The organism is Paenibacillus sp. USHLN196 (assembly GCF_037144955.1).
GTDB lineage: Bacteria > Bacillota > Bacilli > Paenibacillales > Paenibacillaceae > Paenibacillus > Paenibacillus xylanexedens_C.
This window is the reverse complement of the sequence record NZ_JBBCYH010000001.1, coordinates 115,343-230,685: the sequence shown is the minus strand read 5'-3', so window position 1 is coordinate 230,685 and position 115,343 is coordinate 115,343. Positions and strand designations below refer to the sequence as shown.

Sequence of the window (115,343 nt, the reverse complement as noted above, 5' to 3'; positions counted from 1 at the left end):
TTTAGGTGATAATCCTTCTGGGAAATTACTGCCGTCAAAAACAACGCCTATCTGATTGCGCACACCATTGTCAATTTCCTGATCCTGCTTGCCCAGAATCGTTACCGTGCCGGAATCCTTATTTTTCAATCCAAGAATCGAATGGATGGTTGTGCTTTTTCCTGCACCATTTTGACCAATCAAGCCAACAATGGACCCGCGCGGTACATGAAAGGATACATTGTCCAAAACAAAGTCGTGATACGCCTTTGTGAGCCCATTTACAGTCAAAGCATTATTCATGATCATTACTCCTCCTCATAGAACAGCTTTAATAACTCGATGAGTTTTTCGACAGGAATCCCATTTGAGCGCCCAAGATCTGCGGCTTCCTGCAAAAGTCCCTCCGCTCTGCGCTGGATTTCTTCTTGATAGAAATTTTTGTTTTGTGCCGATACGAAGCTTCCCCGTCCTACGGTGGTCTCTATAAAACCGTCCCTTTGCAAATCCTCATAAGCCTTTTGAACAGTAATCACACTGACATGGATAGATTTAGCCATGGAGCGCATTGATGGAATGGGGTCTCCAGTCTTTAATTCACCGCTTATAATCATCGCTTTGATCTGTGATGTTATTTGTTCGTAGATGGGCTTACTTGTATTGCTGCTTATGATAATCTCCATGTAAGTTACTCCAATTAGATTATTTTTTAGTAAAGGTTTTCCTTTCTCCTCCTAGCTTTTACTTTAAACAAGGTCTTCCTGTTAAAAATACAGATCTGCACCGTGTACCATATTGTACTTGTCGAATAAGTACAATATAGTACACAGGAGTACAATTGTCAAATAATGAAAAAGAAAAAAACCGCTACAATAGCGGCTTCTATTAACCCTATATTAGGATAAATGCGTGCTTCCTGTTTGATTCACTTCGTGGCTCCAGTACCGGCGACCTCTCCCCTGATTAAATTCCGGGAAAAGCTCGCCATTTTGATATGTTCTCACTTTTACACGTTAGTTTATAATCTGCGTATATGTATATACAAATTTAGTGTTAGTCTTCATTTCCCCCTTCAATATTACGATAAATAGTATGGGGTTATACGAATAACCATATTTACTTTATTACATCCAAGGGGGAACCGAACGTGAGACAGACTTACAAAAAAAAGATGGATTTAAGGTTCAAACTGTATTTGATTATTCTGGTTCCGCTACTGGCCATGGGCGGTCTAATCATGTGGACCACCATCGACTCCAGTGAAAATGCATCATTAATGACTATGCAACATAACAATCAGCAGCTGGCTGTGAATACCGCCTCTCAACTAGGTCAGGAATCGGAATTAATTAAGACATTATCTTCTACTGCTTCAGAGGAGAGCAACGAATATAAAAGTCTTAGAGACGAACTCGTTAAAGTTAGGCTTCAATCGGGAGCATTGTATGTTTATATGTATAACAAAACTTCGGACGGGTGGTTCTACACCGTAGATGGAGCGAATTGGGACGATAAGGAATATAGCCCTTACGGCACTGCAATGGAATTCAACCCTCAGATACAGGAAACCTTGTTAAGAGGTGAAGTTGTCACAACAGGCATTGTAGACGATCCAACCTGGGGACAGCTTTTGTCCTCCTTTACACCAATCAAGGATTCGCAAGGCGTTGTTATTGGCTATCTGGGCATTGATATTTCTGCTGGAGCAGTGAATCAAGTCTCCGCAACATCCGTGAATAATGCTTATCGGACCATTATCCCGATTTTTGTGGTTGTACTGATTCTTTCTTTGGTCATGATGCTATTCGTAGTACGAGGTATTCTTAGACAAGTGCGCGATATTAAGTCAAGCCTCGAGCAGGTTGCTGATGGGAATCTTAAAGTCGTATCCACACATATGACCAATGATCAACTCGGTGACATCAGTGATTTGATTAACATCATGGTTGCCCAATTGACGAACATTCTGATGGGAATACAGCAAGGATCAAATACGTTGCAGCAGTCATCCAAAGATATTTCGGAAACCGCTCAGACGAACCAGCGTCAGAGCGAAGAACTTTCCAGAGCGATTGAGGAAATTGCCATAGGTTCAATGAAACAGGCTGAAGAGACAGAACACTCCGTCCAGCATTCAGAGAATCTCGGCAAAATAATGGATGAAGTAGGTTCATATGTGAAACAGTTTACTCATACTTCAGAGCAGCTATCTTCTGTTCAAGTACAAGTTACACGTGAACATGAGGTTCTGCTTGAGAAGGGCCGAGAGAATGCCAAGCGTGTTGAGCATCAACAGGATATTTCCAGGTCTCTGACGACTCAATCCGAACTCGCTTCCTCTATTAGCGGTCAAATTCACAACATTTTAAAACAAACTCAAATTCTATCCCTGAATGCTTCAATTGAAGCAGCCCGAGCTGGAGAAGCGGGTAAAGGCTTTGCAGTCGTTGCTGGTGAAATGGGACAGCTCGCTCAACAATCCGAACGTTCGATCCAGGAGATTGATGAGATCCTGAGTTCATTCGTTCAAGAGATACATCGTATGGGTAGTCATTTTGATGCGAATATGGTAGCAGTTAAGGAACAGGAGAAACAGATCGCTGATTGCCTCCAGGCATTTAGACAGGTTAGTCGCTTATCGACCGAAGTGCATGAGTTGGCTCAGAGTTTGGACAGCCGGACAATGGATATGCACTCTATTCGTCAGGAGTTGGAACAGAACCTCAGTTATATTGCTTCCGCAACCGAGGAAACTTCAGCCATGGCCGAAGAAGTCACGGCTAGTGCTGTGGAACAGCAACGGTCGGCGAGCGAACTGTCGAACATCTCCGGGGAACTCGCTGGTCTTGCAGGGGACCTCAAATCATATTCCGATCAATTTCAAGTCGAAGTCCGTAAATCAGGTCCATAATAAAAAGACGGGTGTAACCAATGTTATTAACGACAAAATGACAATGGTAATTTATGAGAAACAACTATAGAGGAATAGCCAATGGATTAAGTTAACCGCCTTTTAATGGGCGGTTAACTTTTGGTATGAGCTCCCAAGCCCAGCTACTTCATAAATAAGGCACTAAAAATAAGAACATCCTGCAAGAAATGAATCGTCAGCGCCCAGAAGAATCCTTTCGTTTCTAACATCGATTTGGCTAAAAACCATCCGATAAACGCTGCCATAATTACACCCGCTATCCCGCCTGGATGTCCAAAATAATGAACGGCGCCAAAGATTGCAGCCGCCAGTCCTTGAGCTACATACGAAGACAAACCATATTTACCTACAACGGCAACAAATGAAAACCGAAAGATGATTTCTTCAGAAAAAGCATTCATTAGTGCAAACACAAGGATGAGGACAACACCGGGATACAGCTCCAGTCTTACGCTTTCGCCGTGCACCACTTGGAAGTAGATAACGACAGCCGTTACCAACGTAATGATGACCGCAAAATTTAGACCTAAGTGTTTCCATGTCTCTTTTTCTTTCGGCTTAATGCCGATCCACGGTTCGGGCCGAATTTTTCCATCTCGCTTTTTCAGATTTAAATACCTAAGTCCCCCCTTACCTGCCAACCCGTATACAATGCCAATCACAATAACAGCTAATAACAACACCGTAATCTGATAACTAATCTCCAGGTTGTATACATCGCTGTCGAAGACCTTTAATGGGAGAAGCGGACTACTTCTAAACCATAACAGGAGAGGTGCGCAGGCAACCACCACGATCGTGATCAATAGGATGGGAATGAGGGTGGATCGTTTTTTATTCATTTTATTCTCCCTTGTTTGGATGACTTAAGGTTTCCAGCGCATGCTGACACCATTCCGTAGTCATCCGAAGATATCTCTCCCCATAGTCCAGGGTTAACAACCAGAGCTGGGCTTGCTTGCTTTTCCCTTTAGGAACACTCGCTTTAATTCCTGCCAACATCGTGATGAGCTGCTCGTTAGCTGTTAATTCCTCTTCAAGAAAAGTGATGAGTTGCGGGATATGACGTTCATCGGAGACAAAAAGCTTCATCAGCAGTTCGTTTCTCATTACGGGTTCTTCAGGTGGCAGAGCCAGCCAGGAATCAAGTTGGTCACATCCTTGCTCTGTAATGCCGTAGACAATTTTACGTCTCCCCGTCTCCGCTTCTTCCATCACCGAAACTGAGCCTTCTAACTGCAATTGTTTGATACTCTTATGAATATATCCATACGATTCGTTCCAAAAAAGGCCGATGCTCTCCTTCGAAAACTTAACAAGCTCATATGCGCTCATGGGCTTCACACGAAGCAAGCCGAGAATCGCAAAGTGGGTGGTATTGATTCTTTTCATATGCCCTCCCATTCAGGATATATCTTTGAGATATATAGAATTAGCATATTACTCCATTAGGATGAAGATTACAATTCATTTTTAGATATCTTTCATTCTGTTCTACAATACAAAAAGGAGTGATTACCGTAAGGTAACACCCCTTCCTATCTATAATAATGCAATATGCCTCAAATCATTTTTGAGTGCTGCTTAAACCTTTTAATTCCATGCCTCTTGTAAAAAACACAATTCCAATTGCAGCAAAGGTTACGTAATTACTTATCTTGGCTATTACTTCTTCATCATCCTCATAATTGATCCAGAACAAAAGAACGAATGGTGATACTATCATTAACACTTTCATAGCTAACATAAATACATAATGAATTCTTTGCTTACGCAAATTGCCTTCTTGTGAGGTTATTCTAAGGCTAACCTTAGAAGAGTCATAGATCGTTATTAATAGTGCGATGATGCTTGAATATGCCGTTATTTTCAAACCAATCTCAATCCATGGAACAAATGCTGCAACGGCGATACCCAGATAAATCCCAGCAGCTAAGTAAAAAAGGTTAATCTTAATCTTTCTGTGCAAAATCCCTCGCTCCTATCATATCACCTGTATATTTTACCATCATTATACAACAATAAGTGTTTGTTTACCTTTGTTTTATGAAACATCGCAGACAACACATATTCATCTTCTCTACTTGGTGAAGAATGCATTTTTATGCAATTGGCACTATTGGTTTTACAAATTCTATTTTCCCTGTGTTGAGCACAAAGGTCGAGTTCGTTTACAGAGATTTTCATCGCTCAAAGACTTCATTTTACCTCCTCTTTTTTCGATATATTAGGTACAGATTTAATTTAAATTTTAACTATCAGGTTCTGAGTTAGATCTGTACATTGACATACCTAGGGGGAACTGAAGTGAAAACAAAGATAGGATCCATTCTAAAAATGAGAACGTTAAGGGCTAAGTTAGTTTCTTTGTGCTTGGTTATACTTATCGTGCCCACAATCGTAATAGGGTTCAGTTCTTATACCGTTTCAAAAAATGAAATGAATGAATCCGGCAAGGCCGCACTTGAAAATAGTGTCCGAATGGTCATTGGTATGATTAATCTCCTCAACGAGCAGGTAGAGAATGGAAGTATAACATTGGAGCAAGCGCAGGAAAAGCTCCGCGTAGAACTGCTCGGTGAAAAGAATGCAGATAATAAGCGGCCTGTAAAAAGTGAATATACTGTAGGGGAAACAGGATATCCATGGGCTGTTGGCAAAGATGCACATTCCGTAATGAATCCTTCAAATGAAGGTCAGGATTTGACAGATGTCGTTACAGAAGATGGCGTATATTTGGGAAAAGAGCTCGTTAATGTTGGAACAGCCGGAGGCGGATTTGTCACCTACAAGTGGGCTCTACCGGATACAGGTGAGGTAGAAACGAAAGTTTCATATGTTGAAATGGACCCGCATTGGGGATGGATCATCGGTTCGGGTGCCTACTTAAGTGAGTTTAACAGTGGTGCCACACAAGTATTGTATCTTGTTCTTATAATTATGGCTGTGGCGGTTGTTCTTGGTTCCATTATCGTTAGCATCATCTCAGGACGCCTAACGAAGCCGATCCTTATGGTCGCTAAGCGATTGAAATCCGTTGCGGACGGTGACCTAACCGTTGAAGAAGTTAAGATGAAGTCCAAAGATGAGATCGGTGAGCTTTCACAGGACTTTAATCATATGATTAAAAACATGAGAACGCTTATTAGTCAAGTCGATCTCTCTACCAAGCAGGTAGCCTCATCTTCCAAAGAGTTGACTCTTGGTGCGGAGCACACCAGTCAGGCAACTGAGAATATCACCATTTCCATCCAAGAATCTGCAGCCGGTGCACAAGAGCAACAAATGATGCTTCAACGGACAACCAACTCACTCGAGGAAATATCGATCGGGATCCAGCGAATTGCGGAAAGCTCATCAACCATTGCCGATTCTTCTGTTGATGCGATGGAACTCGCGAACATAGGTGGTACAGCCGTAGAGCATACGGCGAAGCAAATGAATCTGATCAACAAGTCGGTTAATGAAACGGATGTAGTTATGAGAATGCTAGATGAACGTAGTCAGCAGATCGGTACGATGCTCATTGCCATTACGGATATTGCGAAGCAGACTAATCTTCTTGCTTTGAACGCTTCGATTGAGGCAGCCCGTGCAGGCGAAGAAGGACGCGGTTTCTCCGTAGTAGCTGCTGAAGTGAGAAAACTTGCTGAACAATCGAACCAGTCATCCGGGCAGATTTCTACGTTGATTCAAGATATGCGTACAGATATCGAACAATCGCTCAAAACGTTGAATCGAGTTAAACAGGACGTTGACTCCGGCATACAGATTGCTAATGAGACGGAACAACAGTTTAACAAAATCGTAGAGTCTACCAACTTTATCGCCCAACAAACGGAGGAACTTGCCAGCGTTACACAGCAGATCACGGCAAGCGTCCAAGAAATCACAGCGGGCCAGGAGCAAGTCTCCAATCTAGCACTTCAAGCTGCAGACAACTCCCAAAATATAGCTGCTTCTTCAGAAGAACAACTGGCTTCCATGGAGCAAATCACGAGCTTATCCACAACCTTGCAGGAAATGTCTCAAAAGTTAGAGCGTTTGACGATTCAATTTAAATATTAATTATGATTCATCCAGGTCAAAAAAAGCAGCCGACCCCTTATACTTTGGTCGGCTGCTTTCTCCTTTTTAATTCACTTTAATCCACGATTATATTGCCCTCAGCAAGCTACACCAATCAAGCTCGCTTATAATTCCAGATCTGCAGCCCGGGCGTTCGCTTCAACCTGCTCCGGACTTTTGCATCCTGGAATGACGCAGCTAACGGCTGGATGCTTCAGACACCAGGCAAGGGCCCACGAGGCCATGTCGACCCCTTCAGGGACTTCGTTCTTCTGGATTTCACTTACCAGCTGCAGTTTCTCATCGATCTCTTGACGCTCGCGTCCCTTTCTGACATTGTCATTGAACACTGCGCCCGGCTTGTACTTACCACTCAGATAGCCGCTGGCCAGTGGGACTCTTGCAAGCACACCAAGGTCCTGCTCCTGACATGACGGGAATACCCTCTCCTCGGGCTTCTGGTCCAGACGGTTATATACGACCTGTATTGCCTTCGCGTTTAACTCACTAGCCTTGCTCGTCTGATGCAGATTATCGTTGCTGCCAATGGAGATACCAAGATTTCGAATTTTACCGGCCTGTACCTGCTTGTCCAGCATGGTCCACAGCTCGTCGTTATCAAACGCCTCATCTGATCCGGAATGGAACTGATACAAATCGATATAATCTGTTCTTAGGGCTTTCAGGGATTCTTCCAGTTGTACACGGATCTGATCCACACTCCAGGCATTGGTCCAGTGATCATGCCATTGATGACCAAACTTCGATGCGATCACCCAATCCTCACGACGGTCACGGGACATAAAATCGCCGATAAAGTTTTCCGACATATGGTGAGGTCCGTAACATTCCGCTGTATCAATCAAATTAATACCAAGTTCTTTGGCACGGTAAAGAATATCATCGACTTCCTTCTGGGTATAGTCTTTACCCCAGTCCCCGCCAAACTGCCAGGTGCCCACACCTACGACGGATACATCCAGCTCGGTTTTGCCCAATCTTCTGTACTTCATGCTACTCACCTCGAGGTTTAATATGTTGGTCAAGTGACCGAATGGAACAATAAGTATTCAATTTACGATAACGCTTTCATAATAAAGGATAATTAACAAATTATCAATCTGAGGTATGCTCGTCGGTATACGCAGGAAGAACCCTCTCAAATTTAAAGGTTGACTTAATGTATCCCCTTTAAAGAAAAATGACTTGGCTTCACTCGTTTCACGCCCTCCGCTGGCTGAAGGCATAACAAATAAAGCCCCTTAGAAATTCATTGGATAAGCGGCACTTATTCCAATACCTTTTCTAAGGGGTTCACTTGCTTGATGTCAGAAATTAGAGAGTGATTTCTCTGTTTGCTTCATTGGATACCTGTAGGAACATCAGATTTATACTTTATCGCTTAATCCAATAATAGTTTCAAACGGTCGCAACACCAGCGGCAGCAAGCCATTCTCATAGTTGGTAAGCCAGACCTCGGAGAAGTTGAGGCCAAGCTCATCTTCCCCAAGCTCCACGATGTGTTCAGTAAGATTGATTACTACCAGCACCTGTTGGTCTCCCAGTGTACGTGTATATGCAAATACACTCGGATGATAAGGCATAAGGAGCTCATAGATCCCATAAGTCAGCGTATCGTGTTCTTTTCGCAGCTGAATCATTTGTTTGTAAAAGTGAAGTATGGAACGTGGCTCCTGAAGTTGTTTCTCAACATTAATATTGACGTAATTGTCATTCACCTTCAGCCATGGCGTACCGGTGGTAAACCCGGCCTCTTTGGCCGAAGACCATTGCATCGGCGTTCTGGAGTTATCGCGACTCGAAGCCCATATGATGTTCATGATCTCCTCATGCGACATCCCCTCTTCGCGTTTGATCTGATATAAATTCCGATCGGCTATATCGTTATAATCCTCTATGGAAGGGTAAGCCACGTTTGTCATGCCTATCTCTTGCCCCTGATATATGAAAGGTGTACCTTGCATGAAAAAGTACATGGCTCCAAGTGCTGTGGCACTTTTATACCAATACTTCGTATCATTTCCCCAAGATGAAACTTTGCGAGGCTGATCGTGATTTTCAATAAACAAAGCATTCCAGCCGACGCCTTCCAGTGATTTTTGCCACTTGGTCAAGACGTTTTTCAATTTGGGAACATCCAGTTGCTTGTCTGTGCTGTTCTTCCAAAGGTCCAGGTGTTCGAATTGAAAGACCATATTAAATTTCCCTCTGACTTCACATATCCAATCCAGCAGATCTTCTTGGTCTTCTACCTTAACTCCATTCGCTTCCCCAACAGTCACGACGTCATATTTGGATAATGTATTCTCTTTCATTTCTTGCAGATAATTCTGGATTCCTTTGACATTCATATGCTTTTCAAAAGAAGAGATGTATTTGACGCCTTCTCGGATTGGCATGTCCAAGAGGCCCTCTTCTTTGTGAATATGGCTGATTGCATCGACACGGAAACCATCAATACCTTTATCCAGCCACCAATTCATCATTTCATAAATGGATTTCCGCACTTCCTGATTTGCCCAATTCAAATCCGGCTGTTTTTTGGAGAACAGATGGAGATAGTACTGTCCGGAGACTTCATCATATTCCCAAGCAGAACCGCCAAAGATGCTCTCCCAGTTGTTCGGTTCATCTTCGTTCTTCCCATCTCTCCAGATGTACCAATCCCGTTTGGGGTTATCCAGCGAAGCTCTGGATTCAATAAACCACGGATGTTCGTCACTGGTATGATTAATCACCAAGTCCATAATGAGTTTCATGCCGCGGTGATGCACTTCATGCAGTAATTGATCGAAGTCCGCCATCGTACCGAATTCATCCATAATGGAACAGTAATCGCTGATGTCGTACCCATTATCGTCGTTAGGTGACTTATACATCGGACAGATCCATATCAGATCAATACCGAGATCTTGAATATAATCCAGTTTAGATATGATCCCCTGGATGTCACCAACCCCATCTCCGTTGGAATCCATAAAACTTCTTGGATAGATTTGATAAGCTACTGCTTCTTTCCACCATACTTTTTTCATTGAATACAATCCTTCTTTCTTGAGAACTGAACATTATATAACGTATTATGCTTTAATCATGGATAAGGTACATTCTTGCTTCATATGGACGCAATTCGCTTTCTGACATTTCACCTGTATAATTGGATATCAACAGCTGATTTGGCTCTGTCAATTGCTCCTGAAGCGGAAATTCAGTCGTATATCCCTGGAAATTGCATACGACAAGAATGGTCGTACCATTCAACGATCGGGTATAAGCAAACACGTCTTGATTCTCTGGAAAGACCAGCTCATAATCTCCATATACGATGACTTCATGATCTTTTCTTAGTTGGATTAACTTCCGGTAATAATGGAATATGGATTCGGGATTACTCAAACTTTCCTCGGCATGGATATGCGTATAATTTGGATTCACCTTAATCCAAGGTTCCCCTCGTGTAAAACCCGCGTTATCGGAAGCATCCCATTGCATGGGTGTTCGCGCGTTATCGCGTCCCTTGGCGTAGATCGACTCCATAATGCTGCTCTCAGGGTATCCTTCCCCCATTCTTTCCTTATAGAAATTGAGCAATTCAATATCACGATAATCTTCAATCGCATATTGAACATTTGTCATGCCTAATTCTTCACCTTGATATATGTAAGGCGTACCTTGCATACCATGAAGAAGGGTCGCCAACATTTTAGCGGACTCAACTCTGAATTCCCCGTCATTTCCCCAACGTGATACGATTCGAGGTAAGTCATGGTTGTTCCAGAACAGACTGTTCCAGGCATCGCCCTTGAGCTCTGTCTGCCACTTGGACAGCACTTTTTTTAATGCCATCACATCCAAAGGCTTAAGATCCCACTTTCCTTTACCTTCTTGTTCGTCCAAGCCGATATGTTCAAATTGAAAAACCATCGAAAATTCGCTTCCGTCCGGGTTGCTGTATAGCTTGGCGATTTCCGGAGTGGCACCCCATGTTTCTCCAACCGTTAGCAGGTCTTCCGCTTTTTGAAACGTCTCCTTGCTCAGTTCCCTGATATATTCATGCAGATTCGGCCCGTTACCCGTAATCTTCAAATCCGGTTCTTTGCCGATTAAGTCGATCACGTCAAGTCGAAAACCACCAATACCCTTGTCAATCCACCAATTGATCATGTTGTATATCTCCTGCCGGACTTTTGGGTTTTCCCAGTTGAGATCGGGCTGTTTTACGGAAAATAGATGTAAATAATATTGCCCGATCTCAGGCACCCATTCCCAGGCTGAACCACTGAAGGTAGACCCCAAGTCGTTCGGAGGCGTTCCTTCAACACCATCTCTCCAGACGTAGTAGTCATGGTAAGGATTGTCTTTACCTTTTTTGGCTTCTAGAAACCAGGGATGTTCATCCGAGGTATGGTTCAACACCAAATCCATGATGATCCGAATGTCTCGTTTCTTGGCTTCAAGAATTAACGTTTCCATATCTTCCAAAGACCCAAACATCGGATCGATGTCCTGATAATCTGAAATATCATATCCGTAATCATCTTGAGGAGACTTGCAGACAGGTGATAACCAGATCGCACCAATGCCGAGTTGCTGCAAATAATCCAATCGGGACACAATGCCCTCCAAGTCTCCGATTCCATCACCGTTTCGATCTTGAAAGCTGCGTGGATATATTTGATATACAACAGTTTCTTTCCACCATTTTTTATTTTCCATGTTCCATTCAACCTTTCTAATGTTATTCTTTGACCGATCCTACGACAATGCCAGTCACAAAGTATTTTTGCAGCAAGGGATAAATCAGCAATAGCGGGATAACAGCAACTACGATTTTGGCTGCGTTCAGGTTTTTATTCGAAATTTCAGTCAGGTTGCTGAGTTCACTGGAATTGGTGCCAGCTTGAAGCAAATCGGCAATATTCACGTTAAGGGACTGAATATAGGTCATTAGCGGGTAATTGCTGACTTTGGTCATATAGATCAAACCGCTGAAGAAGTCATTCCATGTACCCACGATACTGAATAAGGCAACTGTCGCCAGCGCAGGAATGGACACAGGGACATACACTTTGAACAAGACCTGAAGCGGATTCGCCCCATCGATGAATGCTGCCTCTTCAAGCGCTTTAGGTACAGCGGAGAAGAAATTCATCACGAGGATGACACTGAATATGGGGACAGCGCCTGGCAGAACGAGTGCCCATATCGTATTCAGCATGTCCAGGTTTTTGATCAGCAGGTAACTCGGAATCATGCCTCCACTAAACAACATGGCAAAAATCATGATATTCATATAAATGTTTCTGCCTTTAAAATCCCTTTTCGATTTGGATAGCGGATAAGCCATCAAAATAATTAGAATCATGTTTAGCACAAGGGTAAGCGCGACACGTAGAACAGATATGCCAAAGGAACGCCAGAACTGTGCATCATCAATAATTTTGCTATAAGCCGCTGTTGTAAAATTGACCGGAACGAGACCTACAGCATTTGCTGATACCGCCTCGCTGCTGCTGAATGAAATGGCGACGATATTCCATAACGGAAGAAGGCAGACCAATGCCAGCATGATGACGATGGCATAGATGACAAACCGGCCAATTCGATCTTTAAAGTTTGAAGAATAGGACACAGGTTTGGCCTCCTTAGAATATTTTTCTGTCCGTATATTTTTTGGCCAACTGGTTGGCAGACAAGAGCAAGACAATACCGATTACGGACTTGAACAAACCAACAGCTGTACCGAAGCTATACTGTCGCCCAACGAGACCGATCCGATAAACATAGGTATCCAGGATGTCGCCCGACTCATAGACAACCGGGTTATACAGATTATAGACTTGATCGAAACCGGCGCTCAAAATGTTGGTCAGGCTCATTACGCCCATGAGCAGAATAATAGGCAGCATGCCTGGCAATGTAATATGCCACACTTTTCTCCACCAACTGGCTCCATCCATTCCTGCTGCTTCATACAGACCGGGATCAATCGACGTAATCGCAGCCAAATAGACGATAGAACTGTACCCAAACTCTTTCCATACGTCTGTTCCTATAATCAGTGGCTGGAACCAGGTGTTGCTGCCAAGGAAATTAATATTTTCGAGGCCAAAGAACGCCAACATTTGATTCACAATGCCATCCAGACTGAACATGTTGACAACGACGGATGCCAGTACAACCCAGGATAGAAAGTGTGGCAGATAAACAATCGTCTGCACGGATTTTTTAACGTATTTGATACGAATTTCATTTAATAAAACGGAAAAAATGATAGCCATCATCGTTCCGAGCAAAATCTTTCCAATCGCAATTACCAACGTATTGCTAACGACCTGCGCGATATCCGGCAGCTTGAACATATACATAAAATGCTTCAGGCCAACAAATTCGGAGCCGAACATGCCCTTGGCCGGAATATAGTCCTGAAACGCCGTAATGATGCCGACCATTGGAACATAGCTGAATACAAGCAAAAACAAAATGCCAGGCAGCATCATCATATGGTACATCGCACCTGGGCCTAGCCGCCCTCTCGCTTTCAAATTCCCCTGTTTCATGGATGAACCCCTTTCCTGAAGAAAGGCTGCGAATCGCAGCCCTGCCACTGTTCATGGATATTATTGTTTTGATGCGATCTCATCTTCAATTTCTTGAATGACTTGATCACCACCTTGTTTCTTCCAGTTACTGACGAATGTATCGAAGTAATCGAGCGGTTCTGAACCCGTTACGATTTTGATAAACGATTCCTGTTCCAACTTCGTCAGATTAGCCCATGTCTGTTTCATACTTGGTGTAGTGCCAGAGAAAGCAGGTGTCATCCAGACAAATTTGTTTTCCTGAGTCAGTTTGTCGATCAGTCCAACTCCGTTGATCCGCGAATGATATTTTGACCAAGCAGTCACATCATCCGTATCCATGTCACTCAAATAGGTTTTGATGCTTCCAATATTGTTCTTCGATTCGGTTGTTCGAACCTCATCCAGGCCGATCTCTCCTTTAATCCCGCGAACAACGTCAGAGTAATCATCCAGCAGCGATGTAGCCGAGTTGACTTCGATATTAAAGGGTCTCGTAGATCCGTCTACCCCGGTCTCCTGATATTTGGCAGCTTCCGGCATGGTTGTTGCGGCATCTTTATCATTGGCCAGTTTATCGTAGAACAGGTTTACAATCTTAACGGCCAGTTCAGGGTGTTCATATCCCTTTCTCACCACGATAAACTGATTGGATGGGTTGGCATGCGCCACGTTGACCTTGCCGTCTGCATCCTCCAGCGTATAAGCCGAGAATTTCGCATTTTTATCCATCTGTTTTGCACTGATCAGTCCCCAGTCAGGGATATGCCACGGTCCAAAGGCGATACCACTTTGGCCATTGGCGTAGAGTGCGGTAATATCATCAAACGTGCGGGTTCCAAATTGCGGGTCGATAATACCATTCTTGAACCAATCCGCCATGGTGCCCAGCATTTTCTTCGTTTCTTCTGTCGTGGAACCATATACAATTTTGCCGTCTTCACCATTCATCCAATATTGCGGGAAGGCTCCCTCGGTTGAAGCTACACCCAGCATCGTATAAGCAGAGCCATTATAATCTGTTGTGTTCATCGTGTTCACAAATGGAATACCTACCGGGTTTCCGGATTGGCCAGGATCTCTTTTCAGGAATTCCAGCGCTGTTTGCTCCACTTCATTTAGGGAAATGGCGCCGTCTCCGTCTGCATCAAGTTGAATCCCCAGCAAATCCAGCCAATCTTGACGGACCCAAACCATCGTTGGTGCAGAATCCAGAGAAGTCGCCGGAAGGCCCATCAAACGTCCATCAATCGTTGCATTTTCTAATGCACGTCCATCATAGGAATCGTATATCTGCTTAATGTTATCTGTGGCATATTGATCATAAATGGCTGTCAGATCCTCAATCAGATCGTTATCCACCAGCTCTTTCAGTTCATCTTTGGAATCAACACGCATCATGTCAGGCAATTCCCCGGATGCGATGGCGAGGGAAACTTGACGGCTATAATCTTCGCCATTGGCTTCAAATTGATCTGTAATCTTGGCGTTAAACGTGTCTTTGACCAGCCGGGTATACGCATTATTCTCATAGGTATCTCCAGCCGGCAGTTTCGGGTTGGCTGTGGTTACTCGTCCCATGGTTACGGTGATTTCGTCTTTATAGGCACTGAACGGATCTCCCGGCGTTACCTCATATTTGCCTGCTTCCTCTGCAGTAGGAGGATTAGAAGAGTCTCCACATGCCGCTAGGGCTGCAACCATCAAGGCAGACATGGACAGCACGGCGAGACGCTTCGTCAACCGGTTGCTTTTCATAGACCAATTAGTTCTCATCTCATTCGATTCCCCTTTATTCTGATGTTCAATATTTGTTTGCGCTTTCATTATAAAATGAAGTGAAGACCGATCGAGATAGAGATTGTACTGTCGTTTGGATAGAGAAATGTATCCGGTTTTGAACCGGTGTCATGAAGCATTGGTTAGCTTGTGATCATATACCCTACCTACTGACTTACATTCGTCTATCTGTCCTTATGCTTTATCAAAAACAAAAGCCGTCAGCTCCTTACCAGGAAGCTGGCGGCTATTTATTTCCTCTACCTAACTGCCGATACTCACTTGGCAGAAGACCTGTCATTTCGCGAAAAATCCGGCTGAAATATTTTTCATCTGTATAACCTACTCGCTCCGCAATCCAGAAAATCGTATTATTTGTATTGAGCAAGTACTCTTTGGACTTCTCTACCCGGATGAAGCGGGAGTACTCATTAAAGGTTTTCCCCATCAGATCTTTGAAACATTGACTGAAATAGCTTCGGCTGATGTTGAGCTGTTGGGAGAGAGCTGAAGCTGTATAGGCCTGTTCCAAATCCTGCTGCACGATCATCACCGCTTTTTTCACGGCATCGATGATTTCCTGTGAATACGAAATCTGTTCATCGGCCTTTCGAATGCCTGCAGCAGTCTGTTTAATCCATTCTTCAACCTCGTACCAGGACTCGAAAGAATGGATCATAGAGATCCTTCCAAGGGTAGTTTGGGCAAAAAGGTAGTTCCACTCCATCACGATCGAGTACAGCAATCCCATCAACTGACCTTTATGTAATCGTAATGAGTTGAACTGGTCCATAAGTTGGTTGTAGTAGCTGTCATGGTGGGTCCATGGGGTTTGGAACCAACTTTGTTTAATCCGGTCAATGTCTTCATCCTGCGGTTCTTTTGAGAATGTATCCTCCTCATTCATCGAAACGGCAATGACTTGGTTATTGGGGTTGTACGCATAGAATAAAGACGTCTCTGTATAATTCATAATCCAGTTTTTGATTTGCGACCATGTTCGCTCTTGTACATCAGACAAAACCAACAACGTACTTTGGGGAACTTGATTCAGGGATTCCTTTAATTGCAGGAATAGTTGATCCTCTTCATTTTGGGGTGCTACCCACATCCAGCTATTTCTCTCAACCTCCCATTGGATCTGATTACCATGCGCAGTTAGCTCTATTGGCCATTTTTGTTCTGATTTGCGATCCTGTGAAACTAGTGCATAGACACTTGAGTACTGGACGTTGATTTCATTCTGTGAAGGCATCTTTGTTTTCGTGCTCGTCAACCCGCTAATTCGGGTATGTATCCGATGCAGAACATGTTCGAATTGCTCTTTCTCCAGCTGCACTTTGGCTATATAGTCGATGGCTCCGAGCCTCAGCGCTTCCTGGATATAATCGAAATCCTGATGCAGTGTCAACACGACGATATGAAGTTCCGGATAGAGCTGCCTCGCCGCTCGCATCAATTCGATCCCTGACATGACGGGCATCGCAAGATCCGTCAGCATCAGATCGACCGGTTGTGATTTTAAGAAATCCAGCGCTTTCTCCCCGTTGCTTGCTTCGCCTACGACTTCCATGTTGAACTCGTTCCATGGCATCGCAGAGCTAATGCCTTTACGTACCAGCTTATCATCATCTACAATCAATACCTTAATCATGCCGAGATATCTTCTCCTTTAATAGGCAATACGAGCAGTATGCTTGTCCCTGTTCCCAATTCACTCTCGATCACCAGTTGTGCTTCATCTCCGTACTGTGCCTTCAACATGCGGTGAACGTAATTGAGTCCGATGCCCATCCCTACTTTTTGTTGTTCAGCTTCACGATTGTTCAGCAGATTATGAATGGTTTCCTCGGTCATGCCTGCACCATTATCTTGTATCATAATGTTCAATGTTGCTGTGCATGTCACTTCAATTTGAATAAAACCTTCGTCACTCAATCCATGATATAACGAATTTTCAACCAGCGGTTGCAGAATAAAGCGGGGCACAGGAATTTGAAGTACTTGTTCATCTGCAGTAATGCGGACGTCAAATTCAAAGTCATATCGAATTTGCTGCAAAATCAGATACTGCCTTAACGCATCAATCTCCTCTTCCATGGTGGACACTTGCCCTAATTTGCCCAAATTGTAATAGAGCAGCTTGTTTAATGACTGTACCAGCTTGTCGATCTCCCCTTGTCCGTTCATGACCGCCAGCCAGTGCACCGTATCCAGCGTATTCATCAGGAAGTGCGGGTTGATCTGATAGAGCAGTTTCTCCACTTCCAGATCTGCACGAATCTTCTCTTTCTGCTGCACTTCCCTGAAGAGATCACCGATTTGATGCTGCATATTCGAAAATTCACCCAACAGAAAATCGAATTCGGGAATCTGAGTGCGCGCTCGGCTCCCTGTCGTTTGTGGATTCTTGGACATCCCATTGATTTCCGAATGGAACAGGCCAAGTGGTTTGTAGACCATCTTCCACAGAAGCCAAGCAAGAAATACGGTAAAGCCGAGGAAGAATAAAGCGACCAGCAAAATTTGAAGCAACCACTGGTTTTTCTCCTGTTGATATTGAGACTGTGAAATGACCGATACGACACTCCATTTCTGTGAGGAATCCTCTTTGAACCAGTGATACCCGCGGGATATTCCGTCCTTGGCAGGATCGGCCGTTAAGCTGGTGAAATTCTCTCCTACCTTCATGGCTTCCGGTATTTCGCTGTACACAATGTTGCCTTTACCATCCAGGATGAGATGAGATAATGCGCCGTTGTATTGATTGTAGCCCAAGATATCCTGTGTAAGCCGAAAGCCTGATTCTACGTAAATAAACACGTCGTTCCTCTCGGAAAGTTGTACTTTTCGCATAGCAGACAGAACGAGTTGATCATCAAATCGGTTCATACTCATATGAGGGCCATAGTACTTAATGCCATAGGTTTGGAAGAGCACAGGCAAAGACTCAGGAGATAAACGATCCTTGATTGGAAAGTTGCCGAACTGCGTAGTTCCTTCTTTTTGAAAGTAATATAGGGTCAATCCGATATTAGGATTGGTGAAGGTGACAACGCTTAACTCGTTCTTTATTTCGTCCCTGGCCTCAATCAGTTCGAAGATATCGGAGGACGGGTTCAAGAATTCATCCATTCTTTTGCCTAAAGTACCCCTGTAAGATAATTGCTGCGTAACGTGATTCAGATTGGTGATGGAATTCTCCAATGAGGATGTCACCTGCTGTAAATTGCTACGGATGCCATCATCGATCTTATTTGCGAAAATGGAGTCGATCGTATAATAAGAAATCGCAAATATACTGATAAAGGGGATAAACGCACTGAGAAAGAACAGTAAAAATATTCTTTTTTTAAGTGTCATGGGGACCTATTCTCCTTCTGAAAATAAAACAGCAAGCCTCCTATGTATGGAAGCTTGCTCTGAATATACATTCAAGCGGACACGCTGTCTGTATCCTGTCCAAGTCCAATTTCCTTTCATCATTATAGATTGATATTCAAATAAGTCAAACGCTTTCATACGGAGCGCATATAAAAAGTGCTACTCCTCAAGATGATGAGGAATAGCACTTTTATATGCGTACCTTACTTCAGTTGTAATCACTTCTTGTTCATGGAATGCTCAAACATTTCAGTCTACTCTCGTACCGTCACATTTAATTTGTGTGATCTGGTTTCCCCTGAGGAATTGCGAAGTACCGCTTCATACTCGTAGATTCCAGGTGCCCTTCCAGAGATTGCGGTAACTGCAGACTGTGCACTAGGCGTATTAGATTGAAGCGATTGTGTATCGATCAATACACCATTTTCGTAAAGTTCGTATTCGGTTGCATTTGTTCCCCACCACAGATTCATAGTGACATTAAAGTTGCCGTCACCGTCCCAGTTGTCATTCGACAGAACGGCTTGCCCTGGGGAAGCATCTGTGACGATGACTGTCAGCGGTACACTTGTGGTTGTACCGAGTGCATTAATCAATTCCCCGGTATAGATATAGGTACCATTTTTCTGTCCAGTAATATCCACTTTAACAGACTGTGCGGATGGGGATTGATCGACCAGAGAAATATCCTTAATCAATTCACCATTCTCATACAGTTTGAACTGATTGCCATTATTGCCCCACCATAGATTCATCGTGACCGTGTAGTCGCCATCTTTGAGCCCTGTGTCATAACCGTTATTGTCAGATAGCACTGGAGTCCCAGGCGCCCCATTCGCTAGCGGAGTTGCTTTGTTAAGCCATTCTTCCCACTTAAGCAGCACATTTGTCTGCTCATCCGTGAATACAGTTCCTCTAGCAGCCTGAACATCATTACCGTAAGATGTGAGCAGTTGACGCGCCTTCGCTCCTTCAAGATTGTTTGCTGCCAGTTGTGCCTGCTGTAACGTGTTCGCAAGCTGATCAGCTAGAACACCAGCATTAGGATCGATCGATTCATCCGCGAATGCATTGGTCAGATGGATCAGGCTGTCGAATGTAGCAATAACCCCAAAACTATATTCTACCGTCTGTTCCCAGCCAGCCAAGTCGGAAACGGTTGCCGTAACCTTGTTCAGACCGGGCTCCAGTGTATATGCCGGAGTGTCCAGGAGCACACCCTCTGGTGCTTCCACACCGGATACCGAATCGGAGGCTATATAGCCAATTTCCACGTGCTGATCAATGGTATATTCGGTTTGACCATGAATTTCAATGGTTGGAGGTACGAGATCAATGGATATGGACAAAGACTGTTCGCTCTCTTTGTTACCGTCAACATCGACGCTCCAATAGGTGATGGTATGTGTTCCTTCTTCAGTTAGGGTCAATTGTGTGCCACTCACCGTTTCGCCACCATTAATTTGATAATAGGTCCCTTCGATTTCGGAATCTTCATCGCTTGCTGTGAAGGTTACTTGAACTGGAGAAGTATACCAGTCGTTCTGCGATTCTCCTTCCACAGTTGCCGTAGTATGCGGGGCTTCCTGCTCCGGAAATTCCCCTTCCAATGTAACAAAATCAGATAGCGGAATATTCAATTCCTTCACAAGGCGTGCTACGAGTTCAGATACCTTGATTGCACCGTTCATTTGCAAATGTGTATTGTCCTCGGTTGAGCCTACCCACATGAATATCGATTTGGTTCCTTCTGTGCCAAGCTCCTGGAAATGCTCCCAACTGGCTTGGTTCAGATCAATGATGAGCGTCTCCGTTTCCTGCGCCGTTTCTTTCATCGCCTGTACGTATTCCGGGAAGCTTTTGTTCAGCACTTCTCCGGTAAAGTCACGGCGGTTCACTGGCGTGACCAGAACCGGAATCGCACCTCTCTGCAGAGCGCCGTTAATGTATTCTTTCAAATATACCTTGAACTGCTCGGGCGTGAGATAACGCTCTGGACGGGACGGCGTGGAATCATTATGAGACCACTGCATGAACAGATAATCGCCTTCTTGAATGTCGAGTAAAATATCGTTGAGATATCCACCGACCAGGAAGGTTTTGCTGCTCAAACCTCCAACTGCCCGGTTATCAATACTGACTTCATTTGGATCAAAATATCCACCCAAAGTTTCTCCCCAGCCTGCTTGTGGACGATAGTTTTCCGCGTAATTGGCTACAGTGGAATCGCTGGCCAAATAAATAACAGGTTTATCACTTGCACTGTGATCTGGCAGACGCTCCAGCTTCAGCGCATTGATTTTCGGTGCATTTCCGGTGAAATTGAAGTTAAAGACCCCATCGATCAGGGCAATGTCATACGTGATTTCTTTGAATTCGCCCTTGGCAATGCTTGTAAGCGGCAGCTTTGTCATCTGTTCTACAACGACATTTGCGCTGGTCAATTCCTCCGCATCCCCGATGGTCATCGTTACCCGGTAATTCGCCGGCTCCATTTCCACCAGGAAAGAGGTACCGTTTACTCGTGTGAAATCTTCCTTAAGCAAATCTCCGGTTTCCCGGTTCTCATCTTTGGTGAGTGCAGTATCGGCAAAACCGTACCCGTTGCCTTCAATGTACGCTCTTTTGGCATCTACCTTGATGTATCCGTCGGCTGCGCTGCCAGAACCAAAGTCAAATTTGTATTCGCTTATCTCTTCGCCCGGTTCACTTGTTAATGAATCCTTCGCAACAGTTAACATGTTAAACGTATGGTCAACTTGAGCTTGGGTAGCTTCCGTATTGAATATAGCTTCCGCAGCTGCCAAAGCCCGATTCACCACGGCCTTCGATGCATCTGTATAATCCGACAGATTCAGTGCTTTAATCTCATCGTACAGAGCGATTAAGGCTGTCTGATCGCCACCCTCCGAAGAGATCTGAGTGCCTTCAATTCGCACGTTGTCGATCTGGGTAGTCCAGTTCAACGTGCCTCCACCGCCTTTTCTCGTTCCCAGGAACCGCATGGATCTGACGTTGTCCGCATATGCGGCGGAACTCAGCGAGATATCTGCAATCGTTTGGGTAACTGTCGGATCGGCCAGGTTCGTTAATGTCAGATCCAATGTTTTCTCGGCAAAATTAACAGTTGCATCCACATTGACCCACTGGTTCTTGGAAATCTCTGTAGCCGTTCCTCCTTCGGGTATGGCCGTATCTCCTGTGCCGTAGTCCGGATTATATGCACCGACATAATAATGAATTTTGGTACTTCCGGTTTTGGTATACAGTGTGAAAAGGGCATTTTCGTTGGAATCCTGAATCGTGAGATGGCCTTCTGACGGATAGGCACTCACATTACCGGATTGCCAGTCAAAGTTCACGTTCACCTGATCGCCGTTTACGGCATCAAACAGACGGAATACTTTGGCCCGATTGCCTGATCCTGAACCCGCGATGGACAGCACCTTATTTCCGGACTGTTCAACAACGGTCCCCGTCATGGTTCCTCCAATACCTGTGGCATTGACCATCGCATACTGGTAACCGGCAGCGTCGCCTTCAAAATCCTCCTCATATAGCTGGATTTCCGGCTCGGGCTCGGGTTCGGAAATATCCGGGTCGATGACCAGCGATGAGATGCTCAGCTCCATGTCTTTGACCGCACCAGCAACGAGTCCGGCAATTTTCTGCGCACCATAGCTGCTGAAATGGGTATTATCGTTGATTCCATTCGGGTATTTTGGATATTCACCCGGATTAGCATATAGGAACACTTTTTCCGAAGCTGTATTACCAATTTTGTCGTAGTACGCAATACTCAACTTGCTGAGATCAATCAGCGGCACGTCCTGCTCTTCCGCCACTTCTTTGGCGGCCTGCACATAGGCAGGGAAACTGACGTTAAATTCCTGAGTCACTGTATTGAAATCTCTCCGTCCAACCGGAGTGAGCAATACCGGTGTAGCGCCACGCTGTTTGGTACCGTTTACATAACGAGCTAAGTAAGTCTTATAGTCCTCCGGTGATGCGTAACGGTCCGGTATGCCAACACTGGCATCGTTATGACCAAAGGAAATGAAGAAGAAGTCCCCCGGCTTAATTCGTTGCAGGATCGTATCCAGACGACCGTCTACCATAAAGGATTTGCTGCTTCGGCCACCGATCGCATCGTTCACGATCACTGCCCCATTGGAGAAATACCGTCCAAACTGCTGGCCCCATCCTTCTTGAGGAGCCTGCATTTCACTGTAAGATTGCATAGTTGAATCCCCAGCCATATAGATCGTCGTTGCCGCACCGGCCGCTTTCTCCGGATATTTCTCGATGATGACATCTTGGATGTCTATGGCAGTACCAGAGAAGAGAAGATCAAGCTGTCCATCCACCACAGCAATATCATAGGAATACTCCAGTGGTGTTCCTGCTGTCACATTGGTTACGGCGAGCTTCTGGACGAATTCGGATTTGACCCCAACGTTCGAGTCATTGGCATCATTGCCCAATCGTAGCGTCACCTTATAGTTCGCATTGGGCAGATCAACGGCAAATGTCGTGCCTGCCGCGGCCGAAACCTGGTTTGCCCCTACCGTAATACCGTTTGTATCCGTGAACCCGTATCCCGGATCTTGTGCGTAGAGCGTATCCTGTATGTTCGTACTTCCCGACGCAGTCTCTGTACCGAAATTAAAGCGGTAGACCGGCTCAGGCATTTCAGCTTCGCGGGTCAGCGCCAGATCGGCTTTAGGGAATGCTGTAGCTTCTGCGCCAAGATAAAAGCCGGTATGAGGCGGCTGGTTGTAAGATACATTTTGCCAGGCTACGCCAAGTCGATACACAGGGTCCTGCATCAGCGTAGGGATGCGGTAGTCTGAAGGAATGGTCGTCGTGTAGAGACGATACTCCGAACTATCTTCGCTCCGCAGCAGAAGCTCCTCACGCCAGTCGCCCAGAATGTCCGCCTGAAGTGCAGGATTACCTTTGGTGTGGTTGTTCGTTAACGCACCGGTCGCCCGGAAGATTTCATTTAGCTTTTTGTTCTCGTAATCCCATTTAAAAATAAGCGGGGTTCCTTTGGCTGTACTGTTGTCCCATTCATGATCCAACAGCTCCCGCTGAAGATCTCCATCCCACCAGATGGCGAAATTGGCGGTTTTGGGCCCTTCGTCCACAGTGTAGATAGCCTCTCCGGTAGCCGAATAGGTATGGGTTACAGGTACGCTTTGCCCGTTGGTAACGGTCGTGGCCCATGATTCGTAACCCGGATAGTTCGGATCAATGTCCGCCGACATCCCGCGACCGGTGTCAAAGCCTGTTTTCTCCCCCCATATAATTTCACCTGTTGCCGCATCGCGCATCTCCAGTCCGTATGCCGCATCCGAATGCTCATGCACGCTTACGACCTGGTAGCCCTCCCTGTTCGGATCGAGCTGGCCGGCGTGAATGGCGTCGCCGTGGCCGAGTCCGGTGCTGTACATCAAGCTGCCGTCATCGTCTATAGCCAAGGCCCCAAACATGATCTCGTCCTTGCCGTCGTTATCGGCATCCAGCACACTTAGATTATGGTTGCCCTGTGATTGATATTGTGATCCTGCTTCGTTCGTGTCGAACGTCCAGCGCTTGACGAGTTCCCCGCCAACATAATCATAAGCAACAAGCACTGTGCGGGTATAATAACCCCGGCTCATCACGACACTTGGCTTCGTGCCATCCAGATAAGCAATCGCGCCAAGGAACCGGTCTACACGGTTGCCGTAGCCGTCACCCCAATCGCTGACGTTGCCTCTTGGTGGATCATAGTCCACGGTGGATACGGCCGCTCCGGTCTCACCATCAAACAACGTGAGATATTCCGGCCCTGACAGTATGTATCCGCCTTCGTTGCGATAATCCTTCGTGCCGTCACCAATGATCGTGCCTTGGCCGTCCTTCGTGCCGTCTGCTGTCTTGACAACAACTTCGGCCTTTCCGTTGCCATCCAGGTCATACACCATTAACTGCGTATAATGCGCTCCGGCGCGGATGTTTACGCCCAGATCGATCCTCCACAGTTTCGTGCCGTCCAGTTTGATGGCATCAATATACACATTGCCGGTATAACCGGCCTGCGAATTGTCCTTGGAATTGCTTGGACTCCACAGGAAGACAATTTCATATTCGCCATCCCCGTCCAAGTCAGCTACAGAAGCATCACCAGCATAATAGGAGTATGTTCCGCCGTCCTTGGTCCGGCCATCAGCCGGTTTATCGAGCGGAATAGGCAGATAATCGTTATGCCAGACCGATACAACCTCCGGCTGCATTTGCTCTTTGCCTGCAATAACGGTGGAGATCTGATATTGCGAGCTGTCGAAACCAGTGGTGTCTACATAGTTCGTCACATCGCTTATGGGCGATGCGTTCACTTTGGTTCCATTTTTATATATATTGAAAGCGATATTATCCGGGTCATTGTTTAAATATCTCCAGCTTAAAAAAACGCCGTTGTCTACAAGAACCGCAACCAATCCCCGGTTAAGATACTCTGCTTGGCGACCCGGCAGGCTGCTTGATGACTCTGCACGTATCGGCGCCGGAGGAACAGCCAGTGAAATAACCATAAGGAGTGCTAAAAAAGAGACAAACATCGATTTCTGGATGGAAACAGTTCTTCGGATCATTCGATTAACTCCCCCTTATCTAAAAATTCATTTTTAGAATCATCAGTTCGATCCTGCCCAGCTTGTTGTCATATGAACACAATTTACAGCCACCTCCTCTTTATGTTACCGCTTACATTTATCTTACAGGTCTAAAAAAAGACAGACAATCTAAAAAATGTGACGTATTATATAAGATAATTGACTTTTTTAGGAAGGAGATGAAACGATGGTTCATACGGTTTCTTATGCTTTTCGTAATGACGATACATCAATCATGACACTGGACTCTATTGGATGGCAGATCGTTTCTAGCGAGGAATATCGTTGTCCAAGTGATGATAGACCGGACCCGGGACACGTCGTTTTTCAATACACGCTTAATGGTCAGGGTTATCTGGATATTGAAAATCAAACGATCCCTTTACCAAAGGGACATGCACTACTCGTCAAAATCTCCGGAGAACATTGCTATTACTATAAGCAAGAAAATAACGAACCTTGGGAATTTATTTGGATCAACATACGCGGGGATGAAGCCAACCGAATCTGGGATATGATGCATGATAATGAGGGACATGTCATTCTGCGAAACGCGGACTCTCCCTTGATTCAAGAGTTATGGCAAATCATCCATTTGATACATCAAGAGAAAGTTACGGACAAGTATCGCTTGTCCATGCAAGTCTATCGCTGGTTGCTTATCTTAGTGCAGACGAGTCGGGACGCGGAGAGAGATATCGGTGCCCTTTCCATAACAACGATCGAGAAATGTAAAAAGTTCATCCGAGAAAATTATGCTTCCCCGTTGACGCTGGATCTGCTGGCCAGCCATTGCGATATCAATAAACACTATTTGTGCAGGTTATTTCAGAAATCAGAGAAAACATCACCGTTAGCCTATCTCAAAGACAGACGGATTGAGGTAGCAGTTCGACTACTCCGTACAACGGAACTTCCGATTTCCCAAATTGGTCAACAATGCGGTTTTGAGAGTCCCAGCTATTTCGGCAAAGTTTTTCGGCAATATATGTCCATGTCGCCCAAAGAATATCGCATGAATAAGTTAGAGTTTCCTTATGAGGCCATCTATTATGAATAGCTAAACTCGCTGTTTGCTAGTTGTCCTTGGCTTGGGAACTGCTCTTATACCAATATAATAAAAAAAGCCGCTAGAATAGCGACTTTTAATGGAACTATGTTCTTTCTTGTGTGCTTCGACGATTGCTGCACTTATTGAGCGGTGTATCCTCCGTCTATGATTAAGCTATTTCCTGTCATATATGAAGAATCGTCACTAGCTAGAAACAGAACGGCTTTCGCCATCTCTTCTGCTTGACCCAGACGTTTCATTGGTGTTGCCGCAGAAAGTGCTTGCTTGCTCTCTTCCGGAATAATTGGTGTATCGATGAAGCCTGGGCAAAGGGAGTTTACCCGAATATTATACTCAGCATATTCCAACGCCAGCGAACGAGTCAGATTCACGACGCCGCCTTTAGCTGCATTGTAGGCTGCAGAACCAGGTGAACCAACCCATCCGTACATGGAAGCCGTGTTGACGATTGTACCTCCGCCAATTTTGAGCATTTCGCGAATCGATTCACGTGCAACCAAGAATACGCCGTCCAGATCAACATTGACTGTATTGCGCCATTCGGCATAATCAAGCTCATGCGTTGGATGAACACGTCCGATTCCTGCATTGTTGAATACGATATCCACTTGACCGAATGCTTCTACGGTTTGTTTAAAAATCTCAGTAACCTCTTCTTCACTCGTTATGTTTGCTTTAATAAAGAGAGCCTCTGCTTTAAGCGCTTTCAGTTCCTGCTCAAACGCCTTGCCTTTTTCTTCATTCAGATCCACCAAGACCACTTTAGCTCCTTCGGAAACGAATAAGCGAGCTGTCGCTGCACCAATCCCGGATGCTCCTCCTGTGATGACTGCAACTTTATCTTGAAGTTTGCCCATGAATAAATCCCCCATTATAATATTTTGAATAGCGCCTATATAAATAGTGCTATATGATGTTTACAAAACTAATTCTATGCTTAAAATTGTAACAATCCAATCATTAAGATGTGACCAAGTGTCTACCTCGTAGACACTTTATAAAACTATGTCTATATTTATAGGAGTTTTTTTGAATGAATAATGAACTTACTGTGACATCTCAACATCGTAACCGAACCAAAGAGCACCTAAAAACTGCTCTGATTCAGCTTATTAAGAAAAAAGGCTTCCATGGTGTGTCTGTCAAAGACATCGTTGATCAGGCCGGTTATAATCGAAGCACGTTTTATTTACACTACCAGGATAAATATATTCTCGCCGAAGAGTTGTTGAGTATGACACTCGAAGGATTGAGGGGCGCAGTAGGCAAACCCTATTGGCACGGTCAAAAGGTTTCAACAAACAAGCTGGATGCTGAATCTTTTCAAATCGTGGATTATATCTACGAGCACCGTGACTTCTTCGAGTTGATTCAATACGATGATACGTTACCCGGTCTACATACAGGCTTTCCACAAACCATACTCAAAATCTATCAGGAGCAATTTGTCTTTGAGACGATCAACAACTCCCCAGTTAATATGGATTATTTCAAGTACTATACCGCCTACGGTTTTTTTGGACTGTTAAACAATTGGATATTAAGCGGATATCATGAATCACGCGAGGCATTTATCAAAAACGTGATTGAACTCACCAAAACGCATATTCACTCTTTTCATTATGTGGGTGACAAGTTTGAGGCGTGATCTCGAGTAAGTTGATTTGAACATCACGATGAACGATATGTCTGCTTTAGATAACAGGCCAGTTGCAGATGGAGCAGATGCTCCTGATCGCTCAGGGACATGCAAAATCACAAGGGATTTACAGCACAAATAAAAAAACAGGCATGCATTTACACGAGAGGAATAAAATCCTCAAGGTAGATGCATGCCTAATTACGAACGAGACCATTACAACTGCGAAACAATCCAATTATGATGCAGAGTAAGTTTCTCTATGCCTTCGATTATAATTCCGATGGAGTCAATACCTTATTTGGTAACCAGCCCTTCTCACCCTCTTCGCTATGAACAAAACTCCATTCATTTAGTTCAAATTCTTTTGTAACGATAATACCGGGTTTTACGGTTAATTCGTGTGCAGAATAATCTGATAATGCAGTCGCAATCTGTTCTTCATTGGGAGTGCTTAAAATTTGCTTCGGTACCCAGCCGCATTTTTTAGAATGCAAGGATTCACAGAAAATCCAGTTGGGGAATTCAGTATCTTCTCTCCCATATAGGAGCGTATCTCCTTTAGCTAAAACGATGGGATCAGGATAGTTTGAATTATGGGGTTGAACAACTTTATATAATTTCATAATATGCCTCCAACTATTATATTCGACCTGTTACCGACAAACATAATATCATATTATTATATAGTTGTTCATCCCTACTTAATAAAGCAGCGCCCCCTTGTGAAGGGGGCGCTGCTTTATCCGAATAGAAATATTTTATCACGAGTTCATATTATAGTATTTGGATAATATGACACAATATTATAAATTTTATGATAACTCTCCAGACACACCATCCGTAGAATCTATATGGCCTAATGCATTCGCTGCATGCTTTGTTTCTTTATACATAAAGTAATCAAAATCGGCATGTTTGCGGGTTCCACCAAGATCCTGCACACAAAGACCGATATAGGTTCCCGTAAACCGGATATACTCCGGAGATTCATCGGACAGATGTGTGATATCAATCCACCCGCCTGCTGTATTCCAGGATGAATCACTATTTAACGCATAATAAAAGCGGGCGCGATCTTGATCCACCACAGCCTTTAAACGGAGCGTGCTCACCAACCCTAGCGGAATATCCTCCAGCAGTTCGTCGTATACCCCGTATTTGGACTGAATGATCCCCAGGCAGAGCCCTTTATCCTCATGATAAGTTACACGTAAGTAGAGATAGTCCTGGGTATCGTAGTACAAAATCAAGCCTGCCATTTGCTGTGGATGGTCCGGCGCAAATTCCAGACACGTCTCGGCTTCACACTCCAAGGCCTGAAGTCTCCGTGCGATCATGCTTTGCCTGTGCGTTGAACTCATCGACTCCATGCCGTGCAATCGTAAGTAACCGGGACGTTCCGTCAAGCTGAGCCAAGTCGAATCGGGTGGAATGCGAAGTGTATTCCAATCATGCCGAAGCTCAAAGTGATCAAAGTGATCCATTTCAGCTATCGGTTCAAATGGATGTGACGGGATCTTCGGTGCAGGCACCTGAACCTCCGGATATCGGTCACCGCTCGCAAGTCTCAGCCAGCCGTCCTCACTCCACGTACACGGCTGAAGTGCGGTCTCACGTCCAAGAATGCAATATTTGTGATGAACGGGTCGTCCGACCAGATGAGCCATGTACCATTCGCCGGTATGCGTTTCGACTAGACTACCGTGGCCTGCCTTTTGCAGTGCTAAATCCGGTCTGCCGTATGAAGTGAGGATCGGATTGGCAGGATCGACCTCATAAGGACCTTGTAACGTACGGGAACGTGCTGAGGTAACCGCATGCTCATAACCGGTTCCACCTTCAGCCGTAATGAGATAATAATAGTCGTTGTGTTTATACAGGTGGGGTGCTTCGGTCAGGCCTAATTCTGTTCCCTTAAATATGTTCATGGCCGGTCCAATCAGCTTATGTTCCTGGACGGAATATTCCTGAAGAACGATGCCTGCAAACCGGTTTTTGCCCTTACGGTGATCCCATATCATATTGACCAGCCATGTGCGTCCATCTTCATCATGAAACAGGGAAGGATCAAAACCACTGCTGTTCAGATACACCGGATCGGACCAAGGGCCCTCGATATCCGTTGCTGTCACAAGGTAATTGTGGGTATCTTTAAAAGCGCCTACCCGGCTTTTGACATCGGTGTAGATCAGGTAAAACACACCGTTGTTGTAACTAAGACAGGGTGCCCATACGCCTCCGGAATTAATGTTGCCCTCCATGTTCAACTGCGTTACACGAGTCAGCGGAGAAGCGATGGACCGCCAATGAACCAGATTCCGGGAATGGTGAATCCGTACACCAGGGAACCATTCAAAGGTGGAAGTGGCGATATAATAATCCTTCCCTGCTCGGCAGATGGACGGATCGGGATGAAAACCGGGAAGGATGGGATTGGTGATCATTTTCTTGATCTTATTCATGGAAGAAACCTCCGGTATGAAAGTAATGATCTGTACAACACAGATACACAAAAGATGGATATCAGTACCACCCCAACGCTTTTTTGCCGGCTTCCAGGGCGGTCACGATCCGCTCGACGTCATATACATTCCCTCTCCAAGTCCCACCGCTGACCGATTGCAATGCAGCCCAGAGCTTTGTATCATCCGGCAAAGCTTCATCAGGCCTCATATCCGGATGGAAGGACCTTTGTGCCAGGATGAGAGCACCTTCTTCCGGCGAAAACTCCAGCTCTCCTTCTCCGACAAAGTTAATGCTGCCCTCCAGCGTGTTACGATCAACCGCAATGTCAATCACGTCTCCGTTCCGCAACTTGCCAATCGGTCCGCCTGCCAGCGCTTCGGGCCCAACATGACCAATACACGCTCCGGTGGAAACACCGGAGAACCTGGCATCCGTAATCAGTGACACATATTTGCCAAAAGGCAAATGTTTAAGCGCAGATGTAAGCTGGTACGTCTCCTCCATCCCGGTTCCCGATGGACCTCGCCCAAGAAGCACAACAACGTCGCCAGCCAGAATACCTCCGGTCTTAATCGCATGGATTGCCTCACGTTCGGTGGTAAACACCTTTGCTCTGCCACGATGACGGTATACACCATGCTCATCCAGTACAGCAGGATCAATAGAGGTGGACTTGATGACAGAGCCTTCCGGAGCGATATTCCCGGTTGGAAATGTTACGGTCGAAGAGATTCCAAGCCGCTGAGCGTGTTCTATACTCATGATGACACTGTCCGGATCAATGCCGTCCTGCTCTTTTAACTGCTTCCGCATGAGATGACGGCGTTCCGACGATTCCCACCAGTCCAGTACCTGACCCAATGAAGTACCTGTAACCGTTGGTACAGACTCATCCAACAGACCAAGCTGTCTGAGGTGAAGCATGACCTCCGGTACACCTCCGGCCTGAAAGACACGTATGGTCGGATAAAAGATCGGTCCATTTGGCAGGGCACTAACCAGCCTTGGAACATTTTTGTTAACCTGTATCCAGTCCTGTACCGTGGGTACGGTTAAACCGGCGGCATGGGCAATCGCTGGTATGTGAAGAAGCAGATTGGTCGATCCGCCAAACGCGGCATGAACGGTCATCGCATTGCGAATGGATGCATCGGTGACAATGTCTGCCATCCTCATCCCCTGTGAATCCATATGGATGAGTGCACGTGACGATTGGCGCGCCATTTCAAACCAGATGGGCTGCCCGGAAGGTGCAAGCGCGGCATGAGGCACTGTCATACCCAGTGCCTCTGCTACAACCTGGGCCGTAGCCGCGGTACCTAGAAACTGACAGCCTCCTCCCGGTGTAGCACAAGCTCGACATCCTAAATCGGACGCCATTTCCAGAGAAAGTTCCCCGTTGACGTACCGTGCACCGATGGTCTGAATTTTACCGGCATCCTCTCCATCGGTAGGCGGAAGTGTGACGCCACCGGGAACAATTACACCAGGCAATTGCGGCATGCCGGCAAGTGCAAGCATCATCGCTGGAAGACCTTTGTCACAAGTGGCGACACCAAGCACGCCTTTACGTGTTGGTAGCGAGCGAATCAGTCTGCGAAATACCATAGCGGCATCGTTCCGGTACGGAAGAGAGTCAAACATGCCGGTTGTCCCCTGTGATCTGCCGTCACACGGATCGCTGACATATCCGGCAAACGGGATTCCTCCACGGCTTGACAGTTCTTCTGCGGCAGCTTTCATCAGCAGGCCGACCTCCCAGTGGCCGGTATGGTAACCGAGTGCTGCCGGGCTGCCGTCTTCATTGCGTATGCCACCTTGTGTACTCAAGATCAGAAATTGTTTTCCGTTCAATTCCCCGGGCTTCCAGCCCATTCCAACATTCTGGGACATGCCGAACAAGTCGCCGCTTGGAGCATTCCGCAGCAAATCATCCGTTAAAGGCAGACGTCCGGCAGCCCCTGGAGCATGTGCTATGATATCGAAGCAGTTGGATGCGGTCTCTCCCATAATCGACGTAATCTGTTCGTACATGATAGCCTCCCACAGTTTATGACTTCACAAAGACCGTTTTGATGGCCGTGAAAAACTCGATAGCCGCTTGCCCCTGTTCTCTGGAGTGTGAACTTGACATCTTCATTCCGCCGAACGGAGCCTGCAGCTCTACGCCGGCCGTTTCTGCATTAATTCTGACGAGTCCTGCATCCATGTCCCGGATGAAAGACAACATGGCTCCGACGTTCTGTGTATAGATGGAAGCACTCAAGCCATAATCGCTATCATTAGCCGCTTCGATCGCTTCCTCCAGGGAATCTACCGCAATCAAGGCCAGGACCGGGCCAAAGATTTCTTCCCGGGCGATGGACATATGGGATTCGACCCCTTCAAATACGGTAGGCTGCACATAGAATCCCTCTTCCAGTCCCGGACCGTCCCCTCTTTTTCCACCAGCGAGCAGAACTGCACCTTCATCCTGGCCTTTTTGAATATAACTCAGCACGGTATTGAGCTGTCCTTCGCTTGCACATGGACCCATCCAGCTTCCAGAAGACATGCCATCACCCAGCCGGATTTCCTGGATTTGCGATAGCAGCTTTTCTTTGAAGGCGTCGTATACTTTTCGTTCAATAATGACCTTGCTGGTGGCCGTACATTTTTGCCCGGTCGATTTCAACCCACCGCTGATCGTGGCTTCCACAGCCAAATCCAGGTCAGCGTCAGCCGCGATAATAATCGGGTTTTTCCCACCCATTTCAAGTTGATACTTGGCCCCACGTGCCAGTGCTGCGCCGCCGACCCGTTTGCCCACTTCATTGGAGCCTGTGAACGTTATTCCGCCCACATCCGGATGCTCAGCAAGTGCAGATCCAATCACTGAGCCTCTGCCGCATACCAGATTAAGCACGCCTGCTGGAATGCCCGCCTCTTCGAAACACTCCATTACTTTAGCTGCGGTGACTGCAGTTTCCTGAGCTGGCTTCAACACAACCGTATTGCCGTAGATCAAGGCCGGAGCCGTTTTCCAGATCGGAATGGCAACCGGGAAATTCCAAGGAGCAATAACCCCTACAACGCCAAGGGGTACGCGGGTCGTAAACATCAGCGCTTCGCTATCCGTTGATGGAATGACATCACCGGTTTTTCGCAAGCCTTCTCCGGCGTAATACCTTAAGATCGCGACACCACGCAGTGTTTCTCCTTTGGCTTCTGGGAGTGTTTTGCCCATTTCCCTGGTCATCGCCTCTGCAACTTCATCGGCCCGGCGTTCCAGCACATTGGCTGCTTGAAATAGATAGTTGCCGCGTTCCGCACCCGATAACCTCCGCCATTCTTTTGCTGCTTGCTTCGCCGCTGCGACAGCCCGATTCAGATCCTCTACGCCGGAGGTGGGTACGTAACCAACTACCTCATTCCGATTCGCCGGATTTATGCTGGGTTCGGTTTCTCCTGACGCAGCCTGCGCCCATTCTCCGTTAATATAATTCCTGTATGTCTGCTCTACCTGAAATACGGTCATAGCATTCATCCTCCTTGTACATTAGTTTGAAATGACTGGATTAATAAGTGTCCCGATATCGCTAATGGATATTTCAATGCGGTCCCCGGGTGCAAGTGTAAAATCATTAGGTGGCACGATGCTAGTGCCTGTCAATAACACCGTACCGTCAAACAGATCGTTATCTCTGGCCAGAAAAGAAACCAGTTCATCGAGTTTTCGGTTTAACTCACTTGTGCTTGCCTCGCTTTTTACAACGATTTCATTTTCGCGATATATTTCGCAGACGATGCTGAACGCATATGGATTCTGCACCGTTTCCGCGAGTCGAATAGCAGGACCAATGGAGCAAGAATTACGCCATATTTTTGCTTGTGGAAGATACAGCGGGTTTTCCCCCTCGATATCGCGGCAGCTCATATCATTGCCAACGATGTACCCCACAATGGTGCCATCAGCTGCAAGTACTAACCCCAGCTCAGGCTCGGGGATCTGCCAAGTGGAATCGCTGCGAAGTGTGACAGCCTCATTTGGTCCGACGGTCCGGGCTGCTGTGGATTTAAAAAAGATCTCCGGTCTCTCTGCATCATAGACCTTATCGTAAAAGGTCTCCGCATCCAGCTTTCCATCTGTAGCTTCATAATTCCGAGCTTCCCGGCTCCGCTGATAAGTAACACCCGCAGCCCATACCTCCGGAGCTTCCAATGGCGTGATCAGGTGCAGGGAAGTCCAATCGTCGGTCAACTCGTTCGTTTTCTTAAAAGCGCTTTCAACTAATTGAACAGGAGATATTCCCTGCTCCCTAGCTTGATAGATCAACGTCATAAAATCTGCCTGTGGCAAACGATAGACTCTTTCATCATCTGTAATTGCTGCCAGCCACTTCTGTTGTCCGTCCAGAAATCGAATAATTCTCATTCAAGCTTGCCCCCATTCTTCCCCATCGGGTTGATCATTCTACCATATCATTAGCAATGATTCATGACGATGTGCTAATCCATCCGACGAGTTACCCTTTTCACGCATTGTTTTTCTGTTAATATGAATCTATCAGTATTTGGAATACAGAACATAATGAGGAGGTTCCTGTGACCAAACTTTCGGAAGCTATGTATTTAGGTCGTCTGCCCGATGTTCGCATGTCTTTTCAATTATTGGGGTTACACGCAAGAAAAGTAGATTCGAACTGGACTTATCCGTCCCATGAGCATTCGATGTATGAAATCCACTGGATGATGGAAGGTCAGATGAACATGGTGGTTAACGGACAAGTGTACAGTCAGTCCGTTGGCGATCTTTTGTTCATCCGCCCTGGAGTAACCCATTCCTGTACCAGTGCCGGACCGCAGGGCTTCACTTACTTTTCCGTTCATTTCAGCATACACGATACCTCCTTTTGCAGAGAACTCAACCGCTGCAAGGACATTTATTATCCGGCTGATTCGGATTTAGCTCAGGGACTTTCCTCTTCACTGTCTACACTGTATGCCCTTGCTACAGAGCACTTGTCCGTCTCACTGTCTTCTTCCAAACAGATGAAGGTTCATGCCGCCGTATTCGAACTGCTCGGGTCTCTGGTCGGCCAGTTATCTCAGAATGCATCCATTACCTTATCTAGAAAAGAAGCCATCGCTCATCAAATTGCCGAACATATTGAGGATTCAGTAAGATATATCCATCTTCATGGGGAAATACAGGAAAGTGAGCGAACCTGGATCCAGGATATCGCCAAGTCGTTGAACATTAGCCCGTCACAGGTCAATCGAATTTTTCGGCAGGTATACGGAATGGCCCCACGCAAGTTTTTATCCGAAACCCTTTTGAACGAAGCCCAGCGTCTGCTTAAGCAAACAGACCTGAACATTGACCATATTGCGATGATGCTGGGGTATAAGACCAATGCCCATTTTAGCCGTCAGTTTAAGCGGTGGACAGGCACGGCACCGAGCGAATTTCGCAGCCATTCCCAGCAGACTGCGGCAGCCGATCATCCTGATGGTTCATACCGATGAGTATTCTTTGTATAAGCGGTAATAATGTTGCGCTGGTCCATGGCGTCTAGCATATTACCGTCAAGATTTCCCCCGTCGAAGTAGTTGTAAAAGATTTTTGAATTTCGAAACAAAATAGCCGCCAGGTTGGCGGCTATTTCTGCGACTATTATGTTATTACTTGGCATAGCAATGTTGATGATTTTCCCCGCCCTTTAGAGTCGTGCGAAGGTGATGTAATCGACTTGGACAGGCTCCGCCGATTCGATTCGAAGTGCCCGGTTAATCTGTCCCCGGTGATACTGCCCATGTAAGATGACTTGCGAGAGAATGTCCCGGATGGACGTTCGGAACGGAACCCCGCTCTGGTTTGCATAGTCAATGATCTCATCCAATTTAAATTCCTCGAGCCCGTCCATATAGACGCGATATTGCTCGATGTTTTCTTCGAACATCTCCCGGATCGCCGTCAAGTCTTCCGTTTCTTCCCACAATGAATATTGCGCGCTACCCTTGCCTTGCAATCGGGACAGCCAGACTTGTTCCGCAACCGCGACATGTCGAACCAGCTTCAGAAGCTCCTTGTTCTCTGTCTTGGACTCCTCGAGCGCGTCTAAAATACGTTCGTCTGCCCAGTACAGATGGTCCATCATGCGCTTGATCGTATTCATTTCGCTTTCCCCCTTATCCTCTCACTGTCACTCACGACTTGTCATCATGCTCCGATAGACTTTAGAGTTTGAAGCCACAGTTTCCGTCATTTGAACTCGGAATAAGGAATAATAAACTCTGGCATTCCTTCAGCGTAGGAAGTATATTCATATTCTGTGAAATAGATAACGATACCATCATGGCTCAGGTAATAATCTCGATCAGCTTCGATCGTCTTAAATGGAGTGGACAACTCCAATCCGCGATGATTGATGTGATCTGTGATTTGGCTGTTAATGATAGAGACATAATCGGCGTTACCTGCTGCTTCCTTCAACGAAATCGGTTCACCTGTTACGAGATCGAACGTATAAGGAACCCTCGTCGTTATTCCGTGCGCTCCCCCCATATAAAGATCATAATCCACATATAGGCTCAATTTTCCATTCTCGTTATACATAACTGTAAATCTGCCATCGAGGCTCGGTTGCCGAATTTCAGCCTTTGGATTTTTGATTAGTAATTGATTATTCGCTTTTACGACTGTATCCATTTCCTTCGATCCGGCTGCAATGTACTTGTCGGTCTCCTGCTTCAAAAAGGCGTTGATCTTATCCTGTACTTTCTCTCTTGCATAGCCCTTAATTACCGGATAGTAGACGAGCAATGATTTGCCATCTCCGTCGGCACCGATCTCTTCCGCTTGAACCTGCAAGCCGTTTTCCTTAATCGATTGAATATCGACCTGCTTTGTACTATTCTGATATGAAATTACATAGCCCATCCGCTCCAGTAGGAAGCGAAGTGGCAAATAAGTTGTATTGTTCTGGAGAATGACTTGAGGTCCAAAGACCGGTTGTCCGTTCAAATGAATAGTATTGTTAGAGAGATTAATTTTGAGCGATCGTCCATTTCCCGACACTTCAACGAGTTGATTAGTCTTATTGAAATTGGTGGTTAACCCCAGGGCTGTATTTAGGTTCCTAAGAGCAATATAGGTCGATCCGTTTTTATTAATCGTACCAATGTTTGATTTCTTTCCTTCAATGCTGAACGGTTGTGCGGTAACTTTATATTTGGAAACGGAAGCTGCAGCGGCTACCGGTTGGCCTTCGGCCATGAAGTATGCCAGGGGCGATGCCAGTAATGCTGTCATAATTGCACTTACAATTAACTTATTTCTCTTCTTGTTTCTATTCATTTTTTTTCTTACATCCTTTCTGGATTCAAGTTCATTGCCTTCTAGCTTTTAAACGCAGTTTTTAACCAAAAGGTTTCAAATCAACATGGGACTTGATTGTCAGTACTGTGATATTCTTAATGTTACGAGGAAGAACAGTCAAACTGCAGGAGGTTAGACATCCATGAAATCCAAACGAGCAATAATCGATCGAAGAAACGCCGAGCGTCGGGTTCGCCGGGAACAGAAAATCAATCCACCCGGTCCTTTCTTCAAGCTGTTCGACTGGATGTGGAAGATTATATTTATCTTGTTCCTGTCATCTCTTTCTGTCGTTGCCTTCTGCCATTGGTTTTTGCGCACGGGTTCTGGTCCGGGAGGATCAAATCTCATCGCTTTCACTGCTGAACGAATGGCAACTTTAATGCTTTTTATAATGCTGGCTACTGCCTGCATAGTCGGTATACGAGCTATGATTAAGTCTAAAGATAACTCTTCCAGCAGAGATTCCAAACATCCGGACGGAAAACGTTTGATCATAATGAGAATTATTGTTTTTCTGTTCTTTGTAATCGTTATGGTCATTTCAATGATTATCTGCTGGGCGCAGCTGAAAGTTTTATTGAAGATTGGAAAACTATTGTTATTGTCTTTAGGTTGATCGGGATGGCCCTTTATTTTAACAGGATTATCAGCGAATAAACAGTTTCATCAAATTTATATAAATTGGGTTGATCATGTAGCCATTCGGGCTTAAGGAAGATCTCTTACCTGTGTCCAACCGCCGTATATGTTCCACGTCCTCCTTATTCAGTTCAAAGTCGAATATTTCGATATTCTCTTTAATCCGTTGAGGGTTCGTTGATTTGGGAATGACCATAATTCCGCGTTGCAGATGCCAGCGCAAAATGACTTGCGCAACCGACTTTTGATGGCGAAGGGCAATTGCGGCCAGCTCCGGATGCTCCAGCAGCGCCTTGTTTCCTTGCCCCAACGGTCCCCAAGCTTCATGTAGAATTCGATGCCGAAGCATATAATCATGTAATTCGTGTTGTGGGAATTCCGGATGGGTTTCGATCTGATTAACCATCGGCGAAATTCGGGAATTCTTCTTGAGATGCTCCAGATGCCGGATCTCGAAATTGGCTACACCTATGACTTTAATTCTACCTTCGTCGTATAACTCTTCCATCGCCTTCCAGGCGTTCACGTAATGAGGACCGGCGAAATGAATCATATACATATCGAGATACGTTACGTTCAGCTTCCGGCAAGTCTGTTCGAACGCCTTTTTCGTCGCATGGTACCCGAGATCTGTCGTCCACGCTTTGGAGGTAATGAAGAATTCCTCGCGGGCAATGCCACTTTTCTGAATGACTCGGCCTAGCGCTGCCTCATTTCCGTAAATTTTGGCTGTGTCGAAATGGCGATAACCCATTCGAATAGCCTCTTCGACAGTCCTCTCGAAAGCTTCTCCGTCTTTGATTTTATATAGGCCGAACCCAAGTTGAGGAATGTCGACTCCATTTGCCGCTTCGACTGTCCGATTCAATCGCAACGCCCCTCCCTGTTTCCTAATCGTTATTCTGTTGCTTGTTCTTCACATTGCGCAAACACTTTCTCTATTTCGTTCACCAGATTTTTCAACAATTTCAGTTTGCTTCCGGAGTCCAGACTGTAATAGTTGAGAGTCCCTTCTTTACGCACGCTTATAATCTGCGATTCTTTTAATATTTTCAGATGATGCGATACGGTCGGTCGGGATAGGTGTGTTTTCATCCTGATCTCGCCTACGCGCATGCCTGTTTTTTGCGGTCCTTGAATTAAGGCGATGAGGATGGCTTGCCGGGTCTCGTCTCCAATCGCGTTTAACACCTTCTGATTATTCTTGAATTCGATAGCAATCGTAGCCGCGAGTTCCTGATCCAGGTAGATGTCCCCTTCCATATAATCGTTTAATTCTTGCAGTTACAGCCTATCACAATCTTGGATTCGGTTGCATATCGGGAAAGAAAATCGAGAACCAGTTTGTTCCACATGATATACCGCTATGGTAAAACGACAAAAAAAGGCCGCCAGTCATACTGGCTAACCTGTTCATGCATCACTATTAACGGGGCTTTCATTGTTGTTTGCCCTCGTGTTTAAGGTGCTTACATATGCTGTAGACCCCAGTCTTGTAATCTATATGGAGAACTTCTTGATTCCGGGTCTCATCCATAATGGGATGCTTTTCTACCCAGTGCCAGCGGATAAACCGATCCCGTGGATCAGCTCCGAAGACGCAGGAAGATATCATGTTTATGCGTTAAACCATCCTGAGCTGGCAGGATTTTTCAGGGAATGTACGACTTGTACATTCCCTCTTTCTAATAGGACTTGAACGCCAGATAGATGTCCTGTGTTACTTAACCAGTCCACCTACCTATTCACCAGTAACCATAGGGTTTTCAGTCCTACTGCTCATCCTTCTGAATAGAAGTAGGGCAAGGAGTAAAGCGATGCTTACAGCTCCAAAACCTAACCAATTTAAATACAAGACAGATGTACGACTGATGACAAGCCCGCCTAATCCAGAACCCAGTGCAAAACCAAATTGGATGAACGACGTGTTTACACTAAGGGCAATGTCCGGATTACGAGGTGCCAGAGTAACCAGATATAGTTGCTGGGCCGGGGATATGCTCCACGTTGCTAACATAAAAATCATTAAAATCAGGATTAAAACCATGAGATTAACTCCAGCTAGAGCGAATAAAAGAAGAGTTGCCCCTTGTAACAGAAGTCCGAGACAAATAGTAAACTTGGATCCCTTAGCATCTGCCAATTGTCCGCCAACTTTTGATCCGACGAAGCTGCAAATTCCCGCGAGAAACAGAACACCGCTGATCTCGGTCATGGTAAGAGAGGATGTAGCTTGCAAGAAAGGCGTTATGTAAGTGAACAGTGTAGAATAGCCGCCGATATACAATAAAGTAATAAGCAAGGCAGTCAGAATGGCTGGATTTTTTAAAATGGAGAGCTGCATTCTGAGGGTGACCTTTTCTTCCTCTTTGAGTGCCGGAACCTTTTTGTAGATGATAAGGAATGGAAGAATACTTATCAAACCGATGAATACAAATAGAACTCTCCATCCAAACATCTCACTTAAAAATGTGCCCAATGGGACACCAAGCACTAGCGAACTGCTTAGCCCCATTAAGATGATGCCAATGGCATTGCCCCTTCTTTCTTTTTTAACGAGTCTTGTCGATACGGCCATCGCTACTACGGTAGCCATGCCTCCGCTAGCTCCTTGAATAATTCGCACCCATAGTAATGTTTCGTATGAAAGGTTTAAAAGCATAAATCCGTTGCTGGCAATAAACACACTGAGGGTGGACAACAGTAATTTCTTGCGATCCATATTTATTGTAAATGCAATGAGAATTGGAGCGATAATGGCCGCTGCCAGAGCGAATACAGTTACCAGTAAACCAACATCTGAAGTAGATACGCTCAAGTCTGCGGCGATCATTTCAATGACACCTGTAATAATGTATTCAATGGTTCCAATCAGAAAAACAGCCAATGCGAGGACATAGATGATCCATTTATTTTTCAATTTACTCCACTCCGTCTTCTTCATTTATCTATTTAGTATTGGGATTTGTATTTCTATGAATTGTGCATCTTGTTCTTGAGTTAAGGGTAGATATAATTCCCTGCCAGCTTCGTTCTCCTTGATCTGATAATTATTTTTCTCAATCCATGTCGCTAGATGAACACAGGCTTTGCAGGCAAAGGTAGCATTGGAACGGTAAGCTATGGTGGCCATCATGGGCTCAGCAGGAAGAGTCCGCAGTTGAAATGGTTCGGGAGGTGATCGCAGCTCACAGGTTAAGAAGTAACCAATTTCAAACTCGAACTCCTCCTCTTGACCGGCAATTTCTTTCCACAAAACAACCTGTGGACCTTGAATCAATTGGCGAATTTCCTTTGTTAATGACTGATCAAACTGACGAAATAAATACGGGATATCTTCCTCTTTCCCACAGCCCACCTGAAAAAGAAACTGCTGAGTACCTTCCGATTTGATTCGGATCTCTTGCCCTGTTTCGACTTGCCCCTCTTCCTCTATAAGCTGTATGCGCTTCTCAATTCGGATAAGTTTGGCTTGTTCCGTATCGATAATCTGCTGGATTTCGCTTCTTTTCAGCTTAAACATGCCCTGAATATTCTCTAATGTAATATCTTCCTGTAGAAGCTGTGTGATCTGTGGCAATGTAAACCCCAACTCTTTATAAATAAAAATTCGGTTGAGCTCCAGAAGCTGATCTGCTGAATAGTAACGGTAGCCCGTATCGGAATCCACCATTTTCGGCTTAAGTATGCCGATTTGGTCATAATAACGCAGTGTTTTTAATGAGACCCTACCTAGCCTGGAAAACGCACTGATTTTGAACAAAAGCTCATCTCCAATCTATTAACATAATTCGAGTATACAGTTTCCCGTGCAGGGGAGAGTCAAGGGGGTGCAGGCTTCTCATTCGTATAGCTAAAATCAACTACCTTCCTTGTCATCACTCTATGTTGATGTTATAGGTAAGTCAAAGAACCGTTTCTGAATGAAACGTTCATTTTTTTGAACAAAAAAATGCCACTTATCGTGGCATCCTTCTCTCGGTGTTCATTAAATTGTCCTGCTCAGGCAGTATTGTATTATTTTCCGGTTTCAGCAAACGTTTTAATACGCTCTCCAATCTGATCACGAACCCTCTGGAACACAGCCCATTTCTCTTCATCTGTCCCTTGCGCTTTGGCAGGATCATCGAATCCCCAGTGTTCCCGCTTCACATGTGGTGGTGTTATTGGACATTTATCGGCAGCATCCCCACACAACGTGACTACGAAATCAGCACTATTCAACAATGCTGAATCAATGATATCGGAAGTTTGAGTTGAAATATCCAGTTCAACTTCGTTCATGGCTTCAACAGCTTTTGGATTCAGACCGTGTGCCTCAATTCCCGCACTATAGATGTTCCAGTCCTCACTCAAATATTTCTTGGCCCAGCCTTCGGCCATTTGGCTCCGGCAAGAGTTGCCTGTGCACAGGAAGTACAGTGTTTTTTTACTCATGTTCATCTTCTCCTCGTTTTTGAATTTTAGAATACTTTTATAGAATGCTTAACCACAGATACAGACCCACTAGTGTAATGAGCAGAGTCGGAATAGTGATGATAATACCTGTCTTGAAGTAAGTTCCCCATGAGATTTTGACGCCTTTGGTGCTAAGCACATGAAGCCAAAGCAAGGTCGCGAGTGAACCAATAGGGGTAATCTTGGGACCTAAGTCTGAGCCAATAATGTTGGCGTAGATGAGTGCCTCCCGAACCGTTCCCGTAGCCGTTGTTGCATCAATAGCTAGCGCATCAATCAACACCGTAGGCATATTGTTCATCAAGGATGAGATGATCGCTGCAATAAAGCCCATGCCCAGAGTTGCTGCAAACAATCCTTGGTCAGCTACAGCCTGAATCACGACGGCCAGCAGATCCGTCAAACCCACGTTACGTAGACCATAGACCACGACATACATGCCAATGGAGAAGAATACGATGGCCCACGGTGCTTCTTTGACAACCAAAGTAGTCGGTACAGCAGAACTGCGGGAAGCCATGATCAGGAAGAATATTGCGACAACACCTGCCACAAAAGATACGGGAATGCCGATAAATTCACTGGTGAAGTATCCAATGAGAAGCACCCCCAACACCACCCACGACAACCGAAACATTTTCATATCCTTAATGGCAGTTACCGGAGGTTTTAATTCACTCGCGTCAAAGTGTTTTGGAATACTCTTTCGGAAAAAAAGATACAGTACGCCGATACTGGCCGCCAGTGAGAAGAGATTCGGAACAAACATCTTCCCTGCATATTCCATAAACGTAATGCCAAAGAAATCGGCAGACACAATGTTGACCAGATTACTTACAACGAGTGGCAAGGAAGTTGTATCCGCAATAAATCCACTAGCAATAATAAACGGAAACACTTTTTTCTCATCGAAATTCAGCGCGCGCACCATGGCTAGAACGATGGGCGTCAGAATCAGTGCGCCTCCATCGTTGGCAAAGAAAGCAGAAACCACAGCTCCCAAGATGGAGACGTAAACAAACATCCGGACACCGTTGCCATGAGCGGCTTTGGCCATATGTAAGGCAGCCCATTCGAAAAAGCCGATACGATCCAGAATTAACGAGATCAGAATAATCGCAACAAAAGCTAGCGTGGCATTCCATACAATTTGCGTCACATCCCATACGTCTTGGAAATCGACGACACCCACAAGTAAAGCTAGGATTGCTCCGCCACAAGCAGACCAACCAATCGACAGGTTTCTAGGCTGCCAAATAACGAGTACAAGTGTAATCAAAAAGATAATGCAGGCTAACAGCGTAGAAAACAAACAATACACCACCTTTCTGTTCATCTGAATTTACATTAGTACATAACAATATACTTATATGTTTTCCAAAAAATCATTTACAAACGGAAGTGAAATTTTCTTTATTCAATGACTTAAGAATAGTTGCCGTATCGGGCATTAATTCGAGCACAGACTTAATATAGGATGTATTCTCTACATTCAAAGAGTAATATACCCACTGACCACGTTTACTCTCTTTAACCAGTCCTTGATCTTTCAACTTACGCAAATGCTGACTAATTCCAGGTTGTGACATATCCAAAATCTCTACAAATTCACAGACGCACCATTCACGTTCTTTGAGGAGTGTAAGTATCGTAAGACGTGTTTTGTCGCCCAACAATTTCAGCTTATCTGCTGCTTCCTGAATAGAGTCCATATCACTTCCTCCTTCCACATGTATAAGTGCATGCTTATATTATAATATTAAAAAAATGAAGTCAATCTTAAATTCAAATATAGATATAATGCCGAACAAAAACCACTGAAAGTGACTTTCGTTCGGCATTACTTCTTCTTCAAGTTTGAAGTTCGATGAACCTGAAGGTTTGTATTCAGAGAATTACCGGCTGCAACAGCCCATCCGTTCCGAAATATAGCGGATCTATACATATTTCGCGGTGATAGCCCTTTCCAGAGGAAAATCTGGACAATGGTGTCACAAACCGGTGATAGGCAATCCGGTATTGACCGGTTTCATGTTCAAGAAAAATACAGTGATGACCTGTGCCCAGCATACGCTTCTCGACATTTTTACTCAGGATCGGATATTGATAGGTGATTGGACCATATAGCTGATCTGACGTACCATAATTTACATGATAATCCTCACTGCCCGTATCATCACAGGACCACGTAAAGTGATATCGTCCACCATGCTTTAGAACGGTTACGGCCTCGCGGAAGTCATGCAAGCCTGCCAGATTACTCATCGTTTCCTCTACTACACTTGTCATATCATCTTCAAGCTCAACAATTGCTGCATGTCCGTTGCCAAATAACAGGTATGTTCTCCCGTCATCTTCGACATAGATGGAAGGATCAATAGCCTGTCCCATGGTGATGTCCAGACGTTTCAACTGCTCCATCGTGATTAATGGTTGCGGTTCGGCAAGGAATGGACCGATCGGTGTATTCGCTACAGCAACGCCGATTGCGCTCTCCCCATTCAGCATTTTGCCGCAGAAATAAAAATAGAATTTCCCGTTTCGGCTGGCTATCGCCGGTGCCCAGGCATTACCACTTGCCCATACCACATCTTCTGTCCCCAGATCAAGTATGACGCCTTCGTCATGCCAATGCTTCAGGTCCACAGAAGAAAATACCTTGAACTGTGTTCCTGACCACCCCTCGAATCCATCTGTTGTCGGATACATGTAGTAACGGTCTTCAAACTTTGCGACATCAGGATCGGCATATTGTCCAGGAAGCACCTGATGACTGTCTCCAAAAGCCGCCAGCAACCGATTGCACTCCTCGGCCGTGATTGGCAGGACGCTACCATGCCTCTTTTGGGTCGTTCCCATATCAAATTCCCCATCAGGTGCAATATGGAATTCTCCGCTGTCCAGATCTGTAGTCACCAAAGGAAGGTAACCTTTCCCCTCTGCAAAACGATCGACAATTAGACACCATTGCTCGCGATCATTGAATTTAAATATTTGAGGTCCCTCAACACCTGCCACAGCCTCGAGCGCTGGAGCGTGAAGTGGAACGAACGCATCTTTGTCGAGTGAAGCTCCCTTTTCGACCCTGATGTTTTTGGTTGTTTCATCCTTGGAGTATCGATAGTAGTTGCCATCAGATGAAAGAATCGTTGTGTCGATAATATGGTTATCCCGCTCAATATACTTTTGAGATGCAGAAAACGTACGAAAATCTTTTGTACGAGCGCTATATATTTTTTGTTTTCGTTCAGGTTCTTGAGGCTCCTGAGTCGCAGAAGCCCAGAATACGAGAAATTCGTCTGTTGCTTCGTCATACACTGCTTCGGGTGCCCAGACACAACCTGCACCCTCAACTCCGAGAGTAACGTTCCAAGGAGAAGACCAGTTTACAAGATCACTGGACTCCCACACAATCACATCACGGCTCCCCGCTTCAACGGCATGAGTCCATCCTTTGCCGCTTGCAATGCGGAGATCCGTAGCGATCAGATAAAATTTATCTTCCTTGACCGAACGTATCAGAAACGGGTCCCTTACTCCCTTTTCCCCGAGGTTCGAAATCAGTACAGGTATACCGTCATTGAGGTCCTTCCAGTGAAGGCCATCCTCACTATAGGAGAAGTAAACTTGCTCACCGTCCGGCTGTTCGCCAATAAAATGTACAAAGAGATACCCATCATAATTTGTATTTGTTTTGAACAATTTTAAGAGCCTCCTGAAAATGAAATTGACTATGTAGCCATGATATCAAAATGAAAGCGTTATACTTATGTTGTATCATACTTCAAAAACTGTGCAATGAGTATATTTTTGTACAAACAATGAAGCTGCGATACCAACAACCTATGCTGGAGATCATATGAGCCTTCTTTTTGAAAGTCTTCTTTCGAGAAGAAATTTACTTATTTTGTTTTTTTACCTTAAGTATACATAACTCTTGGTTTTCATTTACAAATAAATGATAATCTTCTTAATGTTGTACAAATGAATATAGCTTCATGCATTCATGTTTGAGATATAACGAGGAGGAATTATTGTGAAATTATCTAAAAGAGTACTACCAGCGGTTGCGCTGACTCTGGTTGTATCGGCTTCTACTCTCTTGTCAGTTGGACAAGCAAGTGCCGTTCAAGCCGTAAGTGTGGAGAAAAAACAAATCAAAAATATCATTTTCCTCATTGGGGATGGTATGGGAAGCTCGTATACTTCCGCCTACCGTTATATGAAAGATGATCCTTCGACAAAGGGCATGGACAAAACTATATTTGACCCTTATCTTGTAGGGGCACAAATGACTTATCCGGATGATGACAAGCAAAATGTGACAGACTCCGCTTCCGCAGCAACGGCCATGTCTGCAGGCATAAAAACCTATAATGCAGCGATTGCTGTCGACCCGGAACAGAAAGAAGTCAAAACCGTACTGGAGCAGGCGAAGGAAAACGGTAAGGCTACAGGGCTCGTCGCAACATCGGAGATCACACATGCCACACCAGCTGCATTCGGTGCCCATGATATCAGCAGGAAAAACATGGATGCCATTGCGGATGATTACTATGATGAATTGATTAATGGCAAGCACAAGGTTGATGTACTCCTAGGTGGAGGCAAATCGAATTTTGTACGTGATGGTCGTGATCTGACAAAGGAATTCCAGAAGGCTGGCTTCAGCTATGTGACGGACCGCTCCGCTCTTCTGGCCGATAAGAATCAACAAGTTCTTGGACTGTTTGCCGATGGTGGGTTGGACAAGATGATCGATCGTACTGCTGCAACGCCATCCTTGGCTGAGATGACGAATACTGCTATTGATCGCCTCAGCACGAACGACAAAGGTTTCTTCCTTATGGTTGAAGGAAGCCAGATCGACTGGGCAGGACATGATAATGATATCGTTGGCGCGATGAGTGAGATGGAGGATTTTGCAGCAGCATTTCAGGCAGCCATTGACTTTGCCAAAAAAGATGGTGAAACGCTTGTCGTAGCTACTGCTGACCACTCCACGGGTGGACTTACGCTTGGGAAAGATGGAGAATACAACTTCTTCGTAGACCCGATCAAAGCCGCACTGCGTACTCCAGACTTCATGGCGGCACAAATTGCGAAAGGTGCTTCGGTCGAAGAAACATTGAAAAGTTATCTGAAACTGGAGTTAAAGGCTGAAGAGATTCAATCGGTGAAAGAAGCAGCCCAAACGGCGGATGTGACGAAGATTGATAACGCCATTGAAGCGATTATCGATAACCGTTCATTTACAGGCTGGACAACAGGTGGACATACTGGCGAAGATGTTCCGGTTTATGCTTATGGTCCGGCAAGTCACCGTTTCTCCGGATTGATCGACAATACAGATAATGCAAAGATCATATTTGATATTCTCACGAAACATCAGTAATGCAAATGTTCAGACCATTGAAGAATTCAGATGGTGTCCGACACTTTCTGCTATCGAAGTCTATTTGAGTCTTCAAGATCTGAGTATATAATAAAAAGGTCGCTTATCCTGAATTGGATAGCGACCTTTTCGATGCTCTTCTTCATTCGAAGCTTAGTTCTTCAAAAAATCGATTAATGCTGCATTAAATTCTTCGGGGTGTGTGGCATTAAAGCCATGTGGTCCGCCTTCTACGACCACAAGTTGGCTGCCAGGGATGGATTCATGTGTACGTTGCCCACTGACTTCAAACGGCACAATGGCGTCAGAATCGCCATGAATAACCAACGTTGGAATATTGAACTTCTCCAGATCCTGACGGAAATCGGTAAGAGCAAAGGCAGCAATGCAATCCAGGGTACCCTTAGGGGATGCCAGAGCAGCAATATCCCGGTTATATAGACGGAACGGTTCGCTTACCAGATCTGTACGGTCTCCTGCGGCGAAAAAGTTATTCGTAAATCCATCCAGGAATGCTAGACGATCTCCCTTAACCCCATTTTGGAATTCTTCAATCGTTGCATCGTCCAATCCTCCCTGTGGATTATCTTCGGATATATAAAGGTATGGAGGCACAGCTCCAGCAAATACAGCTTTGGAGACTCTTTCCGTTCCATAAGTTCCGATATAGCGGGCCACTTCACCGCCTCCCATGGAGAAACCGACAAGTGTAGCATCACGTAAATCAAGGTGTAAAATCAATTTATGTAAATCTGAAGCAAATGTATCATAGTCGTAACCATCCCAAGGCTGGGAAGACTGACCAAAACCACGTCGATCATACGTAATAACCCGGTATCCAGCTTCTATCAGGGCAGGTACTTGCTTCTCCCAGGATCGTCCACTCAATGGCCAACCATGAATCAGGATGATCGGTTGCCCCTCGCCATGATCTTCGTAATACAGTTGAATTGGTTGTGCATTCTCTTCGCCTACGTTTACTTTAGCCATGGAAAATCCCTCCGTTTGTTATGTTTTTTACTAGTTACCAATCAAATGCTACATATACAATCTATTATTGTCAATCATATCCATGAAATAAATAGAGAACTGCAATCTGATTGGAACTATCAATTATAATAATTAAAACACAATCTACAATGTATAAACAAAAAGGGACTCCTTAAGGAGTCCCTTCTTTCGATGATTAACATGCTTCCTAATCATTTATTCCCCGTTCCATCTGATAAGAAACAACTACATTACTTCTCCGATGGGAGCGGTGTAAAGAGCAGATTGACAGGCAGGTTACTTCCTGGCGCGGCAGAGAAAAGAATCGTTACACTCTCTCCAAATGATCCTGTGCGGTAAAGAACACTTTGTTCACTTGAATTGGTAACTGCAACGTTGCCTTCAGCGATCGATACCAACTGATTGTTCACCAGAGCTACTCCGGAGTACTTCCCTCCACGAGGGTTAAATGAGATAAGCGTACGCGGAGCGACATTGGTCAGCGTGATTTTGTACAATACACCGAAATTACCCGCATTGGATGCGTCTATGTAAGCCATAGGATCCGTTCCAACCAGATTGGGATCGCTGGCATTATCACCAAGCGGCAGACGGGCTGGTTTCGTTCCCACTTGCTGATCATACGTTATGTTACGTGTTGCATTTGGATACGTACCACGGTTGTGCACTCCGTCACGATCAAGCACAGGCAGCAATGGTAAAGACTCGAACGGATCTTTATTTTCTTCCACCAGGATAACGTTATAGTCCAGGGAATAATCACTATAAGCATCCGAATAGAGCGAGATGACTTGTCCTTCTTTCATCGGAGTTTTATTGAGTTCGGTCAAAATCAGTTTGCTTTCTCCGGGTTGAAGATACTCTTTCTTTTGGTCCGCTCCGGTCTGAATCGACTTGAACCATTTATCGATAGACAATTTACCAGCTACGGTAGCATATGGTGTAGGTCCCGCAAAGCCCATATTCTGTTGTTCGAATACGGCCGGATTCGGGTTGTTATTGGTTGCAATCACATACATTTTCACTCTTTTGCCTGTATTGTTCACGTGGTGAATCATGAAACGGGTCTGCCCGGATGATGATTCTTTATATACGATACCTTCCGTATTAACCGTTTCCGGACTGTTGCTGCGGATCAACAGACTTGGCTCATCCATGTACGTATAAGGCACTTTTTCCATCGTAGTCACTTCGCCGCCGTTAAAGGTAAATTTCTGTCCTACCGGCGTGAAGAGTAAATTGAAGTCAGTAAATGAATATAATGTCTCATTGGTTATGGTGATGACTTTGGAGTACGTGTTTGTAGCGCCGTGATTGTCAGTAACTGTAAGTGTCACCGTTTTTGGACCCGGTTCAAAGAACGCAAGTGAATTGTTCTCCCATACCGTTTTATCGATATTATCTTCATCATCCGTGCTTTGGTCTGTGTATGTTATTTTTTCACCCATTTTATATTGTTCTTTATCCGTGGCGAACATGGCTACAGGAGGAAGATTAGGACTCATAACTTCAATCGTAATGGAATAGGGATCGCTCCATTGGCCGTTGGAATCCTGTGCTTGATATGAAATCGTATATGTACCCGCTTGATCAAATGATTCCTGACGACCTGTCCAGCGTTCGTCCAGGATATCCAGTCCATTCGGAGAACTGTAAGAAGTCACGTAGTCCACCTTATCGCCCGCAAAAATTTCCTTTTGGGAAATGGTAAAGCTTGCAACAGGTTTCGTATTTAGATTCAGCACAACCGTCTTAGCTGGCTGATTCACTTTATAAGTAATGTTCAGAGCTTGAGTAATGGATGTTAACGGCACCATGAACGTATTTTTTTGCTGATACGCAGGGCCTTTCATCGTTCTGGTCTCTCCATTTACGGTATAGACTGTGCTGTTGGTTGTGAATCGAAGCTCTTGATCTCCACTGATGATGATGGTTTCTTTGGTTTTGTTATCGTATTTGACCCCATATCCCACACGGTCTACCAGTGCACGGATCGCAACATAGGATACGCCGTTTTTTACAGTCATTGGCTGGCCGGCTAGATATGTGTTCCCATCCTGCTCCATTTTGTTGCTATTCATGTACAACGTCAGGTTTCCGCCTGAACCTGCGGCAGACTTTCCATCAATGGATGGTTGCTCTACTTGAGCAGGCGTAGCTGGTGTTTCAACCTCCTCAGAGGCTCCCTCTTGGACCACAGGTTTTGGATCCGTTTCGTTTGCAGTGGTCTCCTCCCCATCCACCGCAGGTTTCTCAATATCTGTTTTAGGTGTTGCCTCAGTGCTCTCCTTTTTCACTTCACGTTCTGCAATCGGCTGCTCTTCTTTTAGCACCTCAACCGATTCTACGTTAGTGGTGTTTACAGACACTGTGTCACTTTGCGGTGCTGTCTGCGCACTCACGGAACCGACTGCAAATGCTTGAAAAACAGCTAAAGCGGTAAAAATGGATAATTTCTTCTTCATATTCATGCTTTGTCTTTGGCTCCTTCTGCTCTCTAGTCATTTTAATCCCCTCAAAACTCATATGATTAGACGCTAGATTTAGGAAAAAGTTTCTAATTGAATTGTAAATTATGGATTTGGTGCAGCTATTTCGAATGATATAACTTAAGTTACGCACAGTAAAAAGCCGCCAAAGAGGCGACTTCGAATACAAATATTCTAACAAAACCCAAATGGTAACGCTTCTTCTATGAGATGATGCAGGTGGCACACTCCCCCAATTCAATCCCATTTTCATTGATATAAATTACTGGGTATCTCTTCCTTTTGTATTAATGTCCATTGTTTCGTATAGGCTCCCTTGGCAAGTACTTTCACATATGTGTCTTGTTCCAATTCTTTACTTGACGAGAAAGTGATCTTTGTTTCCTCCCCTTGTGCTGTGTAACCAATCAGATTATATCTGTAACGGATCCATTCATTTTTACCTTCCTTCTCGGCTGGTTTATTAATTAAGGCATAAACATATTGTTCCTTATACATTGGGTTGAACTGATCAAACTCCCGTTTGAATGCTACATATAGGCCTGAGCAAACTACTACAACAATTAATATAAAAATAATTTTTTTCTTCATACTTGCACCTCCAGAAAAATAGTTTTATAACATTGCATGTTTAACAATTTTCCGATAGTAACCCAGTGTGGAGAGAGCGAATAGAAAATAAATAGATGCATACGCTCCTATTGAAATAATTGTTGGAACAGTGATGTCCGAAATAATGATGATTGAAGCCGCTTTTACTGCGAAGATTGAATGCAGTACACCAATAAATAACGGGAGAAGAAACACAACCATCTGCTTTCGCACAATGCCCTTCATAATCATCTTCTCTTCAAATCCAAGCTGCCGCAGTGTCTTGAAGCTCTGTTTTTCCTGCTCGGCCTCAGTCATTTGTTTGAAATACAGGATGCTGCCGGTAGAAGCAAGAAAGGCGAGCCCGAGAAAGGCAGCGATAAAAATTAATAGTCCAGAAATCTCAAGTGTCTGCCTATATCGTGAATAGAAATCGGTCGTAAAATATTCGTCAGAATTATATTTCTGGTAAAGGGAGGAAGCTAACGCAAGCTCTCCTTTGTCTGGAATATGATACGTATCTATCTGCACTCTTTCATAACCGGCATTATTGGACACGCTATTCTCAATTTCTCTTAACGTTTTTTCAGATACCAAAATCTGATTTCCAGATATATCGGAATTCACAAGATTCTCGACAATTAATTCTTGCAACGGATAACTAACCGTCTGTCCCTTGGAGATCAGTTCAATTTTCGTTGGGTATCGCTTTGAGAAATCACTGTCGTCAAATGCAGTCTGTGCAGATACACTGTATTCTACAGCTTCGCCGTGTGAAGGCACCGACAGCTTTTTATCTGCCCTTTGAAGCTGTTCGGCTGGAAGCCACAACAGGTTTCTCTCTTCGATATGACTGGATTCATCAAGTGGATTAAGAATAACACCCTTAGTTCGGACGGCCTCAATGGGCAGGTAGCTGAAGTTAATTCCTTCCCGCTCAAGCTCGGTTACGAATGATTGTGCATCTTGCTGCCTATTCTCAAACGAAAAATCATAAGGAATCTCCATGCGGACCGTATTCTCGGTGGAGTAATACACAGAATAAGCCATGGTAACCAGAGTTATGGTTAAAGCCGACAACACTGTAATCAAGGTGAGCGAGTTGGCATTACCTTTCATCCGGTGCATCAGCGGAGCAAGTGACAAGCTATTATACAAGCCAAGATGACCATTTTTTCGTTTACGAATCCATGAGAACCACCATTTGATCGTCACACGAAACAATATATATGTTCCTGTAATCGTAGATAAAAGTACCAGGAACGCATTTAAGATTAATTGTTCATCTACCATCCGACCCGATAATTCATAGCCGTAGCCAAGAAGTACAATACCAAGCACGGCATAAATAGTCGTAAGAATAGATGCAAGGACAGTTGGAGGCTGGCTGGATAAGTCAGGCTGCTGATCAGCTTGAAATAATTGTAACAGTGTACTGCGATATATCATGAATATCATTTGTAAGGAAGTAGTAACAACGACGAGAACAAAGACTTTTAACGTATCAAAGGCTGCGAGTAATGAAAAGTCAATGGCAGGCATCCCATCCAAACGGAGCAATTTCATTAGAATGAGGACAAACAAACGTGATACCAATGCTCCACAGATAATTCCAGCGATGAGTGCACCTAAGCCGAGTAGTACATTCTCAATGATTAAATAGCGGGCAACCCAGCCCTTGGATAGACCGATGAGCTGATATAATCCGATCTCACGGCTGCGCCTGCGTAGAAAAATTTGGTTAGACGATATAGTAAAGATTACAATAATCCCAATGAGCAGAATTGCTGCAGACTGAAAAGCGATCAGAAATTTGTCGCTTGATTCCAGCATGGACTGAACTTGCTGATCGTGTAACAAGGAAGCGAAGACAAAGAACAGACTCATACTGAAAATCAACGCGAAGAAATACAAGTAGTAATGTTTCACATTTTGCCGCATGCTGCGAAGTGCTAATTCAAATACTGTCAATGTGGTCGCCCCCTAAAACAGCCTGCACATCGATGATTTCTTTGAAGAACGACTGTCTGGATTTCTCTCCCCTGTACAGTTCGGAATATATCTTTCCGTCTTTTAGGAACACCACACGATTACAGTAACTGGATGCAACTGGATCATGCGTAACCATGATAATCGTGACCTTCCTTTTCCGGTTCACCTCCTCCATTACTGATAACAGTGATGAAGCGGATTTGGAATCGAGTGCACCAGTAGGCTCATCTGCAAAGATGATGGAAGGCTGATGGATGAGGGCCCGCCCAGCTGCAGTTCGTTGTTTTTGACCGCCTGATATTTCGAATGGGTATTTTTGCGAAAGTTCCTGAATCCCTAACACGTCGGCAATCGCTGTGAACTCGTTTTCTGCCTGCTGTTTGCTTTTTTTGCTAAGTGATATAGGTAAGAGGATATTTTCCTTTACCGTCAATGTGTCAAGAAGATTATAGTCCTGGAAGATGAATCCAAGCTTGTTTCGACGAAATGCAGAAAGAGCCGTATTGTTCATGGTAGAGATATCTTCATCTTCGATTAAGATTGTGCCATTTGTTGTCCGGTCAATCGTGGCAAGTACGTTAAGCAATGTTGTCTTCCCCGAACCGGACGGACCCATAATTCCTACAAATTCTTTGCGGAGAACACGTAAATCTTTTCCCTTTAATACCTGTTGAGCACCACCCTTTGAACCATATGATTTGTGGACATTTCGAGCGTGTAAAACCGTTTCTTGTTCATTCCATTCATCCATGTTGAACCTCCCAAAATTGATTGTAGCTTAAGTGTACGTTGATCTCGCCTACTTGTCGTACGTTCTGGGTGACGAGTTGATTAGGTAGATGACAAATTTGTCATGTTCACAAAAAAAACAGTCAAGAATAATCTTGGCTGTTTATAGTGGGATATTTTCCTCTTGAGTTCTCCTAACCATTTCGAATGCATTGGGATCCGTAAAGGTGATCCGCATCGTCGTCCCTTGCCTCTGGCCAGCCAGGACATGAAGTGCAACGCCCATTTTCCCTGCTACAGTTTGGGCAAGATAGAGCCCAAGTCCGGTAGCGGCATTATGAATTCTTCCATTCTCGCCTGTGAATCCTTTGTCAAAGATACGTGGCAGGTCATGCGGTTTTATCCCCGGACCTTCGTCAATTAAATCTAGGATAACGTTCTCTTTTTCAGACATCACTGTCATGAATGTAATCGCCTTACCGGATGGACTGTATTTAATGGCATTGGTCAATAACTGCCGAAGGATGAAGCGGCACCATTTGCGGTCCGTAACGACCATGACATCATCTCCTTCGATGCTGACTGCCAAATTTTTCTCCATACACCATGGAGCCAGTTCCCGGATTTCTTCTGCCGCAAGACGATGTAACGAAACTCGTTCAAGCACAAAGTCCGATTCCAAGGCAGGAAGACGTGTCATATACAACTGACGGTCTATGAGAAGATGGATCCTCAGCCATTCTGATTCAATTTTACTCAGATCCGGATCACTCGGTCGTGAGTCCAGAATCAGTTTCATAGCAGTAAGCGGCGTTTTAACCTCATGAATCCATGAGGCAGTGAAGTCGTTCTCAATCAGTTGGACTTCCTTATCATGAGATAGCTTGCGGTTGAACTGATAAAAGGCCTCTCGTAATACATCGTTCGTTATACTATCAAGTTCATGCTCAGGTTCCGGAAGACTCTCCATCCAATCTGAGGCCATCACTTCTTGCAGCTTGACGAGCGCTGCTGCATATTTGGTTTCTTTCTTGTAACGCCATAGAAAAAATACAAGAAATATAATTATATACAGACCATTCAAATAAAGGAGAGATGTCCATTCAACATGGATTCCCTGTTCAATAAGGATAAGTACATCGGTCAGACCTAGCAAGCTAACAAAAAGCAGAATCCAGCTTTTTCTTGTTCTGATGTAACGGATTAACATACGGCTATACCCCCTATAAAGTGACGGCCATATATCCCATCCCTTTCTTTGTGACAATCGCATCCGAAAGTCCAAGTGGTTCTAATTTCTGCCTTAGCCGGGTGATATTAGCTGTAAGGGTATTATCGTTTACGAACTGCTCATCTTCCCACAGCTTACGGATCAAGTCATGACGAGAGATTATAATATTATTAGCTTTCACGAGCGCGATCAACAAGAAGAATTCATTTTTGGTCAAATCTGCTTCCTCGTCTGATTTTCGGATAACACCTCGTTTCAGATCAACTAAGGCACCATTCCATTCGAGAATATCTGTCTGGCCTTCTCCATAAGCGTATGTTCTGCGAAGAAGCGCCTGGATTTTGGCATATAGCACATTCGTATGAAAGGGTTTTTGAACAAAGTCATCCGCACCCATATTAAGTGCCATGACCATATCCAAGGGGTGATCACGGGAAGATAGAAAAATGATAGGTACCTCGGAAACTGAACGGATTTCTCTGCACCAATGAAAACCATCATATTTAGGGAGCGTAATGTCCATGATAATAAGATGTGGTTGTTGATCCTGAAATGACCGCATGACTTCATGAAAATCATCAGGTCTTGTAACTTGTAAGGCCCACGCTTCCAATCCTTTTTTCAACGCTTTAAATAATGCATTATCATCTTCAACGACAAATATATTAAATTCCATAGAAGTAAACCTCCTCATAATCTTTGAATGATGTACATGCTATATTCTTTTCAACAAGAATAATAGCATGTACTGTCGGGGAATGCTTACTACACTAATCTTTCTCTACAAACTTGCATAAACTTGCACGGTTTGGTGCATTGTAGTGATGCAGAGATTTAAAAACCTCACCGTCTTGTTGATCAATCAAATGACCATTCGGAATAAGGAGAACGTTATGAACAAACAAAGAGCGATCGAAATATCTGAATCGACCATTATGAAAAAGGTAACTTATCAGGATACCCCTATCTTTATCCAGCATGTCAATGAGGATGAAACGGCCCGAATCTATCCGGTCGGAGACTCGGAACAGGAAATGACAGTTCCTTTGTCCAGTTTGACTGAACATCCTTAGTATAAATGACAGCTTTTATTGCAGACCTGTTTCAAAATCGTAACAAATAAAACGCCGTATCTCGAAATGAGATACGGCGCTTCATTTTTAGTGGGGAAGGTTACCAGGGATTTGCGGCTGAAGCGGTGCAGGAGCATATCCATTTTGCATTTGCTGCATATCTTGCTGGGCAAGCTGTGGTACTTGGTAGAAGCCATTCTTATTTTGATAAATCGAGATCTCATAGGCCATTTCAATACAGTTTGGCAAGGAATCCGCAAGCACACGGCGTACAACAGGATTCGTTGTTTCCAATGCTGCTGTTGTTTTCATTACAGCCCCCGATTTTACTGCATTTAACATACTAAGGGAGATGCTTTGGTCGCATATCTCACCTGCAGTTTGCATTGGCTTTTTCGGTTGGCTTGGTTTCATGCCATAAGTAAAATCGTTACCCTGATTCATTTTATAACTTTGAGTCGGTTTGGAAGGATCCTGACCTGTTTTAAAACATTCCAATGTAATGTTATATTCATCCGTCATAAATTGCTTCTGACGTTGTAAAATATCCCGAAGCTCCGGATCTTTTACGTGTTCACTCATCATGGTATACGTATTCATGGTATTGATCGCTCCTGCCAATACTTCATGGACATCAAACATTTCATGCCCGCCATGGTTCAGTTGAGGTGGAACAGTACCTGTTTCAATGTTTTGATGGTTTTGCAGTTGCATTTTTGTATTTCCTCCTATTAATTGTTTCCTGCAAATGGTGGCTTTCTCTATCCGCAGTCTGTGGTTATTATGAATTTCATGGACCCAATATATTCAGATTAATTTTTATTTTTTTGAATACGTCTCGTTCACAGTACCTTTTATAGGCGCCATGCATAGGCTAACACATAACTTTAGGAGGGATTCATGTGTATACTTACGAACTAAATCGACAAAACCATCATCTCGCTTGGCACGAAACGATGGAACTTCACGAATTGACAGCCTTTCAGAGCAATCAGTTAACACATTTTAAATTAGTATTGATTGATGTAAAGAACCAGGACCTCCACACACTCTATATGGAAGCCATTAATGGTATTGAACAAAATTTGAAGGAGCTTCTTCAATATTATCCACTGGCGCCAGAAGGAACCAGAAACAGTGGGAATGAAATGGATATGACTGCATTTTACGCTGGACAGCTGCTGGGTTTTGCGAAAACATCAGTTCGCAACTATGCTATCGCCATTACAGAAACCGCCACTCCTCAACTACGTGAAACATTGCAGAAACAACTAAATGGTGCTATCCAACTACATGGTAAAGTATTTTACTTTATGCTAGAGCGGGGGCTGTATCCCTCCTATGATCTTCCTAAACTCCTCGCCAACGACATTGCTATGGCGAATAAAGCGATATCTCTGTAATTCAAAAACAACAGGTCTTCGAGTCATCGAAGGCCTGTTGTTTTATATTTGAATAGCTCGTGTCAAACCCTGTGTCCCTACAAAAACACATTTGGTATACTTCATAATGCCAAAAAAGCCGATTCCAATCTGGAATCGACCTTTTGCTACTTCTAATCTAAAAGTTAGGATCAGTCTGGGCATGTTTTGGTTGATGTGAGTTTTTTTTAACAAGCAGAAAATAAGTAACAATCGCGATGACACTGGTCATTAATAAAGTGAGTCCTAATGGGACGGCAGTATCCTCACCTGCGATACCGACCAGAGGAGCAACCAGTGCACCCAGAAGAAATGGAACGACTCCAAGGAGTGCAGCTGCACTTCCAGCCATCTTCGCTTGACTCTCCATGGCAAGCGGGAATGCCGCTGTTGATGTAATGCCGATCGAGCAAACAAAGAAGAACAATGGAATGACCAAAGCAAAAAGTGGGCCATGAGCCAGAGTTACGAGCAAAGCAGCAACGCTTGCTATTAAAGCAAGCCATAGTCCAGATAATAGAAGGGTCTGCTCAGGTATGCGTTTGGCCAAACGACCCACGATTTGAGAACCGATGATCAAACTGATTCCGTTTGAAGCAAACAATATGGCAAATACAGTCGGTGTGACTCCATATATGTTTTGGTAAATAAAAGGTGTACCTGCTACATAAGCAAAGACCCCTGCCGTCATGATTCCTTGTGCCAGCATATAGCCAACAAATGTGCGGTCACGAAGGAGCATTCTGTAATTCCCCAACTGCTGTTTGAAGTCGGGAACCATACGTCTTTCGGCGGGGTGAGTCTCTTTCAACCCCCACTTTGTCATGATTAATAAGAAAATCCCCAGAAATGAAAGGGAGACAAACACGCCAATCCATGTCGTGAATGAAAGAATTCCACTTCCCGCGATCGGTGCTGCCAAAGGTCCCAAATTCCCCACGAGCAAGAGCAGCGAGAAGAATTTAGTAAGTTCATGTCCACTGTATAGATCTCTAGCTATCGCACGAGAAATGACAATCCCCGCTGATGCTGCAAATCCTTGAGTGAAGCGAAACAAAATCAATAGTCCGATATTCGGAGCAAAGGCACATGCCAAGGAACAAATAATATAGGCTGCCATGCAGATCAACAATGGTTTACGTCTACCATAAGCATCACTCAAAGGACCCATAACGAGTTGACCTACACCGAGTCCTAGCAAACAAGCAGTAAGACTAAATTGTACAAGTGATGCAGTTGTATTCAGATTTTTTGCAATCTCAGGAAAAGCCGGTAAATACATATCAATCGTAAATGGACCTAATGTCGAAAATAAACCCAGTAGTATGGCCAATCCAAAGACATTCCAATTCGTGCTCTTCGTCATGTTAAATAAATCTCCAATTCCTTTTATATATTGTCATTTCGTAAATCTTGCTGTATGGAATCAGCACATTCCTTCTCCCTTCTCACCTGTTATAAACATTTAAGTAATGGTTCTCATTCTACCTCTATTCTGAGTATAAGAGGTAGAGTTAACTGTAAGTCAAGTTAAAATGAATAACCCCCATTCCAGATACCGGCTAGCGTATCTGAAACGGGGGTTATTCATATATTGCTTAACTAAATGAGAACAGCGCGCTTATTGTGCTGCAGTAACCGTAATGTTATCTACATTTGGTCCTTCTGTACCGGTTGTGACCACTTTAATCGTATTGGTTCCTGTGTTCATGGGAACCTGAATGGTCTTTTCACTCCATGTTGACCAGCTTCCAGTTGCCGGGAAGGGCTCGTTACTGATGACTTTGGTTCCGTTGACAAATATGTCGAGGTTACGTGTTCCACTTTCCAGGGCGTAACGAAACTTTACGTTTTTGGTACCTGTTGTAGCGTTGTTGATGGCATTCCATTGAATGGCCGAACCGGTCATAGCGTTAAAGTTAACGTATCCGGAGCCTGTGTATCCTGGATAGATTGTTTCAATGCCAGCATCGGTAAGTGTGGTACCATTCTCTGCCTCATATGTGGTTCCACTTCCTGGATTTCCACCACTGCTACCGGTTACATTGGCTACAAACGTGGTTACGCTTTGAGCTGGGAGCTGTGCCGTAAATGCTCCACCTGACACGTTAATCGGTGTTCCACTTGCCAGGTTTCGACTACTATCCGTGACCCAGGAGGATACGGTAGAAGCGTTGCCGTTCTGTAGAACGAATCTTTGGCTTGTAGCCGATGTGCCGCGATTAATCGCCACAATGACCACTTTGTTATCCCCTTTGTAGGCCGAAACAAATGTGTTGGTATCCGGATTTTTGGTTGCATCCACTCTGAGATAGCCTGGACGTACAAATTTGGAGAAATGAGCCATGTTATATCCACGTTTACTAATGGTACCATCTTCTCTCATTGGACCGTACTGTCTGCGAATGTACCACCATACATATGCCTGGAAATCACCTTCAACCATAGCATTGTGCATGTGATAGGACACATCCAGCGCCTCTGGCCAGCGATCCGCTGAGTTGTTATCACTGTTCGGGTAATACACTTCGGTCATCCACAGTTCTTTGCCGGCCCCTTTTTGCTTAAAGAGAGGATATGCAAAATCTTTGAACTGGGTTCCATACGTATGTGCTCCCAGAATGTCCATGTTGGCGAGTGCCTGAGGATCATTCAGGATCGGGTCAGATATGTTTTTTAAATATTGGAACGATTCTGGTGCCATAACCTTTGTATTCTGAATGGAGCCAGCATTCTCTTTCATGAAGCGAAGGATCTCCTGTGGTGTCCACCATGTCCAGTCATGGGCATAATCGGGTTCATTTTGTACAGAGATCGCATACAGGTCTACACCATTATTCTTCATGTAAGTGACGAAATCGTTCAGATGTTGCGCGTACGCGGCATACTTATCGTATTTCAGGCGTTTGGCATTCGTCTGTCCGTTATGATTAAACGTTTCGACCATGTCGCTGGGAGGATTCCAGGGTGAAGCGAATACAAGTGCACCTTGCTCAATCGCTCTTTTCGCAGTATCGACCTCTCTGTACCAGTTGTTTCTATTCTCATCGACATAGATTCTCAGAATGGAAAAGCCCAACTGATTCTGTCCGTTACCAAAGGCAGTTTCACGCTGAGCTGCCGTCAAGTCACCGATCCAGGCTGGATGGTTAATGCCCCCAAAACCCTTGATGAGCTGTTTTTCGGAGGATAAATTAATGTTCGCATCACTAGCAGCCGACACATGTGTCGGGGTTAACATCAGAGGTAGAGCCGTTAAACATGCCAGTAAAACATGGACTGATTTTTTAAGTGTCATTTTGAATTTCAATATCTTCATCCTCCTCAAATGGATTTCACCAATGAAAGCGCATTCAACATTCTCAACTACTTCAACCGTGGATAGAAGTTAACATATCACGTCCTTTCAAAGTGCATCAGATGATAAATAAAGTATTTATTTGTAAATGTTACTATATTATGTTGTGGAATAAAACCTGATATATTATAGGTTATTGTTGATATTTATCTTTTTTTAAGAGATACGGGTTAGACAAAAAAGACATGATCAAAAGAGCAACCTCATAGGAGATTGCCCTTCTCTGCTTACTTATGTTTGGGTATTAATGTTCAGTCTATACCCTGTCATGCTCACATTAGAATTTTGGACAGATGCACAAGTCCCGTGGACTGTATTCGTTCTTCTTCAGCGATATTCTCATAGAGAAGATGGCCTTTTCCTGCAACCATCACGAGTTCACGCATGGCAGCTATACGACCTTTGCTGTGATCGATATAACGGAAATCCACCTGGCGCAATTTTGGCATTTCGAGTAAACCCTCAAAAGCTTCCGCCTTGATCCCCTTTTGTATCTCTTTCAAGACCAGTACCTCTAATTGATTCGCAGTCCACAGATTATTAATCTCCTGTAATGATTTCATGAAATCCAATTCTAGTTGACGGAGATTGTTCATACCTGAAAAGTCGCACAATCGCTCAATCTTAGGTAATGATAGATGTAGATAGACTAGGTTATGTAGCGCCCCTACTGCATCAATATCGGTCAGATTACGGACAGAGGATAATCTCAGCATGCTTATATTCGATTCAGCCAGGACCTCAAGCGAACCGCTCAATGTACACTGATCGATAGCCAAATATTCGATTAACGGCAGGTCCACAACAAAATCAAGTCGATCAATAGTGCAGTTTAAAACCAGGGTACGCAGTCGGATACAGTCCTCAATTGGTGAGAGATCAGAGAATTTCCCGCTAAGTGCGAGATAATCTAAATATTTAAAGTTACGTATGAAATCCAAATTTTGGATTTTGGGTGAGCGAATGTTGAGAAACGCCATCCTTTGCATCGCACCCAGTCTATTCAGATCTTGTGGTTGCTTGAGATCCAACTGCACAGCGGTGACATGCTTTAGTGCAGCGAGAATCTCCAAAAAATCTTCGGTATATCGCCCTTTCACATCAGTGTTTGAGATGGATAGAATCAGATCCGGGCGTTTGGCAAACACATGTTCATCCAGTTGACGTAGATCATGCGCCTCGTCCAGCCCAACTACAAAACTTATCGTAGCGCGGTTTCGCAATTGAGTGACAGCGTTACTCATTTTGTCATCATTCCAGGGAGCACCACTCATTGAAGCAGTCCAAGGTTCGCTCATTAACCATCACCTTCTTTTCAAATTATCCCTAACTTGGGTAAGTGAAGTAAGCATTATGGTTATTATATAGAGAACACTCTGAGGGTTCAAACCCTGGTAGAAGTAGAGTATAGTAAACGTAGTTGTAAGTATATATTAGGAGGCTGCAGTCATGTCACAAAAAATCTGGATGAACCTGCCTGTGAAAGATGTTGTGAAATCCACCACCTTTTTCAATGAGATCGGATTCCATGGGGAGAATGTTGGTAACGAGAGAGCCCAGCTTGTCATAGGCTCAACGACGATTCTACTGTTTCCGGATGCAACGTTTGAGAAATTTACAGGTGCAAAAACTGCGGATACTTCCCATAGTGCAGAAGTGATATTTTCCATTGGTGCTGATAGCAGAGAAGAAGTTGATGCTTTTATTCAAAAAGTAGAGATTGCCGGAGGAAGCATCTTTGGCAAGCCGAGTGAAATAGATGGCTGGATGTATGGTGCAGGATTTGCTGACCTGGACGGTCACCGCTGGAACTTGCTCTACATGGATGAGAGCAAAATGCCGAAACGGTAATGTAAAGTCTATAACCACGTCCGCCTCTTATCCTTCAACATTCGAATCCTTCAATCGGCCAGTCATGGAGATCCTGACGTAATTCGTTACGATACTAAATATAAGGAATACGATTCCTCCAACTACGATATAATGTGTACTTATTCCAGTTACGATTAGTCCACATACACTAGCACCAAGTGTTGTTCCCAGATTGGAAGAGGTTAGAAAGATCCCATTCGACAATTCGGGTGCCTCTGGTGCTGCAGATACCACCCAATATTGAGTGATGTTGCCGCCTATGCCTCCTAAGATCCCCCAAATGAAAATAAGGAAGGCTGTTGGCACACTGAATTGTCCGAAGGTGAACAACAAGATGTAAACAGTTATTAATGCAATGGGATACATCTTGACCGTTCTTAACGGGTAATTAGCAAGCAGTTTCCCTGCTATCATGTTCCCAACCATATTGGCCAAGCCATATAGAAATAACATCACACTGACGGTGTTCCAGCCATATCTTGTCACGGTTTTCAGGAACTCAGCAAGATAACTATAGACCCCAAAAACAGCTCCGTTCATGAAGATCACACCAGCAATGGATAGCCACATCACGGATCTTCTCAATACATACAGATGAGTACCCATAGAGAGTTTTTTCGTAACTGGCATGGAGGGCACGAACAGAAGGGTTGCTGCGAATGCGACGATCGTTACGGCGGCAAAGAACAACATCGCATAGAACAACGATGTGCTGGTAGCAATCAAGCTCGAAAGGGGGACTCCGAGTACCATCCCTGCCGACACGCCTACAAATACTTTAGCCACTGCCTTCGGCGCCTCTTCCTTGGGGACTGACGCCGCTGCGACCGTAAATGCCAATGAGCAATAGACTGGATGGAAAAAAGCCGGAACGACACGTGCAATGACCAATACCGTAAAGTTTGATGTGATGGCGGAGACCAAGCTGCCCACAATAAAAATGCCAAGCACGAACAACATGACATACTTGCGGTTCATGCCTGAAAATAATAAGGGCAAAATGGGACCAGATACAGCAACCGCAAGCGCAAAAAGACTCACAATCAAACCAGCGGTTGAGATACTGACCTGGTAATGGTCTGCAATCAAAGGCAAGATTCCGATTACGCCCATCTCCGTATTTAATATACCGAATACACCAAAGGTCAAAATGAATACAAGCAGGTGATTTCGTTTAGTTGTCATATGCCATGGATCTAGAGAGATCCCGGTAAGCATCGATCTCTAACTGAAGGTTGGCAATTTTCTGCTCTGCAATGCCTATCGCGTCGGCTCCTGCAATAAAGCGTCGCGGCGGTTGGTCCTCGTTTGCAATCTTGAGGAGGGCATTGGCAAGTTTTTTTGGATCTCCAGGCTGCTGCCCGTTCTGATTCTTGAAAAATTCCATATGACCAGCTCTCCGGTCATCATAGTCTTCAATCGAGGGCTTAGCGAAAGTTGACGATGCATCCGTAAGAAATTCTGTTCGGAAAAATCCCGGATTGACTATAGTCGTATGGATACCAAAAGGAGCTACCTCAGGAGCCACTGCCTCCATCCATCCCTCAAGCGCAAATTTCGCAGCACTGTACGCCGAATTAAACTCAAATCCTGAAAGGCCAGCGCCTGAAGAGATCGAGATCACATGTCCTGAACGTTGGTTACGCATCACAGGTAATATGGCCCGGGTAACGTGCATTGAACCAACCACCGCCACCTGTAGCTGATGTTCAATCTGGTCAGGGGTCAGTTCCTCAAAATACCCTCCATAGAAATGTGCCGCATTATTTACGAGTACATCGATCGCCCCGAACCGTTCCATTGCCGCCTTAACTGCGGAATGTGCATCAGCAGGTTCGCAAACATCTAATGGGACAACCATTACATTCTCGGAATCACCGATTGCACGAAGCACCGCATCGGGATCCCGGCCAGTAGCCACAACCTTGTGTCCAGCAGTTAAAGCAGCCTTCGCAATAGTTGTGCCCATACCTCGACCAGCGCCAGTGATAAACCATACCTTTGTCTTATTCATATCATTCATTCCCTTCAATTTCTTCTCCAGTTGCCTCGCTCTTTAGTTTAGCGTTTATACACCATATAGCAAATACTCATATCTTATAACAAGATATGCTTGAAAGGCATTTCTTATAGGTTTATTGTAGAATATAGAAGGATAAAGGAGGAGTTAAGATGGAGATTAGAGTATTGCGTTATTTTCTTACGGTCGCCAGAGAAGGAAGCATTACACGTGCTGCTGATTTCTTGCATGTTACGCAGCCAACCTTGTCCAGACAATTGAAAGACCTTGAACAAGAGTTGGGAAAGAAATTATTTATTCGCAGTAGTTACAGTGTTATTCTCACAGATGAAGGTATGCTTTTAAGAAATAGAGCTGAAGAAATTGTGGGTATGGTCGATAAATTAGAGGCAGAATTTCAATCCATGGAAGAAACCATAAATGGTGATATTTATATTGGCGGTGGAGAAACGGAAGCCATGAAGCAAATTGCAAGAGTGGCAAAAGACCTGCAGAATAAATATCCCAATATACGCTATCACCTATACAGCGGCAACGAAGATGATGTAACTGAGCGGCTTGACAAGGGACTCCTTGACTTCGGTATTCTAATCCAGCCAGCGGATGTTTCAAAATATAACTATATTAATTTCTCCGACAAGGATGTTTGGGGAGTGGTAATGAGAAAAGAAAGTCCACTCGCATCCAAAGAAACGATTCGATCCACAGACTTATTACATGTTCCACTGATCTGTTCACGACAGTCGATGAAGCAGACATTTTCGAAAAATGAGTTTGCGGATTGGTTTGGTGAAGATTTTGACAAATTAAACGTCGTTACTACATACAATCTTGCATATAATGCTGCCATTATGGTTGAAGAAGGTATTGGTTATGCATTAACACTTGATAAAATAGTGAATACGTCCAGTGAAAGCGACCTTTGTTTCAGACCCCTGGAGCCAAGACTCGAATCTGGTTTAAATATTGTTTGGAAAAAACATCAGGTCTTTTCGACTGCTGCGGATTTGTTTTTAAAAGAAATTCAGGCTAAATTTTAAGATTCGCTAAAAACGCAAATGAATATTCGTTTTTGCATTTATACAGGATATGGAGAGCACCGAAACTCTTTCGGTGTTCTTTCTTCGTGCTTTTTGAAAGACTGGATAAAGTGATTCACGTGATTAAAGCCTACTTTCTGAGCGATCTCGGTTATTGTATCATTCGTTGATATTAAGAGATCTTTACTCTTCTTAATCCGATATTTGATTAGATACTCGTATGGCGTCATATGAGCCGTTTTTTTAAAACATCTGGTGCACTCTGAAATGCTCAAATGGGCGACATCAGCAATCTCACGAAGTGTAACCGGATGAGCGTAATTTAGATGGATGAAGCTGAGCATTAACTGTAGTCTTTCTTGCTGACGCTTCTCGCTTCTTGGGGTTTCCTCGGAAGGAATCGAAATGTTGGATATCAATACAAACCATAGTTGTACTGTTTTAATTGAAATTTCATATTCCCATCCCCATGTTTTCTCTGAATTAAATGTCTCCCTCATTCCCCAAAGCATGTCTAATATCTGCGTTTCCCACTCCGAATCTCTTGTAATCACAATTGAAACCAAAGAAGAATTGGTATAAGGCAGTACATAATTTTTTTCCATTGCACTTTCTATATGAAAGGCTAATAGCTTTTCCGGAAAATTAAAACTAACATATTGACCGTCATGGCTCAGCTCAGTTGCGATGTGAAGAATTCTCTTGTTGATCAGGATCGCCTGACCCGTTTCCAATGTATGATCAATTCCGTTTATCTGAATAACCAGCTTGCCTTTTGTGACTAAAGTGATCTGTAGATCTTCGTGCCAATGCAGATCGTTGAACCCTCTGCCTTCGGGGATACTTGTATGACGTGTATGTGTGTACATGATATAGGGAAACGAAAGATCGGAATACAAAATATCCTCATAAAGTTGCTTCCCCATTCTATGACGTTCCTTTCTTTGACGATATATCTATATTATAGAGCGATTTAATTGCACGAAATCCACAAAAATAATGATATTATTATATCAAATCTTTGACTTATCACAATAGCCTGTGCACAGACGACCGGATAAGAACTTTTGGAGGCTTATATGTGAAAGAAAATAAATCATCTCTGCTTTTTCATCCTTATGTACTACTTTTGATCGCCATATTGTCGGTATCCGTCTCTTCAATCATGATCAAATCTTCGGATACTCCGACCGCTATAGCCGGTATGTACAGACTATATATATCGGCCATTATTATGCTTCCTTTTATCCCCTGGAAAACGATCCGTTTCTTAAAATTGGATTCAAAGGGTTGGAGCACCGTTTTTCTGGCTGGCCTGCTTCTGGGTCTATATTTCTTGTTCTGGATGGAATCGCTGGTGTATACCTCAGTGGCTAGTTCCATGGTCATTCTGGCACTGCAACCTTTGTTTGTGATGATCGGGTCATACTTTATGTTTAAGGAAAGAGCGAGTATATATACCGTTCTATGTTTAATTACCGCCCTATTCGGTTCGGTGATCATCGCTTGGGGTGATATAGGCGTTTCAAGAGAGGCTCTGATTGGAGATGGTCTGTCACTGGTAGGAACCATACTGGTATCGGCGTATATGCTGGTGGGACAGAAAGTGAGTCGAAAAATCGACGCGAATATATACAGTGTTGTCGTCTTTATTATTGGTGGAAGTGTCCTGCTGGTCTACAGTTTATTGAATAACTTTTCGTTGACCAATTACGAATCATCCGATTGGCTGTATTTCCTCCTACTTGCGATCTTACCCACTATTTTTGGTCAGTATATTTTCAATCTGCTGCTCAAATCCATTGGTGCAACAACGGTTTCAGTAGGCATTATCGGTGAACCCGTTTTGGCCATTATGCTGGCTTATCTTCTTTTGGGAGAAACCATCTCTGCTTTTCAATTTGTAGGCGGTTTAATTACGTTGTCAGGAATGCTGATGTACTTTGCCCTGAAATCCTACAATATCCAACTGCCCAAGTTCCTTCGTTTCAATCGATTCAGGAAATTAGGATAATAAAGAAAGATCGGAAAGCAGATTATAGGTGTAGTTAATTTCCCTCCGCGTCGTATAGCAGGATTCAATTCAGAAGTGTTGGTGCTTGGCGGGCTGCCCGAACAAGGAGATGTTGTTTTGTTTGAAACCTGATCTCGAGCTACCAAATGGTACTCCGATCGGATGATAACAAGAAACCCACTGGAGCTTTATACCCGGTGGGTTTCTTGTTTTAAAACATCAGTTCTATGTAGAACTAATGTCTCTCCTTTATGGTTGAGTTACTTTACACAAAATCGTGGCGTGCTACTTCTCTTGTTCCTTAACCACTTGTTCGATCCCGAGCAAAATCAGCTTCAAGCCGAACTCGAAAGCTCCGTCGGTTCCCATCACCTCAAACATACCGTTCTTATACATCCTGCTGAACAGACCAGCTTCCTTCTCACTCATAGAATCCAGAAGGCTAACCATCTCTTCACCTTGAAGCACTTCCTGCTCTTTAAGGGCAGCAGATATATTGCGCTGATGCTGATAATCGTCCAGTACGAAATAGAATACATAATTGACAAGTGTTAGAACGGCCTGTAATTTCTGCTCTTGCTCTAGTGGCGTTGATTCCATGCAGAGCAACATGCGGTTGGTGAAGCGGATCATGTCTGGCTCGTGGGGCAGCGTCATCATCATGAGCTGTGTGGAGCACGGGTATCTGCTGAGCACACTCCGCACCGTCACCGCAAGCCCCTCCATCTGCTCCTTCCAGTCCCCTTCAGCGTGAAACTCGTCCAGAATAATTTTCGATATTTGATTGGCCAGACGCTGGTAGAGCGTCTGCTTGCTCTTAAAGTACCAGTATAGAGATGGAGCCTGAATCCCCAGCTTGTCTGCCAAGCGTCTCATGCTGAATTTCTCGATGCCCTCTTCCGCCAAAAGTTCCCACGAAGTTTCCAATATCTTATCTTCCGAAATCTGTGGCTGCTGTTTTTTCATCGTTATCCGTCCTTTTATCTAACAGTGTAAGTTTATGCTTTACAGGTTCATACGTTCATGATAACATCTAACACTGTAAGGTTCAATCTAACGGTGTTAGATTAGATCAATATTAACGAAGAAAGTAGTGACCCACATGGATACAGAAAACCTCCATTACTTTGAAAAAGCACCGATCGCCAAAGCCGTAGCTCACTTTGCTGTCCCAATGATGCTAGGCACGTCAATGAGTGTTATTTACTCCATCTTGAATGCCTATTTCCTTGGTACACTGGGTAATACAGCAATGTTAACCGCACTCGCACTAACTTTACCTTTATTCGCGGTCATCATGGCCCTTGGTAATTTAATTGGTATAGGCAGCGGTACATTCATCTCTCGTTTGCTGGGAGAGAGAAAAGTCGATGATCTGAAGCATGTATCTTCATTCGCCTTTTACAGTAGTTTAGTTCTCGGAATTATTGTGATGGCCGTTGGCCTCCCGCTGATCGAACCAATCGTTCATGGGCTGGGGGCAACGCCAGAGTCCTTCGGATTTACGAAAGAGTATGTCACGATTATGCTTATGGGTTCACCCTTCGTCATCTTATTCTTCACGCTGGAGAATATCGTGCGCTCGGAGGGTTCAGCAATCACGTCAATGACCGGTATGATTCTCAGTGTTGTTATAAATATTGTTCTTGACGCACTATTCATTTTTGTCTTCCATTGGGGCGTGATCGGCGTTGCATCTGCTACCGTCATCTCCAACTTGGTTTCGAGTGCATTTTACGCTTACCATATAAGTTATAAGAGTCCGTTCTTAACCGTCTCCCTCAAATGGTTCAAGGTGACCAAGGACATCCTGAGCAATGTATTGAAAATTGGAGTTCCCGTCTTTGTTATGAGTGTCTTCTTGGGTGCAATGTCGCTTATTCTTAACCTTTTTCTTGTTGAATATGGAGATCAGGCCGTGGCGGGGTATGGAATCTCATCACGTTTATTGCAATTTCCTGAGTTTATTCTGATGGGCTTGTGCGAGGGAGTTGTGCCGTTGATTGCCTTCTCATTCACAGCGAACAAATTACGCATGAAACAAACCATTGGATTCACGATCAAATCTATTTTGGCGTTAGCCGTCCTGTTTGGGGTTGTCGTCTATCTGATCTCTGACCACTTGATTGGTTTATTTACGACTGACCCGCAATTAATTGAAATGGGTAGCTACATTCTTCATGTAACCTTCTTATCCTTGTTCATTACAGGAATGACTTCTTTGTTTATGGGGATCTTCCAAGCAACAGCCCAAGGAACCGCCGCGTTTGTTATGTCCATAATTCAAGGGATTACACTAATTCCTGTCTTGTATATCGCTAATCAAATGAACGGCTTTCATGGAGTGATCTGGTCACTTGTTATTGCTGATGCCGTCGCGTTTCTAGTTGGGGCCATCATGTTATATGCTTTGCGGACAAAATTGCAGCCGGATCTGGAACATTTGGCACAGTAATTTCGCAAATGGTTTACAGAAAAAAAACACGGCATTAAGTTTGTTACCTATTTTCCCATCTTCGTCTCCTTTGATCGCTGTTTGCATAAATTAGCATCATAAGTAACAAGGGTCTCGGGGGGACGAACAATGAATGAAATATGCAGAAATGTTAAATCGACAGACGCCAATCCAAATAAGTTCGGTTTTTATAGAGACATTATGGAATGGATTACTTCCGTTTCTCCCAGCGGGCAAGAAAAACTTGACCCTTTTGATTTTGGCGGAGCCGCTGAATTCAAGCTCCCCAAAACCCTTGAAACGGAGATTCACCGTTATTTGATGCCCTATACCCTGCATCCCCAAGGTGGGTATAGGGCATATATATCGAATGGGCGTGTCTGGGGAACATCAGGTGCTATCCTGGCATCTGACGGAAAACTGATCTTCGACCTTTCCCCCGAATACGATGCACGACAAAACAGAATGATGACATTGGAAGAACACCCCGCTTTGTATCGGAGGAAGGCTCAAGAACATCAGCATCTCCATGGAACTGCTGCCGTTTTAACTTTTTGCGGGAGTCATAATTATTTTCATTGGTTATATGATGTTCTGCCGCGATTGGGCATGCTTCGGATGTTAAATGTTGCTTTTGAATCCCTCGTCATGAATCCGAATCCTCATGGATCTTTTGTGAAAGAAACGTTAGATATGTTTGGCATCTCGGATTCGACGGTGATTCGTACTAGAGATGATCTGGAAATTCAGGCCGATCAATTGGTCGTGCCTTCCCTAATGATGAATTCCCACTATCCGCCTTGGGCAACAGCTGTCCTTCGGACATTTATGCTACCCGGACGCGACACAATACTCCATTCCCCCGTTCGCATTTTCATATCTCGGAGCAAAGCTTCTGCCCGACGAATAGTTAATGAGGATGAGGTCATCCGCCGTTTGGAGGCGTACGGGTTTATTCCTGTTTGCCTGGAGGATTGGACCATAGCCCAACAAGTCCAGCTCTTTGCTTCCGCAAAAGCAATCGTTTCACCGCATGGAGCCGGACTGGCCAATCTTGCTTTTTGCAGTAAAGGAACCCGTGTTGTCGAAATTTTTCATATCCGGCATGTTGTACCTACTTACTGGATGATCAGTAACCATAACCAACTTGATTATTATATGATGTATGGGCAGGAAGACGGGACGACACAGGAGCATTTTCCGGGATTGGAGGACTTCTCCGTGGATCTGGATCGGCTGGAACAGACTCTTCGCTTAGCTGGACTGATTGAATAGAGTTAAGCTTCTAACCCTAAACATGTTAATACAGATATGAGTGAGAGTCCTTTATCTTCCCTCCTAATAACAAACAAACCACGGCACCAAATTCGGCACCGCAGTTTAATAATCAATTATGCTATTGAAGTTGTTTCATGTAAGATTTGAATTCCTCGGCGATTTCTTTGTATTTCGTATGATGCAGGTAATGTGAACCTTCCATTGGGATCATTTTGCCCTGCGCGGATTGTTTCACTTGCTCCTCATGCAGCGGAATCCACTGCGGGTTTTTCTCGTTATTGGAAAGAACAAAGAGAAGCACTGGCAGATCACGAGAATACGTGAGTTTTTCTCCATTTTTGAAATTGGAACCCAGGTGTTTAAGCTCATCTACTAATGTTGGGTTTGTCGAGACTTGATTCGAAATCAACTTCATCTGTTCTTTGGTATGTTCATCGTATGGAAGTGATGCATATGAATCACCACTCACTTTATTGAGTACTCTCATTAAGCCTGATTTTTGAAAGAATTTCATTAAGTTCAAAGGTAATTTAACATCCATGCCAGGTTGATTCGGAACACTGCTATCGATCCCGACAAAAGCAGAGACTTCATCCGGATACGTGTTCACATAAGTCGCCGCGTACAGTCCCGTGATGGAATGCCCCATCAGAATATAACGATCTATACCGAGCTGCTCTACAGCTTCATGAATTTCACTAACGATATTCTCGGTGGTTCTCTCCGTTTCGGTCTGGTCGCTTAATCCATAACCAAAAGGCTCAATCGCCACAACTTTGTAATCAGGCGTCAATTCATCGATTAACAATTTGAAATCCAGTACTGGCGACGGAGTTCCTTGTCCAGGAAGAAGCACAATGGTTTGTTCACCGCTGCCTTGAATGGACACATTCATATTTTTCCCGTCGACATTGACATATTGGCCGTACGATTCGATTTTCTTTTTCTCGACACCATTACTTATCGTGTGAACGACAAACGTGATGCCCATGAACAGCACCAGCGCGCCGACAATACCACCTATTATTTTTAACCATAAGTTCCGTTTTTTACGGCCCATAGTCCCCGTTGTTGTTACATCCACTGTTTCTGCCATATCCATCTTCTCCTGTCCTTTATATCTGTAGAGCCGCTCTTGCGACATAGGTATAGTGTAACCATGGAAGATGTCCCCTTCGTGACGGGAATATGAACGGAGTATGAACTGCACAAAAAAAAGAGAGCTGCTTGTTAGAACAGTTCTCTTTTTGATTAGACCGTTTTAGTGGTCCAGGAATACAAGCTGAATGAAGAACAATACCGCAAAAATGTAGAATATCGGATGAACATCTTTACCTTTTCCACGAAGCAGCTTGAGTACCGGATAGAAGATGAAGCCTACGCCGATACCTGTCGCAATACTATGCGTCAACGGAGTAAGGATGATAATCAGGAAAGCAGGAAATGCTTCTTCGAGATCATCCCATTTGATTTTGCTAATGACGTTAATCATAAAGTACCCAACAATAATCAGTGCCGGAGAAGTGATCGCCGGAATACCAGATATCACGCTTACGATCGGTGTGAAGAACAACGTCAGCGCAAGCATCACACTTACCGTTACCGCTGTTAGTCCCGTTCTTCCTCCCGCAGCCACCCCTGTGCTGGACTCGATATAAGCCGATGTTGGGCTTGTTCCGAGCAAAGCGCCTGAGGTTGTTCCTACGGCATCTGCTAATAATGCACCGCGCGAACGCGGGAATTTCCCATCCTTCAGTAGTCCTGCTTGTTCAGCAACGCCGAGCATCGTGCCCGTCGTATCAAACAGCGTGATCAGCAGGAACGTAAATATGATCGTATACAAACCATTCGAGAATACACCTGCCAGATCCAGTTGCAAAGCCGTTGAAGTAAGACCTTGTGGCATGGATACAATCGATTCCGGCATTTGGAATAGTCCCATGATCCAGGCAAGTATCGCTGTTACCACCATTCCGATGAACAGATAACCTTTCACATTATAAGCCATCAGCACAACGGTAATAATCAATCCGATAATAGTCAGATAAGCCATTGGCTCAGCCAAGTTTCCGATCGTAATCAAATTCGATTCTGAATCGGCAATAATCCCGGCATTTTGCAAACCTACCGTTGTAATAAACAATCCGATCCCTGCGGTAATGGCATGTTTTAAGCTAGCAGGAATTGCATCAAGCAACATGTAACGGAATGAAGTCAGTGATAAAATAATAAACAAAATCCCTGCTATAAATACGGCTCCCAGTGCAACCTGCCAAGACACGCCATATCCGGCAACTACGCTATAGGCAAAGAATGCATTCAGGCCCATACCCGGTGCGATGACGATCGGATAATTGGACCAGATTCCCATAATCAGAGTTCCCACAATACTTGCCAGTACCGTTGCTATGAATACCCCGTTAAAGTCCATGCCTGTGCTGCTGAGTATTCCTGGGTTTACGATAACTATGTATACCATTGTGAAGAATGTTGTAACCCCTGCGATAATTTCTGTGGGGATGCTCGTGCCTCGTTCTTTAAGTTTGAACCATTTGTCCATGGTAAAGCCAGCCTCCAACTTTCAAATTATACTCCAAAGCTAAAAACAAAAAATCCTAATCTTCATATAGGATTGTAATATTGTCGCTCCTATATTCGTTGTTAGGATTTAAAGATTCAACAGCTAAGCTCTAAACTAAACATAAAGATACTCATATCTGTTTTCAACCTGAAGTCCATTTCGTATTCTAATTAAAATGACATGCAATGTCAATGAATTAACGATTTGTTCACAGTTATTTACGAACTATACAGACGTTATATCTTGTGTTCATTCGTTTTTAGAATAGAGTATGTACGTATGGCTCAAGGTCTGCAATATATGAAGAAAGACTGCCAGCAATGTTCACTGACAGTCTCTTGCTTAATTCGTAGTAGGTTTCTCTTCATATTCGCTGGATAATTCTTTAAGCGATTTGATTTTGCCATGGGGATGCTGTTCTTGCTTTCGTGACTTCCAGGCAGCTTCTTTGCGTTTCTTCTGGTCAGCCATACAAGATATCCTCCTCTGGAAACTGAGATGTATACTACCTCTTTATGATGTCATTTCTGGACAACTTTATTCTGCATGCATAGGTAATAAGAGAATTAGGCAAGCATATAAGACAAATTAGATATCGGTTTTTAGAGCAGGAATGCAATAATATAGACATGCCACAACTGGAGGTTAATATATGCAAAAAGTGATTTTAAATAATGGTGTTGAGATGCCTATACTTGGATTTGGTGTGTTTCAAATTCCGGATGCAAACGAATGTGAACAAAGTGTCATGGATGCCATATCGGCAGGATATCGTCTCATTGATACAGCTGCCTCTTATCTAAACGAGGAAGCCGTGGGCAGAGCGATCAGACGTAGTGGCGTGGCTAGAGAAGAATTATTTGTCACGACGAAACTTTGGGTTCAGGATACGGGTTATGAACGCACAAAATTAGCATTTGAAAAATCACTAAAACGATTGCAATTGGACTATTTGGATTTATATTTAATTCATCAACCTTTTGGAGATGTACATGGTTCTTGGCGTGCCATGGAAGAGTTGTATCGTGAAGGAAAAGTACGTGCAATCGGAGTGAGTAACTTCCAACCGGATCGTCTGATCGATTTGATTCTACAAAACGAAGTTACTCCTACTGTGAACCAGGTTGAAACGCATCCCTTCAACCAGCAGATCTTAACTGAACAATTCATGAAAGAAAATAATGTTCAGATCGAGTCTTGGGCACCTTTTGCTGAAGGGAAAAATGACTTGTTCCAGAATGAGGTATTGGTATCTATAGGGGAAAAGTACAATAAATCGGTTGCTCAAGTGGTTTTGCGTTGGTTGACACAACGTGAAGTCGTTGTTATCCCAAAATCGGTTCGTAAAGAAAGAATTATTGAGAACTTCAATATCTTTGATTTTGAATTAAGCCAAGCAGATATCGAGTCGATTAGTGCATTAGATACAAGACAGAGTCTATTCTTCTCCCATAACGATCCTGAAATGGTGAAATGGATTAGCACTCGCAAACTAGATATTTAATCCTATCTATCCAATAACGGAGAGGTCAAAAAATCCGATTCCGGCATCACGGAATCGGATTCTTCATTTATTGTGGCCTCAATATATAGAGAATTCAGAAGTTAATTGGCAGGACCCAGATTAATCAAGCTAACTTCGGACAATGAGACGGTAGTGTCGCCATCTTGCACACCATCAATGTTACCCAGATCAAATGAAATTCGAGTATTCGCATAGCTGGCTTCTGTTGCATCAAATGTAAACGTGAACTCCTGTTCTTCTGGAGTCAAATCAACTCGTGCCCCAAAGAAACCATGCCATTCATAGTTGGCAGCTGCGTCGACCCATCCAATCCCCAAACCCAATTTCCTGGACTTCTCCGCTTTGGCTTTAAACGTCAATTTATATTTAAAACCTTGCTGTATGCCAAATCCTTCATTGATGACTTGACGATCCCATGGATGCTGTCCTGCATGACCAATCTTGGCTTGAAGCTGTTGATTGTTAACTTGCATCTCAAGGTCCGCTGCATTACCGTCCGCATGGGTAAACCAACCTTCCTCACCTTTGGAGAAGTCGCCATTGGGGATAAGGTTAACATGAGCTGGCTGCCCTCCTTGATCTGCATTCGGATTAACTTCATATAATTGAACGTTTTTGATGTGAATCGAGTGTTCACCTGTATATAGCGGATATCCTAATCCAAATGCAAGCATGGCTGCCGAATCTGAGCTATCCCCCATAGTGAAGGTGTAAGTATACGACTTTTGATCCGCAGTTAATTCCACTTCTTCTTCAAAATACTTCACAAAATCGCCTGCATTCTGAGAGAGAACCGCTTGCATGGATTTAGGACTTGAAGCAGATGCCTCGAAGGTAAGTCGGTACGTTTTGTTTGCATCCAGTTTGATCTGACCTTGTTGCAACAAAACATCCCACCAATGTTCACTTGTACCAGGCAATTTAACCGTTAATCCTTCGCCCTCGTCATGAGAGGCTGTCAGATGATTAGGAGTCAGCTCCCAATGATTCAGATCAGCTGTTAGCTCACTGTTCTGAATTTTGTTTTGTGAAATATCCACCCAACGTGTATTATAATCTGCTCCTTCAAAATTCACATAATAGGGTTTGCCTGCTGTTAAGTTGACCCCTGGAAAATACACCGTTTGATATGCTTGCCATCCACCCGTGTCTCCAAGACTCAGGTCTGATTGTGCAACGGTTGTACCTTGTTCATCCTGAATGCTGAACTGAACCTTGGAATCACTCTTTCCACTGGCCATTCGGGCAGACAGAACATATACTCCGTCGTGAGCTACATCGATTTTATATTGCAGCAGATCTCCCTGGTCCATGTAACTGACATGTTTTCCTCCTTCTACGGAGTCCTCCAGTTGTAAGCCCTGCATCATCCAGGCTTCGGTTGCAGGTACATGTGCGTAGCCATTCACTGACAGAGGTTTTCCGCGTTTCGTCAGACGAACATTGTCCACGTATACCTTACCTTTAGAACTGCCAAATAACAGTCTTAGCTCGGATTGTGCGATTGATGCTCCATCTCCAATGATGATTTCTCCGGTAAATGTTTTCATTTCTTGGTTCAAGGAGAGGTTTTGTCCTTGATGAACCTGTACTGTTTGCCCATTACTGCTGACAACATCAATATCGATGCTTCGCGGTGTGTCTGCCTTGGCATCTAAGGAGAAACCATACGTTGTATTCGCTTCCAACTTCAAATCCGGTTGGTTCACCGAAACTTGTTGTGGGTCATTATTCGTTTGAGTAACATCAACAACCAGCTGACGCTCCATAATCGGGAATTTCGAAAAGTTATTTACACTTATATTGGCTGCCGCACTGTCCTGAATGCTGCTTGACCAGAATCCCAGACGCTCCTTGCCTTGATCGAATGTGCCATTGTAAATAAAGTTGCCATCAGGTAGCGCGTTTCGTTCGACAGTTAACGGATCAGCCTCACCCACTTCGATCAGTCTGACATTGGCAAACCAAACGGTTGTATCATCCAGCCCCAGATTAAATTCGAATCTGGCATTGTCATCCGATCCATCCCGCATATTGAATGTATAGTCATAGGATTGCCAATCTGTCGTGAGTGCAAAGGTGTTATCACCCGAATAATTCGTCCAGCTTTTTTCGAATTGGTTCACTTTGGACATGATTGTACGGTCAGCAGATGCCTTCGCATCAAACTGTATTTTGTACTTTTTGTTTTTCTTGATGTACATCGGCATCTGAGTGAGTTGAACCGAGTAGTTTTCAGTACCCGATGCATCAATGGTAACTTCTGCTGCTTTCCCTTTCTGCTCATCCGTTACAACTTTGACACTGCCAGCTCCATCAGCATTTGTGATGAATTTCCACTGCAGAGGAACTCCATTGTCTGCAGCCCCTTCCGCAAAACGATCATTGTAGATTTGATTGCCATCGGCTTGTGGTTCACGTTGTTGTGCAGGCTCGATGGGATTTGTTGTTACATCAGGCCATGTGTCTAGATTTTTGTAAGAATATACTCGCACAAAATCAACATTCATCTTTTCGGAAGTGAAGTTGCTTTCAGGTGAGCCCGGCCAGTCTCCTCCCACTGCCAGATTCAGAATCAGATAGAATGGACGATCAAATGGTGCAGGGAACGTATAATACTCAGGTTGGCCCGCAGCCTTCGTTTGCCAGTTAGTCACTTCATGATGTAATTTACCGTCTACATAGAAACGAATCATACCCGGCAACCATTCCACCTGGAAATCATGATAATCGTCAGCGAAAGTTTCACCCTTCGGAAGAGTAAGGCTTCCCTGATCGTGTCCATGGGAACCGTCAGGCTTCACACTGTCATAATGCAATGTGCTATATACCTTGTTATTACTCTCTTTGCCACCAATTAGCTCCATAATATCGATTTCTCCAGAGGCAGGCCATCCACCATAATGCGCTTCATCTGTTGGCATCATCCATATGGCAGGCCACATGCCTTTTTCAATAGGAAGCTTTGCACGTACAACTACTTTACCGTAGGTCCAGTCTCCCTTTCCCATGGAGATCAGTTTGCCAGAGCTGTAATCCTTACCATTTTTCGGACCTTTTTTTGCTTCAATCTGCAACACGCTACGATTCTGATCTTTCGTAATGCGAGTGTTATCCGGGCTGTAATATTGCATTTCATTGTTATAAACGAGTCCTGTATCCTGCACGGTCCATTTGGAAGAATCAATCGCAGGCCCGTTAAACTCATCATTCCAGACCAACTCCCATTGATCATGTGGAATTGTTGTTGCTGGAATCGGTTTTTCGCCAGCCGGATTGCTTGGTGTCGATGGTGTAGACGGTGATTGCCCGTCTGGAGTAGATGGTGTGGGTGTGCTTGTCACATTTGTTGAACCACCAGGCTGCGATGAAGCAGGTTGTTGGGCTTCACCCACCATGGATGTGCGCAATCCTTGTTTTACTTTCTCTCCGTTAATCACAACATCATCGGCATCTACACTCAATTTTTGGATCGTACCTTTGGTATCCATTTGAGTCTGACTCGCCTCTGCATGAATATTCATGGAATCAATCAGACTATTTGAAGAGATTTCCAGAATGGATCTCTGCATTACATGCATCTCCTGAATGTTACTTTCTTCCGTAATGGCAACTCTGACGGGTTCCCCACGTTTGTCAAGGACTACTCGATTCAGCTTGGAGTTGCTAATGTCGATGGAATGACTGCCTCCACCTTTAATGATGACACTTCCTGTAATCGTTACTCCTTGAAGAACAACAGATCCCTCGCCAATGCCTTCTGCCAGCAGCAGATTTCCATTGACAATCATATTTTTCAACGTGACATCTGTTGAATTAATAATCAAGTTGCCATCCACTCGGGACCCATATGTTCCAGGAGTGCTTTTTACATCTGCAATCATCGCTGACAGTAACTCTGCCGTCTCCGCTCGTGTAATCGGTGCTTTGGGATTTAATTTACCTTGGAAACCTTTAAGAATATTTTCGTTCACCAGATAGGTAAGCGCCTTCTTTGCATAACCGGAAATATCATCTGCATCCTGAAATTTCAATCGTTCACTATCTTCATTTTTAACTGTTGAAAGTTGAAAAGCTCGATCTACCATAACCGCTGCATCTTGGCGTGTAATCGGTTGTTGCGGTGAGAGATGTTCACGGTCTGTTCCTTCGATGATGCCAGAACCATTCGCTCGTACCATCACGTCATAGTACCAATCGTCTGAAGTCATATCCGCATATGAACCAGTCCCCGCATTACCGGTGAAACCAAAGGCTCGATCCAGAATCATCACGAATTCAGCTCGGCTAATGACCTGACTCGGCTTGAATGTCCCGTCCGTATAACCTTTCAATAAATTCAAGTCTTGCAACCGTGTAACTGCAGATTGTGACCAATGCCCGGTCAGGTCTGTATAGGGAACAGAGAAGTGCAGGCTTTTCGCCTGCACATTTCCCACCTCCGCTTGACCCTGTACACTTTCTGCTCCAGCAGTTGCTGGATAAACGAGAGAAGCCATTAAACTCCATGCCACCATACATGCCAGTCCTTTTCTCATCCTTCTTCCTCCCTCAGCTCAGTTATCCTTGCATTTGCATAGACCTATTCCTTGACTGCTCCAATAACGATCCCCTTAACGAAGAAACGTTGTAAAAACGGGTATACCATCAGGATCGGAAGCGCACCGATAAAGATCTGTGCTGCGCGTACGGTTCGCTGCGAGATATTCTCCAACATGGAAGGATCGACGTTGATTTTGCTGAGATCTTGCTGAACGATAATGGTCTGTAATAGAGAAGCAAGTGGATAATTTTTAATATCAGACATATAGATCATGCCGTCGAACCAGGAGTTCCACTGATACACCATTGTAAATAAGGACAAGGTTGCGATAGCTGGAAGCGACAGTGGTACGTAGACCAGAATCAACGTTTTGATATGACCTGCTCCATCCAAATAGGCTGCTTCTTCAAGTTCTTTGGGGAGACCGCGGAAGAAGTTCATCATGAGAATAACGTTCCACACGGACAGTGCGCCAGGCAGAATAAGCGCCCAGATTGTATTCATCAGGCCAAGCTTCTGGATCAGAATGTAACTTGGGATCAAACCGCCGCTGAACAAAATGGTAAATACGAAAAACCACGTATATAAGGAGCGACCTTTAAAACTGATATCTTCCTTCGACAACGGAAATGCGGTTAAGAGCATGATGACTATACCAATGATCGTTGCAATTACAGTCCGTTTAAGTGATACGATCAAGGAGTTGATGAAGTTTGAATTCCCGAATGTTTTCACATATGCGTCGGTTGTGAACCCGATGGGCCAGAAGGTAACCAGGTTTGATGATGCTGGCGCCATACTGCTGAATGAAACAGCCAATATATGAATAATTGGTAAAATGCAGAGTATCGATAATATCCCAAGAAAAGTATAGTTAGCGATGCTGAATATGCGGTATCCTTTTGTTTTATAATACAAGCCCTTTTCTCCTCTCTAGAAAACTCGATAATTAGCTAGTTTGTAAGCCATTCTGTAAGATATAACAATCAAAATGGTAGCAACCACAGATTTGAACAACCCTACTGCTGTAGCAAAACTCATCTTCCCGTTCAGAATCCCGAGTCGATATACAAAGGTGTCAATGATGTCGCCTTTGTCATACACAAGCGGATTGTACAAGTTAAATACCTGATCAAAACCGGCGTTCAAGATGTTGCCGATAGAGAGCGTCATCAGTACAATTGTGATCGGCATCAATGCCGGAATCGTAATGTGCAGCGTCTGTTTAAACCGGTTGGCCCCATCCACCTCCGCAGCCTCGTAAAGCGCTGGATTGATACCTGAGAGAGAAGCCAGAAATACGATCGTACCAAAACCAAATTCTTTCCACACATCACTGACGATCAGTGTTATCCGGAACCATGTACCATCTCCAAGGAAAAAGATCGGTTCTCCGCCAAAGGCTTCGACAAGCTGGTTCACCATGCCGCCCTGTGGAGACAGGATATCGAGCAGAATACCACCGAGAATAACCCATGATAGGAAATGCGGTAGATACACAAGCGTTTGACTTACTCTTTTGAATGCCGTCAAGCGCACTTCATTGAGCAAAATGGCAAACAGGAATGGAGCGAACAGTCCTGCGATGATTTTGAAAAATGCAATGACCAGCGTATTCCAGATTACCTGACCTACGTCCGGATATAAGAATAAATATCGGAAATTGTCCCAACCCACCCATTTGGATTCAGAAAATCCCAAGTATGGTTTGAAATCCTGAAAAGCAATTACAATGCCACCCATCGGTATGTACTGAAACACCAGTGCCAGCAATACAGCTGGAATGAGCATCATATGCAAGGTCCAGTTCCGTTGCATATTCCAGCGCTGTTTAACCCTGGTGGAGCGCCGTTTATGCGGCGTTTCTAACGTATGTTCCTTCACTCCTGCATCCCCCATGTTCTAAATTTTGTATTTTACAAGTCATCGTGAACTTGTATATTAAAATTATAGCAATGGAAATTTGTGATCTATATCCTAATATTGCAACAACGATATCAATATTTTAATAAGATTAAGGAGGTTGGACTTTGTTCACACGCTTGAATGTCTTTACCAAAATTACACTGTTGTTTGTGATGCTGCTTATTCTGGTGCTGTTTCTCTATACATACTCGAACCGGGAAAGCGTGCGTGTTATCGAACACGAGATTCAGAACAATACGATGAATCATCTCTCGACATTTGCTGATTCAGTAGAATCCAACATTTACCAACTGTCATTGTATGGGATGTCTATTGGGCAAGATTCGAGTATTCAGGAATATCAACGTCCCGACTACAAGGACATTCCCTATGAACGTGTGAAAGTTGGCAGCGCCATTCTGGAAAAGATGAATCTGTACAACGCAGCAAGCAAATGGCATTCGACCATCACACTTTACTTCCCAAGGATGCAAAAAGTGATATCAACGGATTATTATGCTTACATTCCGTACAGGGATGATGAATTTAAGGAGCCTCTCTCGCAGTCCTGGACCTATGCCGACAATCAGTTTATTTGGTACACTACCGATCCAACGACAGCGATGGCGAAACCTGGCAAAGCCAGATTGATTACCAAAATCAGTTTTCCAGTTCATCACTTGACTGCACTTCTTAATCAAAACAAGTTAAATAATAAAGGTGACCCGTTCATGTTCCATCCCGATTATGGATTAATCAGCAATAGTTCTGGAAAGGAAACCTTGAATGCCATCCTGCCTTCCCTGAAAGATGCAAAGCTTCAGGCCAGCGGTGGATTCAGTACAACGCTGAACAAAACGGAATATTACGTCTCTTACATTCAATCCAAGAGCCTCGGCTGGTATTATGTTGACTATGTGCCTATGCAGCAAATTTTGAAACCGATTACAAGCAGCCGGAATCTCTTTTACGCTTCAATTGCCGTTCTGATCGTGATGAGCGTCGTTGTATTATATACACTCTATCGAAGTGTGCAGCTCCCACTCTTACAGTTGGTGAAAGGGACGAACCGCTTGTCCACCGGGGACTTTTCCGTTCGGCTTCATCATTCTGCACGCAATGAATTCAGCCTGTTATTTGCACGTTTCAACATCATGGCTCAACGAATCCAGGAATTAATCGAGAATGTATATGAGGAGAAATTAAGAAGCCGGGAAGCCACGCTCAAACAGTTGCAATCGCAGATTAATCCGCATTTTCTATATAACTGTCTGTTCTATATCAAGAACATGGCCCGAATGAAAAATGAAAAGGCCGTGGTAGCTATGGCACTGAATCTGGGAGAGTATTACCGATACATAACCAGGTCCGAAAAGGATCAAGCCACGCTTCGTGAAGAGTTGACGATGGTCAAAAATTACTTGGAAATCCAGTCACTTCGTCTGGAACGAATGCATTTTACAATCGACGTGCCCCATGATATTTTAGATAAAACAGTTCCCAGACTAACTCTCCAGCCTATTATTGAGAACGCTATTATTCATGGTCTGGAGCCCAAATCGGTGGATGGTGAGATTAAAATCTATGCGAACTGCGAGGATGATGTGTACACGGTTATCGTGGAGGACAGCGGGCTTGGCATGTCTGAGAAACAACTTGAACATCTGAGAGATAATCTTCTTAAACCGCTGGATGAGAATATGGGATGTGGTACATGGAATGTCCATCAGCGTTTGTCTTTTCTGTACGGGGAAGGATCTGGACTATCCTATGATCATTCTTCAATGGGTGGGATTAAAGTTAACATCACATGGCACGACAATACAGACAAGTAGGTGAAAGACCCATGCTGCAAATATTACTAGTTGACGATGAACGTTCCGTCGTGGAAACGCTGGCAGAGACCATTCCGTGGGAAAGCTGCGGGATCGGTACAGTTCATGAAGCCTTATCCGGTGCAGTAGCGCTGGAAATTATGGACAACCACGACATTGACATTGTAATTACGGATATACGTATGCCCGAAATGTCAGGCATTGCACTGATTACAGCGATTCATGAAAAGTGGCCTCATGTGCAGACCATTCTGTTATCAGGTCACGCCGACTTTGAATATGCCAAACAGGCAATAGCGCAGGAAAGCTTCGATTACTTGCTGAAACCCGTTAGCGATGAAGATCTGATCGAATCCGTGCAACGCCTTGTTCATCGAATTAAAGAAAAGTGGGAAACGGCAGCATCTCATCAAAGAGCCTTACACGCCTTTCAGGATCATCTGCCATTGCTTCAATCCACGATGCTGCATGAGTTGCTGACTGGAAAAGTCTATGATCAGAAGACACTGGCAGACAAGCTTGATCTGCTGGAGCTTCCCTACTCCGTAGGAGAGGATCTCGGCATGCTGATTATCCGTATGGAGAAACATCTATCCGATATGGCACACGGCGACCTGGCCCTAATGGAATATGCGATATGTAATATCATAAGTGAAGTGATGCATAATCATTTTCATATCTGGCATACACGTGACGTGCACGATTACATTGTTGTTCTGGTTAGCATGAAACATTCAACAACGATGAGTTACAGCAGGAACGAGACGCCTCAGACATTGCTTGAGCAGTATGCTGCCCAGATTCAAACCAATGTTCAGTTATACCTGAAAGGTGCAATCTCCATTTCCGTCTCCAGTTGGGGCAAGTTCCCCTACGAAATTGGAGAACTCTATGAGCGAACAGTCATGTCCATGCGTAAACGGATGGGTCAGGTGCAAGGTTTATTTGTCACTGCTTCCGATGAAACGGATGCCAATCCCCTACATTCAATCAGGCCGCTTTATCAACCGCCAACGTTGATTAGCCTGCTCGAAGCTGGTCGCTTTGAGGATGTGGAACAGAAAATCGAGCACATTTTTGAGGAACTGCTGCATTCCAATGAACATCATGATATTGCGGAGTCAACCTTCGAGGTGTATTTTGCTATTGCGGGCGCGTTTGCGTACATCATTCATAAAAATGGTAAACAAATCTCTTCTTTGATTCCAGCAGAGTCCTATCGCTACTTTCAAGCTCCCAGTTACTCCACTGCGCAGCAATTACAGGACTGGTCCTTGCGTACACTTCATTACATACGAGATGATGCTGAACAAGAGCTTAGAGACAATCACAGCACCATTGTGCGCAGCGTCAAAAGTTTTGTCGACCTTCATCTGGCTGGTGATGTATCACTGCCTGCAATTGCTGACCATGTTCATCTGCATCCGGTGTACCTGTCCAAGGTATACAAAGCTGAGACCGGTGAAGCACTTACAGCATACGTATACCGATTAAGAATGGAGAAAGCAGCCTATCATTTGCGAACATCAACCGCCAAAGTGTTTGAGATTGCTGAACTTGTCGGTTACAACAATACCGCATATTTCATTCGAGTCTTTAAGAAATTTTATGATCTTACACCGCAAGAATATCGGGAAAATTTGCCGGTTTGACGGACATCTCAAATCTTATATCCTGGTCAGGTTTCCCCTGCTCCATATCGAATACGAAAAGGCATTGCCGGAGATCTTCTCCTGCAATGCCTTTTTGGTGCATATGTGGCCGCGATGAATCAATTCAGCCAGAATGCGTCATCCTATTTTGCGCTTTTCACGGAATCATACCACTCGTTAACTTCTTTCGTAATCTGATCTCCACCTGAAGACTTCCATTTCTCAACAAATGAGTCGAACGCATCAACAGAGGTTTTGCCATATACAATTTGAGAGAAGGTGTCTTTCTCCATCTTTGTCAAAATGTCATTGTTCATCTGCATTGTCATTGAAGGTGCACCTGTAAACATTTGATTGAACACGATATCCTTTTGATCCAAAACAATCTTGGCTGCATCAAGCATAGGTACTGGTACACCTGATTTGATTTTCTTCTCAAACGGTGTAGTTGCTTCTTCACCACTTGCCAGCTTCGCGAGTGTTGTCATACTCAAATTCGGAATTCTCGCTCCATCAAAAGTCAAAGTGTACTTCTCGGGAGCATAACCAACCGTAAGACTTGCATCGGTTGATGGTTTCCCATCTACCATAACCCAATCGTATCCTTCCGCAAATCCATGCTCAAACTCATCGCCCTCTTTAGGATTCGCATAGTGATCAAAGAGATAGTTCTGATAGGTGAAAAAGGCTTCCGGATTTTTCATGTCTTTGTTAATTAGAACTACGCCATTTCCGTTTGACGTGCCATGTCTTCCTGCTTGACCATTTGGACCGGAAGGAATTGGATACGCCTTGTATTCAGCCTCAGGATTGTTTTTCTTCACATCCTCCAGCGGCCAGGATGGCATCCAGTGAGGACCAACCACAATACCTGCTTTTCCGGCAGTAAATTCTTCAGCAGCTTTTGTCTCGTCATACACGCCGGCTTCTTCCGGGATATACCCTTTGCTCATCCAGCTCTGTAATTTGGCCAAAGCCTGTTTTGCACCAGGTGTAACGGAACCGTATTCAAGTTTTCCATCTGCCGTCAGATTCCATTGGTTTGGCATTGTACCATAAGCACCAAATACCCATCCAGCTTCAGACATCCATGTGTTCAGCCAGTTCTTGAAGCCAATGGTCAGTCCGTAGGTGTCCTGCTTCCCATTGCCATCTGGATCTTGATTCGTAAACGTTTCCAAAATGATTTCAAGATCATCTATAGTTTTAGGGGCTTCCAGATTGAATTTCTTCATCCAGTCTTCACGGATCCACATGACAGGATCACCATTATAGGAATAGTCCAGAATCGGAATACCGATCTTTTTGCCATCTTGCATGTATGGATACCATACGGAAGGATCTTCGTTTACGGCTGCTTTCCATGTGTCGCTGGCATATTTGTCAAACAACTCGCCCGCATCGACAAATTTTCCGGACTCAATCAATTCACGCACCAGATTGAATTCGCCGCGATACGAAATAATGTCTGGCATGTCTGCATTGGAAGCCAGTGACAGGCGCAGTTTTGTCTCAAATGCATTATTGGTGGATGGAGATATCCACTGGTTTTTCAACTCAATTCCGAGTTTCTCCTTAGCCCATTTGGTATGGACGTTGTTATCCTGATCCTCGCCTGACTTAAACTTCACGTCTGGACCCCATGGTCGTAAATACGTAATGGATACTGGTGGATCATACTTCCCATTTTTGAGCTCCAACGTTGTCGCTGGTGTACTTGATTCAGTTTTCTTTTCGTTCCCGTTACTACACCCACTCAAGGCTGCAGATAGGGCCAATACACCGATCATGACCAAACTGCCTACTCGTCTCTTTTTACTTGTGTCCAACTTCGTTCCCCCAGTCTATGTAATGTTGCTTACAGGTTAATCATAATGAATGATTGATATTTATGCCCATACTAATATTGCAACATTTATTGCATTAATTTAGGATATTGGATATTGAATACATAAATTGAATAAATACAATGCCTGAATATAGAAAAAAGCAGCCGCTAATGGCTGCTTCAGTCTGCTTAATTACTCGTATATTTAACCCAGTCATATTCCGCATAGAGTGGATTGGCACCGTTATAAGGACCGAGCCAGCTATCTACACCTGTTCCATTCCACAGGTTCATCATGATTTTTCCGGGTGTTTTAGGAATATTGCTGGTTGCCGTGTGCTTCAATACACCATCTACATACCATTTGATATGTCCCGGCTGCCAGTCAAATGCGTACGTATGGAAGCCTTGGGATGCATCAAAACCTAGATTGATAATCTTCTCATGATTACCAACCCCATTGGTATAATAATTAAACTGCACTTTGGTTGTGTCTTTTCCTAAAAATTCGATATCAATCTCATCCCATTGGGTGCCATGTGAAGGGCCTGTGTATGTGAAAAAAGACGAAACTACACCTGTGTTCTTGGCAGGTTTCATACTGACTTCATACAAGCCGTACCCATACGTATTTGTGGTGCGATACTCTCCGCAATCAAACTTGTTCTGTGCAGAGCTGGTCAAACCAAGCTTAAGCTTGCCGTCACTTGTAAAATTAACATTGTTAGCCCTCCACGTACAGTTAAACATGCTCCCATTGGAATACCCATCCGCTTTTTGCCACGTGCTTGCGTTAAAATAGGTTAGAGGTTCCCAGAAAACATAACCGGCGAAAGCGCTTACGGAAAAGAATAAAGAAACAATACCTGTTACTGCCAAAGTATACCAAGACTTCCTCTTCATCACACACCTCCATGAATGATTCCAACATGTACAAGCATCGCCATAATAGATAACGCTTACATGGTCGGTATGTCCATTTTATCTGGAAGCAGAGTGGTACACTATAGCAAACTTCAAAGCAGAGATATTCAATTTTTAAGATCCTCGTTATTGTATCTAATCATGTCATGTTAAGACTATGCCAGTTTCATACACGTAAGATAGATTGAATGAAGCGCCTGCCCTTCAGCATAGAAGGAATCAGGCGCTCCATGAAAACCATTTTACATATATCTCAACATGTTGGTTAATGTATTCACCCTAAAACGGTTCTATTTCGCCCCAGCTCGTACCAAAATGTCTTCAATTTCCTTAAAGCCTTTATTCTTCGCATGACTGAGTGGTGATACCCCATCATGATCAGGTATGTTCATGTCTGCTCCGTGATCAATGAGTATTTGTATCGTCTCCTGCTGCTGAGCATTGCCATCGTTAAGAATGATCGCTTCGAGTAGTGCTGTCCATCCCAATTGATTCACATGGTCCACATCCACCGAAGTTTGAGTCAGTAGTTCTTGCACTACATCCACATATCCATGCTCCGAAGCTGGAATAAGTGCTGTCCCTCCATATCGATTCGTTATCGCCGGGTCCGCTCCGGCCTCGATCGTCAGCTTCAAAATATCCAAGTATCCTTCAGCGCCAGCATACAGAAACGGGGTATTTTTCATATCGTCCTGTATATTCACATCTGCCCCCGCTTCAATTAACACTTTAGCCGATGTTAGATCATTATTGTAGGTTGCAATCATTGTAGCCGTTTGTCCACTCTGATCTTGAGCATTGATATTGGCGCCTGCTTGAATCCATTGTTGGATGCGATTAATATCGCTGTCCTCTACTGCCTTGAACAGCTGTACATCTGCTGAAGTCATGGCCTTTCCCTCCACGTTGGAGTCGTTTTTCATTTCAGGCACGCAGCCTTGGACGATCAACATACTGCTTATCAGGACAACGATGATCAGCGATTTACTCATACTGCCTCCTTTACTCCAGTGTCAAGGTGACCGAAGAAGCCATACTCCAAGCCCCCACTGGGTTTATTGTATACGCAGTACCCGGAGTCAACTTCCCATCATTTGTTAGGTCGAATATACCCGTCGCGCCTTTTCGACTTGAATATTTATAAGTGGCCGTCAGAACATCCCCGCTAGGTGAAGTTAACGTTACACTTCGACCAGAGAACAGTTCATCCCCAGGATCCTGGTCAAGCGTAACTTCAATGGAGGTTTCGCTCACTGATTGAGCACTTGCAACCACAAGTGCATCAAACGATTTCGCCGTAAATGAAGCATTTTCGATGTTGGCCCAATCCGAAGTAACCGTATATGTGACACCTGATTTCAGCGTTTGTCCTTCAGGCAAACGGAACTTCGGTTCTTGTTTGCCATCTGTAGATTGCGTGAACGGAACATATCTGGCAACGATAGGCTCGCCACCTTCTGGCGTAATTACAACTTGTCTCGCCTGCATGGAAGAGATAACTTGATACGTTTTGCCTCCTGCTTGCTCTTGATCATTCAGCACGAATGCATTAGCTCCTCGACCCCCGCTGTAAGCCGAAATGATATAACCATAATCCACTACACCGTTTACTTGCAGTGCTTCAATCTCGAAAGTATCATTCGTTACTTGACTAACCGTTGTCATGTTTATTTTTGTGCCACTGCCTTCAAAGGAACCAGCGTCTTGGCCTTTGTAAGTCAGGCTGTACACTTCACCAGCATCTTGTACGGACGTTGGAACGATGTATGTCGCAATCGACCCTGTTTTCAAGCGGGGCATATTAGTTAACGTCAGCCCACCACTAAACGCAAAGTCCGTTTGTGCTTTGGCAAAAACCTCATCCGCTGCTGTCAGCGGCTTGTCGAATGTGACGATTAACGTAATGGCATTCAGAGATCTAACGCTCTTGATTTGAGCTTGCTCCGAAGGAATAGCTTGGTGTGCAGTTTGCAACAGCACTGCTGTTTCGCCACGTGTTGCTGAACCGTTCTCGGAGTAGAACTCGCTCATCCAATGGTGAACGGACTTTACATCACGCTGCATCGCTTTGGATACGACCTGTTCCAGTTCAGCATCCGACACTTGAGTTTGCGGATTGAATTGTCCATCGTTAGCCTGCATGATGCTAAGTTCAACAAGCTTTGACGCATATGGTGCATACCATGCATTGGGATTGACATCCGTTAATTCTACGATTTCTCCCGTCTTGCTCTCCAAATTAAACGTTTTGAAAACTAGTGATGCTAACTCCGCACGGGTAATTGCTCGATGTTCACCCATGGATTGATCTGCATACCCGTTCATAATCCCCAAGCTATTCAGATCCTTGATAGCAGCTTCAATCTGTTGTTGGGTAAGCTGTGTGGTTGTTGACGCAATGTTAGCAACGTATGTAGCTGCATGTACTTGATTCGCAGTTAGCGGGAACACTGCTGTACCTAATGCAGTTATGGTTAGAAATGTAGCGATTTTGCGGGTTGTAGAATTCATGGTTGAATTCCTCCTCTATAGGTTGTAGTTGCCTGTATCTATAGAATAGAGGACAAAAAGAAACTCCCAAGGACGAAGTTATTAACAAAATATAAACTGGCTCTAAATTTTCACGAAACTTATGCAGTAAACCGGTAACCCGCTCCCCAGACGGTTTCGATATACTCCGGATTTTTGGGGTCTGTCTCCAGCTTCCCGCGCAGTTTGCGAATATGGACGGTAACCGTTGCAATGTCTCCGGTGGAATCCATGCCCCAGATGCGCTCGAACAGATCTGATTTGCTGAATACACGATTGGGATGACTCGCAAGAAATACAAGTAACTCAAATTCCTTGGTGGTAATCGCCACCTCTTCTCCATTAACAAAAACGCGGCGTGAACCTTTATCAATGTGAAGCCCGCGAATGTGGATTTCATCCTGCTCAGCCGGTTTGTTTTTGCCAAGTAGTCTCTCGTATCGGGTCAAATGAGCCTTAGCTCGCGCAACCAATTCACTTGGGCTGAACGGTTTTGTAATAAAGTCATCGACTCCCAGATTGAATGTCCTGATCTTATCGATTTCTTCCTTTTTCGCTGAAACGACAAGGATGGGCACTTCCTTCACCTCACGAATGCGCCTGCAACATTCGAAGCCGTCAAGTCCCGGAAGCATCAGATCAACAATAATCAGATGATAGTCCCCCTCCAGTGCCTGTTTCAGACCTTCATCTCCAGTATGGCAGAGATCCACAGAAAATCCGTTGAGCTCAAAATAATCCCGTTCCAGTTCCGCAATCGTTGTTTCATCTTCAATGATCAAAATATTTGCCATAACTTTATTAGTTCCTCTCTTCATTCAGCCGTTTCAGTTTGATATATATGCTCGTGCCATCGTTGGGCTGGCTTTCAGCCCAGATGAAGCCCCCATGTCCATCAATGATTTGGCGGGCAATTGCCAGCCCGAGCCCACTTCCGCCCGTTGAGGAATTCCGGGATTGTTCTGCACGATAGAAGCGTTCAAATATATAAGGCAGTGCCTCTTCAGGTATTCCCCTGCCATTATCTTTAAACGCCATCGTAATCCATTTTTCATCCGCTTGAAGTGTAATCTCGAATCGTTTATGTTCATTCTCCATGTATTTGAGTGCATTATCCACCACATTAACAACGGTACGTTTTAACTTCTCCGGATCCACAGCAGCCATGGCGGGACCAGACACCTGGTTATTCCAATCCAGGGCAACACCTTTATCCTCCAGATCATATCTCAGCTCTTCAATGCTATCTTCAAGGAAATCAGCGAGATCAACTGTTTTAAACAGGAAAGGTTCTTGGTTCAAGTCGAGCTTAGAATACAAAAACAGTTCATCCACCAGCTTATCCATGCTAACTGCTTTGGAGTGAATGATATTAACGTAACTCTCCATTTTCTCCGGAGTATTAGCCACGCCGTCACGAATACCCTCAATGTACCCTTTGATATTGGTAATCGGCGTACGGAGATCATGCGAAATGTTGGAGATAAGCTCTTTGCGGTTCACTTCGTCCTGCTGACGTAACGCATAGGAGAGCTGTAATTGATTCCGCATGCTCTCAAATGCTTCGCTGAGTTGACCAACCTCGTCATTGGAGTTTAGCTGAAGCTTAAAGGATAGATTGCCGTCCTTAATATGCTCGGCTGAACTTCGAAGTTGATTCAAGGGTTTAATGAAGCTGCGCGTGATCCAGCGGAACAAGAGCAGATTCGCAATGATAAGGACACCGATAAGCAGGATTGACATCACAGGTAGCAGCTTGCGAGTAAGCTCCGCAAAGGGGCTTCTCTCACGAATGACAAAGATACTCCCCCGTTCCCCGTCTGAATATTGAAAATCAAATTTCGCATATGCGTAAAATCGCTCACCAATATTGAAGGTGCTCCGAATCTGATAATTGTTAAGATCATAGGCAGGCAGTGCTTGCTTCAGTTCTGGCTGGTTGAAAGTCAGCGATTCGAAGATCTGGCTATTCTCCCGTCTGACGTAGAGCCCTGACTTCTCGGCTCGAAGCTTCATGTCATATTCACGCAGCAAAACCTTGTTCTGCAGGTCGTCCGGGTCATTTTTGGCCAGAAACTTCATCTCTTGAAAGATCGATTCTCCCTGTTCAGTCAGGGGGTTGATCTGATAATGTACCTTGTATATATCGCGGAAACTCTGCAGATCCCCTGTGGCCGCAATCGTATACAGACTTGCCGTAAGGAGGATGAACAGCAGACTTATGACGAGCATACCAGTGAAGGACAGCAGCATTTTTATTCGAATTGACATGGGTTCCCCTTCTCAAGCAATCAATTGGATTAGTTAGTGCACATGTTAACACAAGATGGATTCTATTGCCCATATGTAAAAAAGAGCTTTCTTTTTCATTATATATGTTGACAGTGATAATCGTTATCAATAATGTTGGAGAAGGTGCACAACGATTGATCTCAGAATCACCGACAAACATTATTGAAATGAGGTACGAAATGTGAACGTAGACGTTAATCAGTTAGCAGCGCATTTTGCACACATTCCTTTTCAAGTAGAAGGAGTATATCGATATGCTAGAAATCCAGGGGTTCCCCAGGCTGACTATACCGATTCTTTTCCTGGATTTGTGTTCCCACTTACAGGAGAAACGCAATTTCAATTTGATGGTACGCCATATATCTTTTCGCCAGGAAAAGTAGTACACGGGGGGGCCAAAATGAAACTGGACCAAACTGTGTCTAATAGATCGGAATGGGAATACATCCTCGTTTTATACCGAATATGTAGTTCAGATCTGGAAGAGTCAAGTTTTTCTCATCAGCATTTTGAATTATCAACGGGCCAATCCCCTCGTCTGATCGAATTAGTTACGCGTCTTTGGCATGTGTATAACCAGCGTGGAGGTATTTCAAGGTTTCAGACCGAGATGCTGTTTCGCGATGTACTGAATGAGACTTTAACATGTGTTGATCATAGGCAAAATAGTTGTGAATCAGATGCTTTGTTTGAACGAGTCTCTGCTTATATTCAAGAATACTATGATCAAAGTCTGACTGTCTCATCGCTTGCAGAACAAAATAACATTAATCGAAATCGACTTTCCTATGTGTTTAGAAGACATGCAGGTATGGGTCCAGCAGAATATGTATTGAAATATCGTATAAAAATAGCACAACAAATGCTATTGGCAAGTGATGCGTCTGTACAACAGATTGCTGAAACCGTCGGCATTGCTGACCCCTTTTATTTTAGCAGAGTGTTTAAGAAACAATGTGGTATTTCTCCTACGGAGTATCGTCTGAAGTTCATCAATAATCCATCCTGATTTCAATAGGCATCCATGTTGTACAAAAGCTTAGATCAGTATACTGAACATAAAGGATTAATACACAGGAGGAATGACGATGCACTATCAAGCTATTCAATTAAATGAGGAATTTTCGAAATTAAACGATCTTTGGTCTCCCAAACTCATTGGTGAAATGAATGACTATCAATTTAAGATCGTTAAGATTGCTGGAGATTTTGAGTGGCATGTTCATGAGGAGACCGACAAGTTATTTTTTGTGCTCGAAGGGGAAATGATAATTGATTTTCGTGATGGGCAAGTGAGGATTTCCAAGGGCGAGATGTATATTGTCCCCAAGGGAGTCGAGATCAAGCCTTCCGCTGAAAAGGAATGTCATATCATGTTAATGGAGCCTGGAAGCGAAGTAAACATTGGCGGGACTAAGGTCGAATAAGCATCAGTTATTGGAACCAGGATGTCAATTTGCAATATCAGAGTCAGAGAGCCGATAACCGCGTAATAGGGTTATCGGCTCTGCGTCTATACGGCTAGCTCTTTGACATGCATTAATCAGCAATCTCTCGGTTATGTCACTTGTTGCTGGTCTTCCTGATCAATTCCACACCATCGTATGCCAGAATTTCCACACTTGCTGTCTTCTGCAGTATGTAATGATCAAAAAAGTTCTTCGCATAGTCTGTAATAAGATTTCGCATCTCCATAGCATCCCGTTCGCCTCTGTGTTCCTCATTAACACTGGTAAACACGATGTCACAGTAATCCAAATGTGCAACACGATCAACTGAGTAATAATAGGTTTCCATGCTATTGTTAGCGCCAATAATCGCATTCATATTATAGTTAGGTTCACAAAATAGGAGTAAGAAGGGTTTCTTAAGATCGCTGTCAAGAAGGCCAAACGCTCCGCTATCCAAGCCAATCCCGCAGGCGAACCGGTCGTCATCCCGGCAAACCATCGCCGTGGTAGGCCCTCCATAAGAATGTCCGACTATACCCATGCCGATGTCAAGCAACAGTCTGCCCTTAAAGATGGAATTCAGCTCTCCCGAGTCCAGTTTGTAAAGATAATCGGCTACATACCTTACATCTTCTGCCTGTGATTCACTATACTCTGTTAACTTGGAAAGGATCGGTAGTGCAAGCACCTTACGGCACATCTCAATGGCAGTTTCATCGTCAGGACGCATCTCCATCTTACCAGCCAACGCCAGCATCTCCGGATTTTCACCAAACGCTGTAATGACATCCGAAAAATCCTTGGATACATTAAACAGGCGTCCATCTTTACGCTTATACATCGTGCTATTCTGATGGCCGATGCTTACCACAACATACCCCATGCTTGCCAAGTCTGTACAGAGCACTGTACCCCATTCTGGAGAACCGCCCCCGCCGCAAACATAGAATAACACTGGATAGCGCTTTTGCTTCCCGGAGAGAGCAAGGTCGTCGTAACACTGGGTCTTGATATCTATAGAAAAAACATCCTTCAACGCAGTGACAAGTGGCTGCTCATTAAACATCTCGTAGACTTCAGGAAACATGTACGTTGATGTAGTCTTACCTTCGCTACTGTCGGACGGATAGTACACAAAAGCGGTCAGTTCTCTTTTGGAGTCATCTGATGCCGTGTACTCAAAATCCATCTGGGTTCGACCGACAGTATAGGCGCCAATTGGTTCTGGAAATACGTCATAGGTTTTCATTTTCTTTCCCCCTTGAGATCGCTAACCACTTCAGAATATTTATGATCTTCAAGCAGCCCATGGCCCATAAATTCAGCAAAGTACTTGCTGATCTTATGTTGCAGCTTAGAGTCCTTAATATCGAATTCTCTAAAAAACAAGATTAAATTAAGCTGCATTGACTCAAACATAAAAGAAATCAGGTCGTCGTCAACATCCGGTCGGAGATATCCATCAACCCTCATTCGGCGTAAAATGTCCTTGATCATGGGGAATGACTCGCCCTTTAACACATTCACATATACTTTCAGCAAAATGTCCTCAGGAATATATGAAAATGTTTTAGTGAGTTTGATTTCCAACTCATTCAGTGGCTCGGTCACCATGCCATTAACGTTACCAAATAAGCCAGTAAGGAAATAGCTGTAAAGGGAATCTTCATTACTGTTACTGAAGTATGCAGCTCTTTTCTGGGTCACATTACGTATTAAGTGACAATACAGGTCATCTTTGTCTTCAAAATACCGATAAAATGTTCCGGGGTGCATGGACAAACTATCCAAAACCATCTTCATAGTTATATCCTCGTAGAGATTATCAACAAAAAGATGCATAGCGTTATTAGATATTTCCTCGCGCCTTGCTTCATCTAAACGAAAGAAAGTATTTTTTGGCATAGATTACTCCTTAATGTATAGTGTGAACTGATTCACACTATACTGATAATATATTCACAAGTCAAGTCGTATTAAAAGGTTAATATGATTATAAAAAATTAAAACCAGTGTATATAACATTATCCCTTCTACGAGATGAGTGAATGGAGTTGTTTGGTTTTTTACGCAAGAGTTGCTACAGTTTTATAAAATTTAGATTACAAAAAGATATTCTAACTACTTTTGATTGTGAAAAAATTTGGGAAGAAATATGCAAGAGCCGCTGATCACTCTAATCAGCGGCTCTTTGAGATGTTTGTATTATTATTCAGTTGGTCAGGGGATGTAATTCATGAATATCGGATCAGATATCTATTCAACGAGGAAACACTTCAATCACCTTACCACTTCCATCTTCGATAATACGTATACTGTTGTCATCGATGAGTTGAATGGTACTATCTGAATTCAAAATTTCATGCTGCCTCGTTACCCCGTGAGCAATAGATTTGCGAATCAGACCTTTGTTTTTGAATACCAACGTGTAAAGATCGTAGTCTTCCGTTTTTCGATTAGTGTGTTCAATGATGACAATAAGTAGATTTTGGGTACTCCTCTTGAAATTTATCTTGAGATCATGAGTATTTATATTAATGTCCTTTATACCTAACGGAATTGAACTCTTTTGTCCAGTAGAAGCATTCGTAATCTCAAGATCTCCTTTTGCAGCGCGAATGACATAGGTGTAACCCATGTTGCTACCATAAAAAGTATCGGTATAATTGCTCAGCCCAGTCACGGTTATCTTATTCGTCTTCGTATCTCGATGAGTCACTTCCCCGCCCATAGCAGATGCAAGAAATCTAATGGGTACATAAAGGTGACTAATATACCGCACAGGTTCGCTGCCCATATCTACTTTTTGACCATCCACTTCGGCAATGCTGCTTCCCAAGTGCACAACAATATGCTTCTGACTGTTCTTCAGTACGGCCGTATTATCATCTTCCATCCCCCACACTAGGCCTGCCTTAATACCCAGTGAGAAAAAACTTCCGTAAGTGACTCCATCCTTGATTAACGTCTCAACATGGTTAATACGACCGTCTGCCCACTGAATTTCCAAATCAACGTATTTGGATGCTGCTTCAGATTTTTGAGCCCCCAATGGTAATAACACCGACATCACTAATGCAACGACTACTACTTTTTTCAAATGCTTCATTTTCACAGTGACTCACCCACTTCATGTAATTTTTGATCTTACAATAGTAACGTTAGATTCCAATAAAAGTTTGATCAGCTTTAGACAGGAATTTGGCCCCTGATAACAAAAAAAGCCGCTAAAATAGCGACTTTTAATGGTACTATGTTTTTGTTCTTGGCTTCATTACAACCCGAGATCATCAGCGAGTCCTTCAACACCTGTGAAGATGGAATCCCCGTAACCCCAGAAGTTGTTGAAATCAATAATGTAGATTTTCTTGTTTTTAACTGCGTTAATGTTCTGTACCTGCTTGTTGGCTAGTAGCTTTTCAATCGTCTGTTCAGGATCAATGCCACCAGCATACCTCGAAATAATCATCGCATCCGGATTAATCTCGATTAACTTCTCCAGACTTAGTGTGCCGGTTTCATTAATCAGCATATTATGCATATTGATTAATGACATTGCACTTTCAATAAACGTATCACCATTTCCGTTGTAAATGCCAATCGTTCCATCACCATTATCCGAAAAAGATGCATAGTTGATGGTTTCAGCGCTAGCTCGGGCCGACAAGGCATTCTCGCGTGCTTTAAGCGTCTCAATATATGCCGCTGCATTGGCTTGCACGTTGAATATTTCACCTAATTCAGTAATATCCTGATACAGACTATCTAACGATGCATCAGGAACACTGGTGCTTTGTACGTACGTTTTAATCCCCATATCATTCAAGCTGCTTACTGTACCAACACCCCAATCCGCATCCTCAAACAATCCACCACGCCCTACAACCAAGTCAGGCGAAGCGCCTATTGTCACTTCCTTACCTACATAGCCTTCAGCCAGCACAGGGATTTTTTTGAATTCATCAGCAATATCGTCAGGTACACTACCAAACAACGCAGCTACACCTACAAGCTTGTCTGTCAAACCAAGGCGAATCATCAGCTCGGCTGCACCTTGGGTATTGGCAACTACTCGTTCAGGTGCCTTGTCAAACGTTTGATCCTTCTTCACCCATGTGCCGTTCTCTGTTGTATAATTTGAAACGGTTACCGGGTAAGTGGTTTCAGCAGGTGCTGAAGCGTCTGCGTCGGTTTGTTCCCCATTTGTAGCTGCATTCGTGGCACTGCTCTCCGCAGCTTGCTGTGAGCTGCCATTTGCATCTTCGCTGCCACCATTGTTACTTGAACACGCTGCGAGCACCAGAATCATTGCAGTAATCAAACAAAGAAACATCCCTTTTTTAACGGATACCAACATGTAAATAATCTCTCCCTTTTGAATTCTCTCTTGTCTTCTTGACCCATATGTAAAATAACTATTGTCAGTATACAGTAAATGTCGAAGTGTGTAAATGAGAACAATAATCAATATCATTCATCTGATAAATAAAAAGAAACCAAGTTCATGTCCTTTGTTTAGGATCGAACTTGGTTTTTCTTTTACTTAACTATTCATTTCGTGCCTGATTAACCTTGGCGATAAGTTCATTAATAATTTCATCAGGTGAACGCTCGTTCATCCATTGTTGACCGAACATTTGGAATACTTTGATCATCGGGAAATCTGCCCAGAATCCCACAAACTCCTCGTTAAGATATACCTTGTCCGTAACGTGCTCGTTCATTTCATTCAGGCAATGCTCCAATTCCTTTTTCGCTGCAGGATCACTCATCCACTCACTGAGCAGACTGAATTTGTGGAACGTGATTTCTTCCTTACCAAAGTCACAATGCAGACGTTCCGTAATTCGAAGATCTTTGGACGAGCTGCCAAGTGAAATTTGGAAAAACCCGGTCTCTGCCACCCAACGGTTATACTTGGTGTTGTAATATGAGAAATCTCTCTCTTCCAGTTCAAAAGTAACCTTGCGTTTTTCACCCGGCTCCAGTTCAACTTTGGCAAAAGCTTTCAATTCTTTCTCTGGACGGGTCCATGTGCACTCTTCATCGTGAACATACAATTGAACAACTTCTTTCCCCTTGCGCTTTCCGGTATTTTTCAATTGGAAGGACACCGTAACACCGGTATGGGTCTGAGCCACTTTCAGATCCGTATACGAAAATGATGTGTAAGACAATCCGTGTCCAAACGGGAATTGAGGTGCCAGTTCTTTCCGGTCATAATATCGATAACCCACGAACAGGCCTTCGCGATAATACAGCTTGCCGTTCTCTCCGCGAATTCGCATATGTGAAGGGTTGTCCGACAGTTTAACGGGGAATGTCTCAGACAGCTTGCCCGATGGATTCGTTTGTCCGAATAATACATCTGCAATCACTTTACCCATGCCTTGACCCGATAACCAAGAATGAATTACACCAGGTACATGCTGTACCCATGGACGCATCGCCAGTGCGGAACCGCTGCTCGTCACGACAATGCACTTGGGCTGAACCGCGGCTACCGCGAGAATCAATTTCACTTGATGCTCGGGAAGGTCAATCCCATTCAAATCATGCATCTCCGATTCCGCATATTCCGGTTGGCCTACAAACAGTACAGCAACATCGGAATTCATGGCTAATGAGACGCTTTCCTTAATAAGCTCATCATTGATGGAGTCATCCTCCGGGTACCCTTCTGCATAATTCATGGTCATGGCATCGCCAGCCAGATTCTTAATCTCGTTCCATGGAATATCGACTCTTGTAGGCGTTACCTTCGCACTGCCTGCACCCTGAATTCTAGGCTTCTTGGCAAACCGTCCAATCACGGCAATGGACGCCACCGATTCCTGCTTCAGGGGAAGAATCGCGTTCTCATTTTTCAGAAGAACAATACTTTCGGCAGCCGCTTTACGAGCAAGTGCATGGTGATCCGCATCTTCAGAAGAACCCGCATCTTTCTTGCCCGTTACCCGCTCAACCAGCTTCAAAATCCGGCCCACGCTTTGATCCAACTGTTCTTCGGAGAGGCTTCCGCTCTGAACCGCTTCAATGATCGCTTTGGTATTGTAATTGGCGGGACCCGGCATCTCCAGATCAAGCCCGGCCTTCAGTCCGCGTATCCGATCATTGACAGCTGTCCAGTCGGATAGAACTACACCTTCATAGCCCCACTCTTCTCTCAAAATGTCATGCAGCAAATGTTCGTTCTCACTCGTATATGTTCCATTCAATAAATTATAGGAACACATGACCGTCCATGGGTCGGATTTCTTAATAATCCGTTCAAAGGCGCTCAGGTAAATTTCGCGAAGCGTCCGCTCGTCGATTTCCGAACTGGTCACCATTTTCTCGAACTCCTGGTTGTTGCCTGCAAAGTGTTTGACAGAAGCGCCCACGCCTTCGCTTTGGATCCCGTTTATAAACGCCGCACCAAGTTCCCCCGTCAAGTATGGGTCTTCCGAATAGTATTCGAAGTTTCTTCCGCCGAGCGGCGTTCTTTTCATATTGACACCGGGTCCAAGCAGCAGCTCGACGTCCATGGTTTTCGATTCCTGTCCCAGTGCCACACCAACCTCATGCAACAATTCCGTATTCCACGAAGAACCGATGGCTGAGCCCGTAGGGTAACAGGTGGCGGGTACATTTTCCGTTGTGATGCCCATTTCTTCGTCACTGTTCGTTTTACGAATGCCATTAGTCCCGTCGTACATATGAACTGGCGGAATGTTTAACCGCTCAATTCCTTTCGTCATCCACATGTTTAATCCCGCGCAGAGTGAAGCTTTCTCGGCCAGAGTCAATGCCGACAACAATTCATTGATTGATTTATCCATAGTACTCACCCTTCTGATATCAATTTTGTTCCTGTTCTTTCTTCAGTTCCTGTGCATCATATAGTTTGAAAAACGGAAACCAAACAATAAATACAATCACCAGGACGACCGCCAGCAAGATAAGCCCATTGAATCCGGACATAATGTAGGTGGACAAGCCGATCGGTGTATACCATAGCTGGAAGATCTGGCTCGGGATCCGTACCCAACCCCAGTCGAGAGCCAAGTACACAATCACCGGCGTGATAAGTGCGTTAATCCACATCGGCACCATGAGTAATGGATTAAAGGCAATCGGTGCTCCGTACACGACAGGTTCATTAATGTTGAACAAGGACGGGATAATAGTCGCCTTGCCGACAGATTTCAGTTTTTTCGAACGTGCCATCAGGAACCAAACAACTAACGGCAAGGTCGCTCCCATTCCTCCAATACCCAACCATCCGGAGAAAAAGGTTTCAAACGTGTTGATATTGACGGGATCTTGTCCCGCTGCCACAAGAGCTGCATTTTCTTCGATTGCAGGTATCCAGATCGCGTACCAGATCGGTGTCATGACCCACGGGCTTACGCCGAAAGAATACAGTACAACACCAATGAAATTGAACAATAAAAATCCGGTTAAACTTTGCCCTACGGCATTGATCGGCTCAAATACGTTCACGATCAGTCCAAAAATATCAAAATGAAGCTGGTATACAAGCAACCATCCTGTTGTTAATACCAGGGCGATCGGGACGAGAAAATCGAACCAGTCCATGATGAATTCGGGAAGTGAAGACCCCTTTTTGAAGAACGAAAATTTGTTGCACATGATCATTACAAGAGCGACAAATACACCTACCAGGAGTGCTGTAATCATCCCCGAGGGTCCAAATCGTTCAAGGATGAACTGGATGGTACCGTCTTCGTTTACCGTCGGGTTAAGCAGCATCACGAACAGAGATATCCCTGTCATTCCAGCCAGCAGCTTGATTTTATGTCGTTCTCTTTTTTCCATCACCACATAAGGCGTCAGAAAAGCAATAAACAACCCCAGCAAACCGAAACTGAATGTCGTGATGGGTGTCAGGTCAGGCATCCCCGGGATGAAATCCTGCAAAATCGAAATCAATGTAATAATCGAACCGATGAAAATCATCGGAATGGCGACCATGATGGCTTCTTGTATCGAAGCAACCCAAATATTGTTCGTAAACGCCTCCAATCTTGGCGCAAACGAATCTGTCATCCATTTCATGAAACGCTTCATCCAAAACTCCCCCTGTCTTCCTCTAAGTTGCCACAACCATAGTATATCGATTTGTGTTAACGCTTTCTTGTTGAAACTTGCCGCATCATGGTTCGTTTTTTGCCCAATCCATCGCTACAGTTCTAGCTTGCCTGCCTGAACAAGAAATAAACAACAAAAAACATCCCTTCAATACTGAAAGGATGTCTTAAGAGCACTTTTTTTAATATTGTCTATCCAAAATGAGCAGCATTACCCCATGCGGTGGAAGCAAAATCTCTCTGCGCCAACTTTCATCTCTTACCATCTCTGTCCCCATCACGGGTCCACTCCTGCCGTTTAGATAGGCGATTTCTTCTTCCGTCAAGGAATATGGCGATCCCATGCGGGTCCACTCATCAAATACCGATCCATGCTCCCGATCCAGTTGATAACTGGTGCATTTATAAGGTCCCTCGAGATTGCTCAGGGTAAGTTCATAAGCTTTGCTGCCTTTTTCCTCAAATACGTCATAGCGGGTTGAGCTGGATAATTCCGACCAATCGCCACTTGCAAACAGCCGGTCTACGTGAACATAGTGATAGAACAAAAATTGCATGCTTCCATCCCTTTTTCGGGTTCCGACATAACCGTCTCCCTTGACCAGCAGCTCATCCCCAAGCTTTTGCATAAGCTCAAATGCATAATAGCTGGGTTTCTTTAGCCCATCGCGGTTAATCAGGCCAAAACCTCCGTAGAAAGGAGAAGCGGGAACGATACTTTCTTCGAATACATCGGTAAAGGACCAGAAAGCCATCGCTTTCACGTCACCGAGTGTGTTCATGGTGTGGTAAATGACAAACGGAGCCATGAACATGGTATCGTGCAGCAAATTCCGATCATACAGCGAAAAGTTCCACTCGGTGACATGAAGTTCAACATGACCGTACGATGACGCATTCATTTTTTGCCGCATAAGCTCAATACTCTCTTTATAAAAAGCAGGGGGCATGATCTGCGTTAAACGATCATCTTCAACTTTTAGCTTGGGATACTCCGAATAGATGTGAAACGAGAAAAAGTCGAGAGCCACTTCCCGCTTGCGGCAATAGGACAAAAATTCCTCAGCCCAGGTATCATTCCAGAGAGATCCGTAACCCATAGCTGGCCCCCCCACCTTCAGTTCCGGCAAAATCGATTTGATGGCATGAACGGACGATTCGTAAAAAGCAAAGTATTCTTCCTTGCTTCCTGCCCAACAAACACCAGCCAGGTCAGGCTCGTTCCATACTTCGAAATACCACCGTCTCACTTCTTCCGCACCATAACGATTTAAACAATGGCGAACGAATTCGCCAACAAGCGCCTGCCACTTGGCAGGGTCGGATGGCGGGCTAATATTCCCCCTCCACCAAAACAGCGTTTCTTTGGATCTCGCCAGCTGGCTCGGCATAAAGCTTAATTCCACAAATGGCCGAACGCCCTGATCCAGCAGGAAATCATACAACTTGTCCACATAAGACCAGTTATAGAGGGCGATGCCCTGCTCGTTCTCGCTGTACACCATCATCTCGTCATTGAAGATACCGTGAAATCGAATATGTTGAAAAGGTACTTTCCCCTTCAGCGCGGAGAACTGCTTCCGCCAATCTTCACGCAAACCTTCAATGGCTCTCCCTGCTGTCATGGTCATATTCCAGTGCTTTTCATAGACAGACGACGTCTGATCTGCACGAATTTCAATATAAGTTTGATCTGACAGATGTGCAGACGGTACAGGGAGCGTGTCCTGATCGGCGTCAACCTTAGCATCCAGATATCGATACAGTGAGCCAATCGCATTCAACGTTTCCATCTCGTAATAATCTCCGCTTGAAGACTCCTCATACGTTTTGGGCTTGCGGTTCACATTCAACTGATGGAGTTCCGGTGTACGCGAAGCTTCCCGATAGGAACCGGGCGTACAGCCGTACTTTTCCTTGAAGTATTTGTTAAACAGCTTCACATTGGCAAATCCGCAATCCAGCGCGATCTCTGAAATATTTTTATCGTTTGCTGCCAGCTGAGCCTGAGCCTTCTCCAAGCGAATGAGCGTCAAATACTTTTGGAAAGGTATCCCGATTTTGTCGGTGAAGAAGTGGGAGAAATAATGCAAACTTAAATGTTCGGAATGCGCCATATCCTGCAGCGTAATCTTCTCATTGTAGTGTAAATCAATATATGTGAGGACCCTGTTCAGTCTTTTATAGTCATAATCCCTGCTACCGTCTTCCAATGCGGAATTTGTTCCACTGGAAAAATACCTCTGCAGGCAGCCGCATAACATCTGTAATCTGCCCATTGTGAAATTTTGATAACCCGGCGTTTTTTTGTTGATCTCCCATACCATCTGCGCAAGATATTGTTTAATACTTTGCAGGCGAGGAGCGTCCTGCTCCACATTCAAGGCAGAGTTACAGGAGATAAACGCATTATTGTTCATCAACTCGGGACCGAATTGCAATGTTAATAACACATTGTCCTGATTGGTTCGTTCAATCTTGTGGACGGACATGCTGTTAACCACAATCAAATCATCTTCGTGCAATGTATATTGCTGCTGGTCCAGATACATGATGATTGAACCATGAAGAACATATACAACTTCCACTTCCTTATGCCAATGGAAATCAATATGTTTTACCGAGTTCACGAAGAGTTTCATAGGCAGATCGTCCTGATGTTGAATAAACTCATATAAATAGCGAATTTTCTGCACCTTCCTTCATACCGATTATTATAGGCACAGCATTTTGAAGATATCAACAAGCTAGACAGTAATAACAAAAAAGCCGATCAACTAAGGTTCAATTGATCGGCTCTTCTATATAAATATTCAAACTACCTATTCAACTTGATGCACTGCTATCTTACCAACCGCGATTGGACATGCGCTCTTCTGGAGCTAATTTGGAAATTTCGATCCCTTTCATCGGGGCGCCCAAGTTTTTGGATACTTCGGCAATCAGTTTGTAATCTGTGTAATGTGTTGTAGCTTCAACGATTGCACGAGCGAATTTCTCAGGGCTATCGGATTTGAAAATACCTGATCCTACAAACACACCGTCTGCTCCCAGGTGCATCATTAATGCTGCGTCCGCCGGAGTAGCTACACCGCCTGCTGCAAAGTTAACGACAGGAAGTTTTCCATTTTCATGAACTTCGCGCAGCAGCTCATAAGCTACACCCAGATTTTTTGCTTCAGCGTACAGCTCGTCTTTGGACATGTTTTGCACTTTGCGGAGCTGGCTGTTAATTAGACGCATATGACGAACTGCCTCAACAATGTTGCCCGTTCCAGGCTCACCTTTTGTACGAATCATCGATGCACCCTCGCCAATACGGCGAAGAGCCTCTCCCAAATCTTTGGCTCCACATACAAATGGTACAGTAAACTCATGTTTATCGATATGGAACACTTCGTCTGCAGGTGTAAGAACTTCACTTTCATCGAGATAGTCCACACCTAGGGATTCAAGCACTTTGGCTTCTATGTAATGACCGATACGTGCTTTGGCCATAACCGGGATAGATACAACCTTCATAACCTCTTCAACGATAGTTGGATCTGCCATGCGAGCTACACCGCCGGCTGCGCGAATATCGGAGGGTACCCGCTCAAGAGCCATAACAGCTGTTGCCCCTGCCGCCTCAGCAATTTTAGCTTGCTCTGCATTCATAACGTCCATGATGACGCCACCTTTTTGCATCTCAGCCATTCCTCTTTTTACACGATCTGTACCTGTTTGCATGATTGTAGTCCTCCTAAGTAACTTTTGGGTGATTTTCAATAAAGGCATCGCTCTAATCTATGATTTAGTATAGAATGAGAATGGTCATATAAAAAGATCCAATATTTTTGGTTTTTATTGTACCACTTCAATGATAACTCTGGAGGTCCTATGCAATTTCATGTAGCTTACAGTTCATATTTGAACCGAAAATATACCAAGATGAAGGCTCTCTATCATGCCATCCGTGATGCAATTCATGAAGGTAATCTTATACATGGCGAGAAGTTACCCTCTACTCGAGAGTTAGCTCAGATGTATCACATTTCCAGAGGAACCGTGAATCAGGTCTATGATACATTGACTGCTCAGGGTTACATTCATTCAGAGCATGGAAGAGGAACCTTTGTTGCTTACCAGTTGGATTTGAACAATAATGCGTCCACCGAGAAAGCTTGTACGCATCACTTATCCGCCTGGGGGAATCGTATTCAGCAGTTTGAACAGCCGTCGATTCAAAGAAATGCACTAGCCAATGCTCATACACATGATTCCAGAATGAATAGCGACGAAGTGATCGACTTTAGCAAATATCAACCTGATTTCTCCAAGTTTCCTTACGATGAATGGAATAATCGATTGTATGCAGAGATAAGGCAGCGTGAGCATCACCTGAAAACAACCTCTGCCATGGTTAGTTCAACCGGGGATCCAAAATTGAGAGAAGCCATTGCTGCCTATCTTCGGAGGATGCGGGGCATTCAAGTCGATCCGGATCATATTGCAGTAACTGCAGGCTCCATGCAAGCTATAGCTTTACTCACTCAATTACTTGCAGATCCTGGGGATTATGTCGTGACAGAGAGTCCTTGTTATGTCGGGATTTCTAAAGCCATATTGGCTGCGGGTGCAAAGTTGATTGAAGCCAATCTCGATGGTCAGGGCGTTGTGCCCCAAGACTGGGAAGCACGTATGTTGTTTGTCACGCCGTCACGACAATTTCCTACTGGTGAAATGCTCAGCCTGGAACGCAGACAAACCCTGCTGGACTGGGCACAGCGAAATGATGCCATGATTGTTGAGGATGATTATGATAGTGAATTCCGATATCGCGGAATGCATGTTGAACCACTGAAAACACTCGATAAAGCAGGCCGCGTAATCTACCTGGGCAGCTTTACCAAAACCTTGCCTTTAGAAGTACGACTTGGTTATGTGGTTCTCCCCCCTACCTTGGCTGACACTTTTAGAAAGGCACAGGCATTATACGAGCCAAGACCCGTCAACCTGATCGAACAACGGGCATTAGCTGCATTCATGACAAGTGGTCAATATGAGCGTCATCTGCGCAGAATGAATCGATTATACAGTCGTAAATTCCATCTATTACTCAAACTTTTGAACAAACACCTCTCTACATGGTTTGATTGGGTGGAGAATGAAGCGGGTCTACACGTGTTTGGTTGGTGGCGAGGTAATGTGACCACTTATGAGGCCTTTCGGGAATTGGCGAGGTCACAAGGTGTGGTATACTCAGAAGTCAGCAGTTCAACGACTGTTGGTACGAAGTATGGTATCTATTTATCTTTTGCACATTTGTCAGATGAACAATTACAGGAAGGCGTATCCAGATTAAAAAATGCCGTTACAACTGCATTGTGAGGTAAATCGTCTCCAAAGTGAGTACAAAAAGATCATCATTCGGAAGAGGGGCGATCGTTATGAATTGGTTAAATGAACTTTATAAAATGAATAAGCAGGAACCGGACAAGGAAATCGAACGTTCTTTGGTTAACGCCATCTTCCGAATATATGACCGGTTCCCCCGAATCGGCCTTAGAGAGCGGATCGGACAGCAAGAAATGTCTCTCGATATCGCCGATGCTTATATCCATGGACATAATGCCATGATTGAAGCTGGTGTCGGAATTGGTAAGTCTTTTGGATATCTGATCCCAAGTCTGCTCACGAATCAAATGTCTCAGAAACCAGTCATTATAGCGACATCCTCCATTCAGCTCTCGGAACAGATACATAAAGATTTAAGGATTATTGGTAGCCGGTTGGGATTCTCAACGGTTCGCTCCGTGGTGGGAAAAGGCATGGGGCAGTATGCCTGCCGAAGTAGAGCAGCGGAATGGATCAGTCTTGATGATGCTAACTCCTCCGTATCTACCCTTGCCCAGCGCATTTTAGATTATGAAATTGATGAAAGAGCCGATATTAAAGCTGGAATTAGCGATGCCGAATGGTCCAACGTTTCCGTGAATGATTGCAAATTTGAACGTTGTCATCATAAAAATGCATGTTTGTTTTACGATATGAGAGCGAAATTGAATGCAAAAGCTCACGAGATTGATTTTATTATCGTGAACCAGGACCTGCTCATACGAGATTTGATGAAGAAAAAAGAAGGAACCAAGAGCATCATCTCGGAACAGCCTGCTCTGATCGTTATTGATGAAGCGCATAATCTGGAAGCAAAAGTTCGCGATGCCAGAACACTTGAGTTCACTTATCGGGGAATCTGCCGCATTCTGGATACCACGGTGCAGTTTCTCACGAAGCAGTCCGGCGATAAAAGTCTCTTCTCACAATCCAAGTTCATAAAAAACTGCGCTGAGCGCATCTTCAAACAGGTTAACGCGGATTTGCTCGAACATGCCAAGCAGGATAACGACCGAATCAAAGTGTCAGAGATCAAAGGAATACCGTTGAACCAGGTCTCGAATGATTTAAAAGATCTCAGTCTACGCCTTTCCATTTTGACCTCCCGCCACGAGCGGGAGATAGATGACGCTTTTGAAGCCATAAACGGTCTTATTACCCTCATCAATGTCTTGACTAAAATAAAGGATAACTACCTCCTATGGGCGAGCAATCCCCAGGGAGTAGCCACGATCAGCATCTGTCCCAAAGATATAAGCCAATTTCTGAAATACACTTTATTTAATGGCAAGGTACCTGTAATCCTAACATCAGCAACGTTGTGCCAAGGCGGGGATACGCTGGAGGAACAATATTCTTATATGACGCACTCCCTCGGTTATAAGGGAGATTTCCTAGAGCGCCAACCCTCCCCTTTTGACTACACCAACCATGCCATGATGTACATTTCGAACAAAGTTCCCTATTACGACCATGACCAGCGCGAAAACTATCTTGAAGCAGCTTATAACGAAGTGGTTCAACTCTGTAATCTAACTCAGGGAAGAACAATCGTTCTTTTTTCAGCAAAAGAGGACATGAAGTACATTCATAAGAAGTTGAGTTCAAGGGCTAATGAATATACATGGGCACTCCATGTTCAAAAAGAGGGTTCTTCCCAGGACAGTGTTATCGCTGAATTCAGGAAAAGCAAAGGTGTACTCCTGGGTACAGGTGTATTCTGGGAAGGCGTGAATATCGAGGGTTCTGACCTGTCACAGGTTATTATTTTCCGTCTGCCCTTCCCTGTTCCTTCGGATCCTGTTTATGAATATAAGGCATCTGTAACAGAGAATTCGTTTATGGAGGTGTTTGTACCGGATATGCTTCTGCGGTTACGCCAAGGAACTGGACGCTTGATCCGCAGTGAAACGGATCTTGGCATACTCAGCATACTTGACTCCCGTCTTAGCGCTGCTGCAAAGAAGAGTTACCGGGAACAGGTGCTGGAAACGTTGCCGTTCAAAAAAGTGACGGAGGATTTTTCGGTTGTGGAGAAATTTGTGCAAAATAAGCGGATACGACGTACGGATTAGAAATGGTACAAATCAAATCATGTAACTGTTCAAATCAAATCACATGAAAAAGCCCTTCCGCCCATCAAACGGAAGAGCCAATTTCAATGCTGGAAGTAAGATGTATGCTACAATATATTCCAGAGCTACGAATCCCAAAGGAGGCATTTACATGGTTGAAAGACCAACTACAGAGGAATATGCAGTCTATTATGAAAGATACATCCAGCTTGTTCCTGAAGGGAACATCATCGAACGATTAGAGCTGCAAGCCAACATCGTACATACTTTGCTCTCTTCATTGACAGAGGAGCAAGCAAATTATCGTTACGCCGAAGGCAAATGGAGCGTAAAAGAGGTCATCGGCCACCTGTTGGATAACGAACGCATCATGAGCAGCCGATTGCTTCGCATTGCCAGAGGTGACAAAGCGAATCATCCCGGCTACGATCAGGACGTGCTTATGCAGACCCACCCTTTCAATACGTATACCCTCGCCGATTTGAGCGAAGAATATGCCGTCACACGCCGCTCAACCATTCTTATGCTTCGTCGCCTCACGCGGGAAGCTTGGCTCTGTAGAGGGATCGTCAGTGAGAATCCTGCTTCAGCTCGATCGATTGCATTTGTTATGGCTGGACATGAGCTCCACCATTTATCAGTACTTCGCGATCACTATTCGCTGGATGTGCAATTATAAAATTCATTTAAAAAGACTTTGAACCTTCATTTTCTGTAGGATCAAAGTCTTTTCTCATCAGCCCATTTATCGATCAAAATGAATCAGAAGTGCATCCTCTCTCAAAGACAACGTGGAATAATCATTCAGAATCGGAATGTCCCCATTGAATTCAATGGGCAGTACCACATAGCTGGACTGAAAATAATCCGATCCGTTCCAGCGATCTGAAAAGTATAGGTACTCCTCTTCCGATCGCTTCAGCACAAATGCTGGTTGCGTTCGGTACGTCGTTTCATCGCCAAAATCGCTGAGCATTCCCCAGGGTCCATCCATCGTATCAGCAATCGCGTACTTTCCTTGATTGGGTTCCCAACCCGTGCAAAAGGAGCTTAGCATATAGTACTTCCCTTTTCGTTTAAAGACGGCTGGCGCCTCTCGATATTCCCCCTGCCACAACTTCCCAACAAGACTTTCGACATTAAGGTAATCTTCTTGAAGGCGATAGATGTGAAGATCCGCATTGTCTCGGGCAGCTGAAATAAAATATGCCGTACCGTCATCATCCTGAAAGAGTGTGCAGTCACGTGACATATACCCATACGGATTAAAGCTGCCATGATAAACGAAATGGCTATCTGGAGAATCAGAGGTGGCTATGGCGCACGCGGCATCATTGTAATTGTCACCATTCTCATAGTGGACCCAGAGTACGAACTTTTTTGTCACCGCGTTAAAAAGCACTTTAGGACGTTCGAGATTTACCTTTCCACCTTTAGCGTTCATTAATGCCAGATTCGTCCGAACTCGAATGTGTGTAGCTGGCATAGAGGTCGTCAGGATATGATTCCGAAACTCCCAGTTGAATAGATCCTTGGAACGGTAACAACTCACATAAATATCGTCTCTCCGATCTTCGCCATACCAGTAATAATAGTCGTCATGGAATAACATATGTCCACCATGAGCATGGATTGGATTACCGCTTGAATCATTCCAGATGCCACCATTGGTTAGTTGATTATTCACACCGTTACCTCTCTTCTTTTAGGAACATCGTTAATTGGTCTCCGATCCAAATACCTTCACCTCCCATAGTCTCGGCGTATACCAATTGTTGGGATTGTTATGAAGTGCCGCATTTTGCATATTAATTCGTACGTATCTGGCAGCAGTGCTCGATAGCGTATCTGATGTGAAACCGTAAGATGTATTATTGGTTCGATCCAATGCCACGGTCCAGTTCACATTATCCGTACTGGTCTCGATTTTGTATTTGTAAAAACCTTCGGAGCCTTTTTGCATCCACCAGGAGATTTGCACATTATTCAATTGTTGAACGGAGCCGAGGTCTACCTTCCACCAATGTGGCCAGGAACTGCCTGTGCCGATCCATTCGGTTTGATAGTTACCATCATTAGCATAACTTGCCAGGTTCGTTCCGGTAGCCGTTTGCGCTGTTGCAGGTTTACCTTGCGACAGCAGTTTTCCATTCTGAACGGGAACGACAACATCATCACTTGTGTTGTACAGGACTTGATCAAAATAATCATAAAATGCGTAACCATCGGAGAACCAAACGGGAAGCAGTCGTTCCTCCGTTGTTCCATTTTGCGTACCTGCCCAGCCGAACATCCAGCGATATGCAACCATAACCACGTTGTTGCCCGTGTTTGGCTTCACACGCATGACGGAACCCGACTGCGCCGAGAAGGTTGACGTGTTGCCAATCGTCCGTAATTCAGACCAATCGCCGTCTATGCTTGTTGCTGAAGAATACAAGGGTATGCTCGGATACCAACCTGCCGCTTGGGAAGAGAACAAGTAATAAATGCCATCTTTTTTGATCATTTTGGGCAGTTCCCTGTGTTGATTTTGGTAAATAACTGAAACTTGATGATCTACATCTAGCCAATCGGAGGTTAACTTATATAAGATGGTGTCCGAATTATTATTGGCCGTAGAGATCAGATACGCCGAATCATCATCATCTTTGAAAATGGAGATATCTCTGGACTCGTTTCCTTCCGGTCGAAAGCTTTTGTGAAATGTAAAGTCTTCTCCAGGCGTGGCTGAAGCCACGGATACTCTGGCAAGTGTATAGTCTGTACTGTTTTCATAGTGAGCCCAAAAAACGAATTTGTTCGTGGACGCATGGTATAGGATATTAATCCCCTCAAATTTAGAATTCGCCAGATCGGGATGATCCGTGTAGGAAAGAACCACTTTGTCGTTACCGTAAGTGATATCATCCGTTGATGTCTGTTGAATCATTTCACCAAAACCGCCTGATGATTTTTGTACAAAATTGAATCTGTAGTAGGTATCCCCCACTTTTAGTTCATTCGGAAGCATGAGCGTTGATTGCGTTGTATTATCAAAAGTTGTGAGGTTTTCTGGAAGAGTGTAAGGGGTATATTCTGGTGAGACAGCGGAGGCAATTAAGGAAGTTCCTCCATATGCTTTCACTTGGTATTTGTACGTGCTACCTATGTTGAGGTCATAATCGTCCGTCGTTATACCGGTTAAGGTCTGTAATAAAGTATAGGGCGCATTGTTCTCGGATCTGTACAACTCGTATGCTGTGGCTCCCGCTACAGGTGCCCAATGGATTTTGGCATTGGATACTTCGGATTCGTTCTTCAATACAAACAGTGTTGCAGCAATGTGGGTCTCTTCGCCAGCGGCAGCGTGAACGGTCTGAGCTGAGGACGTTAATTGAAGTGTTAACAACATCAATGCAATGGCGATAGCCATCCACGATTTACCTTTGATCATGTCTCATCATCTCCTTTTTTAGAAGACCAACCTTCCTGTTGCCGGAAGGCTGGTTCAGGTGAAACTAGACTTTATTTCAAATTCATCAGTGTCATTACATCCGTCTCGCTGGCTTGGTTGTACCATTCGTTAACTTCTTCGATCACGGTGTCTCCGCCTTTTTCATGCCACTGTTTCACAAAGGTATCAAATGCTTCAAGCGGCTCATTGCCATATATGATTTTGGTGAACGTCTCTTGTTCCATGGTGGTCAACTGTTCCCACACATTTTGCATCGTCGGCG

General features: G+C 44.3%; 90 protein-coding genes and 1 pseudogene (2 of these 91 running past the window's edge). 23 read left to right on the top strand and 68 right to left on the bottom strand.

Features of this window, described 5'->3' with window-relative positions:
* Positions 1 to 282, bottom strand: partial view of an ABC transporter ATP-binding protein gene (locus WFI24_RS00945; protein WP_336758061.1) — the 5' portion only. It extends 519 nt beyond the left edge of the window; 282 of the gene's 801 nt are visible here — the first part of the coding sequence; its start codon is at positions 280 to 282; the stop codon falls past the left edge of the window.
* A gap of 5 nt (positions 283 to 287) precedes the next feature.
* The gene (locus WFI24_RS00940) at positions 288 to 662 is read right to left on the bottom strand and encodes a GntR family transcriptional regulator (RefSeq protein WP_336758060.1); all 375 of its coding nucleotides are present in this window, start codon (positions 660 to 662) and stop codon (positions 288 to 290) included.
* Positions 663 to 1,126: 464 nt separating this feature from the next.
* On the opposite strand from WFI24_RS00940, the gene WFI24_RS00935 reads away from it, so the two are divergent.
* Positions 1,127 to 2,890, top strand: a complete 1,764-nt coding sequence (locus WFI24_RS00935; protein ID WP_336758059.1) for a methyl-accepting chemotaxis protein — start codon at positions 1,127 to 1,129, stop codon at positions 2,888 to 2,890.
* Between the two features lie 143 nt (positions 2,891 to 3,033).
* Here the strand turns inward: WFI24_RS00935 and WFI24_RS00930 are convergent, their stop codons facing one another.
* From WFI24_RS00930 to WFI24_RS00920, 3 genes are all read right to left on the bottom strand, one after another.
* Positions 3,034 to 3,753, bottom strand: a complete 720-nt coding sequence (locus tag WFI24_RS00930) for a CPBP family intramembrane glutamic endopeptidase (RefSeq protein WP_336758058.1) — start codon at positions 3,751 to 3,753, stop codon at positions 3,034 to 3,036.
* A 1-nt stretch (position 3,754) separates the two neighbouring features.
* Entirely contained in the window at positions 3,755 to 4,303 is a 549-nt protein-coding gene (locus tag WFI24_RS00925; protein WP_336758056.1) for a PadR family transcriptional regulator, read from the bottom strand.
* Between the two features lie 175 nt (positions 4,304 to 4,478).
* Positions 4,479 to 4,880, bottom strand: a complete 402-nt coding sequence (locus WFI24_RS00920; protein ID WP_221821329.1) for a hypothetical protein — start codon at positions 4,878 to 4,880, stop codon at positions 4,479 to 4,481.
* A 338-nt stretch (positions 4,881 to 5,218) separates the two neighbouring features.
* On the opposite strand from WFI24_RS00920, the gene WFI24_RS00915 reads away from it, so the two are divergent.
* Positions 5,219 to 6,979 carry a methyl-accepting chemotaxis protein gene (locus WFI24_RS00915; RefSeq protein ID WP_336758055.1) on the top strand — a complete coding sequence of 587 codons (1,761 nt, stop codon included), beginning with the start codon at positions 5,219 to 5,221 and terminating at the stop codon, positions 6,977 to 6,979.
* A gap of 125 nt (positions 6,980 to 7,104) precedes the next feature.
* Here WFI24_RS00915 and WFI24_RS00910 read toward each other — a convergent pair whose 3' ends face one another.
* The 9 genes from WFI24_RS00910 to WFI24_RS00870 form a co-directional block, all read right to left on the bottom strand.
* Positions 7,105 to 7,992, bottom strand: a complete 888-nt coding sequence (locus WFI24_RS00910; protein ID WP_336758054.1) for an aldo/keto reductase — start codon at positions 7,990 to 7,992, stop codon at positions 7,105 to 7,107.
* Positions 7,993 to 8,367: 375 nt separating this feature from the next.
* Positions 8,368 to 10,035: a glycoside hydrolase family 13 protein gene (locus WFI24_RS00905; RefSeq protein ID WP_336758053.1), complete on the bottom strand. Its 1,668-nt coding sequence runs from the start codon at positions 10,033 to 10,035 to the stop codon at positions 8,368 to 8,370.
* 52 nt (positions 10,036 to 10,087) lie between these two features.
* Positions 10,088 to 11,716 (bottom strand): glycoside hydrolase family 13 protein, encoded by a 1,629-nt coding sequence (locus WFI24_RS00900; protein ID WP_336758051.1) that lies wholly within the window; start codon positions 11,714 to 11,716, stop codon positions 10,088 to 10,090.
* 22 nt (positions 11,717 to 11,738) lie between these two features.
* Positions 11,739 to 12,632: a carbohydrate ABC transporter permease gene (locus WFI24_RS00895; RefSeq protein ID WP_336758049.1), complete on the bottom strand. Its 894-nt coding sequence runs from the start codon at positions 12,630 to 12,632 to the stop codon at positions 11,739 to 11,741.
* A gap of 13 nt (positions 12,633 to 12,645) precedes the next feature.
* Entirely contained in the window at positions 12,646 to 13,560 is a 915-nt protein-coding gene (locus WFI24_RS00890; protein ID WP_145325469.1) for an ABC transporter permease, read from the bottom strand.
* A 60-nt stretch (positions 13,561 to 13,620) separates the two neighbouring features.
* The gene (locus WFI24_RS00885; RefSeq protein ID WP_336758048.1) at positions 13,621 to 15,357 is read right to left on the bottom strand and encodes a sugar ABC transporter substrate-binding protein; all 1,737 of its coding nucleotides are present in this window, start codon (positions 15,355 to 15,357) and stop codon (positions 13,621 to 13,623) included.
* 250 nt (positions 15,358 to 15,607) lie between these two features.
* Entirely contained in the window at positions 15,608 to 17,014 is a 1,407-nt protein-coding gene (locus WFI24_RS00880) for a response regulator transcription factor (protein WP_336758047.1), read from the bottom strand.
* Complete coding sequence (locus WFI24_RS00875; RefSeq protein WP_336758045.1) at positions 17,011 to 18,723, bottom strand: sensor histidine kinase; 1,713 nt, start codon at positions 18,721 to 18,723, stop codon at positions 17,011 to 17,013. Before WFI24_RS00875 ends, WFI24_RS00880 begins: the two co-directional genes overlap by 4 nt.
* A gap of 275 nt (positions 18,724 to 18,998) precedes the next feature.
* Positions 18,999 to 25,382, bottom strand: a complete 6,384-nt coding sequence (locus WFI24_RS00870; RefSeq protein WP_336758043.1) for a rhamnogalacturonan lyase family protein — start codon at positions 25,380 to 25,382, stop codon at positions 18,999 to 19,001.
* A gap of 208 nt (positions 25,383 to 25,590) precedes the next feature.
* Here WFI24_RS00870 and WFI24_RS00865 point away from each other — a divergent pair, with 208 nt between their 5' ends.
* The gene (locus WFI24_RS00865) at positions 25,591 to 26,463 is read left to right on the top strand and encodes a helix-turn-helix transcriptional regulator (protein ID WP_336758042.1); all 873 of its coding nucleotides are present in this window, start codon (positions 25,591 to 25,593) and stop codon (positions 26,461 to 26,463) included.
* Between the two features lie 131 nt (positions 26,464 to 26,594).
* Here WFI24_RS00865 and WFI24_RS00860 read toward each other — a convergent pair whose 3' ends face one another.
* Positions 26,595 to 27,332 carry an SDR family NAD(P)-dependent oxidoreductase gene (locus WFI24_RS00860; RefSeq protein WP_336758041.1) on the bottom strand — a complete coding sequence of 246 codons (738 nt, stop codon included), beginning with the start codon at positions 27,330 to 27,332 and terminating at the stop codon, positions 26,595 to 26,597.
* 176 nt (positions 27,333 to 27,508) lie between these two features.
* On the opposite strand from WFI24_RS00860, the gene WFI24_RS00855 reads away from it, so the two are divergent.
* A complete protein-coding gene (locus WFI24_RS00855) occupies positions 27,509 to 28,123 on the top strand; it encodes a TetR/AcrR family transcriptional regulator (protein WP_336758039.1) in 615 nt (204 codons plus the stop codon).
* Between the two features lie 263 nt (positions 28,124 to 28,386).
* Here the strand turns inward: WFI24_RS00855 and WFI24_RS00850 are convergent, their stop codons facing one another.
* The 5 genes from WFI24_RS00850 to WFI24_RS00830 form a co-directional block, all read right to left on the bottom strand.
* Positions 28,387 to 28,740 (bottom strand): SH3 domain-containing protein, encoded by a 354-nt coding sequence (locus WFI24_RS00850; RefSeq protein WP_336758037.1) that lies wholly within the window; start codon positions 28,738 to 28,740, stop codon positions 28,387 to 28,389.
* A 189-nt stretch (positions 28,741 to 28,929) separates the two neighbouring features.
* Positions 28,930 to 30,579: a glycoside hydrolase family 43 protein gene (locus tag WFI24_RS00845; protein ID WP_336758035.1), complete on the bottom strand. Its 1,650-nt coding sequence runs from the start codon at positions 30,577 to 30,579 to the stop codon at positions 28,930 to 28,932.
* Positions 30,580 to 30,640: 61 nt separating this feature from the next.
* Positions 30,641 to 32,617 (bottom strand): YjhG/YagF family D-xylonate dehydratase, encoded by a 1,977-nt coding sequence (locus WFI24_RS00840; protein WP_336758033.1) that lies wholly within the window; start codon positions 32,615 to 32,617, stop codon positions 30,641 to 30,643.
* 16 nt (positions 32,618 to 32,633) lie between these two features.
* Positions 32,634 to 34,100, bottom strand: a complete 1,467-nt coding sequence (gene gucD, locus WFI24_RS00835; protein WP_336758031.1) for an alpha-ketoglutaric semialdehyde dehydrogenase GucD — start codon at positions 34,098 to 34,100, stop codon at positions 32,634 to 32,636.
* 21 nt (positions 34,101 to 34,121) lie between these two features.
* Positions 34,122 to 34,997, bottom strand: coding sequence for a fumarylacetoacetate hydrolase family protein (locus WFI24_RS00830; RefSeq protein ID WP_336758030.1), 876 nt, complete (start codon positions 34,995 to 34,997; stop codon positions 34,122 to 34,124).
* A gap of 170 nt (positions 34,998 to 35,167) precedes the next feature.
* Between WFI24_RS00830 and WFI24_RS00825 the strand changes: the two genes are divergently transcribed.
* The gene (locus WFI24_RS00825; protein WP_145325481.1) at positions 35,168 to 36,091 is read left to right on the top strand and encodes an AraC family transcriptional regulator; all 924 of its coding nucleotides are present in this window, start codon (positions 35,168 to 35,170) and stop codon (positions 36,089 to 36,091) included.
* Between the two features lie 194 nt (positions 36,092 to 36,285).
* Here the strand turns inward: WFI24_RS00825 and WFI24_RS00820 are convergent, their stop codons facing one another.
* The gene (locus WFI24_RS00820) at positions 36,286 to 36,741 is read right to left on the bottom strand and encodes a DinB family protein (RefSeq protein ID WP_336758028.1); all 456 of its coding nucleotides are present in this window, start codon (positions 36,739 to 36,741) and stop codon (positions 36,286 to 36,288) included.
* 86 nt (positions 36,742 to 36,827) lie between these two features.
* Positions 36,828 to 37,922 (bottom strand): stalk domain-containing protein, encoded by a 1,095-nt coding sequence (locus tag WFI24_RS00815; RefSeq protein ID WP_336758026.1) that lies wholly within the window; start codon positions 37,920 to 37,922, stop codon positions 36,828 to 36,830.
* A 163-nt stretch (positions 37,923 to 38,085) separates the two neighbouring features.
* On the opposite strand from WFI24_RS00815, the gene WFI24_RS00810 reads away from it, so the two are divergent.
* A complete protein-coding gene (locus tag WFI24_RS00810) occupies positions 38,086 to 38,562 on the top strand; it encodes a hypothetical protein (protein ID WP_336758025.1) in 477 nt (158 codons plus the stop codon).
* Between the two features lie 30 nt (positions 38,563 to 38,592).
* Here the strand turns inward: WFI24_RS00810 and WFI24_RS00805 are convergent, their stop codons facing one another.
* The 8 genes from WFI24_RS00805 to WFI24_RS00770 form a co-directional block, all read right to left on the bottom strand.
* Complete coding sequence (locus WFI24_RS00805; protein WP_336758024.1) at positions 38,593 to 39,453, bottom strand: aldo/keto reductase; 861 nt, start codon at positions 39,451 to 39,453, stop codon at positions 38,593 to 38,595.
* 29 nt (positions 39,454 to 39,482) lie between these two features.
* Positions 39,483 to 39,848: an ArsR/SmtB family transcription factor gene (locus tag WFI24_RS00800; protein WP_336758022.1), complete on the bottom strand. Its 366-nt coding sequence runs from the start codon at positions 39,846 to 39,848 to the stop codon at positions 39,483 to 39,485.
* A 478-nt stretch (positions 39,849 to 40,326) separates the two neighbouring features.
* Positions 40,327 to 41,505, bottom strand: coding sequence for an MFS transporter (locus WFI24_RS00795; protein WP_336758021.1), 1,179 nt, complete (start codon positions 41,503 to 41,505; stop codon positions 40,327 to 40,329).
* Positions 41,506 to 41,529: 24 nt separating this feature from the next.
* On the bottom strand, positions 41,530 to 42,348 hold the full coding sequence (locus WFI24_RS00790) for a MerR family transcriptional regulator (RefSeq protein ID WP_336758019.1): 819 nt from the start codon (positions 42,346 to 42,348) through the stop codon (positions 41,530 to 41,532).
* A gap of 254 nt (positions 42,349 to 42,602) precedes the next feature.
* On the bottom strand, positions 42,603 to 43,022 hold the full coding sequence (gene arsC / locus WFI24_RS00785) for an arsenate reductase (thioredoxin) (protein WP_336758017.1): 420 nt from the start codon (positions 43,020 to 43,022) through the stop codon (positions 42,603 to 42,605).
* 37 nt (positions 43,023 to 43,059) lie between these two features.
* Positions 43,060 to 44,379, bottom strand: coding sequence for an arsenic transporter (locus WFI24_RS00780; RefSeq protein WP_442956177.1), 1,320 nt, complete (start codon positions 44,377 to 44,379; stop codon positions 43,060 to 43,062).
* A gap of 49 nt (positions 44,380 to 44,428) precedes the next feature.
* On the bottom strand, positions 44,429 to 44,755 hold the full coding sequence (locus WFI24_RS00775) for an ArsR/SmtB family transcription factor (protein WP_336758014.1): 327 nt from the start codon (positions 44,753 to 44,755) through the stop codon (positions 44,429 to 44,431).
* Between the two features lie 175 nt (positions 44,756 to 44,930).
* Positions 44,931 to 46,745, bottom strand: a complete 1,815-nt coding sequence (locus tag WFI24_RS00770) for a family 43 glycosylhydrolase (protein WP_336758012.1) — start codon at positions 46,743 to 46,745, stop codon at positions 44,931 to 44,933.
* A gap of 334 nt (positions 46,746 to 47,079) precedes the next feature.
* Here WFI24_RS00770 and WFI24_RS00765 point away from each other — a divergent pair, with 334 nt between their 5' ends.
* On the top strand, positions 47,080 to 48,438 hold the full coding sequence (locus tag WFI24_RS00765) for an alkaline phosphatase (RefSeq protein ID WP_336758011.1): 1,359 nt from the start codon (positions 47,080 to 47,082) through the stop codon (positions 48,436 to 48,438).
* 153 nt (positions 48,439 to 48,591) lie between these two features.
* On the opposite strand, the gene WFI24_RS00760 is transcribed toward WFI24_RS00765, so the two are convergent.
* The 7 genes from WFI24_RS00760 to WFI24_RS00730 all read right to left on the bottom strand — a co-directional run bounded on the left by WFI24_RS00760 (position 48,592) and on the right by WFI24_RS00730 (position 57,157).
* Positions 48,592 to 49,428 carry an alpha/beta fold hydrolase gene (locus WFI24_RS00760; protein ID WP_336758010.1) on the bottom strand — a complete coding sequence of 279 codons (837 nt, stop codon included), beginning with the start codon at positions 49,426 to 49,428 and terminating at the stop codon, positions 48,592 to 48,594.
* 251 nt (positions 49,429 to 49,679) lie between these two features.
* Positions 49,680 to 51,920, bottom strand: coding sequence for a stalk domain-containing protein (locus WFI24_RS00755; protein ID WP_336758009.1), 2,241 nt, complete (start codon positions 51,918 to 51,920; stop codon positions 49,680 to 49,682).
* A gap of 267 nt (positions 51,921 to 52,187) precedes the next feature.
* Entirely contained in the window at positions 52,188 to 52,529 is a 342-nt protein-coding gene (locus tag WFI24_RS00750; RefSeq protein ID WP_336758008.1) for a YxeA family protein, read from the bottom strand.
* Between the two features lie 24 nt (positions 52,530 to 52,553).
* The gene (locus WFI24_RS00745) at positions 52,554 to 54,500 is read right to left on the bottom strand and encodes an ABC transporter permease (RefSeq protein WP_336758007.1); all 1,947 of its coding nucleotides are present in this window, start codon (positions 54,498 to 54,500) and stop codon (positions 52,554 to 52,556) included.
* On the bottom strand, positions 54,487 to 55,272 hold the full coding sequence (locus tag WFI24_RS00740; protein WP_336758006.1) for an ABC transporter ATP-binding protein: 786 nt from the start codon (positions 55,270 to 55,272) through the stop codon (positions 54,487 to 54,489). Before WFI24_RS00740 ends, WFI24_RS00745 begins: the two co-directional genes overlap by 14 nt.
* Before the next feature lie 141 nt (positions 55,273 to 55,413).
* Entirely contained in the window at positions 55,414 to 56,460 is a 1,047-nt protein-coding gene (locus tag WFI24_RS00735; RefSeq protein WP_336758005.1) for a sensor histidine kinase, read from the bottom strand.
* A 13-nt stretch (positions 56,461 to 56,473) separates the two neighbouring features.
* Positions 56,474 to 57,157 carry a response regulator transcription factor gene (locus WFI24_RS00730; protein WP_336758003.1) on the bottom strand — a complete coding sequence of 228 codons (684 nt, stop codon included), beginning with the start codon at positions 57,155 to 57,157 and terminating at the stop codon, positions 56,474 to 56,476.
* A 217-nt stretch (positions 57,158 to 57,374) separates the two neighbouring features.
* On the opposite strand from WFI24_RS00730, the gene WFI24_RS00725 reads away from it, so the two are divergent.
* Positions 57,375 to 57,554, top strand: a complete 180-nt coding sequence (locus tag WFI24_RS00725; protein ID WP_145325494.1) for an H-type small acid-soluble spore protein — start codon at positions 57,375 to 57,377, stop codon at positions 57,552 to 57,554.
* Positions 57,555 to 57,641: 87 nt separating this feature from the next.
* On the opposite strand, the gene WFI24_RS00720 is transcribed toward WFI24_RS00725, so the two are convergent.
* Positions 57,642 to 58,268, bottom strand: coding sequence for a spore coat protein (locus WFI24_RS00720; protein WP_145325495.1), 627 nt, complete (start codon positions 58,266 to 58,268; stop codon positions 57,642 to 57,644).
* A 242-nt stretch (positions 58,269 to 58,510) separates the two neighbouring features.
* Here WFI24_RS00720 and WFI24_RS00715 point away from each other — a divergent pair, with 242 nt between their 5' ends.
* Positions 58,511 to 58,957, top strand: a complete 447-nt coding sequence (locus tag WFI24_RS00715; RefSeq protein WP_336758747.1) for a spore coat protein — start codon at positions 58,511 to 58,513, stop codon at positions 58,955 to 58,957.
* Between the two features lie 157 nt (positions 58,958 to 59,114).
* On the opposite strand, the gene WFI24_RS00710 is transcribed toward WFI24_RS00715, so the two are convergent.
* The 3 genes from WFI24_RS00710 to WFI24_RS00700 form a co-directional block, all read right to left on the bottom strand.
* The gene (locus WFI24_RS00710) at positions 59,115 to 60,341 is read right to left on the bottom strand and encodes a multidrug effflux MFS transporter (RefSeq protein ID WP_336757999.1); all 1,227 of its coding nucleotides are present in this window, start codon (positions 60,339 to 60,341) and stop codon (positions 59,115 to 59,117) included.
* A gap of 255 nt (positions 60,342 to 60,596) precedes the next feature.
* On the bottom strand, positions 60,597 to 62,294 hold the full coding sequence (locus WFI24_RS00705; RefSeq protein ID WP_336757997.1) for a carbohydrate-binding protein: 1,698 nt from the start codon (positions 62,292 to 62,294) through the stop codon (positions 60,597 to 60,599).
* 311 nt (positions 62,295 to 62,605) lie between these two features.
* Entirely contained in the window at positions 62,606 to 63,631 is a 1,026-nt protein-coding gene (locus WFI24_RS00700) for a hypothetical protein (RefSeq protein ID WP_336757995.1), read from the bottom strand.
* A 151-nt stretch (positions 63,632 to 63,782) separates the two neighbouring features.
* Between WFI24_RS00700 and WFI24_RS00695 the strand changes: the two genes are divergently transcribed.
* On the top strand, positions 63,783 to 64,184 hold the full coding sequence (locus tag WFI24_RS00695; protein ID WP_336757993.1) for a VOC family protein: 402 nt from the start codon (positions 63,783 to 63,785) through the stop codon (positions 64,182 to 64,184).
* 27 nt (positions 64,185 to 64,211) lie between these two features.
* On the opposite strand, the gene WFI24_RS00690 is transcribed toward WFI24_RS00695, so the two are convergent.
* Both WFI24_RS00690 and WFI24_RS00685 read right to left on the bottom strand, forming a co-directional pair.
* On the bottom strand, positions 64,212 to 65,390 hold the full coding sequence (locus WFI24_RS00690) for an MFS transporter (protein ID WP_336757991.1): 1,179 nt from the start codon (positions 65,388 to 65,390) through the stop codon (positions 64,212 to 64,214).
* A complete protein-coding gene (locus tag WFI24_RS00685) occupies positions 65,380 to 66,219 on the bottom strand; it encodes an SDR family NAD(P)-dependent oxidoreductase (protein ID WP_336757989.1) in 840 nt (279 codons plus the stop codon). The genes WFI24_RS00690 and WFI24_RS00685 overlap by 11 nt, the downstream gene beginning before the upstream one ends.
* Positions 66,220 to 66,377: 158 nt before the next feature.
* Here WFI24_RS00685 and WFI24_RS00680 point away from each other — a divergent pair, with 158 nt between their 5' ends.
* Positions 66,378 to 67,265, top strand: coding sequence for a LysR family transcriptional regulator (locus WFI24_RS00680; protein ID WP_336757987.1), 888 nt, complete (start codon positions 66,378 to 66,380; stop codon positions 67,263 to 67,265).
* A gap of 38 nt (positions 67,266 to 67,303) precedes the next feature.
* Here the strand turns inward: WFI24_RS00680 and WFI24_RS00675 are convergent, their stop codons facing one another.
* Complete coding sequence (locus WFI24_RS00675) at positions 67,304 to 68,191, bottom strand: AraC family transcriptional regulator (RefSeq protein WP_336757985.1); 888 nt, start codon at positions 68,189 to 68,191, stop codon at positions 67,304 to 67,306.
* A gap of 155 nt (positions 68,192 to 68,346) precedes the next feature.
* Here WFI24_RS00675 and WFI24_RS00670 point away from each other — a divergent pair, with 155 nt between their 5' ends.
* Together WFI24_RS00670 and WFI24_RS00665 are read left to right on the top strand one after the other, a co-directional pair.
* A complete protein-coding gene (locus WFI24_RS00670; protein WP_336757983.1) occupies positions 68,347 to 69,279 on the top strand; it encodes a DMT family transporter in 933 nt (310 codons plus the stop codon).
* Between the two features lie 9 nt (positions 69,280 to 69,288).
* Positions 69,289 to 69,445 (top strand): annotated as a pseudogene (locus WFI24_RS00665) (tRNA-binding protein); the annotation flags it as partial.
* A gap of 119 nt (positions 69,446 to 69,564) precedes the next feature.
* Here the strand turns inward: WFI24_RS00665 and WFI24_RS00660 are convergent.
* On the bottom strand, positions 69,565 to 70,245 hold the full coding sequence (locus tag WFI24_RS00660) for a TetR/AcrR family transcriptional regulator C-terminal domain-containing protein (RefSeq protein WP_336757982.1): 681 nt from the start codon (positions 70,243 to 70,245) through the stop codon (positions 69,565 to 69,567).
* A gap of 136 nt (positions 70,246 to 70,381) precedes the next feature.
* Between WFI24_RS00660 and WFI24_RS00655 the strand changes: the two genes are divergently transcribed.
* Together WFI24_RS00655 and WFI24_RS00650 are read left to right on the top strand one after the other, a co-directional pair.
* Positions 70,382 to 71,734 carry an MATE family efflux transporter gene (locus WFI24_RS00655; RefSeq protein ID WP_336757981.1) on the top strand — a complete coding sequence of 451 codons (1,353 nt, stop codon included), beginning with the start codon at positions 70,382 to 70,384 and terminating at the stop codon, positions 71,732 to 71,734.
* A gap of 129 nt (positions 71,735 to 71,863) precedes the next feature.
* Positions 71,864 to 73,009, top strand: a complete 1,146-nt coding sequence (locus tag WFI24_RS00650; protein ID WP_336757979.1) for a glycosyltransferase family 61 protein — start codon at positions 71,864 to 71,866, stop codon at positions 73,007 to 73,009.
* Between the two features lie 121 nt (positions 73,010 to 73,130).
* On the opposite strand, the gene WFI24_RS00645 is transcribed toward WFI24_RS00650, so the two are convergent.
* The 3 genes from WFI24_RS00645 to WFI24_RS00635 form a co-directional block, all read right to left on the bottom strand.
* Positions 73,131 to 74,108 (bottom strand): alpha/beta hydrolase, encoded by a 978-nt coding sequence (locus tag WFI24_RS00645; RefSeq protein WP_336757977.1) that lies wholly within the window; start codon positions 74,106 to 74,108, stop codon positions 73,131 to 73,133.
* A 165-nt stretch (positions 74,109 to 74,273) separates the two neighbouring features.
* Positions 74,274 to 75,572: an NCS2 family permease gene (locus WFI24_RS00640; RefSeq protein ID WP_336757976.1), complete on the bottom strand. Its 1,299-nt coding sequence runs from the start codon at positions 75,570 to 75,572 to the stop codon at positions 74,274 to 74,276.
* A gap of 363 nt (positions 75,573 to 75,935) precedes the next feature.
* Positions 75,936 to 76,064, bottom strand: coding sequence for a DUF6254 family protein (locus tag WFI24_RS00635; RefSeq protein ID WP_219845137.1), 129 nt, complete (start codon positions 76,062 to 76,064; stop codon positions 75,936 to 75,938).
* A gap of 181 nt (positions 76,065 to 76,245) precedes the next feature.
* Between WFI24_RS00635 and WFI24_RS00630 the strand changes: the two genes are divergently transcribed.
* Entirely contained in the window at positions 76,246 to 77,097 is an 852-nt protein-coding gene (locus WFI24_RS00630) for an aldo/keto reductase (protein ID WP_336757970.1), read from the top strand.
* Positions 77,098 to 77,198: 101 nt separating this feature from the next.
* Here WFI24_RS00630 and WFI24_RS00625 read toward each other — a convergent pair whose 3' ends face one another.
* Genes WFI24_RS00625 through WFI24_RS00615 form a run of 3 tightly spaced genes read right to left on the bottom strand, consistent with a single transcriptional unit; the run spans position 77,199 to position 83,545 of the window.
* Positions 77,199 to 81,656 carry a carbohydrate binding domain-containing protein gene (locus WFI24_RS00625; protein ID WP_336757968.1) on the bottom strand — a complete coding sequence of 1,486 codons (4,458 nt, stop codon included), beginning with the start codon at positions 81,654 to 81,656 and terminating at the stop codon, positions 77,199 to 77,201.
* Between the two features lie 44 nt (positions 81,657 to 81,700).
* A complete protein-coding gene (locus WFI24_RS00620) occupies positions 81,701 to 82,579 on the bottom strand; it encodes a carbohydrate ABC transporter permease (RefSeq protein ID WP_221821204.1) in 879 nt (292 codons plus the stop codon).
* Between the two features lie 15 nt (positions 82,580 to 82,594).
* The gene (locus tag WFI24_RS00615) at positions 82,595 to 83,545 is read right to left on the bottom strand and encodes an ABC transporter permease (RefSeq protein WP_145325512.1); all 951 of its coding nucleotides are present in this window, start codon (positions 83,543 to 83,545) and stop codon (positions 82,595 to 82,597) included.
* Between the two features lie 146 nt (positions 83,546 to 83,691).
* Between WFI24_RS00615 and WFI24_RS00610 the strand changes: the two genes are divergently transcribed.
* Both WFI24_RS00610 and WFI24_RS00605 read left to right on the top strand, forming a co-directional pair.
* Positions 83,692 to 85,401 carry a sensor histidine kinase gene (locus WFI24_RS00610; RefSeq protein WP_336757965.1) on the top strand — a complete coding sequence of 570 codons (1,710 nt, stop codon included), beginning with the start codon at positions 83,692 to 83,694 and terminating at the stop codon, positions 85,399 to 85,401.
* Positions 85,402 to 85,412: 11 nt separating this feature from the next.
* On the top strand, positions 85,413 to 87,053 hold the full coding sequence (locus WFI24_RS00605; RefSeq protein ID WP_336757964.1) for a response regulator: 1,641 nt from the start codon (positions 85,413 to 85,415) through the stop codon (positions 87,051 to 87,053).
* Between the two features lie 143 nt (positions 87,054 to 87,196).
* Here WFI24_RS00605 and WFI24_RS00600 read toward each other — a convergent pair whose 3' ends face one another.
* The 6 genes from WFI24_RS00600 to WFI24_RS00575 form a co-directional block, all read right to left on the bottom strand.
* On the bottom strand, positions 87,197 to 88,843 hold the full coding sequence (locus WFI24_RS00600; protein WP_442956186.1) for an extracellular solute-binding protein: 1,647 nt from the start codon (positions 88,841 to 88,843) through the stop codon (positions 87,197 to 87,199).
* A 227-nt stretch (positions 88,844 to 89,070) separates the two neighbouring features.
* A complete protein-coding gene (gene bglS / locus WFI24_RS00595) occupies positions 89,071 to 89,784 on the bottom strand; it encodes a beta-glucanase (protein WP_336757960.1) in 714 nt (237 codons plus the stop codon).
* A gap of 311 nt (positions 89,785 to 90,095) precedes the next feature.
* Entirely contained in the window at positions 90,096 to 90,800 is a 705-nt protein-coding gene (locus WFI24_RS00590) for an ankyrin repeat domain-containing protein (protein ID WP_336757959.1), read from the bottom strand.
* A 10-nt stretch (positions 90,801 to 90,810) separates the two neighbouring features.
* The gene (locus tag WFI24_RS00585) at positions 90,811 to 92,319 is read right to left on the bottom strand and encodes an S-layer homology domain-containing protein (protein WP_336757958.1); all 1,509 of its coding nucleotides are present in this window, start codon (positions 92,317 to 92,319) and stop codon (positions 90,811 to 90,813) included.
* A gap of 119 nt (positions 92,320 to 92,438) precedes the next feature.
* Positions 92,439 to 93,131, bottom strand: a complete 693-nt coding sequence (locus WFI24_RS00580; RefSeq protein WP_237175289.1) for a response regulator transcription factor — start codon at positions 93,129 to 93,131, stop codon at positions 92,439 to 92,441.
* A gap of 7 nt (positions 93,132 to 93,138) precedes the next feature.
* Positions 93,139 to 94,608, bottom strand: a complete 1,470-nt coding sequence (locus WFI24_RS00575) for a sensor histidine kinase (protein ID WP_336757957.1) — start codon at positions 94,606 to 94,608, stop codon at positions 93,139 to 93,141.
* 202 nt (positions 94,609 to 94,810) lie between these two features.
* Here WFI24_RS00575 and WFI24_RS00570 point away from each other — a divergent pair, with 202 nt between their 5' ends.
* Positions 94,811 to 95,638 (top strand): AraC family transcriptional regulator, encoded by an 828-nt coding sequence (locus tag WFI24_RS00570; RefSeq protein ID WP_336757956.1) that lies wholly within the window; start codon positions 94,811 to 94,813, stop codon positions 95,636 to 95,638.
* Between the two features lie 79 nt (positions 95,639 to 95,717).
* A complete protein-coding gene (locus WFI24_RS00565; protein WP_336757955.1) occupies positions 95,718 to 96,056 on the top strand; it encodes a cupin domain-containing protein in 339 nt (112 codons plus the stop codon).
* Between the two features lie 136 nt (positions 96,057 to 96,192).
* Here WFI24_RS00565 and WFI24_RS00560 read toward each other — a convergent pair whose 3' ends face one another.
* The 8 genes from WFI24_RS00560 to pdxS form a co-directional block, all read right to left on the bottom strand.
* Positions 96,193 to 97,329, bottom strand: a complete 1,137-nt coding sequence (locus WFI24_RS00560; RefSeq protein ID WP_336757953.1) for an alpha/beta hydrolase — start codon at positions 97,327 to 97,329, stop codon at positions 96,193 to 96,195.
* The gene (locus WFI24_RS00555; protein ID WP_336757951.1) at positions 97,326 to 97,985 is read right to left on the bottom strand and encodes a TetR/AcrR family transcriptional regulator; all 660 of its coding nucleotides are present in this window, start codon (positions 97,983 to 97,985) and stop codon (positions 97,326 to 97,328) included. Before WFI24_RS00555 ends, WFI24_RS00560 begins: the two co-directional genes overlap by 4 nt.
* 355 nt (positions 97,986 to 98,340) lie before the next feature.
* On the bottom strand, positions 98,341 to 99,189 hold the full coding sequence (locus WFI24_RS00550) for a copper amine oxidase N-terminal domain-containing protein (protein WP_336758744.1): 849 nt from the start codon (positions 99,187 to 99,189) through the stop codon (positions 98,341 to 98,343).
* 165 nt (positions 99,190 to 99,354) lie between these two features.
* Positions 99,355 to 100,437 carry an ABC transporter substrate-binding protein gene (locus tag WFI24_RS00545; protein WP_336757950.1) on the bottom strand — a complete coding sequence of 361 codons (1,083 nt, stop codon included), beginning with the start codon at positions 100,435 to 100,437 and terminating at the stop codon, positions 99,355 to 99,357.
* Positions 100,438 to 100,627: 190 nt separating this feature from the next.
* Positions 100,628 to 102,901, bottom strand: a complete 2,274-nt coding sequence (locus tag WFI24_RS00540; RefSeq protein ID WP_336757949.1) for a beta-glucosidase family protein — start codon at positions 102,899 to 102,901, stop codon at positions 100,628 to 100,630.
* Positions 102,902 to 102,920: 19 nt separating this feature from the next.
* Complete coding sequence (locus tag WFI24_RS00535; RefSeq protein ID WP_336757948.1) at positions 102,921 to 104,153, bottom strand: PTS sugar transporter subunit IIC; 1,233 nt, start codon at positions 104,151 to 104,153, stop codon at positions 102,921 to 102,923.
* Between the two features lie 202 nt (positions 104,154 to 104,355).
* Positions 104,356 to 106,815 (bottom strand): GH39 family glycosyl hydrolase, encoded by a 2,460-nt coding sequence (locus WFI24_RS00530; RefSeq protein WP_336757947.1) that lies wholly within the window; start codon positions 106,813 to 106,815, stop codon positions 104,356 to 104,358.
* 205 nt (positions 106,816 to 107,020) lie between these two features.
* Positions 107,021 to 107,905 carry a pyridoxal 5'-phosphate synthase lyase subunit PdxS gene (gene pdxS / locus WFI24_RS00525; protein ID WP_200869424.1) on the bottom strand — a complete coding sequence of 295 codons (885 nt, stop codon included), beginning with the start codon at positions 107,903 to 107,905 and terminating at the stop codon, positions 107,021 to 107,023.
* Between the two features lie 147 nt (positions 107,906 to 108,052).
* Between pdxS and pdxR the strand changes: the two genes are divergently transcribed.
* The 3 genes from pdxR to WFI24_RS00510 all read left to right on the top strand — a co-directional run bounded on the left by pdxR (position 108,053) and on the right by WFI24_RS00510 (position 112,303).
* The gene (gene pdxR, locus WFI24_RS00520; protein ID WP_336757946.1) at positions 108,053 to 109,543 is read left to right on the top strand and encodes a MocR-like pyridoxine biosynthesis transcription factor PdxR; all 1,491 of its coding nucleotides are present in this window, start codon (positions 108,053 to 108,055) and stop codon (positions 109,541 to 109,543) included.
* A 59-nt stretch (positions 109,544 to 109,602) separates the two neighbouring features.
* The gene (locus tag WFI24_RS00515) at positions 109,603 to 111,624 is read left to right on the top strand and encodes an ATP-dependent DNA helicase (protein ID WP_336757945.1); all 2,022 of its coding nucleotides are present in this window, start codon (positions 109,603 to 109,605) and stop codon (positions 111,622 to 111,624) included.
* Between the two features lie 151 nt (positions 111,625 to 111,775).
* Complete coding sequence (locus tag WFI24_RS00510; RefSeq protein WP_336757943.1) at positions 111,776 to 112,303, top strand: DinB family protein; 528 nt, start codon at positions 111,776 to 111,778, stop codon at positions 112,301 to 112,303.
* A gap of 66 nt (positions 112,304 to 112,369) precedes the next feature.
* Here the strand turns inward: WFI24_RS00510 and WFI24_RS00505 are convergent, their stop codons facing one another.
* The 3 genes from WFI24_RS00505 to WFI24_RS00495 all read right to left on the bottom strand — a co-directional run.
* Positions 112,370 to 113,311: a family 43 glycosylhydrolase gene (locus WFI24_RS00505; RefSeq protein ID WP_336757942.1), complete on the bottom strand. Its 942-nt coding sequence runs from the start codon at positions 113,309 to 113,311 to the stop codon at positions 112,370 to 112,372.
* A 30-nt stretch (positions 113,312 to 113,341) separates the two neighbouring features.
* Positions 113,342 to 115,060 carry a discoidin domain-containing protein gene (locus WFI24_RS00500; RefSeq protein WP_336757941.1) on the bottom strand — a complete coding sequence of 573 codons (1,719 nt, stop codon included), beginning with the start codon at positions 115,058 to 115,060 and terminating at the stop codon, positions 113,342 to 113,344.
* A gap of 71 nt (positions 115,061 to 115,131) precedes the next feature.
* On the bottom strand, positions 115,132 to 115,343 hold the 3' end of the coding sequence (locus WFI24_RS00495; protein WP_336757940.1) for a hypothetical protein. The gene runs 1,474 nt beyond the window's last position; the window shows 212 of its 1,686 coding nt (coding positions 1,475-1,686); the start codon falls outside the window, past its right edge — the gene reads right to left on this strand; the stop codon is at positions 115,132 to 115,134.

Bases quoted from the DNA above. Each gene is read 5' to 3' on its own strand.
- WFI24_RS00940 (WP_336758060.1), bottom strand. From the start codon at position 662: ATGGAGATTATCATAAGCAGCAATACAAGTAAGCCCATCTACGAACAA.
- WFI24_RS00930 (WP_336758058.1), bottom strand. From the start codon at position 3,753: ATGAATAAAAAACGATCCACCCTCATTCCCATCCTATTGATCACGATC.
- WFI24_RS00925 (WP_336758056.1), bottom strand. From the start codon at position 4,303: ATGAAAAGAATCAATACCACCCACTTTGCGATTCTCGGCTTGCTTCGT.
- WFI24_RS00910 (WP_336758054.1), bottom strand. From the start codon at position 7,992: ATGAAGTACAGAAGATTGGGCAAAACCGAGCTGGATGTATCCGTCGTA.
- WFI24_RS00905 (WP_336758053.1), bottom strand. From the start codon at position 10,035: ATGAAAAAAGTATGGTGGAAAGAAGCAGTAGCTTATCAAATCTATCCA.
- WFI24_RS00900 (WP_336758051.1), bottom strand. From the start codon at position 11,716: ATGGAAAATAAAAAATGGTGGAAAGAAACTGTTGTATATCAAATATAT.
- WFI24_RS00890 (WP_145325469.1), bottom strand. From the start codon at position 13,560: ATGAAACAGGGGAATTTGAAAGCGAGAGGGCGGCTAGGCCCAGGTGCG.
- WFI24_RS00885 (WP_336758048.1), bottom strand. From the start codon at position 15,357: ATGAGAACTAATTGGTCTATGAAAAGCAACCGGTTGACGAAGCGTCTC.
- WFI24_RS00880 (WP_336758047.1), bottom strand. From the start codon at position 17,014: ATGATTAAGGTATTGATTGTAGATGATGATAAGCTGGTACGTAAAGGC.
- WFI24_RS00875 (WP_336758045.1), bottom strand. From the start codon at position 18,723: ATGACACTTAAAAAAAGAATATTTTTACTGTTCTTTCTCAGTGCGTTT.
- WFI24_RS00870 (WP_336758043.1), bottom strand. From the start codon at position 25,382: ATGATCCGAAGAACTGTTTCCATCCAGAAATCGATGTTTGTCTCTTTT.
- WFI24_RS00865 (WP_336758042.1), top strand. From the start codon at position 25,591: ATGGTTCATACGGTTTCTTATGCTTTTCGTAATGACGATACATCAATC.
- WFI24_RS00860 (WP_336758041.1), bottom strand. From the start codon at position 27,332: ATGGGCAAACTTCAAGATAAAGTTGCAGTCATCACAGGAGGAGCATCC.
- WFI24_RS00855 (WP_336758039.1), top strand. From the start codon at position 27,509: ATGAATAATGAACTTACTGTGACATCTCAACATCGTAACCGAACCAAA.
- WFI24_RS00850 (WP_336758037.1), bottom strand. From the start codon at position 28,740: ATGAAATTATATAAAGTTGTTCAACCCCATAATTCAAACTATCCTGAT.
- WFI24_RS00845 (WP_336758035.1), bottom strand. From the start codon at position 30,579: ATGAATAAGATCAAGAAAATGATCACCAATCCCATCCTTCCCGGTTTT.
- WFI24_RS00840 (WP_336758033.1), bottom strand. From the start codon at position 32,617: ATGTACGAACAGATTACGTCGATTATGGGAGAGACCGCATCCAACTGC.
- gucD (WP_336758031.1), bottom strand. From the start codon at position 34,100: ATGACCGTATTTCAGGTAGAGCAGACATACAGGAATTATATTAACGGA.
- WFI24_RS00830 (WP_336758030.1), bottom strand. From the start codon at position 34,997: ATGAGAATTATTCGATTTCTGGACGGACAACAGAAGTGGCTGGCAGCA.
- WFI24_RS00820 (WP_336758028.1), bottom strand. From the start codon at position 36,741: ATGAATACGATCAAGCGCATGATGGACCATCTGTACTGGGCAGACGAA.
- WFI24_RS00815 (WP_336758026.1), bottom strand. From the start codon at position 37,922: ATGAATAGAAACAAGAAGAGAAATAAGTTAATTGTAAGTGCAATTATG.
- WFI24_RS00810 (WP_336758025.1), top strand. From the start codon at position 38,086: ATGAAATCCAAACGAGCAATAATCGATCGAAGAAACGCCGAGCGTCGG.
- WFI24_RS00800 (WP_336758022.1), bottom strand. From the start codon at position 39,848: ATGGAAGGGGACATCTACCTGGATCAGGAACTCGCGGCTACGATTGCT.
- arsC (WP_336758017.1), bottom strand. From the start codon at position 43,022: ATGAGTAAAAAAACACTGTACTTCCTGTGCACAGGCAACTCTTGCCGG.
- WFI24_RS00780 (WP_442956177.1), bottom strand. From the start codon at position 44,379: ATGAACAGAAAGGTGGTGTATTGTTTGTTTTCTACGCTGTTAGCCTGC.
- WFI24_RS00775 (WP_336758014.1), bottom strand. From the start codon at position 44,755: ATGGACTCTATTCAGGAAGCAGCAGATAAGCTGAAATTGTTGGGCGAC.
- WFI24_RS00760 (WP_336758010.1), bottom strand. From the start codon at position 49,428: ATGGCTAAAGTAAACGTAGGCGAAGAGAATGCACAACCAATTCAACTG.
- WFI24_RS00755 (WP_336758009.1), bottom strand. From the start codon at position 51,920: ATGAATATGAAGAAGAAATTATCCATTTTTACCGCTTTAGCTGTTTTT.
- WFI24_RS00750 (WP_336758008.1), bottom strand. From the start codon at position 52,529: ATGAAGAAAAAAATTATTTTTATATTAATTGTTGTAGTAGTTTGCTCA.
- WFI24_RS00740 (WP_336758006.1), bottom strand. From the start codon at position 55,272: ATGGATGAATGGAATGAACAAGAAACGGTTTTACACGCTCGAAATGTC.
- WFI24_RS00735 (WP_336758005.1), bottom strand. From the start codon at position 56,460: ATGTTAATCCGTTACATCAGAACAAGAAAAAGCTGGATTCTGCTTTTT.
- WFI24_RS00730 (WP_336758003.1), bottom strand. From the start codon at position 57,157: ATGGAATTTAATATATTTGTCGTTGAAGATGATAATGCATTATTTAAA.
- WFI24_RS00725 (WP_145325494.1), top strand. From the start codon at position 57,375: ATGAACAAACAAAGAGCGATCGAAATATCTGAATCGACCATTATGAAA.
- WFI24_RS00720 (WP_145325495.1), bottom strand. From the start codon at position 58,268: ATGCAACTGCAAAACCATCAAAACATTGAAACAGGTACTGTTCCACCT.
- WFI24_RS00715 (WP_336758747.1), top strand. From the start codon at position 58,511: ATGGAACTTCACGAATTGACAGCCTTTCAGAGCAATCAGTTAACACAT.
- WFI24_RS00710 (WP_336757999.1), bottom strand. From the start codon at position 60,341: ATGACGAAGAGCACGAATTGGAATGTCTTTGGATTGGCCATACTACTG.
- WFI24_RS00705 (WP_336757997.1), bottom strand. From the start codon at position 62,294: ATGAAGATATTGAAATTCAAAATGACACTTAAAAAATCAGTCCATGTT.
- WFI24_RS00700 (WP_336757995.1), bottom strand. From the start codon at position 63,631: ATGAGCGAACCTTGGACTGCTTCAATGAGTGGTGCTCCCTGGAATGAT.
- WFI24_RS00695 (WP_336757993.1), top strand. From the start codon at position 63,783: ATGTCACAAAAAATCTGGATGAACCTGCCTGTGAAAGATGTTGTGAAA.
- WFI24_RS00690 (WP_336757991.1), bottom strand. From the start codon at position 65,390: ATGACAACTAAACGAAATCACCTGCTTGTATTCATTTTGACCTTTGGT.
- WFI24_RS00685 (WP_336757989.1), bottom strand. From the start codon at position 66,219: ATGAATAAGACAAAGGTATGGTTTATCACTGGCGCTGGTCGAGGTATG.
- WFI24_RS00680 (WP_336757987.1), top strand. From the start codon at position 66,378: ATGGAGATTAGAGTATTGCGTTATTTTCTTACGGTCGCCAGAGAAGGA.
- WFI24_RS00675 (WP_336757985.1), bottom strand. From the start codon at position 68,191: ATGGGGAAGCAACTTTATGAGGATATTTTGTATTCCGATCTTTCGTTT.
- WFI24_RS00660 (WP_336757982.1), bottom strand. From the start codon at position 70,245: ATGAAAAAACAGCAGCCACAGATTTCGGAAGATAAGATATTGGAAACT.
- WFI24_RS00655 (WP_336757981.1), top strand. From the start codon at position 70,382: ATGGATACAGAAAACCTCCATTACTTTGAAAAAGCACCGATCGCCAAA.
- WFI24_RS00650 (WP_336757979.1), top strand. From the start codon at position 71,864: ATGAATGAAATATGCAGAAATGTTAAATCGACAGACGCCAATCCAAAT.
- WFI24_RS00645 (WP_336757977.1), bottom strand. From the start codon at position 74,108: ATGGCAGAAACAGTGGATGTAACAACAACGGGGACTATGGGCCGTAAA.
- WFI24_RS00640 (WP_336757976.1), bottom strand. From the start codon at position 75,572: ATGGACAAATGGTTCAAACTTAAAGAACGAGGCACGAGCATCCCCACA.
- WFI24_RS00635 (WP_219845137.1), bottom strand. From the start codon at position 76,064: ATGGCTGACCAGAAGAAACGCAAAGAAGCTGCCTGGAAGTCACGAAAG.
- WFI24_RS00630 (WP_336757970.1), top strand. From the start codon at position 76,246: ATGCAAAAAGTGATTTTAAATAATGGTGTTGAGATGCCTATACTTGGA.
- WFI24_RS00625 (WP_336757968.1), bottom strand. From the start codon at position 81,656: ATGAGAAAAGGACTGGCATGTATGGTGGCATGGAGTTTAATGGCTTCT.
- WFI24_RS00605 (WP_336757964.1), top strand. From the start codon at position 85,413: ATGCTGCAAATATTACTAGTTGACGATGAACGTTCCGTCGTGGAAACG.
- WFI24_RS00600 (WP_442956186.1), bottom strand. From the start codon at position 88,843: ATGATCGGTGTATTGGCCCTATCTGCAGCCTTGAGTGGGTGTAGTAAC.
- bglS (WP_336757960.1), bottom strand. From the start codon at position 89,784: ATGAAGAGGAAGTCTTGGTATACTTTGGCAGTAACAGGTATTGTTTCT.
- WFI24_RS00590 (WP_336757959.1), bottom strand. From the start codon at position 90,800: ATGAGTAAATCGCTGATCATCGTTGTCCTGATAAGCAGTATGTTGATC.
- WFI24_RS00585 (WP_336757958.1), bottom strand. From the start codon at position 92,319: ATGAATTCTACAACCCGCAAAATCGCTACATTTCTAACCATAACTGCA.
- WFI24_RS00580 (WP_237175289.1), bottom strand. From the start codon at position 93,131: ATGGCAAATATTTTGATCATTGAAGATGAAACAACGATTGCGGAACTG.
- WFI24_RS00575 (WP_336757957.1), bottom strand. From the start codon at position 94,608: ATGTCAATTCGAATAAAAATGCTGCTGTCCTTCACTGGTATGCTCGTC.
- WFI24_RS00565 (WP_336757955.1), top strand. From the start codon at position 95,718: ATGCACTATCAAGCTATTCAATTAAATGAGGAATTTTCGAAATTAAAC.
- WFI24_RS00560 (WP_336757953.1), bottom strand. From the start codon at position 97,329: ATGAAAACCTATGACGTATTTCCAGAACCAATTGGCGCCTATACTGTC.
- WFI24_RS00555 (WP_336757951.1), bottom strand. From the start codon at position 97,985: ATGCCAAAAAATACTTTCTTTCGTTTAGATGAAGCAAGGCGCGAGGAA.
- WFI24_RS00550 (WP_336758744.1), bottom strand. From the start codon at position 99,189: ATGAAGCATTTGAAAAAAGTAGTAGTCGTTGCATTAGTGATGTCGGTG.
- WFI24_RS00545 (WP_336757950.1), bottom strand. From the start codon at position 100,437: ATGTTGGTATCCGTTAAAAAAGGGATGTTTCTTTGTTTGATTACTGCA.
- WFI24_RS00540 (WP_336757949.1), bottom strand. From the start codon at position 102,901: ATGGATAAATCAATCAATGAATTGTTGTCGGCATTGACTCTGGCCGAG.
- WFI24_RS00535 (WP_336757948.1), bottom strand. From the start codon at position 104,153: ATGAAGCGTTTCATGAAATGGATGACAGATTCGTTTGCGCCAAGATTG.
- WFI24_RS00530 (WP_336757947.1), bottom strand. From the start codon at position 106,815: ATGAAACTCTTCGTGAACTCGGTAAAACATATTGATTTCCATTGGCAT.
- pdxR (WP_336757946.1), top strand. From the start codon at position 108,053: ATGCAATTTCATGTAGCTTACAGTTCATATTTGAACCGAAAATATACC.
- WFI24_RS00515 (WP_336757945.1), top strand. From the start codon at position 109,603: ATGAATTGGTTAAATGAACTTTATAAAATGAATAAGCAGGAACCGGAC.
- WFI24_RS00510 (WP_336757943.1), top strand. From the start codon at position 111,776: ATGGTTGAAAGACCAACTACAGAGGAATATGCAGTCTATTATGAAAGA.
- WFI24_RS00500 (WP_336757941.1), bottom strand. From the start codon at position 115,060: ATGATCAAAGGTAAATCGTGGATGGCTATCGCCATTGCATTGATGTTG.